This is a genomic window from Occallatibacter sp. (assembly GCF_035317045.1).
GTDB lineage: Bacteria > Acidobacteriota > Terriglobia > Terriglobales > Acidobacteriaceae > Telmatobacter.
The window spans coordinates 115343-230685 of record NZ_DATHHT010000035.1 but is presented as its reverse complement, the minus strand read 5'-3'; the positions used below and the strand labels follow the sequence as shown (position 1 = coordinate 230685).

Here is a 115343-nt window from a genome sequence, read left to right as displayed (position 1 = left end):
CCGCTCACATCCAGACGCTTAACTTCAATCTGGTTTCCACATTGAACGATCGTCATCTCAACGAGGCCCACGTCACTTACGGACATGAGACGCGTCCCCGCTCAGCGATTAACTCGAGTGCGGTGCCCGACACCGGCATTGGGTTCTTTCCTTCTTTCCGTTTCGGACAGCCGTTCTTCCTCGGACCGGGGGCCACTGAAGTTTTCTGGCATGTCGATCTCAAAGACAATTTCTCTCTGATCGCTGGCAAGCACACCTTCAAAATGGGCGGCGAGTATCTGCACAGCAAGAACGTGCAGATCTTCGATGGATTCGCTCTGGGGCGGTACATTTTCGGAAGCGTAACGGGTTTTCTTCATTACGCCACGCCAGCAAGCCAGGGAAACAGGTTCGGTCCAGACGTACAATCGTGTTCCGACGGTTCCTTCGTCTCCACGACGTCGTGCCCAGATGGTACGACCAGCTTCGGCAGCCCGCTCTTCCTTTACCTCCAGGACGCAGGCACCCAGTCCGGCGAGACCGTTCAGCAGGCTGGTTATTCCAACATCAGTAACGAGGAACCCGCTGTCTATGCGCAGGACACCTGGAAGGCGACTTCGCGCCTGATCTTGAACTATGGCCTCCGCTGGGAAGCGCAGTTCTTCCCCAAGATGAAAATCGCGCCTTCGCAAGCGTTATACGGCCCATACCTTTCGGACCCGAAGTTCCCGTCCACCGGCTATCTTCCCAATCAAACAGCCGAGTTTCAGCCGCGGGTCGGATTCAACTTCGACATCTTCGGCAATGGTAGATCGGCACTCCGCGGCAGCGCCGGCATCTTCAACGCTCGGCAGAACATGCTCACCGAAGTTGGCGCCATCACCACAAACGGCGTGCAGCAGCAGACCCTCACCGAGTTCTCGGGGTTGGGCAATCCAACCTATCCCAATATCCTGCCGGTCACCACCTGTCCGACAACCGGGTGTGTCGGCGCGGGTATCACGGTGTTTGACAGAAACTACCACAATCCCCGCATCTACACTTTCAACTTCGGATACGATCAGCAGGTCTCACAGGACTTCGTAGCCTTCGCGGACTTCACAGACTCGAAGGGCGTTTACCTGACGCGATTCCTGAACCCCAACGTAGGGCCGATTGCCGCGCTGCCCGGGCAAGCCTGCCCCGTTGGGGACCCGACACCCGGCAGTTCAGATACAGTGACCTACTGTGGAGCGGGGCCGTTTCCAACCCTCGGTGCTGTCACAAACACCATCAGCAACGCCAAGTCTCTCTACCGCGGCCTTACCGTGGGTCTGCGCAAGAACATGTCGCATCATTTTCTGGCAGAAGCCGAATATACCTTCTCGGTTGATCGCGACGACGATTCCAATGAGCGCGACCCCTTCACCTTCCGTTACGCCAATCTCTACAACCTGAAGGGAGAGTATTCCTACTCGGATCGCGATGAGCGCCACAAATTCAACGCCTACGCAGTGGGCAATCTGCCCTTCGGCATCTAGGGCAACCTGCGCATTCAGCAGCATTCCGCAGAGCCCGAAACCGACAACTCCAACGGGACTGGAACCGGAGCCCCATGCACCCTCAACAACTCGATGACTCGATTCGTCAATGGTATTGACTGCGGACGCAATCACCTCAGGAAAGATAATGCGTTCTTTGTCTTTGATTTCGGCGTGTCCCGTCCCTTCCTTTTCCACGACGGCAAGCTGTCGCTTATCCCTCGCCTTGAGGTCTTTAACACCTTCAATAACACCAACAACCTCAATCCACTTAGTTCGCCGGCACTGTTTGACTTCAACGGCTTCCTCCGCGTCGGAGTCGGGGACCCCCGGCAAGCTCAACTGTCTCTACGGTTCGCGTTTTAGGTGGCATAAAAGTGTCTGTTGATTCGTACCGGTAGACGGGCTTCAGTTTAGGCACCGTTTGCCGGTACCTGCCCGGGGGGCCGATCAGAATTCGCACGGGGTTGTGTGTGTTCCCCGCAATTCCAATTGAATTCCTCGACAATGACTGGCAGATTCTCATTTCTACATTCTCTGGCTGTTCGATTCCGAACGCTGGATTTTGATTTCGGACAAGAAAAATCGCTTACCTCTCCGTAAAGCCGTCGTTTTGGCCTTCAGCAGCGCCAGGGGAACGGCGAATATCGTGCTTTCACTATGCATGGTCAGACCTGGCCGAGGGGGAGTGTGAATGCTGGCGGACCTGCGTGACGCGTTACGACAATTACGGAAAGCACCTGGGTTTACAGCAACAGTAATAATCACTTTGGCGCTGGGCATCGGAGCCACAACGGCTATCTTCACGCTGGTGCACCAAGTGATGCTGAAGTCTTTGCCGGTGACGAAGCCTGAGGAGTTGTGGAGGATCGGAGACAAGATCCGCTGCTGCAACTGGGGCGGATACACGCAGGGAGACGACGGCAATTTCGCTCTCTTTTCCTGGGAGGCCTACAAAAACTTCCGCGAGCATACGCCAGAGTTTGTCGACCTGGCGGCATTGCAGGCCGGCAATGCGCCGCTCGGCGTGCGGCGTGGCGAATCGCAGGCCCCGGTGGATACGCGCAACGGGCAGTACGTGTCGGGGAATTTTTTCCGTACCTTGGGCGTGCAGCCGTGGATGGGCCGGCTGATGACCGACGACGACGATCAAGTGGGCGCGCCGCTGGTTGCGGTGCTGAGCTACCGCGTCTGGGAGAGCAAGTACGGCTCCGACCCTTCCGTGATCGGCGGGGATTTTCAGATCAACGGGCACGCATTTACCGTCATTGGGGTCACGCCGCCGGGGTTTTACGGTGCCAAGCTCGCTGGTTGGGGAATGCCGGACATCTGGCTGCCGATCACGTCCGAGTTGGTACTGGCGACGGATGTGGCGCGGCCAAAGCGAGCCAACGAAAACTATCTGGACCTGCTGGGCAGAGTGCGCCCGGGAGTCAGTCCGCAGGCCCTCGAGGCCAAGCTCCGCGTGGAGTTCCACGGCTGGCTGGCGAGCCATGTACCGGACATGGAGCCGGGCGAGAAACAACTCTGGCAACAGCAGACGCTCCACCTGTCCTCCGGGGGAGGGGGTGTCGCGGCGATGCGGAACGAATACAAGGATGGTCTGAAGCTGCTGCTGATCGCTGCCGGATGTGTGCTGCTGGTGGCTTGTGGCAACCTGGCAAACCTGATGTTGGCGCGCGGATTGAGAAATCGTGCGCAGATCTCGGTCCGAGTCGCACTGGGGGCTTCACGGCTCCGGCTGGTGCGTAGGGCGCTGGTGGAGAGTGTACTGCTGGCGGTGATCGGCGGCGCGTTTGGGGTCGGCGTAGCGTATGGCGGAACGCGGCTGATTTTGTATCTGGCCTTCGAGATCGGCGGACCGAACAACTATGTTCCGGTAAGTCCGTTGCCATCCTTGCCGGTGCTGCTGTTTTCGCTGGGCCTTTCGATTCTGACGGGGATGATCTTTGGAACGGCGCCGGCTTGGATGACTTCGCGCGCCGATCCAGTTGAGGCACTGCGCGGAGCAAATCGCTCGGTGGGTGGAGGTCGCTCGTGGGCGCAGAAATCGCTGGTGATCGCGCAGGCGGCGATGTCACTGGTGCTGCTGTCCGCCGCTGCATTGCTGTCGCAAAGCCTGCGCAACCTGGAACATCAGGATTTCGGCTTCGACATGCAAGGACGTTACATTGCATGGATCAATCCGACGCTCGGCAACGCCAAGCCCGAGCAGATGGAGCAGCGGTTCCGTCAGATCGACGACAGCCTGAAGCAGATTCCGGGAGTGCGGATGGTGGCCCCCGCGCTTTATGCGCCGATGACCGGTGATAGCTGGAACGAAGGGATTCGCATCCAGGGCAGGCCCGAGCCGGGACCTAAAGAGGACACTGGCGCGGGTTGGGCGCGCGTGATGCCGGGATTCTTCGAGACCATCGGCGCCCGAATCGTGATGGGCCGACCCTTCACCGAGGACGACACCGCGGCGACGCCGAATGTCGCAGTTGTCAACGAGGCTTTTGTCCGGCGGTTCTTCAAAGGCCAGAACCCGGTTGGCCAGCACTTCGGTCCAAATCGGCTCCGCTACGCCTCCACCTATGAGATCGTCGGTGTGGTCAAAGACATCCGGTACATGACCGGTGACTACAAAGAGCCTGTCGGGCCAATGTTCTGGGTGTCGGAGATGCAGACGGCGAAATACGACGATCCCGCCTGGACGTTAGGCGAGAAGTGGTCGCACTACCTTTACAACATCGTGATCTGGGCCCCCGGCGATCCTCCGGGGATGGAAGAGAAAGTGCGCAAGGCGATCGCCCGTGTTGAGCCCAGCCTGGTAGTGGACGACGTCAACCTTTACAGCAAAGTCGTGAGCGCCGACTTTCATCAGCAGAATATGATTGCCACGCTGACCTCTCTGTTTGGACTGCTTGGCCTTACACTGGCCGCAGTGGGGCTTTATGGCGTGATGGCTTACACGGTCGAGCAGCGCACCAACGAGATTGGACTGCGGATGGCTCTGGGAGCCGACCGCGGACATGTGGTCACCATGGTTCTTCGCGGCGCACTCTGGCAGATTGGGCTTGGGCTGGGGCTGGGGATTCCGTTGGCCATTTTGGCCGGAAAGCTGATGAAGGACCAGTTGTACGGCGTGCAGCCGTGGGACCCGGTAATGCTGACAGGCGCCACGGCGCTGCTTGCGTTAGCGGCGCTGGTGGCGTCCGTGGCGCCGGTACGCCGCGCAGCCGGAGTGGAGCCGATGGTGGCGCTGCGTATCGAGTAGTCGCGATCATGACAAGCTGTTGAGCAATGACGAAGACAAGTGCCTCTAACTCCGGACCTTATCCGCCCTGAACCTTGGTGGCGCGATCGTGGGCAAAAGTCACCGTCCACTTCTTTCCGTCAGCATCGTAAGTCACGGTGCGATTTCCCTCGGTCTTAGGATCATCTGTCTGGATCTTCTGACCCAGCGCCAGCCGCGTTTGCAACTCGTTCATACCCGGCTTCGCCTGGTGAGCATCCACCGCAGTCCACACATCCTTGGGCCAGTTCCCATAGATCGTATGTGGATCGTCGTAGAAATAGAGCAGGTCGCTATAGTATTGCTCCTCGCTCCCGTCCACCGCACCGACCGGCGTCGCGTACTCCTGTTTATCGCCGGGCAGCGCAAACACATACAGCGCCTGCTTGCTGCCGTGGCTGATGCCGTCGTCAACATCCGCCGGAACCGAGGCCTTGATGGCCTTCTTGATATCAAGCTTCTCGAGAGGAGCAATCACGCCGACCCTCTTCTTGAAGTCGACTTTGCCCGCGGCATATGGGAAGTACGGCATAGTGTATCCGTTCTTCATCCACATGCTCTTGCCCTCCTCATCCTTCAGATCGTCGAAGTGAGCCGGGAACTCCATCCGAACCACGGCCACATCGTCTGCGGATAGCTTCTGCTCCTGCCCCTGGTTCACTACGCCCGGATCCTGGCGTTTTTTCCAGACCGAGAACATATAGATGCCGGCGATCACCAGCATGATTAAGGTCGGAATGACCACGATTTTCCAGGGCTTCACGCGTCCTCCTTCTCTTCTTGGCCGAGATTCAACCAGCCGCCGGCGTCTGTAAACTTCCCGGTCCCGGCCTCGGCCGCAATGCATCGGCGGTTAGTTCGTCAGCGCGCCGCAGACCCGGAAAGAAAACGGCCCAGGTCCCGGCAACTGCCAGCGAGGCCAATCCGCCGAAGATCGTGGCCCGCACCGCGCCCCACCACTGCGCCGTCAGCCCGCTTTCAAACTCGCCCAGTTCGTTGGATGCTCCAATGAAGAGCGAGTTGACAGCGCTGACGCGTCCGCGCATCTCCGGTGGCGTTGCCAGTTGCAGCAGCGACCCGCGAATGATCACGCTGATCATGTCCGCAGCGCCGCTGATAGCCAGCACCCCCAAAGAGAGCCACAGGTTCTTTGATACGCCAAAGATCAGGGTAGCCAGGCCAAAGATCGCAACGCAGACAAACATCCGCGCCCCTGCCTTGCGGCTGATAGGAAACCGCGCCATGACCAGCGACATGGCAAGCGCTCCAATCGCCGGCGCCGCCCGCAACGCTCCCAGTCCACGCGGTCCCGTGTGCAGCACGTCGCTGGCAAAGATCGGCATCAAAGCCACCGCACCACCCAGCAGCACAACGAATAGATCCAGCGACATCGATCCCAGCAGCAGTGGCGAGCTGCGCACATACTGAAAGCCGGCGAAGATCACCTTCAGCGACGCAGCGCGATGTTCCATGCGCCCCGGCCGAGTGTGAAGACTCAAGATAAGCGCCAGGAACCAGATCAGCGAGACAAACGTAAAGACGTAAACGATGCCGGCGCCCTCAAGGCCCAGGCCGCGGAGAACGAATGAGAGCGGCAGTGTAAACAGCAATCCGCCCAGCGCGGGCCCAGTTACATTGGCAAGCTGAAAGATGGCTCCGCCCCATGTCACCGCATTCACAAAATGCTTCTCCGGCACCAGGTGGGGCAGCAGCGCCGAACTCGCCGGAGCTGAAAATGCGCGTCCCGTTCCAATAAGGAATAGCACGGCATAGATGTAAAACACCCTGTCTGTGCCGGCAACTGCCAGCGCCAGCAACGCCACCGTGCAGAACACCTGCAGCGTATAGCAGCACAGGATGACATGGCGCCGGTCGAAGCGGTCGGCCACGTGCCCTGCCGGCAGCAGAAACAGCAACCCGGGCAAAAACAGCGCCAACCCGGTGTACCCAAGATCGAGAGCCCGATGGGTAATCGAATAGACCTGCCATGCTACCGCGACGGCCTGCGCCTCGGCGCCTAGAATGACCGCGACGCGCGCCATCTGATATCGCCGGAAGTCGCGAAAGGCAAATGCCTCCATCCCTCGTCGCGGAGGCCTGGTGGAAGGGGAATCCATCGTCTGCTTAGGTTAACCGCTCCACGCGACCCCGCGAAACAGAAGTGATTCGAAGCGGATTGCGGTCGGGTTGCTGCTTGGGCCACAAGAGGTTTCTGAGCGCAGTGCCTGTATCCTGATTCTTGGAACTCCCTGCTCAGCCAGACCAGCATCCCGAGCCCGGCAACAAGGCCGCCGCTGCCGTGGCTTTATGCGGTGTCTGCGCATTTCTCGAGCTCTACTGCACCCAGCCCCTCCTGCCGCTGCTGGCTCACCTGTTTCACGCTTCGAAGACCGGCGTCGGCATGACCGTCTCGGCCGCCACTCTCGGCGTGGCAATATCAGCACCCATCTTCGGCGCTCTTACGGAACGGCTGGCGCGCAAGCGAGTGATCGTTGTGTCGCTCCTCGGCGTATCCATCCCCACCCTTCTGGCCGCAACCTCAACGAGCCTGGCGCAATTGATCTTCTGGCGTTTTCTGCAAGGAATCATGGTGCCGGGCATCATTGCCGTTGTGGTGACATACATCGGCGAGGAATGGCCGCCGGAACGCGTCGCGCTCATCATGAGCTTTTACGTTAGCGGCACGGCGCTGGGTGGATTCATGGGCCGCATTTCAGCTGGTATTCTTGCCGACGCCTACAGCTGGCGCGTCAGTTTCGTGGCGCTCGGTGTAGCCTCGCTCGTCGGAGCGGCAGCCGTGGCAGCGTGGCTGCCGCACGGCCACCGCCGCGCCCCGGCTCAGCCCCGGTCCAATCCGCTTCCGCCCTTCCCGTATCAAGTGCAGGAAATGTTCCGGAGCCGGAGACTGGTAGCAACATTTGCCGTCGGGTTTAACGTACTGTTTTCGCTTGTCGGTGTCTTCACCTGGATCACCTTCTACCTGAGCGCCACGCCGTTCTTTCTCTCGACCACCGCGCTCAGTTCGCTCTTCTTTGTGTATCTGATCGGACTCATTGTGACCCCGGCGGCAGGGTATCTGATCACGCGCGTCGGTCTACGTGCTGGCATTGGCGGAGCCATGTGCTGCTCGATCGCTGGAGTCCTGCTCACGCTTGCACACTCGCTCCCTGTTGTTATCGTCGGACTCGCCATGCTTTCCAGCGGTGTCTTCATCGCGCAGACTGCCTCGCAAAGCCACTTGCGCGTGGCAGCCCCTCCCGGCGCCCGGGTCACCGCTGCGGGCATCTATATCACGTGCTACTACCTCGGCGGCACGGCAGCCGGAGTCGTTCCGGGAGCCTTCTGGGCTTTCGGCAAGTGGCCGGCCTGCGTCGCGTTTATCGTTTTCATGCAGATCATTGCGCTGTCGATCGCTCTGGTTGGCTGGCGGATGACAATCATCAAACAGACCGCTCAGCCTGGGCCGAATGCCGTATTGTGAGGCGTTCGCTGCAATCCATGAACCCCGTTGGCGATAATGCACATCTATATTTCAGTGACAGGCCGGCTACATCTCAAGCCGCGATCCTGCCGCTGAAGTCTCTCGTTCCCCGCAACTGAAGAACGCATCAAATCGCGCCAGGAGAAAGCTTTTTGCCCGAATTGCAGACAGAACCGCCGGTACCCGCACGAGCGGCACAGTCCACGACGGTAGTTAATCCCGACGCCGCCGCGATGGCCCAGTGGAAACCGCGCGTCAATCCGTGGCTCATTGCGGCCACCGTCGCACTGGCGGCATTCATGGAAGTGCTCGACACTTCCATTGCAAATGTTGCGCTGCCTCACATCGCCGGTAGCCTGGGCGCCAGTACGGATCAGAGCACTTGGGTGCTGACCAGTTATCTCGTCTCCAACGCCATCGTGCTTCCTCTGGGTGGATGGGCGTCGAGCCTGATGGGGCGCCGTAACTTTTTCGTCTTTTGCATTACCGTATTCACAATCGCGAGCTTTCTTTGCGGTGCAGCGCCTTCGCTTCCCATGCTGCTGGTTTTCCGCGTCATCCAAGGCGCCGGAGGCGGCGGCATGCAGCCGATGGCGCAGGCGATCATGGCTGATAGCTTTGAGCCACATAAGCGCGGACAAGCCTTCGCCCTCTACGGATTGGTCGCCGTGCTCGCCCCTTCTATCGGTCCTACCCTCGGTGGCTGGATCACCGACAACTACACATGGCGCTGGATCTTTTTCATTAATATTCCCGTTGGCATTCTCGCGTTCATCCTTGTTACGCGCCTCGTTGAGGATCCGCCATGGATAAAGGCCGATCCATCCAAGCTGCGCAACATGGACTACATGGGCCTCGCGTTCCTCACCATCGCCATGGGCGGCATGCAGATCATGCTCGACAAGGGCGAGGAGAATGACTGGTTCGCGTCCGGCTTCATTCGCTTCTTCGCCGTTCTCTTTGTCGGCGGAATCATCGGACTCGTGGTCTGGGAGTGGCGGCAAAAGAATCCGCTCATTAACTTGAAGCTATTTCGCTTCAAGAATTTTGCAATATGTTGTTTCCTGATGATGCTGGTGGGAGGCGTGCTGAACGCGAATACCGTTCTGCAGCCGCAGTTCATGCAGCAGTTGCTGGGTTACAACGCCACAACCGCGGGTCTTGCTTTGACGGCTGGCGGGATAGCCCTCGTCATCGTAATGCCCATGGCGGGTTTTGCGACCGGCAAGATATCCGCGCGCACGCTGGCTGTGACCGGATTCATCATGTTCATCGTCACCTTCCGCTATGCCGCCAATGTCACCAGTCTGCAAATGAGTTTTTCGCAGGCATCGTGGTTGCGCGTAGTGCAGATGTTGCCGTTACCCTTCTGCTTCATCTCGATCACGAATGCGGCGTATGTAGGGATGCCCAAGGAAGAGAGCAACCAGGTTGCCGGCCTCATCAATTTCGTGCGCAACCTCGGCGGCAGCATCTTGATCGCCCTCACAAACGCACAGGTCACCTCACGCTCGCTTTGGCACCAGCAACATCTTCAGGGCGCCATGCAGGCTGGCTCCAACGCATTCGAACAGCACCGGCAGGCACTCACCGGATTCCTCGGCGGAACGTTTGGCGGGCAAAACAGCGGTGGCATGGCGCTTGCATCCATCTACAACCAACTCAACCAGCAGGCGCAGATGCAGGGCTACCAGGACGTGTACATGGAGCTCTCCTGGCTGTCATTCTTCCTCGTCTTCATGGCCTTCATGCTCAATGCGAACCGCCCTGGACAAGGCCCCGGCGCGTCGGCAATGCACTGAGTTTTCGCGCTGATCTGATTTCCTGAACTCGGTTCCCCTCATTGCGGATCGGCGATCCCGGGTCCTACTATTCTGTTGAGGTCCGATAAAGCGATTTCTGTTTCTTCTCCTGGTTCCCTCGATCCTTTTTGCCCAGCGAAACAAGGCAATCCTCTCGATTCCCTCCCGCCGAATATGGAGATTCTTACCCATCTCGGAGAGCGCGCCCGACTCCCCTCCCGACAACCAGCGCGTGGCCTTCATGGACAAGGGATTCGCTTCTAAGTCAATCGTCGCTCCAACGAAAGGGATCTGATGTCCGCTTCTCTCCTCGCCCGGCTCTTGGTAACTGCCGTTGCTACAGGCCAAGGCATAGCTCCTCTTTTCATCGACCTGAATCGAACTCATGCCACCAACGCGCTGTGGCCTGGCCACGCGCGCTTCCATATCGTGTGGCACACCTTCGGACTCTTCTTTATGGGGGTTGTTGGTGTGGCTTTGATCTGGTGGCCTTCGACCGAATCGCGCGGACACTTCCATCTAGCTGCGCTTCTCACAGCGTTGCCCATGCTGGCGTTCTTCGTAGCGATGTTCTCTCGCAGAGCCTATGGCGGCACGCTGCACGATCCGAACGGCATTCAGCCGGTGCGCATTCCTATCGGTGGCAGGCTCCGTGAATTCGATATGAACGCAGTGCTCGTGATTGTGGGAGGAGGAGTTGTGATGTGCGCGGTGCTGATGTTCTGAGCGCCATGTATACGGCCCGAAATGTGCCTAAAATTCGAAAACGCCAGAGACCTTGCGGCCTCTGGCGTTTTCCGGATGATCTTTTAGCTCAATGGATCATGCATCGTCCCGTTCTGCCTGTCGATGAGGCGGCAGGTTGCCCCGCTTCCTCGATCCTCCCGCTCCGCCCGGGTTGCGTCTCCAGGTTGCCCCTTCCCCGCTCCCTTTCTGCTGAGCCGGCGTCCGAATCCTCAGGTTGCCCTTCGGCTTCGAGCCTTCGGCTGTGCCGGCGATGGTCCGTTCGAGTTGCCCCGAACGAGCATGCCTTTGGCGTTGCTGGTTTCAGCGGAATTCCGAGTTGCCCCGTTGCTCTCGCCTTCTCCTGCCGCGCCTGCGATGAAGAACTCGGGTCGCCCCTTGCCCTGCATCTCCGGCTTTACCGGCGATGGGTCATCGAGTCGCCCCGATGTTCGCATCATTCGGCGGTGCCGACCTGCCGGTTCTCAGGTTGCCCCAAGTTCCGGCCCTTCGGTATCGCCGACGATTCGCTGTCCGAGTTGCCCCGAACGTTGAATCCTCCGGTACCGATTGATGGATATCCGAGTTACCTCGGATCACGCACCATCCGGTTCGCCTCAGTTGAATCTCCAGGTTGCCCCGGACATTTTCCCCTCGGCTACGGCAATCGACCAATTTCCAGGTTGCCCTAAATCTTGGGTCTCTCACCGTTCGCCGATTCCCCGCGTCTCGAGTTGCCCCGAATCTTGGTTCCTCGGCTGACCCGTATCTGCTTCCTCGGGTTGCCCCGTTTCGGCATCTACGGCTGAGTCGATGATGTCTCCCTGGCTGAATCGAACTTTGCATCCTCAGCTTGCGCCGCGGATGAATCTTCGTGTCCATTCAGGTCACTGCAATCTTGGTATAGCTTCCGGCGCTTTCTTAGCTCCGGTCCGTCGATTCACTATCGGCAAGCCGACCATGAATTCCCCTACCGAGTCCCTTACTTACGCTTTCTACCACGCCAGTGTTGCCGTTCCAACCAGCTACAGAGTCACCAGCTAGTTAGAGACAGTAGGCCCACCTGACCTGTGGATGCAAGTGCAAAACCCTAGTGTTTTCTGTGGATATCACCATTCATGGTGCATTCATATTCGATTTCTTCTTTGGCGCGATTTATTTCTGATTTCAACCTTCTAATCGCAAAAGATAAGTCCCTCGAATGCACACAAAATAAGTGCGAATAAGTTCTATCTGGACAATCTGGCCCCACTTACCCAATCGAGATTGCAGCAATAAATGGGCCTCACTGCAACGACGCAGCTGGTGCCGTCGTTCGCAAACCCGTTTCCCAGGTAGCCATGCGTCCTGTACAACATCTGCACCGGACCTTCCTGCGTCCCAGTATCGCCACCTGTTTCTGTCGAGGTTGAAAACTGCGCATGCAGAAAACTCAGCGTCTACCGCCAACCTGGCTCATGGGCTTGACGAATGCACCCTTCGGCCTCACCGGTGGATTCTGCGCGGTCATTATCCCTCAGCTTCTCGCCGCTCACGGCATTCCCGCCGGCCACATCGCAACGATTGCTGCCGCCATCCTTTCTCCCGGCTTCTGGATCTTCACCGTCTCCCCAATGCTCGACGCCTGGTTCAGTCGTCGTACCTACGCGCTCGTCTTCGGATCGCTCTCCGCCATCGCGGTCGCATTCACCGTCGCGCATCCCGGCAACCCTGGTCTCGTTGAAGCCGTCATGATCCCCGGCTTCGCCGCCGCCATGCTCTACCAGGGAGCAGTCGGAGGGTGGATGGGCAGCCTTGTCAACAAGCAGGAAGACAGCCGCCTTGGCGTCTGGTTTGCCGTGTCGAACATTGGCGCCGGTGGACTCATGATGGTTCTTGCCGGCCAACTGATCAGCCGGTTTCCTCCCACACTGGCCGGCGCTATGATGGGCGCTGCGATCCTCGTTCCAATGCTGTTTTTTCTGGCTATCCCTTCGCCTCCGCCCAAGCGCTGTCCCGCGCGCGAGAGCTTTGGCCGCTTCAACCGCGAACTCGCTTCGCTCCTCAAGCAGCGGCAAGTCCTTATGGCCTTGGCTCTGTTTCTCCTTCCCGCGGCCTCTTTCGCGCTCACGAATGTCCTGGGCGGCACCGGTTCCGATTTCTCCGCGAGCGAACGCACGGTCAGCCTCTTCGCCGGCCTGGGGTCCAGCGCAGCGGGCATTGTCGGCAGCTTTCTCCTATTCCCTCTCGCCCGCCGATTCCCGCTTCGCCCCGTCTACCTCGCCATCGGCATCGTCGGAGCCATCTTCACACTGAGCCTCCTCGCGCTCCCGCGCCAACCCTGGACCTTCGCCGTCGCCATCACGGGCGAGAATCTGTTTCAGGCCCTCGCCTTTGCCACCTCAAATGCGATCGCCTTTGAGGTCATTGGCCCCGACAATCCTTTCGCTGCGACACTGTTTACCGTCCTGCTCGCCGCCTCCAATTTGCCTATCACTTACATGCAATTCCTGGATGGCCGCGGCTACGACTGGCATGGACTTGCGGGCAGTTTCCTAACCGATGCAGGCATCAGCATAGCCGCATGCCTCCTCCTCGCCTATATGCTCACCCGCTGGCGCGCGACCTCTCCGGCGGTCGTACAGCCTCTCACCCCTATCCCGGAAAACGCCGATTGACCTAAGAGGATCGCCATTTCCAAATCCTGCCCATTTGCATTCCATCCATCCATGGTGTTTCAATTGCGTGTAGTGAAACAGGGGTGCTCCACTGGTGTGGGGCTGAGAAGATACCCTCGAACCCGATCCGGATAATACCGGCGTGGGAAGCTTTCGAAGCCAGGTTGGCCAACTTCCTCGAATCCCAGCGCAGACGCTCTTGTTTCATGAAGGTGGAAACAAGGTATGCGTGCGTCTCAATCTCGTCCTCGACAACTCGACTCAAATTGCCCGCAGCGAGGGTCTGTCCAGAGCTCAACGGCTGTCTCCGCTCTCGGCGCAAATCTCCACCTGCGCACCTCCGCGCAGTGGTTCATTGCCTGCATTCTCGCCCTCACCGCATCTAGCGCATGGACACAAAGCTCAACGACCTCAAATGCGTCCGCGCCACAAAACCCACCGTCAAGCCGTTTGCAGCAAAAACCGGACCGCGTCACCACCACGGTCGTCGTTCACGGCGAAGTCAAAGACGATTACCTCTCCGACGCCGGAACCGCCGGCAGTCTCGACAACACCCCGATCCGCGAGACGCCCCTCTCCGTCACCGACGTCACCAGCGCTGTAATGAGCGACCAGGTCTCGCGCGTGCTCTCCGACGTCGTCAAGAATGACGCCTCGGTTGGCGAGGACTACGCGCCGGTTGGCTACTACGGCGACTTCGAGATCCGCGGCTTTCCCATCGATCTGGCAACCGGCATGCAGATCAATGGCATGACCATCGCCGGCGAACAGGACGTTCCCCTCGAGAACAAGCAGCGCGTCGAAATTGTGAAAGGCATTGCTGGCCTAGAGAGCGGCGTAGCCTCCGCCGGCGGCGTCATCGACTACGCGACCAAAGAGCCCTTTGCCGGCCAACGTCCCTCTTTCGATCTCGCGACCGACCATCGCCGTTCTTCCTACGGATCAACAGAATTCCCCGTCCCCGGATTCCATGGCAATTCCGGACTTCTTATCACCGCCGCCGGCGAAAACATCCACACCTATGTCGAAGGTGCGAACGGCTGGCGTGGAATGGGTGCTGCCAACGGCAGATGGCAGCTCTCAGCCGACACGCAACTCACTACCGACTTTGAATACCAACACAAGGTCGAGCGCTCCGAAGCCGGCTACCAACTGCTCGGTGGAACCGCGGTGCCCACTCCTGTCTATCCCTCCGTGATGCTCGGCTTCCAGCCGTGGTCGAAGCCCAACACCTTCGACACTTTCAACGCCGGCGCCCGCCTCGAGCGCAGACTCGCTGCCAACTGGAACCTCCGCTTCGGCGGCTCCTACAGCCACTCTCTCATCGATGACAACGTAATCTGGCCCTACGGTCCGGCGCTCGATGCCGACGGCAACTCGCTCTGCCCTGACTCGCCCTACTACTTCTTCTGTCCCGACGGCAGCTACGAAATATACGACTACCGGAGCCCTGGCGAACTCCGCATCGATGCCCTCGGAGAAGCGCTCCTCCAAGGCCACTTCACCACCGGCAAATTCAGTCACGACATCGTCATCGGAGGATCCCTTTTTCATCGATCCGTCGATCTCTCTCCTTCCATCGTCTACATCCCGCTCGGCGTCGAGAACCTCTATCAGCCAAACGTCCCCTATGCGCCGGAAAGCCCGTACCAGCAGGCCGGCCCCTCAACGCTCGCGGACTTCAACCACCAGGGATCCGCTATCGTGCAGGAGCGCGCCCATCTTCCCGGCAACGTCGTCTTGCAGGCCGGCGGCCGCTTCGTGCAAGTCACCGACTTCAACTACACCGGGCCTCGAACGCTCTGGCTGCCACAGTACGGAGCCACCTACTCGCCCTTACGCGACCTCACCCTCTACGGCAATTACGGTGCCCTGCTCTCACTCGGGCCTCAGGCCCCGTGGTGGGTTGATAACTCGAGTCTCTTCCTGACGCCCTTCATGACTCGTCAATCGGAAATCGGCGCGAAGTACGAGCACACAATCCTCCTCACCGCCGCTCTCTTCCGCATGCGCCAACCCTTCTTCTATCCCCGCATCATTCAAGCCGCTGACAGTTTTTGCCCGACCAATCTTATGACCGGCGGCGATGTCATTCCCGGCGACCAATGCTTCGAATCCGAAGGCCACGAGACCCACGACGGCATCGAACTGAATGCGCAAGGCAAAGCTGCAAACTGGATTCAGCTCAGCGCCTCGGCGACAGCCATGCGCGCCATCTCCAACAGCACAGGGACACCCACTTTCGACAACCAGCAGGTCATTAACGTTCCGCGATTTCACACCGCGCTCTTCGCCGATGTTCTTGTGCCCCACGCGCGCGGTCTGCACCTGATGCCCGGCTGGAGCTATACCAGCCGCAAGGAAGCCACGCGTGACGACCTCGTAAGCGTGCGCGGCTACAACCTCTTCAACCTCGGCGCCCGTTACTCCCCCGGGGGCGAAGCTGGCCGCGTCACGCTCCACATCTATGCAGATAACATTCTCGACAAGCGCTTCTGGAAAGACACAGGAGCCAGCTACGGCGACACCTTCATTCACCAGGGCGCGCCCACGACAGTCAGGCTCTCGGCACACTACAGATTCTAGCAATAGCAAAGGAGCTGCATTGGACGAACCCGCAAAAGCGCACGGATTAGATGGCTCCCTGGTTAAGCCCGACTGGCCGCCGTTGACCCTCAACGAAGTCCGCGCGCTTCTCGCAAAGATGCCCGTCGCCGGCGATCCGATCGAGATTGTTTCCTTCAGCCCGCGCCCGTTTTCCGCCGCGAGTGTCGTCAGAACCCGTCAAGGAAGAATCTTCGTCAAGCGACATGCGCGCTCAGTCCGCGATGCTGAAGGCCTCATCGAAGAGCACCGTTTCATGCAGCATCTGCGCGCGAATGGCGTCGAAGTGCCCCGTATCTTCGCAACCAGCTCGGGCAACACCGCGATTGAGACCGGCGATTGGACTTACGAAGTGCACGAAATCCCCTCCGGCCTGGACATGTATGAAGACGCGATCTCGTGGACTTCGTTCCGATCGCTAGATCACGCTCGCTCCGCAGGTCAGATGCTGGCCTGCCTGCACCTCGCCGCTATCAGCTACAACGCGCCGCCCAGAAAGGCGCGCCCGCTTGTCGCGAGCTTCACCATCTTCGCATCGCAAGATCCGCAGAACGCACTAGAGCAATATCTCGCCGCCCACCCGGTCCTCGATCAGGATGCGCAGACCTGCCGCGACTGCTTCGATGCGCTCGATCTCCTCGCGCCGTTCCATGCAGAAATCAAGCTCCTGCTGCCCTCGCTCCGTCCACTCTGGACGCACAACGACCTCCATGCTTCGAACCTTTTCTGGAGCGACGCCAGCCCTCGCGCGCATGCCACCTCTGTCATCGACTTCGGCCTTGCGGATCGCACCAACGCGATCTGCGACATCGCCCAGGCCATCGAACGCAACATCGTGGAGTGGCTCGTCCTCATTCGGGATCCCGACCATGGCGACGAAGTTCCAGCCCACTTGGACCACCTATGGGCAATGCTCGACGGTTACGAGGAGAGGCGTCGACTCAGCCATACGGAGGCGGCGGCATTGGCCCCGATGCTCGCCCTCTGTCACGCGGAGTTCGCGCTCACCGAGGCTGACTACTTTCTCGGCGTCCTGCAATCGCCGGAAAAAGCTCGCGTTGCTACCCGCGATTATCTTGTTGGTCATGCCCAATGGTTCCGCGGTCCCGGCAGGTTGAAGATCATCGAGCCATTGCGCCAATGGGCCGAAACACGCCAGACCCGGGCGGTGAGTGCATGATTCTCTCCGCAATCGCTCATTACCTGGTCGCGAACTGGGTGGAGCTCGCAGGCTTTGTCACCACCGCAGTTGGCATCTGGCTCACTACCAAACGCCTGCTAATCTGCTGGCCTGTCATTCTAGGGGCTGATATTCTCTATCTAATCGTCTTCTATCGCGCTCGGCTTCTTTCAGACGCACTTCTCCAGGTCTTCTTCATTGTCTTCACCCTCTATGGGTGGTGGCACTGGTGGCGCGGCATACGCGAAGAAGGCGACGTGCGCGTCGTCCCGCTCGCCCTGCCGAGTCTTTTAATCGCTATCGGTGCGGGCATCGCCGGCAGCTTTGTGCTCGGCGAACTTGCGAAGCAACTTCATGCAGCCCTGCCCTATCTCGACGCCGCACTCACCAGCTTCAGCCTCGTCGGCAGTTGGTGGCAGGCACGCAAGCACATCGCCAACTGGTGGCTCTGGATCGTGGTCAATCTCGTGTACATCGGCGAATACATGTATAAGGACCTGTGGCTTACCGCAGTCCTCTATGCCGGTCTGGTCGGTCTCGCCATCCTCGGCCTCCGCGACTGGCAACGTGCCTCTCGAGCCGTTCAAACCGCCGTTTGCACCACGTTAAGAAGCGGCTCTCCGGCCATATAGCGACGCAGCTCATCGGCCGCAACCCGCAGAGCACGCCGCGTAAATTCCGGGCTCGATCCGCCTACATGCGGTGTGATCAGAAGGTTCGGGCACTTCCACAATGGGTGCCCGACCGGCAGAGGCTCCGGATCCGTCACGTCGAGCGCCGCACGAATCTTCCCGCTCTGCAATGCCTCGACCAGCGCTTCCGTGTTAACGATCGGCCCACGTGCCGCATTCACCAGCAATGCGCCTTTCTGCATCAGCGAAAACCGCTGCGCATCAATCAGCCATCGCGTCTCAGGTGACGACGGCAGAATCAGCACGACAACCTGGGCCCTGGGCAGCAAGGCATCCAGTTCGCACACCGCATGCACCTTCGGATTCTCCCGCGCCGTTCGTGCAACCCGAATCAGGTCCACTCGGAAAGGTTCGAGCATGCGTTCGATCTCCTTGCCGATCGAACCATATCCAACCAGCATCACCGTCTTCCCGGTCAGTTCCTCCAGCATCACCGGCGGATAGTGCGTCCGGGCATCTCCTGTGATTTCCGCATATTCCGCGCTCGCCTCGAACCGCCGCTTCCACTCACCCGACCGTTGAATATCGAGGAACAACGGAAAATGCTTCAACATCGCCAGGATCGCTGAAACCGTCCACTCGGCCGTAGAAACATTATGTGCGGCGCGCGCGTTGCAGATGGTCACATGCGGTCCCATAGCGCCAGGAATCCATTCCGTTCCCGCCATCAGCGAAAGAACCACCTTCACTCCCCGCAAATGGGGAACGATCTTCAGATTCCTTGTCGGATAAGGGTCAGGCAACCAGACGTCGATCTCGACATCGTGGTCAAGATCACGCGGCAGTCGAATCAGCTCGATCCCTTGCGGAAAATCGGAAAGCCACTCGGCGGCAAGATTTGCGGAATATCCAACTCGAATCATAGTCAATCGAAATTCAGTATAAATTTGCGGTGCTTGTTCATGTTGCATATTCGGTGCTCTACGGTGTGTGTCCCACGCCACTGCACGCACTGAGGCTCAATGCGGCATGCTATGACTGAGGGGGGCGGGATTCTGACGTAATGCGCTTAGCCAAATCCAAATCGTGGTCCCAGCAGCAGCTCGCCGTTAAATTGGGCGTCGACGGGGTTGCAGCGCAGGGTCTGCTGAACTGGGAGCGCAAGCGGCTTCTGATCCACGCAGCGAGAACTGCTCTCGCCGCTGCTCTTTGCTGGTGGATCGCGCTGCAATTTGGTCTACAGGACGGCTACTGGGGGGCCATCAGCGCCATCATAGTGCTGCAATCGAACTTCGGCGCCACTATCACCGCGTCGCGCGACCGCATCCTGGGAACGATTATCGGCGCCGCCTTCGGCTTTGGATTCTCGCTCTTTGGGGTTCTGCCGTGGAACTTTATCCTTGCCGTCTTGTCTGCCGTCTTTCTGTGCGGACTCCTCGGTCTGCGCAGCAGCTCGCGCCTCGCCGGAGTGACGATTTCGATTGTGATGCTGGTGCAAAAAGGTGGCTCACACTGGGTCCTTGCCCTCCATCGGGTCGGTGAAGTTTTCCTCGGGATTCTCGTCGCCGTCGCAGTTTCGACCCTCGTCTTTCCCGATCGAGCGCGGCTGCGCTTGCGTGATGGACTTGCGCAGGAGTTCCTCGTACTCAACGCATTCTTCGAGGGCATCCTGCAAGGGTTCCGCGGACGCCCGGCTGAGAACCTGGCTCAACTGCGCGAAGATGCGCTCACCCTGCTTCGCGGCAACAATGCACTGCTTGAAGCGTCGCGCAATGAACCCTCCGGCGGTCCCGGCTGGCGCGAAGGTCTCGGAATGCTCGCCCAGTTTGGCCGCACCATCTTTGACGCCCTGGTGGCACTGGAACTTGCCGTGCGCGAGAGCCACCAAGACAACTACGCCGTGCAGTTGGAGCCCGAATTAGGCCGTCTCACCGCCGACATTCAATCAGGTTTCCAGTACCTGGCAAAATGCATTCATGGCTGGCGCTTCCACATTCCACCTCCCGATATCAATCTAGAAGAGGACATCGCACAGCTCGAGCAGCGCATGGACAAAGTGCGACACACGGGATTCAACTTTTCTCAGGCTGAGATTCTGCGCGCCTACGCCGTCCAGCTTCACTTGAAGCAGATCGCTCGCCTGCTGCGCTCTTCCCGGGTCGAAACCGGCCGCGCCATCGGCGAAGCGCAGCTCACCGAACGCTAGCCGAGAAACTTGCGCAAAGCTTCTCCGCAGTCCTCGATTTCCTTGATCGTGATCGCATAGCCGAAGCGAAGATGTCCTTCGCCCTGCGCGCCGAACACCGATCCCGGAATGGTTGCGATGTACGCCTTTTCCAGAAGAATCTGCGCAGCCGTGCGGCTGTTCTTATGAATTTTCTCGACATTTGGAAACGCGTAAAACGCCCCTGCTGGCGGATCGCACTTCAACCCGACTTCATTCAGGACGCCAACCAGAAGATCCCTTCGTTTCCTGTAATCTTCTCGATACGCGGCAATCTCAACCTCAGTCGTCTTCAACGCATGGATCATAGCCTGCTGAACGAAGGTGTTCACGCCGTTCGTCGAGTACAGAACAATCTTCTTGAGCGCCGTCATAAAGGGTTCCTTCGCCACGGCGTATCCCGCGCGCCAACCCGTCATCGCATACGTCTTTGAGAACGTGAAGCATGTGATCGTGCGCTCTGCCATGCCCGGCAGCGAGGCGATCGAGACGTGCTCGCCCTCATACACAAGATCCTCGTATGCTTCGTCCGCGATCACGATCAGGTCGCGCTCACGGGCAAACGAGGCCACTTCCTCCGCTTCAGCCCGCGTGAACACCAGCCCGCTCGGATTCTGCGGCGTGTTGTAGTAAATGGCACGTGTCTTGGGCGTTGAAAATTGTTCCAGCGTTTTGCGAATACCGTTGCGTCGCGCCGTCGAGGTGGGCACCGACAGAGGGCGCGCCTGCGTTCCTGTCACAAGATCGGCAATTGGCGTCCAGTACGGCGAGAAAATCAGCGCGTCATCGCCAGGATCGAGGACGCTTTGGAAGCCCGCATACAGACCTTGCGAGCCACCCACTGTCGCAATCACCTCATCTGTCGTCGCATTGATTCCATTCTTCGCGGCAAGTTTCTCCACCAGCGCCTTGCGCAACGGAAGCACGCCTGACGACGGCGCATAATGCGTATAGTTCTCCACCAGCGCCTTCACCGCCGCATACTTGATGGCTTCAGGCGTTTCAAAATAAGGCTCGCCCCCATGCAGCGCGTGGACCTGCAGGCCCTCTGCCCGCATTTCCATCACCTTGTTGCGGATCTGCACGATATCAGAGAATCCAACCTCGTCCAGACGCTTGGCCAGGCGAATCCCACTCGGTTTCGTCATGGTCTATGCTCTTCCTTTCGTGCTCTTTTCTTACCGATGCTTTCAGAATATCTGATGCGTTGCGGATTCCAGCAGAATATGAGATGCCGCGATTGCCTTAGCGAAAATCACACTACAAGCAGATTCGTGTAAACCGCCATCCCCACCACGGCGTCCACGCCCATCGCATCCAGGTCGTCCACTTCCTGCTGGCTTCGGATGCCGCCTGCCACGATGAGCTGGCGCGCGGTCAGTCCGTGCAGACGTGCCGCAGCGTCAATCGGGAAGCCCTGCATCAACCCCTCGCCATCCACGTGCGTATAAAGATACGCAGCCACAAACGGATCAAGCTGCGGTATCGCTTCATCCGGAGTCAGCGCCACCTGCGCCTTCCAGCCCTTCACCGCAATGCGCCCATTCTTGGTGTCGATTCCCGCAACCACTCGCTCCGCCCCCACAGCCGCAGCAAGCGCTGAAGCAACATCTGCATTCACTTTTCCGTCTTCCGAAAACAATGCGGAGCCGATGATGACCCGCATCGCACCCGCGTTAATAATCTCGCTGGCCCGTTCGGTCGAACGAATCCCCCCTCCCACCTGGCATGGAAGCCGCCGCGCGATCTGCACGACCAGGCCAGAGTTATCGCCTTGTCGCATCGCCGCATCGAGATCGATAAGCTGTACCAGTGGAAACCGTGAAAACTTCTCGATCCAGTATTCGAAGTCATCGAACGAGAGCCGCAGCTTCTCGCCCTGCACCAGTTGCACGATCCGGCCGCCCATGAGATCAATCGAAGGAATCAGCATGGCAGTCTCACCGGAACGCCTGCGGCAACCAGTTCCTCTTTGAGTGACCGCGCACTCGACACGCCGAAGTGAAAGATACTCGCCGCGAGCGCCGCGTCTGCCTTCCCTCTGCCAAACACGTCGACGAAGTGCGCCACCGTCCCCGCGCCCCCCGATGCAATCACCGGAATATTCACCGACTCGCTCACTGCCGCTGTGAGTTCGCAATCAAATCCCGCCCGCGTCCCGTCCGCATCCATTGACGTAAGTAGAATCTCTCCCGCTCCACGTGCCTCCGCCTCCAGCGCCCACTCCACCACACGTCGTCCGGATGGCTTGCGTCCACCCTGCACAAACACTTGCGCATCGCGCACCGGGTCGTCGGCTTCTGGATCACGCCTCGCATCGATCGCCACCACCACAGCCTGCGCTCCAAAAGTGCGCCCAATTGCGCCGATCAGCGTGGGATCGGCCAGAGCCGCCGAGTTGATACTGATCTTGTCTGCGCCGGCCTCGAACACTTGCTCCGCCTCTTCTGCGCTGCGAATGCCGCCTCCCACGGTAAACGGCACGAACAACTCACGCGCCGTGCGTCGCACCGTCTCCAACAATGTCTGCCGCCCTTGGTGGGTAGCCGTAATGTCGAGCAGCACAATTTCATCCGCGCCTTCCCGCGCATGTCGCGCCGAAAGCGCCGCCGGATCACCGGCATCCACGATGTCCACAAACTGAACGCCCTTCACTACCCGCCCTTCATGGACATCGAGACAGGCAATGATTCGCTTGGTCAGCATGACATCCTCGCGGCGAATTGGCTGGCGATTAGGTCGTCAAGGTCGGCACGATCCGCAGAGTCCAGCGCGGGAGTCGGGAAGAGCAGGAACCGTTTCTCTGTCAAATAGAGGAGCGTCATCTTGTCGTCTTGTGCGAATTCGATGATTTTGTTCCACTCAAACGACTCCGCGGCAGTTCCGGCGATTGCAGACGATACAGCTGAGTCGTTCATTTCAATCCAGGCAGTTCTTTCCTCGGATGAGAATCTGCGTTCAAATTGCTTCTTGTATCTCTTGGCTTGCCGTCCTTTGGCCGTCAGCTTCAAGTAGACGACCGCAACAGTCAAGCCGAAGAGGGTTTCAAAACAATAGGGCATTCCCAGCCCAGGTAAACCCAGCTTTTTGACAACCACGCACCCAGTCACAGCCGCGAGAATCGGTATGCCCTCATAGACGAAGAAATGGACAAAGCGCCGAGTGGATGATTGGTGCCAACGAAGATATTGCGCAGCTTGATAATCAGCCAGCGTAAGAGTGAATTGAATCCTCAAGCTCTGGCCTCCATAAAATTGCGCAAAATCTTCAGTCCTGTCCCTCCAGACTTCTCCGGATGAAACTGAACACCCATCACGTTGCCGCTTTCCACGGCAGCGGCGAAAGGCTCAATGTAATGTGCCATCGCAGCGGTTTCAGTCGTGATGGGTGCCTTATAGGAATGCGTAAAATAGACGAACTCGCCCGCCCCGACTCCAACAAGAAGGCGCGATCCTGAATTGGTCTCTAATGAGTTCCAACCCACATGTGGAACCTTTTGGTTGCACTCCGGAAATCGCGTGCACGACTCTTTGAAGTGTCCAAGCCCCCGCTGATTCGCCGCTTCGCTCGACCCTGCGTACAGCCACTGCATTCCCACGCAAATTCCAAGAAACGGCACTCCCCGCGAAATCGCCGTCCGGATTGCTTCGGTCATACCTGTCGAATCCAACCGCTCGGTCGCCGCAAAATGCCCGACCCCTGGCAGCACAATCCGCTCCGCCGACCCGATCAGCGACAAATCCGAATCCGTTACCACTGCGTCCGCACCCAGGTGCCGCAGCGCCTTCAATACCGAAGTCAGATTTCCGGCCTTGTAGTCAATGACCGTGACGCGCATCAAAGGAGCCCCTTGGTGCTCGGCAGCAACTCGCCCAGTTGCTTATCGCGCGAACATGCCACACGCAACGCCCGCGCAAACGCCTTGAAGATCGCCTCGATCTTGTGATGATTCGACCGGCCGTACATCGTTTTCACGTGCACATTCGCCCGGGCGCCCCGCGCAAACCCCTCGAAGAAATCCGTCACCAACTCCGACTGGAGGTCGCCGACCAAGCGCGTCCTTACCTTTGTGTCCACTGCGTACGCCGCCCGCCCGCTCAAATCCACCGCGGCAATCGCCAGCGTCTCGTCCATCGGCATGATGAAATAGCCCGCGCGCAGTATCCCGCGCTTGTCGCCCAGCGCACGATCGAAAGCCTCACCCAGCGCGATCCCCACATCCTCAACTGTGTGGTGCTGATCAACATCCAAGTCGCCTTTGCACGTGAGTTCCAAGTCAAACGCCCCGTGCCGCGAAAACAGCTCCAGCATGTGATCGAAAAACCGGATGCCGGTGGAGATCTTGTACTGCCCCTTGCCTTCGATCTTAAGATCAATGGCGATGCGAGTTTCGTTCGTATCGCGTACAACGACGCCCCTGCGAGTTGCATTCTTACTCGAACTCTTCCGCAATCGAATAGCCATCATCGCCCCTCCTTGCAGCCGCGCAGTGTCTCCAGCGTCCTCTTCAATACGCCCACGGCTTCGCCCATCTGCTCTCGCGTGCCAATCGTGATGCGAACGCAACCGTCACATCCCGGATCATTCGATCGATCGCGCACCAGTACGCCACAGTCCGACATCAGGCGGACGAATTCAGCGTGTCTTGACCCGATTTCCACAAGGATAAAATTCGCACTACTCGGCCATCGACGCACACCCGCCGCGTCCAGCGCAGTTGCAAACTCCGCACACGCCGCATTCACTTCCCCGACGTACCAGTTCAGATAGGCTGCGTCTTCCAACGCCGGAGGCAAACAAGCCAGCGCCAGCGAGTTGACACTGTACGGCGAAAGTACGCGCCGGATCCATTGCATCGATTCTACCGGCCCGACCAGCACTCCCAGCCGTAACCCCGCCAGTCCGTACGCCTTCGAAAAAGTCCGCGCCACCATCACGTTTGGCACCGTATCAATCAGGTCGATCACGGTCTCGCCATAAAAGTGAAAATACGCTTCGTCTACCAGCACCACGGCCTGCGGAGCCCGCTGCGCAATCTCGACAATCTGCTCTCGCGTCGCAATCGACCCCGAGGGGCTGTTGGGATTTGCGATTGCAATGATCTTCGTCCGCGGCGTAATCGCGCTCAGTAGCCGCTCATACGGAAACTGCAAGTCGCCACCAGCCTGCACCTTCACCGTGCGTGCATCGGTTGTCGAGGCGTATACCTCGTACATCGTGTACGTCGGAACTGGTAGCAGCAGCTCGTCGTCTGCCTCGAGAAATGTTTCGAACAGAACATGAATCGCCTCATCCACTCCGTTTGTCAAAACAACCTGCTCCGGCGCGACGCCCACGTGTTTCGCCACTATCCTCTCCACCGGCGCTCTTTCCGGATAGCGCGTAAGCTCCCCGCCTGAGATGCGGCCCAGAACTTCGCGCACTCTAGGCGAGCACGCAACCGTGTTCTCGTTGAAGTCGAGCCGCATCGCATCGCGATTCCCCAGCGGCGGGTGATACTCCTTCATCGCCTGAACACGCGCACGCGGAATCGGTTGAACAACTGAAGCGGATTTACGCATGGGCCCTGCTTCCGCGTGCACCAGCCGAAACTTGCTTCGGTGAAGCCTTGCGCAACCGCACGCGAATTGCTTCAGTGTGTCCAGTCAAGCCCTCCGCCTCCGCCAGCAAGGCTGCCTTAGCACCCAGCAAGCGAATTCCTCGCGCAGTGTACTCCTGCACCGTAACGAGCTTCACGAAATCATTCACGCTAAGTCCGCCACGCACCCGCGCCATCCCGCCAGTCGGCAGCGTATGGTTCGGCCCCGAAATGTAATCGCCCATCGGCTGCGCCGACCATCGGCCCACAAACACCGAGCCGGCATGCGACACCCACTCCAGATCCTCAACCGCATCCACCGTCAAATGCTCTGGCGCAAGCCGATTCGTAATTTCACGAGCCTCCTCAACGTCCGCCGCAATAATCGCAACCCCATTCCGATCGAGCGCCGCGCGCGCTATGGGATTCTTGCGACTTTGCTTCCTGGTTTCCCCAACCACCCGTCGCGCAAGTTCACTTCGAGTCGTCACGAAAATCGCAAGCGCCTCTGGATCGTGCTCAGCCTGCGCAACAAGATCTGTCGCAATTTCTGCCGGATCGCCGCGCTCGCTGATGACGACAACCTCTGTCGGCCCCGCCAGCATATCAATCGCGCAATCAAATGCAACAAGCCGCTTGGCCGCTGTCACATACAAATTGCCAGGCCCCACAATCTTGTCCACCCGCACAATCGTCGCCGTACCGTAAGCCAACGCCGCAATCGCATGTGCCCCACCAACGCGATAGAACTCGCTGATGCCAAGCAGATGTGCCGCCGCCAGTGTTTCCAGTGCAGGCTTCGGCGAAACCGCAACAACCCGCTCCACTCCCGCCACCTGCGCGGGAATTGCCGTCATCAGCAGCGTCGAAGGCAACGGATGGCGCCCACTGGGCACATAGCAACCCACCGAACTGATCGGCCGCACAAGTTGTCCCACCGTGAGCCCTGCCGTCGAAGATCTGCTCCATGACTTGGGAAGCTGCTGCTTCGCGAACCGCCGAATCTGTCCCGCCGCCGCCCTGAGCGCCTCGCGGAGCGCCGGATCAATCGCATCCCATGCCACTGCCATCTCCTGCGGCTCAATCCTCAACCGCGACGCATCCTCAAGCCCGTCGAATTGTGCAGCATGGCGAAGCAACCCCCGATCACCATCGCGGCGGACACGCGCGACGATGCGCTTCACCGCCGGCAGCACGGAGTCCAGGGCCGCGCCACCCCGCCTTTCCAGCGCAGCCAAGACGGCGGCAGCTTCACCTGCTCTTCGCCCTCGAGTTCGAATCACCTTCATCGTTCTCGTCCCGTCTCTTCCTACAGCACTACTTTGTTTAGCGGATACTCGACGATCCCGGTTGCACGCGCAGCCTTCAGCTTGGGAATTACATCCCGCGCAACGCGCTCTTCGACAATCGTGTTCACCGCGACCCAATCCGAATCGCTCAACTGCGATATCGTCGGCGAATTCAACGCCGGTAACACCGCCAGCACACCTTCGAGATCAGCGCGCTGCACGTTGAGCATCAGGCCAACCTGCGACTGCGCATCGATCGCTCCCCGTAGCATCACCGCGATCTGGTCGATCTTTTCACGCTTCCAGTCGTCGACCAAAGCAATCTTTCCGGCGATTAGGTGGGTCTCGCTCTCCATCACGGTGTCAATGATCTTTAGATGATTCGCCTTGAGTGAACTGCCCGTTTCAGTCACTTCCACAATCGCATCAGCGAGCGTTGGCGGCTTCACCTCGGTCGCGCCCCAGCTAAACTCTACCTTTACGTTCACGCCCTTTTCGGCAAAGTATCGTTTCGTGACTTCCACCAGTTCCGTCGCGATAATCTTCCCTTCCAGATCTTCAGCCCTCTGATACCGGCTCGCATCAGGCACTGCAAGCACCCAGCGCACCTTGCGCCGACTCTGTTTTGCGTACGTCAACGTGGTCACGCTCGTAACATCCAGTCCACTTTCCACTACCCAATCAATGCCGGTTAGTCCGGCATCGAGTACGCCGTGTTCGACGTAGCGCGCCATCTCCTGCGCGCGAATCAGCATGCATTCAATCTCCGCATCATCAATCGACGGAAAATACGATCGCCCGTCCGTGTATATATTCCACCCCGCGCGCTTGAAGAGGGCGATGGTCGAATCCTGAAGGCTGCCCTTGGGCAATCCGAGCCGGAGTTTGTTAGCCACGCGCCACCTCCACCACTTTTGAAAACGCAACTGGCTTCGTAAAGCAACTTACGGTGCCCTCGTGGCAGACCAGCCCGTCGCCATCCACCATCACACGAAACAGCAGCGAATCGTTGTCGCAGTCGGTTGCTGCAGAAACAATGCGTAGCCGATTGCCGCTGGTCTCGCCCTTCATCCACAGCTTCTGCCGCGAGCGGCTCCAGAAGGTAACAAATCCCGTCTCAAGCGTCCTAGCGTAGCTCTCCGGATTTAGAAAACCCAGCATCAGCACCTCGCCGGTCTGCGCATCCTGCACGATGCCGGCCACAAGGCCGTCCATCTTTTCGAAATCAATTGTTGGTTGTGAGTTCATCGTCTTTCTCGATTTACGTTGGATTCTGCTGCAAAATCAAAAGCCCACCGGCTCTTGTGCCGGCGGGCTTTGGGGTTCTTCGATCTCTCTGGCCGTCTATTTCAGGCCATGACAGTCCGCCGGCATGGATGTTCCATGATGGTGGTGATGACCGTGATGGCGGCTGCTGTGCATCTGTTTCAAAAGTAAGGCATCCATCAACGGGTGTCAACCTCACGTGCTCAATCAGAAATGCTCGCGGGCAGTCTACCCGCTTTTCGCGCCGACAGTTGCGTCCGGCTCGGTCTTCGGTCCGGGATTGCGCAGCAGCTCAATCAGCTTCTGATACAGCCGGTTCCGCACTTCAAATCGCTCCGATGCGCGCGTCACGTAGCAAACCAGAACCTCTATGCCTGAGGCCGACGGACGCAGGTTCTCCACGGCGGTCGCGCTGAATCGGCTAAGGCTGTCGCCGTGCGCACCACGCTTCCACTCCTGCTCGGCGAGACCGGCATTTTTCTCCGTCTCCCCCACAACCGCCTTCTGAATACGGTCGAGCAGCTCGTGTACATTCTCCGTCGCAGGCAGAGTCAACGAAATCTCATCCCACATCCATTGCCCGCTGGTCGAGAAGTTGAAGTACTTCCCGCGGATGGCAAACCCATTCATGAAGGTGATTCTGCGCCCCGTCGGCAAGCCCCTGTCCGCAAGTGTCCCGGTTTCCAGCAGTGTCGTGGTGAACAACCGCACTTCGATCACCTCACCGCCCACCCCGTCAATCTCCACCCAATCTCCCACGTGAATGCCGTTCTTGCCGATCAGCACAAACCAGCCGAGGAACGCAATAATGAAGTCCTGCAGCGCAATCGTAAGCGCTGCCGTCGCCAGGCCAAGAATTGTCGGCGTCTCACGGGGCGTACCAAAAATCACCAGCAGGATAATCACGACCCCGACGACCTGGATGGAGAGTTCCAGAATGCTGCGCAGGGTCTGCGAACGCCGGCGGTCCAGTACGGGCGTGTCCATCAGCCGGCGTACCAGGGCATCGCAAGAAACCATGCAGATACCGATAAACGCAATCAACGCCAGCGACTGCAGAATCAGGTGGAGCACTATGCGATGCTGGAGCAGTACTTGCGCGGACCATTTGCCATACACGGTCGCCAGCTGCTGCTCCGTCTGGATGCGATCGTCCAGGATGCTGAGAATCTGCCGTTGCGCGGTTCTGTCCTTGAGCCCCTCGAGTTTCTCGTCAAGATCGTCTGTGTGGACCGCGGCTGAGTTGGCCTTCGTCTCAAGTGCGTTATGCTGCGCGGTCAGGCTTGCAATGTCGGCTCTCGTCTGGTTTAGAGCTTGTTGCAGCAGATCGTAGCGGCTTCGCTGCCTGAACCACGCACCAATGCGTCCAGCCATGGTTCCGTAGCGGCGTTCTGAGATGACCGCCAACTGGCCGCCCTCGTGAACTCGCTTGTCGTACTCGCGCATCGTGGATTCGTGCGCGTTCAGCTCTGCTTGTATCTGCGATGTCTGGTCCCCGGATGCCCGATCCAGATCCTGCTGCGCGTCGGCCAGCTCATCCGTGTCTAACCCGAGCTGCGCTTTCGACACTTGCAGGTCGCCTTCGTCATACTCGGCAGGCTTGCCGTTCTTTGGCGGAGGCAACTTCAAGTGCTCGGTGATCGTTTGCACGTCATCCTTGTCCTGAGCGATGAGCTGTTGCAACTGTGTCACCTTCCTCGAAAGCGCCAGCGCATCGCCGGTAAGGGTTATGTGCTGCGAGTCGAGCGTGGCTTGGCGCAACGACGACGCGAATGCCTGGTCGACTTCGTGGTCTGCAAGTCTCTCGGCATCCTGCGCGTACTCCTTCTCCTCCGCTGTCATGGCGAGCGGAGCGAGTGCCTGTGCGGTCTGCCACGGACTCACATCCACAATCGTCTTCTTCCCGCCGATCGCGCGGTTGGGATTGTTCTTTGGATTCAGGAACGACAGATTCCCCATCGCATCGCGCGTAGTCCACGCAAATACAAGACACACTGCCAGCAGCGCGAAGAGAATGAGAAGAATGACGAGCCGCGTGCTGCCAAGCACTCGACTGCGCAGCTTTTGTCCGGCGGAAGAAGCAACTGGGGGGATTGCCATAACACCATTTTTGCAGGAAACCGGCCTCCCAGTCTCCATCTTTTCGCCATGTTCCTGACTGAAGGTTTACGCGTCCATCGCCCGGGGAGCAGAATAGGCCAGTGAGGATACAACCTTTCTTTCGAACCCTGGCGGCTGCGCTCATCTATACTCTCTCGACCGGTTATGCGGGTTTCGCCTCTCAATCCGCACAAGCCCAAGCCTTCTTTCAGACTCGGCCCGCGCCGGAAGAGCGCGTCGATCTCAACTCCGCGACCCTCGATCAACTCATGAAGGTTCCCGGCATAACGCGCACCTGGGCTGCGCGCATCATTCGCTACCGCCCCTATCGTGGCAAAAACGACCTCGTCGATCGAGGTGTAGTCCCGAGTCAGGTATACGACCGCATCAAGGACTACATCATCGCGCATCGCAGCAAGTCTTAAGGCTATTAGATCGCTTCCTCCTGCGCCGCCCCATGATCGTCGCCGCGTCGCAACAGCCGGCTCAACAACACGTACAGCACGGGAATGAACACCAGGTTTAGCACGGTTGAGAACAGCATGCCGCCCACAATCGTTGTGCCCACTGAGCGTCTTCCCAGCGCGCCCGCACCTGTTGCAAATACCAGCGGCAGTACCCCTAGGATGAACGCGAACGAAGTCATCAGAATCGGACGAAGCCGCAACTCCGCCGCCTCAATTGCAGCATCCGCAATCGATCGGCCTTTGCGCCGCAATTGCTCGGCAAACTCCACGATAAGAATCGAGTTCTTGGCCGAGAGACCAATCAGCATCACCAGCCCAATCTGGCAGTAGACATCGTTTGACATGCCGCGCAGCGCCACCAACCCCAGTGCGCCAAGCACCGCCATCGGCACCGCCAGCAAAATGATGAAAGGCAACGCAAAGCTCTCGTACTGCGCCGAAAGCGTGAGATACACCACGAGAAGTCCGAGCCCAAAGATGATCAGTGCGCGCCCGCTCGATTCAATCTCATCCAGCGTCAGTCCGGTCCATTCGTAACGCATGCCGGGCATCATGTTTTGCTTTGCCAACTCCTCCATGCCCGTGATTCCCTGGCCCGAACTGAATCCAGGCGCGGGCGATCCATCGATCTCGACCGCGCGAAACAGGTCGTAGTGCGTAATCACCGGCGGACCCGAGCTCTCCGTTACCGCCGCAAGATTGTCCAGCGGAATCATCTGTCCTGAATCCGACCGAACATAGTAATCATGCAGGTCTTTCGCCGTCATGCGATAAGGCTGGTCGGCCTGTACATACACACGGTAGGTGCGGTTATTGAAATCGAAGTCGTTCACGTATTGTGAACCCATGAACACGCCGAGCGCAGTGGTGATCTGCGAAAGCGGCACATTCATCGCCTTCGCCTTGTCGCGATCAATGTTGACGAGCACCTGCGGATCGTTTGCCGAAAATGTTGTGATGAGCCCGGTCACGTCTTTACGCGCGCGTCCGGCTCCGACAACCTGGTGCGCCACACGGTCAAGATCAGAGATGGTGTTCACGCCCGTATCCTGCAGCATGAACTGGAAGCCACCATAGCTGCCGACACCCTGCACGGCCGGTGGCTGGATCACGGCGACGAGACCGCCGTTAGGCTGAAACATGAATGCACCGAGCTTTGGAGAAAGGTCGGCAACAATATCCGCTGCAGAATGACCCTTTCCCCTGCGATCCTTCGCAGGCTTCGTGCTGATAAACATCAATCCCGCATTTGAAGCGTTCCCCGTAAAGCTGAAACCCATGATCGAAAACGCACCGACAATATCTTTATTCGAATAGATAACCGCCTGCGCGCGATCGGCAAGAGCAGTGGTATAAGCCAGCGAAGAGCCCGGCGGCGCCTGCACGATTCCAATTAAATACCCCTGATCTTCCTGCGGAATGAAGCCAGTCGGAACGGTCCTGTAGATCCATGCGGTCGCTCCGAGCCCGACAAAGAAGACCAACAACAACACGAACCGAAGCTGCAGCGCCACGTGAATAATCTTTGCGTACGTCTTGCCCAGCCACGTCACCAACCCATCTGCGCCGTGAATGAACCCCGCAAACGCTCGCGAAAGCGGCTTGATGTGCAGAAAATCAAGTTGCTGCGGCCGCGCCTCTTCGCCGCGCAGGAACATCGCTGAAAGCGCCGGCGAAAGCGTCAGAGCATTGAACGCCGAAATCGCAATCGAAAAGGCGATAGTCAGCGAAAATTGCCGGTACAGAATTCCCGTCGTCCCCGGAAAAAACGAGACCGGCACAAACACGGCAATCAGCACAAGCGACGTTGCAATCACCGCGCTCGTCACCTCGCTCATCGCGCGTGACGCCGCCTCGTGCGGGTTTGAGTGCTCCATGGCGATGTGTCGCTGCACGTTCTCGATCACCACGATCGCGTCGTCCACCACCAAGCCGGTCGCCAGCGTAATTCCAAACAGCGTCAGCGAGTTGACTGAGAAGTTGAAGATCCGAATGAACGCAAAGGTCCCAATCAGCGAAACCGGAATTGTCACTGCCGGAATGATCGTCGCGCGCCAATCCAGCAGGAACAGAAAGATCACGAGAATGACGATCCCGATGGCCTCGCCAAGAGTCACAAGCACTTCGCGGATCGAATCCCCGACAACCGTTGTCGAATCGAATGCGACGGCATACTGAAGTCCCGGAGGAAAGCTCTTCGAAAGCTCCTGCAAAACGGCCTTTGCCTTGGTGTCTACATCGAGCGCATTCGCGTTGGAGAGTTGAATCACGCCAACGCCCTGCGCCGAGTGCCCGTTGTATTCGAGCGACGAACTGTAGTCCTCCGCACCAATCTCAGCGTGTCCCACATTCTTCAGCAGGATTAGTCCGTTGGCATTGCTCTTGATAATGATGTTGTCGAACTGCTCTGGGCTCGAAAGACGCCCCACCACGCGCACCGGGATCTGATAGGCCTGGTTTTCGTTGGCCGGCGGCTGTCCCAGCTGGCCGGCGGGAATCTCGACATTCTGCTCGAGGAGCGCGTTGATCACGTCCGTTGCCGTAAGGCCATTCACTGAAAGCTTCAGCGGATCGAGCCACACGCGCATCGCGTACTTGCGCTCGCCAAAGATATTCACGTCGCCCACTCCCGGCACGCGCTTCAACGCGTCTTTTACGTAAACATCCAGGTAATTCGAGATGAACTCGTGAGAATAGCGTCCATCGAGCGTAAAGAATCCCGCGCCGAACACAAAATTGGTATTTGCCTTGGTAATCGTGATTCCGGTTGCATTCACGGCCGCAGGCAGCCGTCCCGTTACGCTGGCGACACGGTTTTGCACATCGACGGCCGCGATATCCAGGCTGTAGCCGGTCTGAAAGGTCGCGGTGATCTGGCTCGTCCCGCTATTGGTGCTGGCGGAGCGGATGTAGCGCATGCCCTCCACTCCATTGATCGCCTCTTCGAGGGGAATGGTGACAGCCTTCTCCACCGTATCGGCATTCGCGCCCACATAGTTGCAGGTTACGTTCACCTGTGGCGGCGACAGCGTGGGATACATCGCCACCGGAAGAGTGGGAATGCAAACCGCTCCCGCCAGAATAATCAGTAGCGCGCAAACCGTTGCAAACACCGGTCGATGAATAAAAAAATCAACAAACAAGATGAGTCCTCTTTCGTTGTGTTCCGGCCCGCGCCTTCACGCGCACTGCCTGCAGGCAGCAGCCATGCTTAGCCAGGAATCGGAGAAACCGGCATTCCGTTCACAAGGAACTGCGTACTCGACACCACCACCTGGTCTCCCGCATTCAAGCCAGAGGTGACGGAGTAGGAGTTTCCGACGGTGTCTCCAAGCGTGACGGGCGTCTCCGCGGCGATGTATTGCCCATTCGGCTGCTTCCGCGCGACGTAAATGAACGGCTGCCCGCCTTGCCGCGTAACTGCCAGAACCGGCACCACCACCATCGGCTTGGTGCTCCAGATTACCCGCGCCTTGATCAACTGCGCGTTGCGCATGATGTCTGGCGTGGGGCGCACAGGCGCCTTTGCCAGAATGCCCTGCAAATTTGGATCCACCTGCGGCGACAGGAAATCGATCTTCGACTTCTCCAGCAGCTTTCCGCTCGTGTCGTACAACTCTACGGCGAGGCCCATGCGCGCCTGGCTTGACCGCTCGGTCGGAATATAGATGTACGCCTCGAGATCCCCGGGCTGGTCCACTGTCGTCAAAAAGTTCGTCGGCGACGACTGCGGAGATACATAGTCCCCCACGTGCACGGGGATGTCTCCGACCACTCCGTCAAACGGTGCGCGAACCGAATAGTACCCCAGCTGAGCCTCCTGCACGTCTCGCGTTCCCCGGGCAGCTTCGTAGTCAGCCTTGGCATTGTCGTAGGCCTGCTGCGCCTGGTCCAGCGCGTCCTTGCTCGTCACGCCGGCGTCGAACAGCTTCTTCTGGCGACCAAGTTCGATGCTGTCGTAGTCGTACAGGGCCTTTTTCTGCCGCTCCGTCGCTCCCTGCGAAGCCACCGTCGCCTGCTGCTGGCGCGGATCGATCTCCATCAGCGCCTGGCCGGCCTTCACGTGCTCGCCACTGTGCACCAGGATTTTGGTCAGAAGTCCGCTCACCTGTGGCAGAATTGTTGCCGAGCGCCGCGACTTGATCGTTGCCATGTACTCGTTGCTCTGGGCCACCGGTTGCAACTGCACCGCTACCGTTTTCACTGGCATCGCCTGCATCCCAGCGGCTCCCTGGGGAGCCTTCTGCGGAGCCTGCTGGCATCCGATTACAGCCAATCCAACCAGCAAAGTGCTGCTTGCACAAAAAATGCGTTTCAAAATTGTGACCCCTTACTCAGTCCCACGCCCCTTTTCCCGGGCGATGGAGAACGAAATGCAGGATTTATGTTACAACCCGCGAGTCAGCGTGTTCTGTGATACGCACAGAAATCGTTGCACCCTGATAAGCAAAATTGGTTGAGTATGACAGGCCTCGGTGACGCATCAGTCCAGCCGATTGTCGCAAAAAATCGCCATCGCCACATGCGCGTTGTTGCCACCCGGTCTGCTGTAACGTCAGGCGCTCTCTCCCAACCCGGCAATCGGATCAAAGCGAACGGGATGCATCCACCAGTTAAACTCAGTGGGACTCGGTTGAGCACCTCGGACAGGTCGGCGGAATTGCCGGTCCTGGGGATTTCAGAACTGAAAACTGACAACTGAATTCGCTTCTTTGACATGGGTTCAACAGGTTGGTACCCTTCTTAAGGGCGCATCCCGGCCAATCTGACCGCCTTTCTGCCCTTTCCAATAGCGTCCCCGTCGTCTAGCCCGGCCTAGGACACCGCCCTTTCACGGCGATAACACGGGTTCAAATCCCGTCGGGGACGCCAAATAAAATCAATAACTTACAGCAATGTGTAGGCTGCCTACATGTGGCCCCTGTGACGCTATTGTGACGATTGCCCTGTCGAATCCGGTGCAATCTGCCACTTTCGTTCAATAGAAAATTGAATATCAATGACTCAGCATCGACTCACGCTGTATATTTCCCAACATCCTTGCTAGTGGAGAGTCAAATTGGGCAGAGCAGAACGTGTGGGGCTCATCAAGCAGTTGGAAAAGGAGCGAGGAAGCCATCTAGTTTCCTACATCACGAGCACTCGCTCAAATCGAGAAGTTCAGATGGCGATGGATTCGGTTCGCAAAATCTACGATCATTTGCGAGCCATAGACAAGCCCAAAAAAGATGTGAAGGTGGATCTGTTCCTCCATAGCAATGGGGGAGATGGAACGGTGCCTTGGCGGCTTGTCACTTTGATTCGTGAATTTGCTTCCAAATTTTCGGTGCTTGTTCCCTTCAAGGCGTTCAGCGCCGCCACGTTGACGGCCCTCGGTGCGAACGAAATCGTGATGCACCCGATGGGAATGCTTGGACCGACCGATCCGACTGTGACGAACCCATTCAATCCTCCCGATCCGAAGGATCCCAGTAAGCTCATCGGGATTAGCGTGGAGGACGTGACTGCATACATTGCGTTGGTCAAAGAGGATGCTGGGATTCAACATGAGGATGAATTAATTCAAGCGTTCAGGCTTTTGGCAGAGAGAGTGCATCCTCTGGCTCTCGGAAATGTTAAGAGGTCTCTGTCGCAATCCAGAATGATGGCGAAGAAACTGCTTGCTCTTCACATGGGCAAATCGGATGATCACAAGATTGAAGAAATTGTGGACAGCTTGACTTCAAAACTCTTTTTTCATGGTCATCCAATTAATCGTCGAGAAGCCAAAGACCAAGTTGGCTTGGGTGCAGTGGCAGTGCCCTCTTTAAACGTAGAGAAGACTATGTGGGCATTGTATGAGCAGTACGAAAAGGAAATGGACATGGAAGAGCCGTTTGTTCCTGTTCTCGAGTTCTTAGATCAATTTCCTGGTACCCTACCTGCAACTGGCGAAACTACCCCAGAGAAGACATCTAGGCTGGCATTCATTGAATCGGTATCCCACGCAGACATCTTTCGCCAAGCCTATCAAATTAAAGGCTCCCCGAATCCTGCGGGGGGTATTCAAACGGCAGTTCTGGTGACCAAAAGCGGGTGGGTAAAGGAGAATTCAAATTGAATTCATTGACAGCCGTTGTATGCTGATTCTGTGCCTACTTGCATCCATGCGATGTATTTACGCGTCCAAGAATGTGAGGAAAGTTTGATGATTTTGACAGACACTTCAACACTGAGCCACCCGATCGCACCGGAGCGCTTCAGTAGTGTGTCGGAACCGAGAGACTCTTCGATTGTGTTACCAGAGTTGAATTCAGTCACCGGAGTTAATTGGACTTCAGGGATTGAGTACTGGCTCTCAGAGGAAATTCAGGAAGTAGTGGAACTACGCTAAGTTCTCTTTTCCCTCTCCCCTTCCCGCGAAAGAAGTAGGTTCTGACTTACATCAATTGATGGACTCCTCATGCAACCATGAGTATCTTCAGAACAGTGTTTGTGCTGAGGTGTAGCTTCTCTGCGATCTGTCGAATGCTCTTGCCCTGATCGCGCAGCTTGCGTACACCCTGAAGAGTCTTTGGATTGTCGGATGCCTTTGGCCGTCCACCGATGCGGCCCTGTGCCTTGGCTCTCTCCAGACCGGCAATGGTTCGCTCGGACAGTCTTACACGTTCCTGCTTTGCTACAGCGGCAAGGATTCCGATGACAGCTTCTTTGAAGATGCCCGTCGAGTCTAGGTACTGCTCCGTAAACGACCTGTAGTTCACGCCGTAGCTTGTCAGCCGCTGTAGATGATTCAGCGTCTCCACGGTTCCTTCACGGCTAAATCTGTCGAGCGACCAGAAGAGCAGTACATCGAACTCGCGGCGAGAAGCAGCAGTGAACATCTTCCGAAATTGTTCACGGTCACTGTGCTTGCCGCTGGCGCGGTCCACGTATTCAGCGGTGATCTTCCACCCTTGAGTCTTTGCGAACCCTCGCAACTGCCGCAACTGGTTTTCGGTGTCCTGTTTCCCATCCTTCTTTGAGACCCTTGCATACAAGGCAACTTTCATACTCTCCCCCTGAACTGATTGTCTCAATAAACGGATGTTAAGTGCAACACCAGTTTCGGCCACTGAAAGCTAGGCCAATTGCAGGTTGAAAAGCACCCCTTTTTTGAGACATGGGCCTGATTTGGGGGCCCTAGGGCCATTTTTGGTAGGGTTTCCTCATCCTAGGCACACAAATTGCTCTGTGAGCTTCCTAGGGGCCTAGGATTTGACCTTTCGGATGCTGGCTGAGAGGTTTGGAGGAGTGGAGACTCCCCCTTTTTCAATCATCCCCACTGGAGGAATCCAGCATCGGGGGTGCAGGCCTCTCACCTTGGATGGTGGGTGGTGTGAAGAATCCTGCCGCCATGTCGGCAGGGCGCAAGCGCCCATCGCCGTCCGATTCCATGAAGCAAATTTCCACGCTCCGTGGTCCGAGCGCAGCGGCCTGTGCGAGTTCACCCGGCGCTACCTTGCCTCCGCCTGGCTCCGTAAGTCTCACCAACATTTCGAGCGCAGCCATGCCCGCTCCACCTGAATGCATCTCGCCGCTGATCCGCGAATGACAGACCGATACGCCCATCTGTCGCAGCAGTTCTTGCTCGATGCTGCGAAGCAACTCGACGGCAAGCTCTCACTCACACCTGCGACCGAAGAGACGGGACAGGCCAGCAAGTAGGACGCCCATGTACTCAGGAGGCCCCATCAATAGCGGCTGTTTCCTCTGTGACGCTATTGTGACTATTCCCCCTGATAACATGCCCAAACTGGACAAAACTCTTACCCACCATACAAAGCCATTAACACCAGTGTTTTGCAAAACTTAGCCTAACCTTTGCAAACATTGCCAAACACCATAAAAGGCCCTTTCACGGCGATAACACGGGTTCAAATCCCGTCGGGGACGCCAAATATAATCCAAAATCTCCATCTGTACTCCCCGCAGAAAGTCCCGACGTGTCCTCCGGCAGCCAATCGTATCTGCTTCGATCCGTTTTCCGCGATCTTGACCATGCTCGCCACGCCTGAACGCCGCTCCGCATCTGTCCTTTTCCAGCCCGCTGTCCTTCCCCAAATTGCACACAATTGATTAACGTTCCCACCCCTCCCGCTGACACACCCGAAACACAACTCACGATAGAATGGTGTGTTTGCCGTGCTCCAAAAACCCGCATGGGTGGTGTACGGCCTTAAGGAACAGGAGAATCACTACCGGATGAACGAGAAGCGTTGGGTGTTGTTGATTGCGAGTGAGGTCGGACAGACCGAATCTGTCTCGGACCGGGCCATGGAGCGCCTTGTCGAGGCCATCGGTGCTGAAGGATACATCGTCACGCGCACCACCTCGCCGAAAGATGGCCTCTCGCTCGTTACCTCCGATCCCAGCTATTCCGCCGTCCTGCTCGACTGGGACCTCGAAGGCGATTCGCAATTTGAAGAACGCGCCGCGCTCGACATTATCCGCGGCGTGCGTCACCGCAACAAAAAGGTCCCCATCTTCCTCATCGCCGATCGCACCCTCGTTTCCGAACTGCCCCTCGAAGTCATCAAGCAGGTTCACGAGTACATTCACCTCTTCGGCGATACCCCGGCCTTTATCTCGTCCCGCCTCGATACCGCCATCGAGCGCTACCACGACCAGCTGCTGCCGCCCTACTTTCGCGAACTCCTCAAATACAATGATCAGTCCGCCTACTCCTGGGACGCGCCCGGCCACATGGGCGGAGTTGCATTCCTCAAGCACCCAGTAGGCCAGGAGTTCCACCGCTTCTTCGGCGAAAACCTGTTTCGCTCCGACCTGGGCATCTCGTCGGCGCCGCTCGGCTCATGGCTCGACCACGTCGGACCTCCCGGTGAGTCAGAGCGCAACGCAGCCCGCATCTTCGGCGCCGACTGGACGTTTTACGTGCTCGGCGGCTCCAGCACCTCCAACCAGATTGTCGGCCACGGCGTAATCGCGCAGGACGACATCGTTCTGGCCGATGCCAACTGCCATAAATCCATCTGCCACTCGCTTACCGTCACCGGTGCCCGCCCTGTCTACTTCAAGCCCACACGCAACGGCTACGGCATGATCGGTCTTGTTCCGCTCAAGCGCTTCTCGCCGAGTTCCGTTCAAGAACTGATCGACCGCAGCCCATTCGCCGCCGGTGCCCGCTCGCAGCATCCCACACACGCCGTGGTCACCAATTCCACCTATGACGGGCTCTGCTACAACGTCGATGAAGTGGTGGAACAACTTGCTGGATCGGTCCCACGTGTTCATTTTGACGAAGCATGGTACGCATACGCGAAGTTCCATCCCCTCTATCGAGGACGTTTTGCGATGGGTGTGCCGGAAGAAATGAAAGACCGTCCCGTCATCTTCTCCGTGCAATCCACACACAAGATGCTGGCGGCGTTCTCAATGGGCTCCATGATTCATGTCAAGCTCTCTGACCGCGCCCCGCTTGACTTCGATCAGTTCAATGAAGCATTCATGATGCACGGCACCACATCGCCCTTCTATCCGCTGATTGCTTCGCTTGATGTTGCCGCCGCCATGATGGACGATCCCGCCGGCCCGACATTGATGGACGAGACGCTCGTAGATGCCATCAGCTTCCGCCAGGCCATGAGTTCGATCGCTCACCGCCTGCGCACGACATCCGAAAATGGCGATGGATGGTTCTTCGGTATCTACCAGCCCGAACGCGTCATCGATCCAGCAACCGGCGAAAGCATCCTGTTTGAAGATGCCGAAGACGAGCTTCTGACCACCGAACCGAGCTGTTGGACCCTCAAGCGAGGAGACGATTGGCACGGCTATCAGAACGAAGACTCGCCCGATGACTACTGCATGCTCGACCCCACCAAGGTGACCATCCTGACACCCGGCGTCAACGCCCAGGGAGTCATGTCCCAATGGGGCATCCCCGCCGCCATCCTCACCGAGTTCCTCGACTCGCGCCGCGTCGAAATCGCCCGCACCGGCGACTATACCGTCCTCGTGCTTTTCTCCGTCGGAACGTCGAAAGGCAAATGGGGCAGCTTGCTTGAAAACCTCTTCGAATTCAAGCGCCTCTACGATTTGGATGCGTCGCTTGAAGAGGCGCTCCCGGAGCTGGTCCAGCGATTCCCCCTCCGTTACCGCAACGTTTCGCTTCGAGAGCTCTCCGACGAGATGCACGCGGCAATGATCGAGCTCGACCTCCCCGGCCTCGTCAATGCGGCGTGCGACGAGGACTTCGATCCCATCCTCACGCCTGCGCAGACCTACCAGAAGCTCGTGCGCCGCGAGACAGAAAGCATCCGTTTCAAAGAGATGGCCGGCCGAATCGCCGCTTTCATGCTGGTTCCGTATCCTCCTGGGATACCCATGTCGATGCCCGGCGAACGCCTCGGCGCCGTCGAGTCACCCGTCATCAAGCTCATCCTCGCCATGGAGCAGTTCGGCAAGCGCTTCCCGGGCTTTGAGCGCGAGGTCCACGGTATCGAAGTCGATGGCAACGGAGATTATTGGATGCGCGCTGTCATCGAAGAACCGGCTTAACCGGACATTCTCTAGACCTTCTTGACGCCTTTCATGCGCCCGTTGACCCACAGTATTCCCGGCCCGTCCGAAAGCGAATACCCCTCCATCCGCATCACTTTTTCTGCCACGGCCAGGCTGATGAACTGGTTGAGCGAAACACCCTCCCGTTTCGCCAGAAGATCGATCTGGCGACGCATGATCGGCGTCAGTCGAAGCGGAAATCTGTTGATTCCCTTTTTCTCCCCGATCATGGTGAACCTCCACGCCGTGCTGGAAATGATCTGCTCCGGCCGGACCGCTATTACCCGATTCGTCTCGATGGTGATTTCAGAGGCAAAAACGTTTCAGGATTTCGAAGATTTTTTTGGCGCGCCCCGAAGTTCGGGCTTGCGCTGCCGGTTGGAATCCCGCTCTTCGGGAGCATTTCGGCAATTCCTCTGCGCCCGCCGCGACGAGATTCGAGAACATCGAGGCTTACTCTGAAATGAGCGCAAAATTCCATCTGAAAGCTGCCTTGCGTTGTTCCTTCTCCCCTTGCCTAAGTCCACTTTCAGGAGGAAGATGATCCCTGCGCCCTCACCCGAAGCGCAAGGCACAGGAGGTCCTGTGGCAGGCATGAACCGATCGACTCCGCCCATCGCGGAGATCGATGTCCTCTGGATTACTGCGGGGCTCGGATGCGATGGCGATACCATTGCCATGACCGCAGCTACCCAGCCAAGTATCGAAGACATCGTCCTCGGCGGCATGCCCTGGATTCCCAAGGTCAATTTCCATAACCCATTTCTGTCGATAAAAAACGGTGATGAATTCCTGGAGCGTTTTCACCTCGCGGCCGAGGGCGGCGTCGATCCCTTCATCCTCGTCATTGAGGGATCCATCCCGGATGAAACCAACAAGAAAGAGGGCTACTGGGCTTCGCTTGGCACCAATCCAGAAACCGGGCAGCCCATTACCACCTGCGAGTGGATCGATCGCCTGGCCCCGCGCGCCTGGGCAGTGATCGCGGTCGGAACCTGTGCCACATACGGCGGCATCCACGCCATGGAAGGCAATCCCACAGGTTGTATGGGCCTGCCCGAGTATCTCGGATGGCAATGGCAGTCCAGGGCGCAGATTCCCATCGTTTGCGTGCCCGGCTGTCCCATTCAGCCGGACAACTTCATGGAAACGCTGCTCTACCTCCTCTACATGGCCGCCGGACGCGCGCCCATGATTCCGCTCGATGATGCTCTGCGCCCTACCTGGCTCTTCGGAAGCACGGTTCATGAAGGCTGCGATCGCGGAGGGTATTATGAGCAGGCCGAGTTCGCCGAGGAATACGGTTCCCCGCTCTGCATCGTAAAACTCGGCTGCTGGGGACCCGTCGTGCAATGCAACGTCGGCAAGCGCGGGTGGATGGGCGGAATAGGCGGCTGTCCCAATGTGGGCGGCATCTGCATCGGCTGCACGATGCCCGGCTTCCCGGACAAATTTATGCCTTTCATGAATCAGCCTCCTGGGTCACTCCTCTCCTCCGCCGCCGTCCAAACTTATGGTCGCGCCATCCATGCGCTGCGCAAGTTCACTCAGACATCGCTCAACAAAATACCAGCTTGGCGGCGCCCGCAAATCGCTCCCGGTAACACCGACCTACATCCAAGCTAAGAGTTTGGATTGCACGGCTTCTGGAGAAATCAATGGGACTGCTCGCTCAAACCGAATGGCATGATCCCCCTCCCGGGCGCGAGCCTGAATGGGAAAATACCCCGCTCCTGCCGCACTTGGGCGAGGCGGAAGCTCTGCTGCTCGAGTTAGCCAGCGTATTCGCAGCGACGAAAAATTCTTCATCCTCGTCCGGAGTCCCCTCCCCATCCGAAGACGGAGCTTCGAATCTCGAGGCAAAGTATCGCGCGCTGCTCGAACAAATTCCCGCCGTCGTCTTCATGGCCTATCTCGATCGCGGAGTCAGTGAGGCCTATGTCAGCCCCGAGATCGAGGCCTCCCTTGGATACTCCCGCGAAGAGTGGCTCGAAGATCCGGTCCGCTGGTACGATCGCATTCATCCCGACGACAAGCAGCGTTGGAGCATTGAGGCAGCAGGCATGTTCCTCTCCGGCAAGCCGCTGCGCTCTTCGTACCGCGTCATGGCTCGCAACAGCAGCGTCGTCTGGTTCCATTGCGACGCCCGCATGGTCCGCCACCCCGATGGGTCGCCCTGGTTTATTCACGGCGTAGCCTTCGACATCTCTGACTTGAAAGACACCGAACGGGCTCTCCAGCAGGAACGCAATGTGGTCTCCGCGATTCTCGACACGGTCGGCGCGCTGGTGACCGTTCTTGATCCCGAGGGACGCATCGTACGATTCAATCGCGCCTGCGAACTCACCACCGGATTTGCGCTCGAAGAAGTTCGCGGCAAATCTATCTGGGACTTCTTCCTCCACGCAGAAGAAGTTGAACGCGCACGTTTCATGTTTTCGCAGCTGAGCGCTGACCTGCTTCCCCAGGATTTCCAAAGCCACTGGGTCACGCGGCACGATACGCACCGCCTTATCGCCTGGTCGTGCTCCATGCTCCCGGCCAGCGATGGTACGCCCAGCTACTTTATTGCGACCGGCATCGACATTACCGAGCGCGAGCAGTTGGAGAGAGCTCTTCTGGACATTAGCGCTCGTGAGCAGCGCCGCATAGGCCAGGATCTGCACGACGGTCTCGGCCAGCACCTTACCGGCATTGCCTTCATGGCCAAGGTGCACGAAGCAAAGTTGGCCGAGAAGCAGCTGCCCGACACCGCTGACGCCGCCAAGATTGTGAAACTTGTAAATGAAGCGATTCACAAAACGCGCGTGTTGGCGCGAGGCCTGTTGCCCGTAGTCTCTGACTCCCAGGGCCTCATGTCGGCCCTCCAGGTCTGGGCCGGTGAGGTCGAGGACCTCTTTGGCATCTCCTGCCGCTTCCAGTGCGAAAATGACGTGCTCATCCACGACGACGCCATGGCCACGCATCTCTACCACATTGCCCAGGAAGCCGTGAATAATGCCATCAAGCACGGGCAGGCAAAGAACATCCTCATCCGCTTGTCAGCTGAAAACGTATGGGGCACACTGCAGATCAACGACAACGGCACAGGCATCCAGGAAGTCCGGCCCTCCAATGGTGGAATGGGATTGCATATCATGAGCTATCGAGCGGGGATGATCGGCGGAAGACTGGAAGTCCGTGCGAGTCCGCCACGCGGGACGTGCGTCACCTGCATGTTCCCCCTGGCATCCGCCGGCTCGAAGGGACTTGCCGATGACGACGAACATGGCTTTTGATAGACCATCGAGAACCGGCAAAAAAACCGTCCTGGTGGTTGACGACCATCCCCTCATGCGTCAGGGGCTTGCCCTTCTGATCAATCAACAGCAGGACATGCACGTCTGCGGTGAAGCCGAGGAAGCCCAGGCCGCCATGCAGGCAATTGCGCAATTGCGACCCGACATCATGATCCTCGACATCTCCTTGAAAGGTCCTGACGGCATTGAACTTCTCAAGAACATCCGCACCTCCGACCCCGACCTGCCCATTCTGGTCCTGTCGATGCACGACGAAGCCATCTACGCCGAACGCGCTCTGCGCGCACGCGCCAACGGCTACATCATGAAGCAGGAAGCTACCGAGAAGGTGCTTGTGGCGGTGCGCCGCATCCTCAGCGGCGAAGTGTACCTGAGCGAACGCATGTCCAACAAAATGCTGCAACAGTACATCGGCGGCGCGCCCAACATGATCCAATCCCGCATCGCCTCCCTCTCCGATCGGGAACTCGAGGTCTTTCGCAGGATCGGCGAAGGCCGCGCCACCCGCGAGATCGCCGAAGAACTTCATCTCAGCGTAAAAACCGTCGAGACCTACCAGGCCCACATCAAAGACAAGCTCGCTCTCCGCAGCGGCCGAGAACTCATCCAGCACGCAATTCAGTGGAAGATCAACGAAAAAACTGCGTGATATTTCGGGGCGGATTTTTTGCTCTTCGCTGGCGGATATTCGCCCGCGTAAAGTCGGGGATTCCCCTATCCTTTCCCGAGCAAAAGTATGAAGTGAGAATAAGGCCCGTCCCGCTTGCGGCTCATTCGCGCACTCTGTTTGGATAACGACGTTTGAGTGATGCGTGACTTCCCTGTTTTTTCCAGAAAACCCGGCGCTTGACTGCAGCAACTCATCATCTGTCAAAACATTCGAACGGCCGGTTGCAGCATTCAAACGGGTTCAAATGAGGTCGGCTCCAAACTGAAAAGAATCGCGGCAGCGAAGCTTAGGGGCGACAGTTAATCGGATCGCCAGGCGCGTTAACTGACTCATCGCATCTGACTCGATACAGGATTCGCTTCTGCGTTTGCCGAATTGAACGAGGCAAGACCGGTCAGCATCCGAAAAGGAGATCCCAGATCATGAGCGCACAACCTGTTCCCTATGGTCGAGTAACACAGAAGAAACCTGCAGTGGCCGAGTTACACATCGTATGGATCACCGCCGGTCTGGGTTGCGATGGCGACTCTGTCTCCATTACCGCGGCCACGCAGCCAAGCATTGAAGACGTTCTGCTCGGCGCAATTCCCGGCCTCCCCAAAGTTCACCTACATAATCCCGTCCTCGCCTACGAAAATGGCGACGACTTCATGAAGTTCTGGTACGAAGCGGAGGCCGGCAGGCTCGATCCGTTTGTGCTCGTTGTCGAAGGGTCCATCCCGAACGAGAAGATCAAGAAGGAGGGCTACTGGGCGGGTCTGGGAACTGACCCCCACACCGGCCAACCCATCACAACCTGCGAGTGGATTGACCGCCTCACCCCCAAGGCTCTTGCCGTCATCGCCTGCGGAACATGTGCCACCTACGGCGGAATTCACGCCATGGAAGGCAATCCAACCGGCTGCATGGGCCTTGCCGACTACCTCGGCTGGGGTTGGAAATCCAAAGCGGGATTGCCGATCGTGAACGTGCCCGGCTGTCCCGTACAGCCCGATAACTTCATGGAAACCGTCCTCTACCTGCTCTATCAGGTCGCCGGTCTGGCACCCATGATTCCCCTCGACGAGCAGTTGCGGCCCACATGGCTCTTCGGCAACACGGTTCATGACGGGTGCGACCGCGCCGGTTACTACGAGCAGGGCGATTTCGCGACTGCCTACGGCTCCCCAAAGTGCATCGTCAAGCTTGGCTGCTGGGGTCCAGTTGTGAATTGCAACGTCCCCAAGCGCGGCTGGATGGCGGGTATTGGCGGTTGCCCGAACGTCGGCGGCATTTGCATCGGCTGCACCATGCCGGGATTCCCCGACAAGTTCATGCCGTTCATGGATGAGCCGCCGGGTGCGAAGGTTTCCAGCGCCACAATCTCCACCTATGGCAAGGCGATGCGAACTCTACGCAGTTTCACCAACGCCACAGTCAATAAGGAGCCAAAGTGGCGGCATCCCCGTGCCGAACTTACTACCGGATACCGGTCCAATAACTACTAACCGAGCAAAGAAGGAGAGACTACGATGGGCACGATTACTGCTACTCGTTCGGAGCAAGAGGCCGGAAAGAGCCAGTTAGTAGAAATGAATTGGGATCCGATTACCCGGATCGTTGGCAGCCTCGGCATCTTCACCAAAATCGATTTCGGCAAGCGCAAGGTCGCAGAGTGTCATAGCACCTCTTCGATCTTCCGCGGATACAGCATCTTCATGAAGGGCAAAGATCCGCGCGACGCGCACTTCATCACCAGCCGCATCTGCGGCATCTGCGGCGACAACCATGCCACCTGCGCTACCTACGCACAGAACATGGCCTTCGGCGTACGCCCTCCGGCAATGGCCGAGTGGATCGTGAACCTAGGCGAAGCCGCCGAATACATGTTCGACCACAACATCTTCCAGGACAACCTCGTCGGCGTCGACTTCTGCGAAAAGATGGTCAAGGAAACCAATCCCGGCGTCTGGGAAAAGGCCGAAAAAACCGCATCGCCGCACGCCGAACTCCACGGATTCAAAACCATCGGCGACATTATGAAGGCGCTCAATCCCTTCACCGGTGCCTTTTACATTGAAGCCCTGCAAGTCAGTCGCATGACCCGCGAGATGTTCTGCCTCATGGAAGGACGTCACGTACATCCGTCCACCTTGTATCCCGGCGGCGTCGGCACGGTGCCTACCGTCCAACTCTTCACCGACTACATTGTCCGCCTGATGAAGTACGTCGAATTCATGAAGAAGGTCGTGCCCCTGCACGACGATCTCTTCAACTTCATTTACGAAGCCATGCCGGGCTACGAAGAAGTCGGCCGCCGCCGCATCCTCCTCGGCTGCTGGGGTTCCTTCAATAACCCCGACGTCTGCGACTACACCTACAAGAACATGGACGAGTGGGGCAAGGCCATGTACGTCACGCCCGGCGTCGTTGTCGACGGCCAGCTCGTGACAAACAACCTCGTCGATATCAACCTCAACATCCGCATCCTGCTCGGCAGTTCCTACTACGACGACTGGCAGAACTCCCAGACCTTCGTCCAGAAGGATCCGCTCGGCAACCCCGTCGACCAGCGCCATCCGTGGAATCAGAGCACCTTCCCCAAGCCCCAGAAGCGCGACTTCAAAGACAAGTACACCTGGGTCATGTCTCCACGCTGGTACGACAAGCGCACAGGCGACTACCTTGCGCTCGACACTGGCGGCGGCCCCATCGCGCGCTTCTGGGCCACTGCGCTTGCCGGTATCGTCGACATCGGCTACATCAAGGCCACCGGCCACAGCGTAAAGATCTATCTGCCCAAAACCACATCGCTTCCCGAAACCGAATTCGAATGGCACATCCCCAAGTGGAGTAACGCCATCGAGCGCGATCGCGCACGCACCTACTTCCAGGCCTATGCCGCGGCGGCAGCTCTCTACTTCGCTGAGCAGGCGCTGGGAGAGTTGCACGCCGGCCGCACCCGCACATGGAATGACTTCAAGGTTCCGGAGGAAGCCATCGGCTGCGGTTTCCACGAAGCCGTGCGCGGCGTCCTGTCGCACCACGTTGTGATCAAGGGCCACAAGATCGCCAACTATCACCCCTATCCCCCGACGCCCTGGAATGCCAATCCACGCGATATCTATGGCACTCCCGGACCGTATGAGGATGCGGTGCAGAACACGCCGATCTTTGAAGAGAACGGGCCCGACAAATTCAAGGGCATCGACATCATGCGCGCAGTGCGCAGCTTCGATCCCTGCCTGCCCTGCGGCGTGCACATGTACCTTGGCAACGGAAAAGTCCTGGAAACGCATCACTCGCCGATGTTTGGCGTCAATTCCGGCGTGCTTCCATAGGATCCTTCGCACGATCGAACTTTGAGGTATGAGCCGGGCGCCTTCAAAAGCTTGACGCAATGACGGTCCGGCTCATACTCTCTGCGTCACACAGCGGTTCTGCTTTCCGATCATTCCAACCGCTGCTTTTGAGTGGCTTCCCCTTTAGCAGAGCCATTCGTTCCGTGCCGGCATGGCACGCAGATTGTGGAACCGCTCGAAAAGGAGGCGTGTGGCAATCGGCAGTGAATTCCAGGAACAAGTTCGACAACTCGGAAAGCTCATCACGCAATTTGATCAGATGCCGGACGGTCCGCCCAGAACCGCCTGCAAAGAACTCGTGCAGCTTCTGATGGACGTGCACGGCGCCGGCCTCGACAGAATCATGGAGATCGTCTTCGAGAGCGACGGCCCCGGACCCGCGATCATCGATAAGCTCGGCAACGACACCGTCACCAGTAGCTTGCTTCTGCTCTACTCCCTGCATCCGCAGGACCTCGAGACCCGCGTGCAGCAATCCGTCGACCGCATGCGACCTCGTTTGCGCAAGCTCTCTTGCAGCGTCGAACTCGCCGGCATCATCGAAGGCGCCGTGCAGGTGCGCGTCACTGCTGGCGGCCATAGTTGCGGCTCTTCCTCAAAAGACATCCGCACCATCGTGGAAGAATGCGTCTTCGAACTCGCGCCCGATATCGTTTCACTTGAAGTACTCGGACTTGAGGAGCCTTCCAACTCAGGCTTTGTCGCGCTCGAAAGCCTCATCGGTCACAGCGTCGTAGCTCCGGCTCACAACGCGCGTTCCCTGACCACAGAGGGTGCCGATTGAGTCCGTCTCTCATCCTCGGGAAAGGAGCCTGCCATGCCTGAAGAATCCTCTCTCGGCTACGAGCAGGCATTCAGCGTCCTGCGCCGCTTCACCCGTTCGCGCAGCTCGGCATCGCGCGCCGTCGAGCATTGCGAACTCTGCAGTGCCGGCCTGCATCACGACCATCCTCATCTCGTAGAACTCGCCACGCGCAAGATTCTCTGCGCCTGCGACGCCTGCGCCATGCTCTTCGATGGCATGGAGAAGTCGCGCTACAAGCGAGTATCACGCGACTCGCAGTACCTCGCCAACTTTGAATTGACCGACGGACAATGGGAAAGCCTGATGATCCCCATCAACATGGCCTTCCTGTTCCGCTCCAGTGTCGAAAACAGAATCGTCGCTCTCTATCCCAGCCCCGCCGGTGCCGTAGAATCCCTGCTGCCGCTCGATGCCTGGGCGGAGATTGCCGAAAACAACCCGGTACTCCATGACCTCAAGCCCGACATCGAGGCCCTGCTCGTGAACCGCGTCGGCCATGCCCACGGCACGCGCGAAGCGGAGTATTACATCGCCCCCATCGACGAATGTTACAAGCTCGTCGGCCTCATTCGCGCTAACTGGAAAGGCCTCTCCGGCGGCGCAGAAGTCTGGACCGAGGTCGGCCAGTTCTTCCAACAGTTGCGCTCCAAATCCGAAGTCGTCCGCGGAGGCGTGAATGCCTGACCTCAGCTTCCAGATCGACTCCGCAAGCGTCGTCCCCTTCGCCGCCGCTCCCATGATGGCTTTTCAGCTTCAGATCAAAAACCGTGAACCCGATGAGGCAATTCACACGGTCGCTCTGCGCTGCCAGATTCAGATTGAGGTCACCCGACGCCGTTACACCCCCGGCGAACAGGAGAAGATGCTCGACCTCTTCGGCCAGCCCGACCGGTGGAGCCAGACCCTGCGCAGCCTTCTATGGACGCATGTCAATCTGGTCGTACCGACCTTCGCCGGAAACGAGACAGTGATCGATATGCAGGTACCCTGCAGCTTCGATTTCAATGTCGCCGCAACCAAATATTTCGCAGGCCTGACCGATGGCGATATTCCGCTCCTCTTCCAATTCAGCGGAACCGTCTTCTACGCGCCTCCGGATAGTCCCCTGCAAGTCGCACCCATCTCGTGGGAGCAGGAAGCCCGCTACAAACTGCCCGTAAAAGTGTGGCGCGAAATGATGGATACCTACTACCCGAACAGCGTGTGGATCAATCTGCACAAGGATGTCTTTGAACGCCTCTATCGCTACAAGATGCGTCATGGCCTTCTCAACTGGGAGCAGGCGCTTGAGCGCATCCTTGCCCGCGTCGAAGAAGAGGTTGAGGTAAATTCGTGAATCTTGAGCAGGTCGAAAAGATCGCCGAAGCCGTTCTCTATGAGGGATACATGCTCTATCCCTACCGGCCTTCCTCGGTCAAAAATCAGCAGCGCTGGAACTTCGGCGTCCTCTACCCGCCGTCCTGGTGCGATGCGCAATACAGTTCCGATCGCTGCAGCATGCAGACAGAATGCCTGCTGAAAACCGACGCCTCCACGCGGCTCACCGTCAAGGTCCGTTTCCTCCATATCATTCAGCGCTCCATCGCAAAGCTCGCCACACCGTCGACAGAAGCCTCTGCATCAAGCGACCTCGACCTTGTCGATCGCCTCGAGTTGAACGGACGCGTTTATCAGCCATGGCAGGAAGCCGTCGAGCGCGAACTCTCCTACGAAGGCCTCGATCCTGCCGACTTCTGCACCATGGAGCCGCTACTCTTCACCTTCCCCGCTGGCAAAGAGGTAGAGTATCTGCGCGACGAACACGGAAACAGAGCAGGCGCAGTCCTTCGCGAATGGAAGGCTCTCAACGGATCCGTCGAGATTCGATCCCTCAACTGTCACGACGAGGTCGTCCGCGTAACGGTGCAGGTGGATAACCTCACCGAAAGCGACGCCGCCGCCTCATTCAGCTCTGCCACCCGCGAAGAAACGCTCCTTCACTCGCTCGTCTCCGCCCACACCATCCTTGGCACCGAGAACGGGGAGTTTCTTTCCCTGCTCGAACCTCCCACAGGCTTTGAAGATTCCGTTGCTCAATGCCAGAATCTGGGCACGTGGCCGGTCCTCGCCACTGACGCCGCCGATGCCATGCTGTCCTCCCCGATCATCCTTTACGACCATCCGCAGATCGCACCCGAGAGTGCCGGAAATCTCTTCGACTCCACCGAGATCGATGAAATTCTTTCCCTCCGCATCCTCACGCTCACCGAAGACGAAAAGAGAGAGATGCGCCAGTCCGACGATCGCACCCGCGGCATTCTCGAGCGCACCGAAAACATGCCGGAAGAGCAGTTCATGAAACTTCACGGCATCCTGCGCGGCCTCAAGCCCACAAAAGGGGAGATCCAATGAACGAATGGGAATGGAATCTTCTCGAAGACAAATCCTCCACCGTGACCCACGCCGAAATCGACGGCATCCTTGTCAACGTCGGCGATCGGGTTCGTCTCCGTCCCAAAGAAGGCGGCGACATTCTCGACATCGCCCTTCGTGGTCAGATCGCCATCATCGAAAGCATTGAAGAAGACTACGAAGGCGCGCAGCATATCTGCGTCGTCGTCGAAGATGATCCCGGCCGCGATCTCGGCATGATGCGTCAGCCCGGCCATCGTTTCTTCTTCAACCCGGCAGAAATCGAGCCGCTCCCGCAAAACCCGCAGGCTCCCGCGGGCTCGCCCGCCAAAGCCGTCAAGCCCACAATCCTCATCGCCGGAGTCGGCAACATTTTTCTCGGCGACGATGCATTCGGCGTCGAAGTCGTCCGCCGTCTCGCCACGCGTAATCTGCCTGCCGAAGCACGCGTCGTCGACTTCGGCATTCGCGGTCTCGACCTCGCGTACGCCCTCCAGGATGGCTACGAAACCACCATCCTCATCGACGCATTCCCCCACGGCCAACCGCCCGGCACCGTCTCCATCGTCGAGCCGGACACAAAAGAAATCAACGCCCCACCAGACGCTCTGGTTGAAGCGCACAGCATGCATCCTTTAGCCGTGCTCCGCATGGCCGCTGCCATGAACGGCTCTCTGCATCGAGTCCTACTCGTGGGCTGCGAGCCCGCATCGCTCGGCGGCGAAGAAGGCTACATGGGTCTGAGTGAACCGGTTGAAGCTGCGGTCGAAGAAGCAGTCAACGCAACAGAAGCATTGATCAGGCGCCTTCTCGCTGGAGAAGCTGTTTGAAAGATATGAAGGCGGAAAAGGAGAGATGAAATGGCACTCGATCTGATGGAAACAACCGCGAATGGAAACGCAAGCGACAAGGACACCATCTACCTGCTCGGCGGTGTCGCGCTCATGGTCTTTGGCGCGGGTTTGGTCCTCTCCAACCCCACCATCCGTCGTTACATGTCGCAGTTCGGCGTAGGCAATCTCGCCCAGACGGTCATTCCCGACGTGGAGCGCTACTTCAAACTTCGCGGCATGTAACCAGCTTCATCGACAACCGATACCCGTCGCGTCCTCACAGGGCCCGGGCGGCGCAATCGTGATCGGATACATGGAAACTGCCAAAGCCACTCTTCTCCGCTACGTTGTCGATGCAAGGGCCAGCCGGTTCACCGTGCAGGCCTTTGCCACGGGCATTTTGTCGGCAATGGGCCACAACCCTCGCATCGGCATTCGCGCCTTCTCGGGCGAAGTCAACTTCAGCGCCGATGCCGCCCAGGCCGGCGGCTTTCGCCTCACCATGAAATCCAACTCCCTCGGCGTGCTCGATGACATCAGCGACAAGGACCGCCGCGAAATCGAAAAGATGATGAACGACCAAGTCCTTGAATCATCGAAATACCCCGACATCGTCTATGAGGCCCCAAACGTCACCATCGCCCGGCTTGATGGCTCACTCTACTCCGCCAACCTTGCCGGCACCTTGAGCTTTCATGGCGTCACGCGCAACCAGTCCATCACCGCGCGGATCGCACAGTTCGGCGAGGTGATTCGCGCTTCGGGGGAATTCTCGCTCAATCAATCCGAATACGGCATCAAGCCCATCTCCGTCGCCGGCGGAGCACTCAAGGTCAAGGACGAACTGAAATTCTCCTTCGAGATGGTCGCGCGCAAACAGGATTGAGAGAGACTGTCGCAGTGGGGAGACCGAGGCATCGGTTTCCCCCGCGGGCGGACGGTCCCGTTCATCCTGTCGTGATTGATCTCCGACGCTCAGTGCACAAGCGCGGGTCCCGGCGTCCCGTCGGACCACTTCCAAACCGGGACCATCATAATCGTGACCCGCTCTTCAGGGTCATTCGCCGCGATAGTCGGGGAACCCTCCACATTGGCGCCCCAGCTTTTTTCCGCATCGCCTGAAACAAAAATCATCACGTGTGGATGCCAGTGCACGTCGCGATCGTTCAGGTACTGCTGCTTCGACATCATGTAGCACATCGATCCCGGCTCCAGCGCGGGCAGTTCTTTCTTGTCCAGCGCTGCGGAGGTTTCTGCGAGAATCTGTGCCCTCGATTTTCCCGCGAGCACCAGTCTGGTCTTCATCAGAAAGATCGGCGCAAACGTTCTTGCAGCAGCCGGATTGAAGCAGATGGGCGAACGAATTTTGGGATTCCAGAACTCGGGGGCATCGGTGGTCGCGCCCCAGGATCGTTCCACGACACAGAGAAAACCATTCGTGCCTTTCACGGCGGTCGTGAATCCCGTCCGCCCCAGCACCATCACTTCGGCTCCATCCGAAATGGAGGCCGGCGCACCGGTGCGCGCCAGCGCAATTTCAGCTTTCTCGTCGGGCATCAAGTATTGATCGACAGGAGCCAAGGCCGGATAAGCGGCCTTCTCCGCCTGCGCTTGTGCGTGAGAGGTGGTGCCCGGTATCGCAACCGGGACCAGAAACGCTAACGCGATGATCGCGACATTGTTCTTCCGCATAGGACCTCCAAAGGGTGCATCTCTTGTGTCAGGTTTGGGAACCTGCGCTTATTCTTTCCAGACCGATACTTCATTGTGCTGCGCTTCCTTCGCTCCGGCAAGCGGTTTCAAACTCGTCGTAACTCGCCCAGTGGAGCGTCACGGTCGCGTTGTCGATAAGCGGTCCAGTGTTCAGCTTGATGCCCTGCTCGTTAGGCCGGTCCAGCACCAACTCCGGCCCATGCCAGGCCCCAGCCACATCGAAAAAGCCGCGGTTGTGGTAGTTGATCTGGAACGGCTTTTGCCACTCCAGAAACCGGAAGTCGAAGAGACTCTGGTCGCTGGTCAGGTAGCCGCCATACATCGTGCCGCTCAGGTCCATCCGCTCCACCGACTCCGGGGCGAGGCACAACCATCCTGTGCCCTTCAGGTCGGCGCTCCAGATCTTTCCCTCGCGCCTCCCCCCGCCATGCCGCCCAGGTTTTCCCGGCCACCACGACACATATAGCGGATACGTCTTCCCGTCTTTCGAATGAAGGATGCCCGAGCCGTGCCAGTAGAGCAGCGGCGTGGAACGCCCGCCGATGTGCAGCGCCCACGGATTTAACGCCACCATCAGCACCCAGAAAAAGGCGCACGCGGCAATCGCGAACAGCACCAGCTTCATCAGGCAACCGCTCAGACTTCCCAGACAGCCACCCTTGCCTCGCATGCGGCGTAGTATAGCGCGGGGCCCGAGAACAGAGAAACAGAGAACAGTGGACAGTGGACAGTGGAGTGGACAGTGGACAGTGGACAGTGGACAGTGGACAGTGGACAGAGAACAGTGGACAGTGGACAGAGAACAGTGGACGGTGAACAGTGGACAGTGGACAGTGGACAGTGGAGTGGACTGTGAAAGAGAACAACTGGACTCTATTGCAGGCCGGTCCAGACCATGCGGTGAAACATCTTGTCCATTTCTTCCGGCGATTCTTTTTCGCCGCGGTCGAGCCACCAGCGCAGCAGCGAAAGCAGGCTGCCCGAGAACGCCGAGGCGCGAGCAGCCAGTTCCCGCTGCGGAATCCTGGTAAGCTTTCCGGATTCTGTGAGCCGGCGCTCGATGCCGCGCGCAAAGTAGCCCTCGGCAAGCTCGAAGAAGTCCTTGAGGTGGCCGGAATCGGAAAGCACGCGGTAGAGCTTGTTCTGGTTCCCGATGTGCGCAAACATCTCCGCCACGGGCACAACGCGACTCGACTTGTCTTTGCGCACGCTAAGTGAAGTGCTCATCATTTCGAGAAACATTTCCAACTGGCTCATCAACAGGTCGTCCTTGTCGCGATAGTGCAGGTAAAACGTTGACCGGCCCACGTGGGCGCGATCAAGCACGTCCTGCACCGTGACGTCGTTGATGGGCTTCTCCACAATCAACGTAATCAGCGCGTGGCCGAGTTGGTCGCGCGTACGTTGCACGCGCGCATCCGGCTTGCGCGGTTGCTTTGGATTTCTTTGCGCGGTTGGTTTCTGCGCCTTGGTGCGCTCGTTTCTGGACCCGTTTCTGGACAATGCCCGCCTCTTTGTTCAACAACGCGGCTTGCGCGCTGGACGCGGCCGCATTTCAAAGCTACAGTGCGAATCATAGGCTGAATCGCGCGGTTCGCCGACGGAAAAGTTCGCCAATGAAAAGGAGAGTCACGATGAATCGACTTCGCTTGCTTGCAGTGGGGACCGTGCTGATGTTCGCGTTGAGCGCGGCGGCACAACAAACAACAACCAGTCCGGACGCTCACGCCGCCGCGGTCGCACCGGTTGAACAGCATCTGAAGATGCTGAGTGAGAAGCTCAGTCTGACCGCCGATCAGCAGGACAAGGCCAGACCAATCCTGCAGGAAATGCATAATGGATCGCAGAAGATCGCGGACGATCAGAGCCTGACGCCCGATCAGCGTGAGGCTGCGATGGGGCCGGTGTTCATGAAGGCCGACAAAGCAGTCCGTGAGTTTCTGACAGACGATCAGAAAAAGAAGCTGGACGATCTCGAGGCGCAGATGCATTCGGGATCGCACGACAACCCGCATGGAACGACGGCGGCACCGCAGCAGAACTGAAGAAGCCAGTGTTGTGGCGGACCTCCCAGAAAGCAGATCCTTCTGCGCCGCTTACCCCACGGATGATGAATCATTCGTGGGATAAGCGTGCGGCACTCAGGATGGATGACAATTCCAAGTGTGCGCATTGTGGATGACTGAAGTCATGCCTCTACAAGCGAAGAGCGGATGCTCCTGTTCTCATTTGCCTTGACCGTTTACCGGCGTGCTCATGCCGGAAAAGATCCGCCATATTCCATCGCCGTCACGCCGCCACGTGTGCAGGATGCGCATCTTCCCGCTCTGCTCCGCGCCGTCCTTGTTCACCCATGTTGAACTGACGCGGTAAGTCGTCGTAGCCAAGTCGCCAGAGAGCTGCACCGTCAAGCGCTCCAGCGAGTAGTTCTTCAGGTGTTCGCCCTTGGCGGTGTGGGCGGTGATCCAATCGGTGATGTGCGCTTTGCGGGCTGGATCAGGGCTGGTGAACGGCCAGCCGAGAAAATCCTCGCTCCATAATGCGCGGTAGTCCTCGAGATTGTTGGCTTGCACGGAGCGCCAGTAAGCCTGCTCCCGCGCCCAGACGCCTTCTTCTTTGGTGCCTTGTTGCGTGTGGCATAACCCCGCCGAGAGCAGCAGGGCAACGATCATCCATCCAATGCGCTTGATGATGGCTCCGGGTTTCCGGCGAGGCGTGAGGTCGTTCGCTGACAGCATGATGAAGAGGAATCTGGACATGAATTCTCCGCGAGGAATTGCTTAGGTGTATTCCTTCGCGGGGGGCAAGTCAAACGCGAGGGATTCAATCCTCTTTGTCTTCGAGTTCTGATTCGGTGGTTTCGCGTTCGGCTTCGAGGCGTTCTTCGAGTTCTTTCACTTTGCGTTTGTGGAAACGAAAATTTCCGCAGAAGCTGCGGCGATGGCAGTTGACGCAGTCGGCGGGCGGTTCGCAGGTGGACTTTTCGGGAGCTAGGGTGTGGCCGTCGGCATCTTCGCAGGTTTCGCGGACGGTCTCGGTGGGCTTTTCGTCGGATTTTCCGGCGAGTCGCGCGGCGATCTGAAGTCCATAGAAGTAGACGCCGGCATGGCGGGGGTCGATGCGGCGGGAGGCGAGGCCGCGGAGAACCTGATTGATGGCGATCTGAACTCCGGCGGTGTCATCGGTGGAGGGAAGCAGGAGCGGATCGACCGAGGTGGTCGAGATGTTGGTATAGCGGCGGGCAGCGGTGTGGTAGTAGCAAAAGGCTTTTCCGCGAAGGGCGGCGGCTTTGCACTTGTGTCCGCTGGTGAGAATATGCCGGCATTCGTTAAACATGGGCGTAACTCCTTGACACCCCCCTATTACCCCGTCTCTCCAGGTAGATGTCCTGAATTCATCGGGTTATGGAGCGGGGTGCCGGTAAAGGTCTGTGTGGATTGAGGTTAGCTGTAGAGGTTTCTAAAGACAGGGGTTAGGGATTAGGGACTAGGGATTCGGGACTAGGGACTAATAACCTAACCGGCCTATTGAACTTATTCTTAGAACTCGTGTGAGAGAGGGTTTGCATTTGAGATCATTGTGCGCCGCATGGGGATAATTACCTGCAAAATGGCGGGAAGTTTTTGGCGAGTGGAATGAAGGGGTTGGCGGGAATCTTCGCGAAGAGGGCTTGACGAAAAAAGGCTGAGCGGCGGATTTGCGCCAGGCGGGAGGTGGAAGCGAGACTGGAGCGATGAAACTGGGCCAGCAATTTGTGCGGGCATTTCCTGGGTGTGTGATGAGCGCGGCATCAGTGCGGGGCGCGGAACCTGCGAAGCAGTCGAGGCCGGCACAGGCGGACATCAGCGCGATGTTGACGGAGGCAGGCGTTGAGGTGCGGTTCCACGATATATCGTGCTTTCCCACCCAAGCCGACCTTGGATGGGGCGCCCTCGTTCATGCTGGTGTCTGAATTTTCACTGCAGATCGATCTGCAATACCTGGATCGAAAACGCAGGCAGCGTGATGGAGAATTTGCTGCTCACGTCATGCACGGGCGACTCGACAGGCACGAGCCGGTTGGGATCGTCGATGCTGTTCGTCGTCTGTGTGTCGGGCGCGCTCAGCCGCACCAGCTTCGCAATTGTGTTTGGTCGCGCACCGGGCATCGCGATCTGCAACGGTTGTGGATCAGACGATGCGTTAACCAACTTCAGATAAAGCTGTTTCTTCGCCGTGTTGATCGTGGAGGAGTAGAAGAACTTCGCGCCGCCATTCTCAAGCTTCGAGGCAACCGTGTGATCGCCGAGATACGACGCGAACATCACCTGCGCGTAATAAGCAGGCGAGCCATAGCTCTTCATCGCGTTGTAGCCGATCAGGTTCGTCTCCCACTGCATGCCGCCCGGATCCACGCGCACCAAGAGCGGAGCGTACGAGGACATCACGATCAGGTCGCTGTTTCGCTCCAGGCCCGTCATCCACGCGGCATCGCCCAGCGCGGCGCCCATGTTCGGCGTCGGCGATCCCTCGCGCGTAGCCCACTCGCCCACAAAGATCTTTGGCCCGTTGCGGTCAACTTTGTCATAGTGGCCCGAGTCCCAATTCTGCGGTGAACTCGAGTTGCTGTCAGAGGCGTCGTAGTGGTTGGCGTCGTGGAAGTTTTGCGTGGCGCGCACGTAGTAGTGTTCGTCGACCACGTCGGGCTTCATGCCTTTCACAGGTGCGGTCGCGATCAACTGCACGTCGGGATACTTCGTCTTGAGCGCCTTGTAGAACTGCATGTAACGCGCGTCGTAGCTGCCTGAGCGGTCAAACCAATCTTCGTTTCCGATTTCGACATACGTAAGTTTGAAGGGCGCGGGGTGACCGTCTTTCACGCGTTCAGCGCCCCACTTCGTCTGCGGACCGCCCGTGACGTATTCGAGCTCATCAAGCGCGTCCTGCACGTAAGGCTCGAGATCCGCGCCGGGATTCACGTGCTCCTGCGCCAATGAGTAGCCCGCATAGACCGCCAGCAAAGGCTGCATGTGCAGGTCTTCGCACCACTCCAGAAACTCGAGCAGCCCCATGCCGTCACTTGATTGATAATTCCACGGACTGCGATGCGTCGGCCTGTCGACGAGCGGACCAATCGTTTTCTTCCAGTCGAAGCGCTCCTTAATGTGTTCGCCCTCCAGATAGTTGCCCCCCGGCAAACGCAGGAATGCCGGGTGCATCGCAGCCAGCTTGTCCATCAGGTCGACGCGGTTGCCGTTCGCACGATTGTGATACGTGGGCGGAAACAGCGACACCAGCTGCAACCACAGCGTGCCCGCATGACCGGCAGTGATGACAAGATGATTCGTTGACGAAGCCTCCATCGCGCCAGTCTTCAGCGTGAACGTGAACTGCTTCCACTCCGTGCCAACTCCGTTCACTGTGGCAGAGGCAACGGCTTTGCCGGCGTCGTCATTCACCAGGCTCACGCTGATGGGCCCCAGGCTCGGGCTGTCTGCCTTCGCGTAGAACGATCCCTTGTATTCCGTGTTGTGGCGCAGCGCCATGCCCCACCAGCCCACATTCAACGCGCCGGCCTGGTTGTGCGCATCAGCTTGCTCAATTTCAATCTTCAGGCTGTTTGGCAGCGCGTCGCTCGGGCCGGTGGTTGCGTCGTGACTCATTTTCGCCCGCGCGTTTCCATCCTCGACGAGATACCAGTAGAGAATGCCGCTCCAGTCGCCGCGAAGGGTGCGGTTGCGCACCATCTCCGCGTATAGGCCGCCGTCATAGGAGTAGTTGATTTCCTCGGTCATCAGCCCATAGAGCGTCAGGCTGACGGTGGAGACGGGCTGGTCGGGATGAAGCGTCAGCGTCGCTGGTGCGTTCTGACCGGAAGCAACGAGGGTTGAAGCGGCCATCGCCATGGTAGTGGCGATACAGGCAAACGTTTTCTTTGGCATCGAAAATCATCTCCGAAAAGAATGCCGGGCCAGTATATCGCGCAACACCGTCGGCCACCGCCGTTGAGGTTTGCCATAAGATTAGTTGCCAAAAGCAACTAAATTGGGTTAGCCTGTTTCTATGCCGATTGGCGCCAGCGACAAGCCTCATTTCGCCGAGCAGGTTTCCGCCGTCCGGCAGTTCAACCGCTTCTACACGGCGCGATTGGGCCTCTTACGGCGGCGTCATCTCGATGGCGAATTTGCGCTTACTGAAGCGCGCATTCTCTACGAGATCGGCGCCAGTCCGGGGATGACCGCGTCCGCCCTGCGCCAGATTGTCGAACTCGACGCAGGCTACATCAGCCGTCTATTGTCCGCGCTTACCCGGAAAAAACTGGTGCGCCAGTCAGTCTCTGCAGCGGATGCGCGCGAAAGACTGCTCACGCTTACGGCGACAGGCGTGAAGGCGGTTGCGCATCTCGACCAGCAGTCCACAACGCAGATTGAGAAAATGCTCACGCACTTGACTGGTGCCGACCGCGAAGCGATGGTCACGGCGCTTGCACGTGTTCGCGCCATCCTAGCCGAGCCGTCGAAACCGCCGGTAAGGATCGAGCGCCTGCGCTCTTCCAGCAGCGAGGCCCTCGCCACTCTGCGCGAGTATTACGAAGCCGTGCACGTGGTCCAGCGAGATACGCCCGCGAGCATCCAGAAGATGCTCAAGGCGCCTGACTCTGGAATGTGGATGGCATTTCTTGGAGACGAAGTCGTGGGGTGTGTCGTGCTGCGCAAACTCGATTCAATTCCGCACGCCGCCGAATGCAAACGGCTCTATGTCCGGCCCGCGGCGCGCGGAAACCGCATTGCTGACGCGCTGCTTGACGCGATGGAAGCATTTGCTCGCACCCAGCATGTCCAGTGGATTTACCTCGATACCTACGACGATCTCAAGACTGCAATCGCACTGTATGAAAAGCGGGGTTATCAGCGATGCGAGCGCTACAACGACAATCCCCAGGCCACACTATTTATGCGCAAGCGTCTGGGCTGATGCATCTGAGGCCAATTGCGGTCAGGGTGCTGATGCGAATTGACTAGAAGATCCAGCCGCCGCCGACAACTTCTTCGCCGTCGTAGAAGACAGCTGACTGGCCGGGAGTGACGGCGCGCTGCGGCTCGTCGAAGGTTGCGAGCACTTCAGTACAGGCTGCACCGAAATTTGATTCCGCCGCTGGAACAGGCTCGAGCGTGGCCCACGCCGGCTCATGGCGATGGCGGATCTTCGCCTTCACACGCATTGGCGCGGTGAGTTCGGGAATGCTGATCCAGTTCAGGCGGTTCGCGCGCAGCGTGTGCGTCGCCAGTTCCTCGTCTGCGCCAACCGTTACACGATGACTCGCTGCATCGATATTCAAAACGTAGAGCGGCAAAGGCGACGACACTTTCAACCCCTTGCGCTGCCCGACGGTGAAGTTGGAGATGCCCTCGTGATGTCCCAGCACTTCACCCGTTGAAGCTACAAGCTCGCCTGCCGTGTCCGGCATTGCTTCGCCCTGCTCCTCAAGATAAGCCGCAAGAAAATTCTGATATGACCCACCAGGAATAAAGCAGATCTCCTGCGAGTCTGGCTTCTCGGCCAGCGCCAGCCCCTTCTGCCGCGCCACTTCGCGCACCTCGGGCTTGGTCATGTGGCCAAGTGGGAACAGCGTGTGCGCCAGCTGCGCCTGCGTCAGGCCGAAGAGAAAGTATGTCTGGTCCTTCGCGAGATCGGCCGGGCGCTTCAGAATCCAGCGCTTGCGCTCTGGATCGTACTCGTTGACGGCGTAGTGGCCGGTAGCAATCGAGTCGGCGCCGATCGACCGCGCGGTCTTCAGCAACTGGTCAAACTTCAGATGGTTGTTGCAGAGCGAGCACGGAATCGGCGTCCGGCCGGCGAGATACTCCGAGACAAACGGCCGCACCACATCCTGCTCGAAGCGCTCTTCCTGGTTCACGACGTAGTACGGAATGCCGAGGTGCTCGGCCACGCGGCGCGCGTCATACACATCATCCAGCGAGCAGCATCGTCCTGCCTTCGGCGCATCGGGAATTCCATGCTTGCCGGCGAGACGGGTCTGATCCCAAAGCTGCAGCGTGAGGCCGACAACCTTGGTCCCCTCATCCAGTCGTACGAGGATCGCCGCAACCGTAGAAGAGTCAACTCCTCCGGACATGGCAACGGCGATGGTGTGATTCTGAGGCATGGGAATAGCGTGCAACTCTATTTTCGCATCAATTGCATTCAGGATGCTGAGTCCGGCTGGAGCGATACATCCCGCATGAATTGACGACCTTGTATAACCTGCAACCGATCGGTTGCACTATTGCACTATTGATGGCCATATTCTGTGGCCAAGTCCATGCCATTCGTCGAGTTGCAATCGGCCTTTTTCCGTAAGGTACTGCGGGGATTGAAGTTAGCCGCAGAGCGCCCACAGCCAAGCATCAGGTTCCCTTCTTGTCATGCCAATGATCCGGGAAAATTTTCACTGCTCTGAACCTTTTTATACCGTTTGAGCAGGAAAGCGTCGCAACGGTGGCGTTGCTCTTCGCGCTCCAAAGCAGATCCTGATTTTGCGGTTGCAACGGTGGTAAAGCATTCGCGGCAGATGGAATCGATTGTGCCGTCATCATTTAGTCGATGTGTGAACTGTAATGTATACATGTGAGCCATGATTTCGCTCCTTTTTATCTAGACCCTGACCGAGCGCAACTCCAAGTTCTCTATACATACGTACTAGCAATTGGCATTCCCTCTTTGGTTCAGGCGCAAATAATGGTTTATCGACACCGTTAACCCCGATTGCTTTCAGTCACTTCTCAAGGATGTCGATAGATTCGCCGACGCGACCGAAGTGGTGCGTCTGACTGCGGGGAAGGTCGAAAAGCAGATTCTTCCTTCACCACCCCAAACTGAAGTGCGTTTCGGGCCCAGTTCACTCAGAATGACACCGTCAGTCAGGACACAAGGGACGCTGCAGAATGACACTCTTGATTATGAAAAGAATCTCGGACTCGGGATACTAGCCGAGGGTTCCGGCGGCAACGGGAGATAGCGTCCGCAATTGCTGCACAGCTTCGGGGACAATTTGCAGCACGCGATCGATTTGCGCCTCGGTCACCGTCTTCAGCAGGCTGAACCGCAGACTCGCACGCGCCCGTGCTTTATCCAGTCCCATCGCCATCAGCACATGGCTCGGCTCTGTCGCGCCGGAGTGGCACGCAGACCCGCCGGAAACCGCGATTCCCTTCAGATCGAGCGCGATCACCAGCGCTTCGCCTTCAAGGTTGTCGAACCAGATATTCGTGGTATTCGCCGCGCGGGGTGCCGGCTTTCCGTCTGGCAAAGCTCCGTTCAACCCCGTCCCCGGCAGCGCCAGAACTCCCGCTTCGAGCTTGTCGCGCAGAGCTGCCAGCTTTGTCATGGTGCCGTCTTCAAGGCTGTGCATGGCCAGTTCCACGGCCTTGGCCAGACCCACGATGCCTGCTACGTTTTCAGTTCCCGCACGGCGGCGGCGCTCGTGGCTTCCGCCCACAATCAGCGAGTCAAGCGGTGTTCCGCGACGTACAAACATCGCGCCTACGCCCTTGGGTCCATGAACTTTATGGCCGCTGATGGAGAGCAGATGGCAGCCAAACTGCCGTACATCAAACTTGACCTTGCCGGCGCCTTGCACGGCGTCCATATGGAAGAAAACACCCGTATCCGCTGCAATTTTGGCGATTTCGGCCACCGGCTGCAGCACGCCCGTCTCGTTATTGGCCAGCATTACGCTGATCAGCCGCGTTTCCGGCCGGATCGCGCGCAAAATATCATGCGGGTCAATCAACCCGCTCGGCTGCGGAGCAACAAAGGTCGTCTGCACGCCAAAGTTGGCTAACTTGTTCGCCGCTTGAATGACAGCAGAGTGCTCGATCGATGTCGTAATCAGGTGATCGCCAGGGTGGAGCAGGCCGAACAGGGCTGTATTGTCGCCCTCCGTCCCGCCTGAATTGAACACCACTTCGGCATCGTGGCAGTTGAAAAACTCCGCCATCGTCTCGCGGGCCCGGTCAATCGCCGTACGTGCCTGCTGTCCATCGAGATGGATCGACGACGCGTTGCCAAACTGCTCAATCCAATAAGGACGCATCGCGTCAACCACCTCCGGCAGAAGGGGTGTGGTGGCGTTGGCATCCATGTAAATGCGGGTGCCCGGTGCGTTGTTGGTAGACATGAGCAGAAGCCTCTCTTTGCGAGGTTATCACAGGAATTAATCACATTGAGGGATGACAAAAGCGGTCTCGGGTCGGGTGCAAACCATCGCGAATGCCGTAATCTTGCCGCATGGCCCGTCTGCCCATCCCGGAAATCGTTGCACGGATGCGCCACGAGCTTCTGGATTGGTACGAGAGCAACAAACGCGACCTGCCCTGGCGCCACACGAACGATCCGTACGCTATCTGGGTCTCTGAAATCATGCTGCAGCAAACCCGTGTTGCCGTGGTGATCGAACGGTGGAAGGGATTTCTGGAACGCTTCCCCACAGTGCAGGCATTGGCCAAAGCCGATGAACAGGATGTCCTGGCCCTTTGGAGCGGTCTCGGCTATTACCGTCGCGCACGCATGCTTCACAAGGCCGCGCAAACCATCAATGCCGGGCACGCTGGAAAGATGCCCTCCGCCGCTACTGAACTGCGCAAACTCCCTGGCATTGGGCTCTACACCGCCGCCGCCATCGCGAGCATTGCGCATGGCGAGTCCGTTGCCGTGGTCGATGGCAATGTTGAGCGCGTCCTCAGCCGCATTCGCGGGTGGGAGTCGCACGACGCTGTCGGAGAAGCGGCTGTCCGCCGCAAAGTGGAGGAATTCTCGACAGCACTGGTCGACCCGCGCCGCCCCGGCGATTTCAACCAGGCCATCATGGAACTTGGCGCCACTGTCTGCACGCCGCGCAATCCGCAATGTCTCGTCTGCCCATGGAGGACGGAATGCCGCACACTGGGCGAGCACAAGACTCCCAAACGCGCGCCGATGACAAGAAGCGAAATCGCCTGCGCACTTGTCGTTTGGGAAAGCGATGCGGGTGCTGAAGTTCTGCTTGAACAACGCGCCGCGACCAACACCGTCATGCCCGGTATGTGGGAACTGCCTTCGCTTCCCGAGGGCGATGTGGTTGCAAGTGAAGTGAGATTTACTGTGCGCCACGCGATCATGCAGGTCAACTACACGGTGCGCGTCTACGCATTGCCGCCGCACGAAGTCTCCGCGACAGCAGGCAATGCCGCGGATCAGCGTTGGGTGCCGGTCGCGGAAGCATCCGCGATGGCGCTCACCGGCCTCGCCCGCAAAGTTCTCACTCGCGCCGGGCTATTGCAAACTTCAGCCCACAGCAAGTCGGCAGGGTTTGCGCCGCCCGCGATCAGGGAATTAGTCTGAAGATTCGCAGAGACATCGTCCTTCCACTTCGTATCTCCCGGGGAGAGTTCATGCACAACGCAAAACTTGTTTGTCTTCTGGCTGCCGGCCTTTCTTTGCCGTGCGCCGTTATCGCGCAGCATTCTGCCTCATCTACGGATTCCGTTCCGGCCATCAATGGCCTGCCAGCAGCAGCGCGCTCTGCTGCTGCCGCCATCGATCCTGAAAAGATTCGCGCGCACGTGCGCTTTCTGTCTCTTGATCTGCTGGAAGGTCGGGGGCCCGGCACGCGGGGCGCTGAGCTTGCCGCCGAGTACATCGCGACCCAATTCGCCCTCAACGGCCTCGAACCCGCAGGCGACCCCATAGGTGGAAAGCCCAGCTACTTTCAGAAAGTGCCGCTGATCGCGGTTCACACCATCGAAGACAAAACGAAATTCGCTTTCGTGCCTGCGAGCGGCCAGCCGGTCGAACTGACTTACGGCTCGCAGGTCGTTTCGAAGGACGAGACGGGCCAAGCGACTGCCGACTTGGACGCGCCGATTGTGTTTGTCGGCTACGGCATCCACGCGCCGGAGTACAACTGGGATGACTACGCCGGTGTCGACGTGAAAGGCAAAATCGTTCTTGTCATCGTCAACGAGCCGCCCTCGAATGACGAGAAGTTTTTCAAGGGCAAGACCATGACCTACTACGGTCGCTGGACCTACAAGTACGAAGAAGCCTCGCGTCGGGGCGCACTGGGCGTGCTGATCATTCACCGGACGGATCTTGCGAGTTATGGCTGGCAGGTTGTGCAGAACTCGCAGGCTATCGAAAAGAGCTACCTCGCCGGCGAACCGACCGACACCCTTCGCGCTGCCGCGTGGATACAGCACGACGTAGCGCAGCGGCTCTTTAACCTGGCTGGACTCGGCGATCTCGACAAGGGGATCGAGCGCGCGGGCCAGCGCGGGTTCCACGCGCAGGAACTTAACGTTCATCTCAAGGCCCACATTGAAAGCCGCGTGCGCAAATACGATTCGACGAATGTTGTGGCGCGTGTTGCGGGTGGATCCGCTGGCCCTGAGAACGCGGTGCTCTACACCGCGCACTACGATCATCTGGGCATCGATCCCGATGCTAAAGGCGACGGTATCTACAACGGCGCTGCCGACAACGGCACGGGCTGCGGCATCCTGATAGAAATGGCCCGAGCTTTCGCGCAATCGTCGCAGCGGCCGCCGCACGCCATGTACTTTTCTGCGGTGACGGCGGAAGAGCAGGGGCTACTTGGTTCGCAATATCTCGGCGAGCATTTGCCGGTGCCGGCGCGGGACATTTCGCTCGATCTGAACTACGACATGCTGTTGCCCATCGGCGTTCCGCTGTCGGCGGATCTAGGCGGCGCCGAGCGCATCGACCTCTGGCCCACGATTCAGGCCATTGCGAATGACTTCAATCTCGAACTTCTGCCGGACCCCGATCCCTCCGCGGGACACTACTACCGCTCCGACCACTTTTCGCTGGCGCGCGCCGGCATTCCCGCCTTCTCTGTCGACGAGGGCATCCTCTTCGAGAACCACGACGAAACGTGGGGCCGTGCGCAGTTTGCAGACTTCGAAGAACATCACTATCACCAGCCGTCTGACGAGTACCGCGCAGACTGGGACTTCCGCGGCAACGCCAAGATGGCGCGCTTCGGCTTTGTGCTGGGCTGGCTCGTGAGCAATCAGAGCCACGCCGTTGAATGGAAATCCGGCGACGAGTTTGAAGGTGCGCGGAAGGCGAGCGAGAAAAGCAGGGATTAGGGACTAGGGACCAGGGACTAGGGGACCAGGGACCGAACAGGGATTAGAGGGAGCCAGCGATGCTCAATGGCATCGCTGGTTTTTTGTTTGTGGTTCGCGTGGGTGCTACTTCTCAAAATTGCACCTTGGCACCGAACTGAATCTGCCGCGATGTTGTCGACGTCGATGAGACGAGACCTGCCGTTGGCGAGACTCCCGACGTGGCCGAGGTGTACGCAACTTCATTCGGCGTTTGCAGGTTGGTGTGATTCAGGATGTTGAAGAACTCCGCGCGAAACTGCAGGCCAAGGCGCTCGGTGAGATGCGCAGTGCGCGTGGCGGAGAAATCGAGTTCGGAGAGGCCTGGGCCGGTAAGCGCATCGCGCGAGACGTTGCCGTAGGTGCCGGTGGCAGGTGGCAGGAATGCCGCGGCGTTGAAGTATTGCTGGGGCGTGCGCGGATACAGCTTTCCGCTGAAGTTCGGATTCCAGTTGGGGCGCACGGGATTGCGCGTGTCTCCATTGCCGGTGGGGTTGTAGCCCAGTTGCGGCGTGAAGGGGAAGCCGGTTTGAACGGCGAAGATAGCGCTGGCAGTCCAGCCACTGGCGAGGATGTTGACGGGCCGGGCCGCATGACTTAGGAAACGGCGGTGCGGGCCGAATGGCAATTCATAGCTGCCGTTAAGCGAGGCGAGATGGCGCACGTCGGTGGCGGCCGGCCCCCAGTCGAGCCTGGGGTTGAGCGGGAACTCAACGAAGGCGGGCGTGTTGCCGCTGACGCTGGTGTTCCATGCCGACCCGTCGTCAAGATTCTTGGCGAACGTGTAATTTCCGCGGAACTGGAAGCCGCTTGCAAACGATCGCCGCACATCGACGACGAGGGAGTGATACGCGCCGACGCCTTGCGAAACCCACGATGTGGAGTTAGCGAGATTGGAATTCGCGTTCTTCGCACCCGCGGGATAGAAGGGCGATCCGTCGGCAAGATAAGTCGGCACTGGCTCGTTCATGTCTTCGGAAAGAATCTGGTGAGAGCTGTGCGAGCCAACATAACCCACGGTGAGGGACGTGTGGGGGGCAATCTGCTGTTCGATACGGAGACTCCAATTCAGCACCGCAGGTGTATTGATGTCCGGCTGGACGTTGCTCGGCGAGATCTTCGATCCGGCGGGTGGCGTTGTGCCTGGCGTGATGTGGAGATCTGAGACCGCGATGTTGGAAATAGACTCGGCCGTGTTGAAGGGCGCGGTCTGGTCGAGGCGATAGTCGAGCGTATCGAGCAATCCATGATACAAACCGAAGCCGCCGCGAACCGCGGTCTTGCCATTGCCCCAGACATCCCAGGCAAAGCCGACGCGCGGTTCGGGAAGGAAGACGGCGCGATTTTTGCTCAGCGCCGATCCGCCGACAACAGGCTGCGATTGCAGAACGCCTGCGGCGATCGCGTAGTTGGCGGCGCGGCCTTGCGCCTCGTTCCAGCCGTTGGTGGATTCGGAGCGAAAGCCGGCGCGGAGTTCGAGATGCGGCGTGAGCTTGAAGGTGTCTTCCACAAAGGCCGCGCCTTCCAGAGAGCGCCAGCCTAGTTCTGTGGGCGACGGGACGACGGTGAAGGTCTTTACCGTGCCCTGCAGAAACGATTGCAGCGTGCTGAAGGATGCCTGGCCGTATTGATCCTGCGCCAGCAAATCGTTCGATTGAATGCGCTGCAGCCACAGGCCGACCTCGACCTGGTGGCGGCCATGCGACCAGTACACGTGATCGTCCCACGTGAAGAGGTTGCGCGTTGCGGCGTTGTTGCTGCCCACGTTCAGACCGGCCTGCGAGATTTGCGATGCGCCGTTGGAGGCGGTGCTGCCGCTGATGACAATCGCGCCAATGGGCTGGCCGGCAACCCAGCCGGGAATGGAAACGGGACTGTAGCCGGTGAAGAAATAGCTCGCACGCGAATAGCCGAAGCGCGCGGTGTTGAGCAGTGCCGGCGAAAATACATGCTGCTCCTGCACGCTCACTACCTGCTCGCGCAGGCTTTCGTCGATCAGGCTCAGGGGATTTTGGGAGGGTGTGTTCGCAGTACTGTCGTCAACGGTGTAGACGGCGAAGAGCAGGTCTTTGCCGCTGAGGTTGTCGTCGAAACGCGTGGTGCCGAAGTCTTCGCGGATGTGCTGGGGTGGATGGCTGAAGGCTTCCCCGATTCCGCTGCCCAGCTCCGGACCATTCTGCACCGGCCACAACGCGAGTAGAGGCGCGACGGCGGGATTGACGCCGACGTACTGCTCCTGGCCTGAAGAGTCGGGCAGATAGCCGAGGCGCGCCTGGTTGTCGGGCACGAGGGTGACGGCGCTCAGTCCCCAGTTTTGGCGGAAACCTTCGTAGTTGCCGAAGAGGAAGAGCTTGTTGGTGCGAATCGGTCCGCCGAGTGAGGCACCGAACTGGTTGCGCTGAAACTCGGGGATCGCGCCTTGGTCGAAGTAGTTGCGCGCATCGAGCGCGCTGTTGCGGATGAATTCAAATGCTGTGCCGTGCAGTTTATTGGTGCCCGAAGTGGTGACGATGCTGACCTGCGCGCCGTCGCGTTTGCCGTAGGTGGCGCCATAGGTGTCGGTCGCTACGTTGAACTCGCGCACTGCGTCAACGCCGAGCAACTGGCCGCTGGTTCCACCAGGCGTTACGTTGATGAGCGACGAACCGGTATATTCGATGCCGTTCAAGAGAAACAGATTGTCCTGGGGGCGGCGGCCGCTGACCGCGAACATGTTGCCGACTGACGAATTCGACGAGCCCGTGCCGCCGGAGCGCTCATTGGTGTAGTTCACGGTGGCGGGGTTAAGCGTGAGCAATTCGTCGTAGCTGCGGCCGTTCAAGGGAAGCTCTTTTACCTGGCGCTCATCGACGAGGCCCGCCGTTTGCTGGGTCGTGGTGTTCACACCCTGATCGGAAGCGTTGACTTCAATGGCTTGCTCGACGGCGGCAACACCGAGCACAAAGTTGAGTTGAAGGCTTTGGCCAACGGTGAGCGAGATGCCGGTCTGCTGCTGGCGCGCGAACCCTTCGTGTTGTACCGCGACCGTGTACGCGCCAACGGGAACGGATGGCGCGAAGAAGCGGCCTTCGGAATCCGTGGTCAGGGTGCGCGTCGCGCCGGTCTCTGCCTGGCGGACCATGACGGTGGCGTTGGAAACGGTTGCGCCGCTGATGTCGTGAACCACGCCGCCGATGGTGCCGCCGACTACCTGTGCCTGGGTCGCCAGGGCTGCTGCGAAAAGTGCGAGGGAAAGAATGCGTGAGAAACGGGATGCGAGTGTCACGGGATCTCCTGAAGAATTGCGGTAGATCTATGGGCCTGTTTTCAAGGCCCTGCGGGTGGGGATGCGCCGTTTAGCTTGAAAAGTGTCGACGTGCGCGGAGGATCAGGGCGCGGATCGGGTCAGCGGCTACAACAACAGCCAGTCCGCCGGGAGGCGGTGGTGTGGAGCCGAGAATTGAGGAGAGCAGAATTCATCGAACCTTGGCGCGAATGATGCGCACGGAAAATCAAATACCGAAAATACAAAAGCCGCATCAGCGGAAGTGGCTGATAGCGGCTGTGGGGTGAATGCGAAGAAATTGAGCCTGAATTACACCCACGGCCGGTCGAGCGCGCAACAACACGCGGCGGAGACGGCGGGGGTGAAAACAAACTTCATGTCGTAAATATATCCGTGGATGAGAATCGAGTCAAACCGAGGACGTTTTTCGTGGCCACGGACAGGGAAGGAAGAGAAGCTTTGGTGGGACTGAGAAGGACACTGATTTGATTGGGGGATGGGGAGAAACAAAGCAGATTCTTCGCTCACCACCCCCAAACGGAAGAACTTTTGGGGCCCCGTTCTCTCAGAATGACACTGCTTAGGCAGGGCTCGGAAGGGCGTTGCTCTCGTGAGGGCTACTGGGACTTTGTGAATCAGTAGTAGTCGGCGCAGCTGAGGTAGTAGCCGCAGTGGGTGCATACCAGCTTGCACTTGTGGCCTGTGAGGCGGTGAGAGCAGGTGGGGCAGATCTGGCAGTGGTGGTCGACGGGAGGTTCTTCGGATACCGCGGCGCAAACCGCACCACTTTGTGAGAAATTAGACGCAAATTCACCATCGAAGACGTGGGGTCTGTTGGGGAGCATGGGTGAGAGATTAGCATAGGTAACGTGGGCCCGGAATACGTCGCATCGCGGCAGGCGCCCGAAGAATCAAATCCGTAACGCCGTCATGGCACCTCTTGAGGCGGCGCACCCCCAGAACAGCGATCAATCGATCCAGAGATCAATCGATTCAGAATCCCCAAAGGAGAATATCTATGGCTAGCAAGGCAAGTGCGGTTTGGACAGGTTCACTGAAGGAAGGCAAGGGCACCATCTCCACGGCAACAGGCGTGCTGAAGGACGCCAACTACTCGTTCGCAACACGGTTTGAAGGCGCCGCCAGCGGCACCACGCCTGAAGAGCTGATTGCCGCGGCGCATGCGAGCTGCTTCTCGATGGCTCTCGGCGCGCAGCTCGGCGGAGCAGGCCTGACCCCCACCAAGATCGAGACCAACGCGGCCGTAACCCTGGCCAAGGTCGAAGGCGGATTCGCGGTCACCAAGATTGCGCTTACCACTACCGCCAGCGTTCCCGGCGCATCGAAGGAAGCCTTCGACAAGGCTGCCGCCGATGCCAAGGCAGGCTGCCCGATCTCGAAGCTCTTCGCGAACAACACCGAAATCAGCCTCGACGCCAGGCTGGTCTAACGACTGGGAAAGATACTCGAGACCTTCCCCATCCCATCCACGTCGTCCACGGCTGGATGGGATGCGTGTTTTCGGGCAAATCAAGTTTCAATTCAAGTTGCGAAGTCCGCCGCGGGTGTGCCAAATTGATTGCACATTCCTGCAGGGTGCGAGGTCGACCGCATGAAGGAATACAAATTCAAAGCAAAGATTCAAGACGCCGGCGGTAACGGCGCCTACGTCCTCTTCCCTTACGACACCAAGGCTGAGTTTGGAACGAGTGCGCAGATCCGCGTCGTCGCATCGTTTGACGGAGTTCCGTATACGGGATCGCTGGTGAAGTACGGCTTTCCGCAGCACATGCTGCCCATCCTCAAGGACGTCCGTGCCCAGATCGGCAAAGGGCCCGGCGACACTGTCGAAGTTGTCATTCAGCGAGACGAGTCGGTGCGCACTGTAGAAGTGCCGCCTGAATTTGCAAAGCTGATGAAAAAAGAAGGCGTGCTTGAGGCCTTCGAGAAATTAAGCTTCACCCACCGCAAGGAGTATTGCCGCTGGATTACGGAAGCGAAGAAGGAAGAGACGCGGCAGGCTCGACTCGCCAAGGCCGCCGCCATGCTGAAGGCAGGCGTAAAGACTCCCGGCTGATGCCGCCCGCCTCCGACGCTGCGTTGTTACCCGCTCTCCGCAAAGATTTTTTCTTGACAGCGGTCCTGGCGAGGACGACAGTCTTATCCGCAATCAAAACCCATTCTGATTGTGCTGTGAACTCAGGTGCATTGCGCCTGCGGAAGGACTTTCATGATTTACCCTCACACGTTGAACTACGTCGCGATCCTGGTTTCCGGAATCATGCTGTGGGTTCTGGGAGCCATCTGGTACTCGCCTGCTCTTTTTGCCAAGCCGTGGATGGAGATTCTGGGAATCAAGAAAGGTGAAAGCAAGCAGAGCGGACTGATGCTCGGTATGGTCGCTTCGTTCATTGGCGACATTGTGCTGTCGTTCATTCTGGCGCACATCATTTTCTGGGCTAACGCGTTCGGCTTTGCCAACGGCTGCGTGCTGGGCGTTCTCGTGTGGATCGCTTTTATTGCCGCGCCGAATCTGCCCCAGGGCATCTACGAGCGACGGCCCTTCAAGTTGTTCGCCATCAATAGCGGCTACTGGCTGCTCGGCCTGTTTCTCGCCGGCGGATTGCTTGGTGCCTGGCGCTGATTTCCGCCGGACCTGCCGCTTGCGGGTTTCGCCCTGAGCATTCCGCGAGACCGCAGGCAATCCCGCCCTTTAAAATCACCCTATGAGCAAAACCGTCGTCTCCACCTCATCTGCGCCCAAGGCGGTCGGGCCTTACTCGCAGGGCATTCGCTGCGGCAACCTTGTCTTCACTGCCGGACAGGCCGCTCTTGATCCTTCTACCCAGCAGCTTATCTCCGGCGGAATCACTGAACAGACCCGGCGGACTATTGAGAATTTGAAGGCCGTCCTCGAAGCGGCAGGCACCACTCTCGACCGCGTCGTCAAAGCCAATGTCTATCTCAAAGACATGAACGACTTCGCCGCGATGAACGCGGTCTATGCCGAGTACCTCGCACCGCAAGGCGTCATCGCACCCGCTCGCACTACCATCGAGGCCGCGCGCCTCCCCAAGGATGCGCTCGTTGAGATCGAGCTGGTCGCGGAAGTGGGCGACTGAGCCATCCCGCATCTACGCATCAAATCGTCCGGCTGCAGCATCCAATAAGTTCCCATTGGAGGTCCCATGAGCACTACACCGAAAGAGTCTGGCGCGCCCGCGAAAGTCACCCACAGCGATACGGAGTGGCGCGAAAAACTCACGCCGCAGCAGTATCACGTGCTGCGCGAAAAAGGCACCGAGCGCCCCTTCACCGGCGCTCTCACCGAGAATCACGAGACCGGCAACTACCACTGTGCCGGCTGCGGAGAGCTTCTTTTTCTATCCGGCGCGAAATTTGACTCGGGCTGCGGCTGGCCCAGCTTCGTTATTCCGGCCGACTCCAAGGTCGTCAATGAGCATGAGGACAATACTCTTGGCATGCGCCGCATCGAAGTCACTTGCGCGCGCTGCGGCGGGCACCTCGGCCACGTCTTCCCCGACGGGCCCCGCCCCACCGGCCTCCGCTACTGCATCAATTCGGCATCATTGACCTTTACCCGCGAAGGCGACAAAACATAAATGGGCCGGATGATCGAGGAACTCTCAAAGAAAATACCTCAGGGACTAAACAGGCTGCAGAAGAAGTCAATTTTTGATTTGGATCATCGCGCAGGGGCCAAAAGCCCAAGCTAATTTTGTTGGCCTTATCGGCATGACTGAGGTCATGCCCTGGTACAAACCATGCTTGCGATGAGTTTTTCCCCAGCCTGTAAAGCCCTCTCGTATTTTGAGGCATTTACGGCAGGGCTGGAGCCGTGCCCTGACACAAGACTCGACCGATTGCGGCCCGCGTCATTCCCAGCGAAACACCTTTGCTGAGATCGCCGTGAAGATGAGGAACAAGGCCGTCAGCGCTGCGACATCGCCCATGTGGGCCAGCCACCCATCCCCGTTCCATATGCCTTCAAGCAAGCTCACGGCGTAGGTCAGCGGCAGCACGTGCGCCACACCCCGCAAAACGGGCGGGAGATACTCAATGCGCACAAACAGACCGGATAACGCGATCATCGGGTACATCACGATGGCGCCGATCGGCTGCGCGAAGCGGGCGGTGGGAACGATGCTGGCAATGAGAAAGCCGATCGACAGAATGCTCCACGTGCTGATCAGCAGTGCGACGGTAAACGAGAACCATGGAACATTGGCTCCCGGCGGAAAGTAGCGCTTCCCTGCCAGAAACATCAGCGCCAGCGTTGCCGCCGTGAGCAACAGCTTCACAATCACGTGTGCGCTCAGAATTGTCTGCGGCCGCAGCGGCGTTGCGCGAAGCCGCTTGAGAATGCCTCCCTCGCGGTAGATGGAAATGATGGTCACCAGCGAAAGCACTGCGCTGATTGCGATCAAGATCGCTACCAGAACCGGAATATCGCCGCGCGGAAGTCCATTCGCAGCGGGCGAGATGCCACCGAACCTGAGGTTTGCCACGCGCCCCAGGACAATGAAGATCAACACCGGAAATCCGATCGTCCCGAACGCGCCCAGCGGTTCGCGCATGAACACTTTGATCTCGATCCACGTCAGTTTCCAAAGTCCACGCAGCATCATCGTCGTTCCTATTCGCGAATGGAGCGGCCGGTCAGCTTGAGAAATACGTCCTCAAGGTTGGGGAGTATGGTGCGGAAATCCGCCACCCGAATCCGATTCTCCGACAGGCAGTGAATCACCTTTGTGACCAGGTCGTCGCCCCGCCCGCGAATGGTGAATCGCTTGCCGTCGCGGGTCACGGATTCAACTTCCGCAATCGCACGAAAATGCTCACCGGCGGCCGGTTCGTCCGCGTCTAGAATGACTGTGCGCTCCGGGCAATGGCGGCGGACAAGGCTTTCCGGTGTGTCGATGTCGACGATGCGTCCGTGCTCCATGATGGCTACGCGGTCGCACAACCGCTCGGCCTCTTCCATCAGATGGGTCGTCAGAAATACCGTCTTGCCCCGCTCGCGGATGCCGCGCACCATGTCCCAGATTGCATGCCGAGCCTGCGGATCGAGGCCGGTGGTCAGCTCGTCAAGAAAAACAACCTCCGGATCGTTGATCAGTGCCAGTGCGATAAACAGTCGCTGCTTCTGGCCTCCGGAAAGATTCATGAACCAGGCGCCCCGCTTCTCAGCGAGGCCAAGCTGTTCGAGCAGTCGGGTTCCGTCGACAGATCTTTTTCCATAGAGCGACGCCCACAGATCGACTGCCTCCCACACCTTGATGCGCTTCTGCAACTGCGCCTGCTGAAGCTGAACTCCGATGCGGTCCTGCAGTTGGTATTCCTGGCGATAAGGGTCAAGTCCGAGCACTGCGATGCTTCCGGAGTCGGGCTTGCGAATCCCCTCGACGCACTCCATCGTTGTGGTCTTGCCCGCTCCGTTCGGCCCGATCAGTCCAAATATTTCGCCTTGGAAGACCTGAAACGACGCCTCCTCGACGGCCACGGTCTTGCCGTAGGTCTTGCGAACTCCGGAGACTTCAATGACTGGAGGCATGATGGTCTCTTTCGCAAATTTGTAAAGCACATAATCTGGCGCGGAGTGTCTAGTGTAATTGGCTGCGCCGAGGTTGGGCGCCTGACACAGGACAAAGGTAAAAGCAGATCCTTCGCGCCGCTTACCCCACTGCGTGGGGCCCCAAGCTTGCGGCGCTCAGCGACTGTCTTGATTGTCAAGTGGGGGTGGATTCGCGGTTTCCCGCCTTTGCCCCGCAGGGATCGGGCACCCACGTTCAGGCCACTGGATGCGTTACCCTGAACCGCATGGATCGTTTCAGGCGTAGACATGCCGTCGCCGTTTGGACTCTTGGACTTTTGTCTGTCTTTTCTGCCGCCGCCCAGCAAGACTCCCAACTTGACCAGCAGATCAAAACCATTGCGACCGCGCATCACGGTCAGGTCGCGATCTACGCGCACAACCTTCACTCGGGGCAAACCGCATCGCTGCTCCCCGACGAACCCGTGCAGACCGCCTCCGTTATCAAGATGGGAATCCTGCTCGACGCCGCCGAACAAATCCGTGCCGGACAGGCGGCTCTCGACGAGCGCATCGTTCTCACCAAGGTCAACCAGGTTGAAGGCTCCGGCGTTCTCAGCGACAACACCGCCACGAACGTGGCCATCGACCGGCTCGGCCTTGCTCACATCAACGAGACGCTGCGCAAATCCGGCCTGCATCAAACGGTGCTGTACAAGTCTACGTCCCCGCCACTGAACCCATGCCGCCCGACCAGCCAAAATTCGGTCTCGGCAAAACCACGGCCCGCGAAATGGCCACCATCATGGAGCGCCTCGTCACCTGCCATCTCGATTTCGATAATGCCGCCCAGCTTCCCGCCGATGGAAAAATCTGCGGCGCCATCCTAGGCATGCTTCGCAATCAGCAGGACCGCGACAGCCTGCCGCGTTATCTCGAGACCCTCGACACCAGCGAAGCCGGATCAGCCATCGGCAACAAGACCGGCGCTCTCAACCGGGTGCGCAATGATGTCGCCATCGTCTCAACAAAATCCGGGCCCGTGGTGATCGCCGCTTTCACTTGGGAGAACGCCGATCAGCGATGGACCGGCGACAACGAAGCTGAGCAAACGCTCGGCAAGCTCGCCAAGGCCGTAGTCGATCGCTGGTCGCCGCAGGGGCTCGACGCCAAAGCGTTTTCCTGGGAGAATCCGCTGGCAAAATCGACGCCGGGCTCCAAAACAGCCGCGCCGTAGCGACTCTTTCGGGCACAACAAAACCCCGCCGGTAAGGACGGGGTCTTCGAGCCACGAATGGCTGATTGAATTCTCTCGGCACAACTGCCGGAGTCTTGCGACTAAACTACGCCTTGGCGATTTTGCCGGTCTTGATGCAGCTGGTGCAGACGCGGATGCGCTTGGGATTGCCGTTGACCAGCGCCTTCACCGCCTGCAGGTTCACATTCCAGCGCCGCTTTGTCACGTTATGCGCGTGCGAAATATTGTTGCCAAACTGCGGCCCTTTGCCGCAAATATCACATACCTGTGCCATCTCAATTTGCTCCAGACTTGTCTGAGTTTCCGCGCCAGCCCGAACTGCTCCCCGTACCGCCTTTGGAACAGCTCTCATCCGTCCTGATCTACGGGCGAAGGGGCGAATGAAGACACACTCACCCTCAGCTTGCCGAATCTCTAGTATACCCCGAAGCCTGTCTCTCAGGCCAGACCGGCCTGGACCGATTCGCCGAACCGTCTACAGCGTTCGAACTGACGGAAATGCCGCTCATTCAAAAAGAGTTCCCCTTCCGGACAAGCCGGAAGGGGAATGGAGAGTTCAGTTCACATTCAGTGAATGAACAAAACTCGTGCGAAGTGTCAGGCTTGGCTCTGACCTTGGGTGGCCTAACCTACCGGCCCGAAGCGGTCGCGCCCTCCAACTGCAGGCTCACGTCGCTCAGCTGAATGGTCTGCAACTGGTCGGATCCGCTCTCGCGGCTGACAATGTATCCCTTGTGATTGTGCTTCTCTGCCACCAACTTCGCCGGGATAGTCAGCGTCTTGCCTTTTTGGGCGAGTGTGACTTGAACGTTGTCTCCCGTGCCGTTCCAAGTGACCTTGCAGTCGCCTGCGGGGATTTCGGTTATGCCCACCTTCACTGGCGACGCAAAACTCACCGATTGCGAATTCTTGGCAGCCAGTGCCGGGGCCGCTGTGAGTGCGAGCATAAGTGCGTATCCTAACAAACGCTTCATGATGTTCTCCTCTGATGCCTCGATGAATATGAGGATGAAGTGAGGCACTGTCGACAGTGAACACCACTTGCAAGCTTTTTAAGCTTAAGAAACGTTAAGAGGACCTCGCACGTCCAATTTTCAGAGAGTCGCACACTCCACAACGTGACTCCATTTCGCACCCTAAAGCGCTGAGAACAAGTCGCGCTTCAGCTGCACTTCCAGAGCCGCAAATCAAAGAAGGCAAGTGTGCAAATTTTCGCCTGTTTGAGCGCACTCGAGGCGGTTTCCTTATGCCGTCTTCACGGCTTCAACGCGCGTAAGTGGAATCGTGATCCCGACACGCAACCCAGGGGTTGCATTCTCCGCGATGATCGATCCGCGATGCAACTGTATAGCGCGTTTCGCGATGGAGAGCCCCAGTCCCGACCCGCCACCGTTCGTGTTGCGCGCTTCTTCCACACGAAAAAACGGATCAAAAATCCGCGCGAGCGCTTCTTTGGGAACCCCCGGACCGTAGTCGCGGATCGAGATGATGGCATCGTCCGCGTTCTCGCTGAGAGAAAGCTCAATCGGCGATTTTTCCGGCGAGTAGCGAATCCCATTACGCAGCACGTTCTCCACTGCACGCCGCAGCAGCTCGGGATTCCCCTGCACCGATCCGCAAACGTCTCCCTTCACCTCGATGGCGCATCCGCGCATTTCCGCTTCCACGTTGCAGGCCTGCACAACCTCATCGACAATGTCGCGCACGCAAATCTCCCGCTTGTCCTGCAGCGCCGGATCATCCTCCACAACGTTGATCTCGACGATATCCGCAACCAGCGAGGCAATCCGGTCCACATCACGCTCGATCCGCTCCAGCGCCGCCGTCGAATCCGAACTTGTGCGCGCCAGCTTCATCGCAAACTTCAGCCGCGCCAGCGGCGATCGCAGCTCGTGTGAAATATCGCTCAGCAGGCGCCGCTCGCTCACAATCAGCCTCTCCAGGCGCTCGGCCATTTCGTTGAACGAGCGCCCCAGCTGCCCGATCTCGTCGTCGCGATCCGTCTCCACGCGCACGCTCAGGTTGCCCTGCCCGAACAATGCGATGCTCGTCGCGACCTTCCGTATCGGCGAAATCACACCCGCCGCTGCAATCCAGCACAGGATTCCGGTCGCCCCGATCACGAGAAAGTAGTAGGGAAGAAATGACCAGATACGCGGCGGACGGCTCTGGCCCTCGGCGGCAAACCAGAACCTGCCATCCTCCGATCGGTGGGTGATTTCCCAATGTTCGTGCGGGCCGCTGGTGCGCGATTTCACTGCCGGCGGGCGAGGCAGCATCGCCCACCGATTTGAACCCGAGACCATGTCCCTGCCATGCGCATCCAGCAGGTAGTGCGAGCCCCCGAAGAGGCGATTCAGGCTCTCGAGATATTCTTTCAACGCCGGATCGCCGCTGCTTTGCAGGATGTTGCGCGCGCTCACCAGTTGCATTTCGTCGAAGCGGTCATAAACCGGGTCGATCTTCTGCGTCTGCATCTGCTGTGAGATTGCACGGAATGCAACGTACGAAAGCGAAAGAATCCCCACCATGGCGAGCAAAACCCACACATAGAGCGACTGCCTCAGCAATACCTTAGGTTGCGCCGGTGAAGACATATCCCACCCCACGTACGGTTCTGATCAGACTGCGGCCGCCCTCGAGCTTCTTGCGGAGATGGCTGATGTGCACATCCAGAAAACGGTCATACGGCGTTGCCTCCCGCTCGAACAGCGCCGCCGTTATCTCGTCCCGCGAAACCACCCGACCCGCCGCGCGCATCAGCATCTCCAGCAGGTCAAACTCCATCGCGGTCAACTCCAACAACGCATCGTCCAGCCACGCTTCGCGCGTCGTCGGGTTCACGCGAATGTTGCCGATCACCAGGTCTTCAGCTTCGGTGCGGGTCAGCGATTCCGACCGCCGCAGCACAGCGCGCACCCGCGCCAGCAGTTCATCCGGATCAAAAGGCTTGGGCAGATAATCGTCGGCGCCCGAGTCGAGCCCGCGAATCCGGTCCTGCTGCTGCACGCGTGCCGTCAGCATAATCACTGGCAGATCCTTGCGCCGTCGCAGCCGCTGCAGCAGTTCGAACCCGTCCACCACGGGCAGCATCACGTCCAGAATCACCAAGTCATAGGCGCCATTCAGCGCAGCGGTGAGGCCTTCGCGGCCGTTGTACGCGCAATCGAGATGATGCCCCTCCTGCGTGAAGAACTCGCGCATCATGCCGCACAGCTCCACATCGTCGTCCACCAGCAACAACGAAAGCTGCCTCTGCCTGTCCGCGTATTCTACTTGCTTCATGTCAACTGCTACCGGCACCGCGACACACCCCTACGGCTCCTAAGTCTCGCACACCGCAAGAGCTTCGTACTCCGCTTTACATTTCTTAATGTTAGGCGATTTATGCGGATTCGAAGAGGCTCCAACCTTACAAGCGCGCAGGGCCCGCTTGGGCCCGCGTCCTGCGGCACGCAGATGACGCCTCAAGGCGCCTCCTGGGCCGCGGTGAATCGCCGTGCCGACTTCTTCATCTAATCGGTTGATGAGTTTGCCGGTTTCAGTACTTGATCTGGTGGCAATGCACACCGGAGAGCCCGCGGGCGCGGCAGTCGCCCGATCCGTGGACCTTGCACAGCACGTTGAGCAGTGGGGCTATCGCAGATTTTGGCTGGCCGAGCACCACTCCATCGAAGGGCTCGCATGCTCAGCAACAGCGGTGCTCATCGGCCATGTAGCTGCCGCAACCAGGACCATGCGCGTCGGCAGCGGCGGTATCATGCTGCCCAATCACGCACCCCTGGTCGTTGCCGAGCAGTTCGGCACGCTTGACGCCCTCTACCCGGGGCGCATCGATCTGGGCCTCGGCCGCGCCCCTGGCGGCGACTTCTACACGATGCGCGCGCTCCGCCGCGACCTCGCACAAACCGGCGATGATTTTCCCGAACTGCTTGGGGAGTTGAGGACGTACCTCGGACCTGCGTTCTCCGGCCAGGCCGTCAAGGCGATTCCGGGACAAGGGAGCCGCGTTCCCATCACGCTTCTCGGTTCCAGCGACTTCAGCGCGCGACTTGCTGCATCCCTGGGACTGCCGTTTGCCTTCGCTGCACACTTCGCCCCCGACATGCTGTTGCACGCATCGCATCTCTACCGGACTCTCTTCCGGCCCAGTGAAGTTTTAGAACGGCCGTGGCTGATGGTCGGCGTTCAGGTCATCGCGGCGCAGTCGGATGCCGAAGCTCGAAGGCTCTTCACGACCCCGCAGCAGCGTTTTCTCAGGCTCATTCGCAATCAGCCCGTTGACCTTCTGCCACCGGTTGCTTCCCTCGATGCGATCGATCATCCGTGGAGCGCACTCGAGAAAGCCGCCGTCGAAAGCAGGCTAAGCGCAGCCGTCGTCGGCTCGGATGAAACCGTGAAGACGGGCCTGCAAAGGCTCGTCGCCGACACCGGAGCCGATGAGGTTATTGCAGTGACCGACACTTGGGACCACGAGGCTCGTCTGGATTCTTACCGCCGTTTGGCAGGAGTCGCCAGCACCTTCGAGACCCCCAACGTCCAGACAAAAGTGCTCGCTGCCACCACGTCAATTCCAGACTGAGCGCGCGCGCCCTGCTTGAGCGCCCTGCCTCTCTTTGCCCGTCACGAGCCGACGTCTGAGGAGTAGTCAGTGTCAGTGTCGGCGTCGGGGTTCGTGCATTCCCAGGTCTCAGAAGCGAGACCTGGGGCATCCATTTTCATGCTGGATTTGGAGCCGACGACGAGCGCCATCCGTCTGCGGCACTGTACGGAGTCGGCCCGGAGGGTCTATTCGACGCCGGATGTGCGGTTGACGTTCACATCTTGACAGTCATAATGAACGCCTGCTATCTTCACACCCCATGAACGACCAGAATACCGACGTGATACAGGGCACGCTAGACATGTTGATTCTGAAGACCCTGAGCCTCGAACCACTTCACGGCTTTGGCATCGCGCGCCGCGTTGAGCAGATCTCGCGGGGAGTCTTCAAGGTGAACCCCGGCTCGCTGCTCACAGCCTTGCAGCGGCTGGAACGGGCTGGCTGGCTGGATTCCGAGTGGCGACAAACTGAGAACTCGCGCCGCGCGAAGTTCTACAGCCTTACCCGTGCAGGAAAAAAGCAGCTCGAGATTGAAACCGCTGACTGGAGTCGCCGTGCATCTGCAATTGCGCGGCTGCTGCGGGAAGGAGCTTAGCCCCATGTCGCTCTGGCGCCAGCTCACCCATGGGCTCCGTGGATTGGCCCGCCGCGGAAAGCGGAACCAGGAGACCGACGAAGAGGTTCGCCACTACTTCGAGGAGGCAGCGGCCGATGCGAGGGCGCGCGGATTTTCCGCCGAGGACGCGATACGCACGGCGCGGCGGGAAATTGGCAGCATAACCGCGATTGAAGAACAGGTGCGTTCGTACGGCTGGGAGAATGCGGTGAGAACTTTCCTCGCAGACCTGCGCTTCGCGGCGCGGCAACTGCGCAGTCATCCGGGATTTGCGGTGGTCGGCATCCTGACGCTGGCGCTGGGGGTCGGCGCAAGCACAGCCATCTTCAGCGCGATTAATCCCATTCTCTTCAAACCGCTTCCTTATCCTCACCCTGGCCGCATTCTCATGATCTGGAGCACCTACCAGGGCGCTCGGTCCGAGGTGTCGTTCGGCACATATCTCGAACTCGCGCAACGCAGCCATTCCTTCGACACCATCGCAATTTTTGAGCCCTGGCATCCGGCTATGACTGGCGGAAACCAGCCGCAGCGTCTGGAAGGACAAAGCGTAAGCTCTGGTTTCTTTCGCGCGCTTGGCGTTTCTCCGGTCATCGGCCGCGATTTTCTTGTATCAGAGAACGTATTCAACGGTCCGAAGGTCGTGATTCTCAGCGACAAGATCTGGCGTCGTGTTTTCCGGGGCGATCCCACAATTGCAGGTCGTGCCATCAAACTGGGCGATGACAACTTCACTGTTGTCGGCGTGATGGCTCCTGAGTTCGAAGACGTCGTTGCGCCTTCGGCTGAGATCTGGACTCCAACGCAGTATGACCCGCAAAAAATCGTAGGCAGCTTCAGCAGCTGGGAGTGGGGCAATCATCTGCGCATGGTCGCGCGGATGAATCCCGGAGTGAGCCGCGCCCAGGCCGTTGAGGAACTTGCTCAAATCGCGCGATCTCCCTGGCCGGAGTTCCCGCGCCCGCGCTGGGCCTCGCTTCAACATGGACTGATCGTCGATTCATTGCAGGATGATATTGCTCACACAGTGAAGCCTGCGCTGCTTGCGGTGCTTGGCGCAGTCATCCTGGTTCTTACCATTGCGTGGGTAAACGTTGTGAATCTGGTGCTCGCGCGAGGTTCGCAGAGAGAGGGAGAATTTGCAGTTCGCGGTGCGCTCGGCGCATCGAAAGGGCGCATCATCCGGCAGCTCATCACGGAGAATCTATTGCTGGCTTCATTCGGCGGAATGGCAGGCATCGCAGTGGCCGTCGTCACCCTGCATGAACTCGTCGCGCTCAGCCCCGCGGAACTGCCACGGCGTAACGCCATCGCTCTCGATTCTGCGGCCTTTTTCTTCGCATTTGCCATCACGGCCCTTGTCGGCGTTGCGTCGGGGCTCATTCCCGCCATCCACATTTCGCGTGGAGAATTGCAAACCGGACTGCAGCAGAGTTCACGCCGTTCCGCAGGTAGTCGCGCCACGACGCGACGCGCGCTGGTGGTGACTGAAGTCGCGCTGGCGTTTATTCTGCTGGTCAGTGCGGGATTGCTGTTTCGCAGTATGCGTCATCTGCTGGCGGTCGAACCCGGTTTCGATGCTTCGCACCTGCTCACGATGCAGGTCGTGACCTCAGGCCATCAGTTCGATAACTCTGACTCCGCACCGGACATGGGCGATCGCACGCGGCGTCGCTTTTTCGAGCAAGCCCTGGATGCCGTCCGGCGCGTACCGGGCGCGGAACAAGCTGCGTTTACCAGTTTGCTGCCGCTCAGCGACGATCCGCCCGTCGATGCCTTGTATGGCGCACAATTTGAGGATCAGGGCGCTGACGCGGGTTACAACGTATTCCGGTACGCGGTCAGTCCAGGCTACTGCCAGACCATGGGCATCCCGCTGCTGAGCGGGCGTTATCTGGATGAACGCGATACAGCTTCTACTCCGCAGACGGCGCTCATCAGCGCATCTATGGCCAAACGGCATTTTGGCAACCATAACCCGCTGGGCAAGCGTCTCCACGTCGGTCCGAGGGATCGGCCCTGGTACACCATCGTCGGCGTGGTGGGCGACGTAAAGCAAACATCGCTCGCGATCAATGAGGCTGACGCGGTTTATCTGGCGGCCGAGCAGACCTGGTTCGCCGATGACACGCTGTCTTTCGTGATTCGAACCCGCGGCCAACCAGCGGAACTCGCTCCCGCCATCGAGAGCGCAATCTGGTCGATCGACAAGAACCAACCGGTGGTTCGCGTCATGACGATGGATCGCATGATTGCAATCACGGAAGCGGAGCCGCGATTTGTTCTCATTCTCTTTGAGGCGTTCGGCGTCGTGGCGCTGATGCTTGCGGCAGTCGGAATCTATGGCTTGCTCTCGGGCAATGTTACGGAGCGAACACGCGAGATCGGCGTGCGTGCGGCGCTCGGTGCTTCTCGCGGCGACATTCTGGCGCTGATTCTTCGCGACGGAATGCGGCTGACTGTGCTCGGTATCATCGTCGGCCTTTGCGGAGCCATCGCCGCCACCCGCGCGATCACTACACTTCTTTTCGGCACATCGCCGCTCGACCCCATCGCCTGGGTTGGCGTCGTCTTCATGCTTGCGTGTGTATCTGCAATTGCGTGCTGGGCTCCTGCGTGGCGCGCGTCGCGCGTCGAGCCGTCCATCACGCTGCGCGCCGAGTAAGTAAGGTGGCCCGGTCGGCGAGAAAATGTTCGGTGCTGACAACAGCCAAGCCACTCATTGAGGACGGATTGTCAACGCCTACCGATGAACCCCGAAATGAGCTTGGGCATCCGCTCCGGCAACGCTCCCGCTTCCGCCAATTGACAGCGTCAGATTATTCACTGCAAACGATGTCGTCGCAAGGAAGTCCATCAGCGGAACGAACCGCGCCAGCCGCTGATGATGATGCCGCACCAGAAATCGCGTCGCCGTGAATTCCGAGAGCCATACTGCTCCCTCGAATGCATAGATACGGGACGCGTGATTCGCAATGAATCCAGGCAGATTTTGTTCATAGTTACATGTAGATGTGCCGGCCATTTGCACACCGGAGCTGCAGCTGTTCTTGAGCATCCTTTGCGTTGAATAGGCATCCAGAGCGCGCGCCCCGCCGTCTGCGGCCAGGAAGGTCCAGGTCAGACCGTCTATGCGAGGTCTCGCCATTTCCACTGGTATCGGACGCCTCTGAACAAATCCGCCATCTAAATCTGAAGTTGATCCCGGTGGCGTCTCGGCGGTGACCATCGAGGCAAGCACTAGCAAGAAGAATGCGGCAGAAAACCAGCGCATTGCAGGAACCCTTTCAACTTGGCTTCTGCATCAGTCATCGGCGGCACACCGTCGGCCATCAGTCGAGAGTCCTGTTTGCCTTGAGTCCTCTGCCCAAAATGCGATTCCCCTTACGGTCGGCTACGCCCAGAATTTAAGGATGCACGCAAAAGAAAGAGGGCGACATCGAGGGATGCCGCCCACCAACTCAGTCTTGCCAGCCGTCCGCTTCGGATAAACACCAACAGCCCTCGCTCCATCTACATGGATTCAACGGTGGAGACTAATTCCTGCTCGTGCTTCATCCGAGATTGGTAAACCGGCGTGAGCCAGTTCGAGTAAGACTGCAGGTGTCCGCGGGTCGCATCGAAATACAGCTTTTGTATTCCTTGCGTAACCGCGCCGATGGTTCCGTCCTTTACCGCCCGATGATCGACGCGCACGATGGGTGCGACGCCAACGGCCGTGCCAGTGAAGAAGAGTTCATCACATACATAGAGCTCGCTGCGGTCGATCGGCCTTTCGATGACCCGCAGCCCCATTTCACGAAACGCGAGTTCCATGATGCAGTTGCGCGTGATGCCTTCGAGGGCGTTCTCAGTAACGGAGGGCGTGATCAGCTTGCCATCGCGCACCATGAAGATGTTGCAGGTGGCGCCTTCGGCAACGTGTCCATTTTCGTTGAGGAAAATGGCTTCGTCGAAGCCTGCCTGCCGTGCGTCGTCGCTGGCTAGCGCGCTGTTCACATAGGCGCCGCAGATTTTGGCGCGAGCCGGAATCGCATTGTCTTCGATCCGGCGCCAGGAGCTTACGCCCGCATGCAGCCCTTTGTCGCTACGCAAGTATTCCCCGAAGGGAAGGGCAACGATCGCGAATGCATCCTGATCGTCAGTGCTGACGCCGATGCGTTCGGCCGACTTGTAAGCCAACGGCCGAACGTAGACGTTGGTGCGGAAGGCATTCCGACGCATTAGCTCGACGGTGATGGCACAGAGTTCCGGCACTGTAGCAGGAACGCAAATGCGCAGGATGCCGCAGTTCTTCTTCCAGCGATCGTAGTGTTCGGGGGCGCGGAGGATGAACAGCTCGCCCTCGGTGGGAACCCAGTGCGCGCGGACGCCTTCAAAGACCCCGGTGCCGTAGTGCAGCGCATGGGTAAGGATGTTGACCTGCGCATCGCGCAGCGGCATGTATTTGCCACTGAAAAATACGATCAGATTCGGATCGGCCGTGCCTTTCATTGTGCAACCTCTTTGTTGCGCGATTGCCGGTAAAGCGCGCGCCCTCGCGCCAGGGCAAGCTGATCCAGCTGATACCAGCGGTCGGGTTTTACCATGCGGCGCAGCGCCGCATCGATACTCGCCTGGGGCAGGCCGCCAGCAATCTCCAGCAGCGCTCCCAGCATCACCATGTTGGCGGCCCGCGCATCGCCCAGCTCATCGGCGGCCCGGGTAAAGTTCAGCGCCAAAGGGTTCACGTCGCACCGCTCGCAATCCGCGGGAAAGACGTCGCCGTTGTAGATGACCCAGCCACCCGGCTTCACGCTCAGGTCAAACTTGCGCAGCGACGGTTCATTCATTGCGACGAGAAAATTCGGCACCGTCACGAGCGGCGAATCGATCGGTTTCTTCGAGACGCGTACGTGGCAATTCGAAGTTCCCGAGCGCATCTCCGGCCCATACGAAGGCAGCCATGAGACCTCAAGCCCTGCATCCAGGCCCGCTTCGGCCAGGACTTCACCGAGCAGCAACACACCCTGTCCACCGAATCCCGCGACCCGCACGTGCAAATCGAGATTATCGATCTCGGCACATACCGGTTGAACGCAAGGTTGCTCATCATGCACGATTCCGAGAAGGGCTGGAATCTGCTCAAGCCTGGGAGCCTGATCGGCAATTGCGCGCGGTTGCCGTTCATTGGTGCGATCGCAAACCACACCCAGCGGATATGTCCTCTCCATCACGTCGCGCACCCAGCGCTGCGCATCTACGGGCGACATCTTCCAGATCGTCGGACAGGGCGCCAGAACCTCGATCAGCGAAAAGCCGAGTCCCTGCACCTGGTTCTCAACTGCCCTCTTGATGGCGCGCGCCGCTTGCGCGATCTGCTTGTTGTCGCCAAGGCCTACCCGCTCGATGTAAACCGGCGCATCAAGCGTGGCCAGCAGTTCACTCATGCGAAGCGGATAGCCTTCATTGTCTGCGCTACGGCCGAAGGGCGTCGTGGTGCTCTTCTGCCCGAGAAGCGTTGTCGGCGCCGCCTGCCCGCCTGTCATGCTGTAGATGGCGTTGTTGACGAAGATTACCGTAATGTTTTCACCGCGATTGGCGGCATGCAGAATCTCAGCCGAACCAATCGCCGACAAATCCCCGTCGCCCTGATAGCTGATGACGATGCTGTGCGGATGGCTGCGCTTGGCCGCAGTCGCAACCGCCGGCGCACGTCCATGGGCTGCCTGGATATTTCCCACGTCGAAGTAGTGATAGGCGAATACCGAGCAGCCGACGGGACTGATCAATATGGTCCGGTTCTGAATACCCAGTTCGTCGATGGCCCGTGCCAGCATCTTGTGCGCAATGCCGTGTCCGCAGCCGGGACAGTAGTGTGTCTGGTGCTGCAGCTCTTCCTTGCGCTCATAGGTCTGGTAGAAGACTTTTGCCTTCGAGTGCGCAACTTCGTAATCCGATTCCAGAAAGTTAGACATGGGCCATCTGCTCCTTCTCTGCGATAGCCAGAACAAACTTCAAGACCGCTTCATGCGAAGGGACATACCGCCCATGCGATTCAGAAACTCGACGGGCCGCTTGCCATTCAGCGCCAACCGAACGTCCTCGACCAACTGGCCATTGCTCATTTCGACCACAACAAACGAATGGGCGTGGACGGCGAGGCGCCGGAAATCGGTGGAGGGAAATGGATACAAGGTGATTGGCCGCAACAGACCGACCTTAATGCCCATGGCGCGCGCCTCTGCCGTAACGGCCTTCAGGATGCGCCCGACAATGCCGTATCCGACTAGAACGATCTCGGCGTCTTCGGTGTACCAATGTTCTGCCCGCGTTTCGCGCTGTTCAGCCAGGCGGTACTTGGCTTCGAGCGCGTTGACGTGCGCTTCAAGGTCGTCTATGCCCATATGCAGCGAGGTAATCATGTTGGGCCGCGATTCGGCGGTTCCGGCCACTGCCCATTCGGGCAGCTGGGGCAGAATGGCCGTTTCCTCAAACTCGACCGGCTCCATCATCTGACCCACAAAGCCATCAGCCAGGATCACAACAGGATTGCGATAACGATCGGCGAGTTCAAAGGCGAGCGTAGTCAGACCGGCCATCTCCTGCGCGGAGTAGGGTGCCAGCACGAGGGTCCGGTAGTTGCCGTTGCCTCCACCTTTCACCACCTGGTGATAGTCGCTCTGTTCCGATGCGATATTGCCGAGGCCGGGTCCGCCGCGTGTGATGTCGGCGATCACGCATGGAAGCTCGGCGCCTGCCATATAGCTGATACCTTCCTGCATCAGGCTGATGCCGGGGCCGCTCGAAGCCGTCATGCATCGGATACCGGCTGACGACGCGCCATAGAGCATGTTGATTGCGGCCACCTCGCTCTCGGCCTGCAGAAAGACACCACCGACCTGTGGCATGTAGAGCGCTGCGGCTTCTGTAATCTCGCTGGCAGGCGTAATCGGATAACCATAGAAGCCACGGCAACCGGCAAGAATTGCGCTTCTCACAATCGCTTCGTTACCCTTCATCAGTTGCTTGTGCATGGCCGACCTCCTCCAGTTGTATGGCCGCGCGGCGGCGTAGACGCAGAACCGTGATTGCCCCAAGCTCAGGACAAGCGAAAAAGCAGATTCCGCAGCCCGTGCATCCGGCGCCGTTATAGGTCGCTGTGCGGTAGCCGTAGTGATTCAGCTCGTCGCTGAGATGAATTGCTTTTGGCGGGCAAGCCTCAATACACAGCCCGCAGCCCTTGCACTCGTTCCCATCGACACGCAGGAGACCTCGGTCATTTTTGCCCGCATTCGAACGTTCCGCGAAGGTCATTGTTTGCTCCTCATCATGATGGCCGCCTCATGCGTGCATGGCCGTCGTGCGTTCCAGATAGTGCGCATTCAGCGCGAAGTCCTGAAGCTCCTGCTGGAATCGCGGATCAGCGACGCCGATCAGCGCCTCGGCGCGTTCCCTGAGCGTCTTCCCGTGCAGGTAGGCAATTCCATGTTCGGTTACGACGTAGTGCACGTCTGCGCGCGACGTCACCACACCGGCTCCGGGCTCCAGAACCGGCACGATACGGGACACTGAGCCATGGCAGGCCGTTGAAAGAAGCGCAATGATCGGAACGCCTCCACGGGAGCGGGCTGCGCCGCGAATGAAGTCAATTTGGCCGCCGCACCCGCTATAGGGCCTGGTTCCTAGTGAATCGGCGCAAACCTGGCCCGTCAGATCCACCTGCAGCGCGGAATTGATGGCGACCATTCGATCATTCTGCGCAACCACAAATGGATCGTTGGTATAGGAGATTGAGCGAAACTCGAAGCTCGGATTCTCGTGGATATAGTCGAAGAGTCTCTGCGTGCCGAGAACAAATGCGGTGACGGCCTTGCCGCGATGCAGCGATTTGCGCGATCCGTTGATTACACCCGCTTCCATCAAATCCACCACGCCGTCGGGACACATTTCGGTGTGAATGCCAAGATCGCGCTTGTCGCCGAGACAGCTCAGCACCGCTTCGGAGATGGCGCCAATACCGGTTTGCAGCGTTGCGCCGTCGGGGATCAGGGATGCGACGTTGCGGGCAACCTGCACATGGATTTCTGTGAAAGGCTCGGAGTGCATCTCAAGGAGCGGCCGTGAAGTCTCGACAAATGCCGAGATCTGGCTCACATGGATGGAGGTGTCTCCGTGCGTGCGCGGCGCGCGGTCGTTCACTTCCGCGATGACGATCCTGGCGCAACGCGCCGCCGTCAGCGTGCAGTCAACCGTGGTGCTGAGGCTTACGAATCCGTGGGAATCGGGCGGCGTCACCTGCATCAATACAACATCGAGCGGCAGAGCGCCCGATTCAAAGAGTGGTTCGATCTCACTGAGGAAGACCGGCGTGTAGTCCGCGCGCCCGGCGATGACTGCTTCGCGGACGTTTTCGCCAAGGAATAACCCGCGATGGCGAAAGTGGCCTTCATACTCTGGTTTCGTGTACTCCGCCTCACCCAGCGTTTTCATGTGGACCAGTTCGACATCAATGACCTCGGATGCACGCGCGACCAGCGCATCAATGAGCGGTTTCGGTGTGCCGCAGCTCGGTTGAATCCAGACGCGATCTCCCGACCGCACAGACTTCAGTGCCTGCGCAGCGCTCACGCACTTGCCGCGGTATTCCTCTCGCCAGCTCACAATGTTTTGTCTCCAGGCAGATTGACTTAACAACATCAAGGCCTGCTTCCACTTCGGGCCTCGAAAAGCATCTCCCAAAGCCCGGAATATGTTGCTCTCGCCCAGCGATCGCGGACTGTGATGACAGTCACCCGTGACTAGCCGGACGGACATGTTGATCGAGGGCACTTTCAGGGTCTGCAGCGAACTTGAAGGCTGGGATCGAAAGACCAATCAGATCGAACGCGGATGTGCCGCTGGACGCGGGTAAGAGAACGCTTCCAGCAAAACCGCAAGTGCTTGAGCGCGTGCGACCTGCTTGAAGCGGACGACGATTCTGCAGGGGGAGGGGGACAACCGCGCTTGCATGCGTCACATCTCAGTGGCTGTAAGAGATATGCGTTGAACGCTAAACCAGGAGAGGAATACAGGAGAGGAATATATGAAACTTATAGAGTCCCGCCACACATTTCTGCTCAGCTCCGCCGCTGTTCTGGCAGGAGTCATGGTTGTTGCAGGCTGTAATAAGCCCTCCCACCCTGACGAGAAGTCAGCGGTCACCGACTCACTCAAAAACAGCAATCTGAGTGCTGTCAGCGTTTCGCAGGACCGCGACAAGGGCATCATGACGCTGAAGGGCGATGTCGATTCCCAGGATCTGAAGAGCCAGGCCGAGAGTGTCGCCAAACAGGCGGCGCCCGACTATACAGTTGCCGATGAGATCGGTGTACGGCCTCCGGGTGCCAGCGAAGCCGGTTCGGTGGCTTCAAATCTCGATAGCGCCATCGAAGACAACTTCAAGGCGGTGATCAAAGCCCACGCCAGCCTGAATGATCAGAGCATCAGTGGTTCGGCAAAGAACGGCACGCTTGTGCTGAAGGGATCGGTGAAGACGGCTAAACAGAAGAAGGAAGCCGAAGATCTCGCGAAGAAGGTGCCAAACGTGCAGCAGGTGGTCAACGAAATCGAAGTCAACCCGAAGAAGCACTCGACAACCAACTCTTAAGACGCACGGACCTATTACTGATTCCAACTGAAGGGTCGAAAAAGTAGATAGAACCTATATCACGGTATCGCGTTGCAGATAATACGAGCCCCGGCTGCCTCCCTCTGCCGGGGCTCTTCTGATTTCAATTCGGTTTTGGAACCCTTCATCGAGAGATTCCCCAATCGGTAATTAGCCATTTGTTTTCGCGACGCTGTTCGCCGGTGCGTAGTCCTGCTCAGTGACCATTGAAGAGCGCAAAGCAGATTTGCGTGGGGGTACTGGGCGGATGATCTGGATTCGTTTGTTTCAACCTGTCATGCAAGGCTTTGCGCTGGGAGTAGTTGCGATGATCCTGCACGAATGCGGGCATCTCGCGGCCGCTGCCGCGCTCGGCGTGCGTGTGAAACGTGTGGGAATTCAGTGGAACAAAGGCTTTTTCACCGTTCGCGAAAGGGGATCGGTCCACCAGAATCTGCTCATCGCGCTCGCTGGCCCCTTTGTGAACCTGCTTCTGATCGCAGTTGAGCCCTGGTTCCCTCTCTTCAGCCTGGCGAATGTCTGCTGCGTCCTGGCCAACATGCTTCCCATTGCGGGTTCAGATGGGTTTCGAGTGGCTGAATGCTGGCGCCACATTCGGGAAGGAGAGGTGGCGAACTGAGGTTGCAGGTAACTGAGGATGATCGTCGGAGTCCGATAAGGCGCGCTCGAAGGCTGTACTGCTTCGCGAGTTATAACGCTCATTTATCTGTGACTTAGATCACGTCAGATCGCCCACCAGGGGCATAAGTACACGATGGAAGTTGTACTTTTGTTACAACGATCGTGCGATGCCTCATTCGGGATAAGTGGCTAGACTCTCATTCGTGGAGAACTTCAATGCGAGAGAACGTTCATAAAGACGTGTACCGGTTTGCTTACGATGAGGCTTCGTCAGAGCTGCGCAAGATTCTGAAATCATTCGAGCAGCTTTGTGCTCAGAAGAACCGTGTCGAGAAGCTCATGGAAGTTCTCAAGCCCGAACTGGGGATGCCGGAACAGGCTAACAGCGACAACCATGTCAAACGAACGACACACCTGCCCTATTGCACAGTGGTGACCCGCCTGACCGTTCTCTAATCGACTTCACCCACAGCCTCTGTTTTCCCCCGCAAAGTCAGCCGGGCGCGACCCCAGACGCGTCGGCTGACCTCCTCCTCTTTCAAATTCGCTTCTTCCGGATGCAAATCCGTGCAGGAATTCTTTGTTCTTTGCATGCGGTCTTCCCGGCGTTCGGATGTCTTCGACATATAGATTTTCCCTTTAGAAACATAGGTTTAAGTGGATTGCGGCTCCTCAGCCCTCTCGGCCGACGTGTTGGGCCAGGCGATTCTACGCTGGTTCCGATTGAATTTCGTCTTCCAAATTGAGAAAATCCTTTGCTACGATTGGTTTCCGAACAAGGGAGCCGAGAGCGAAATCAAGGCGAACGTCTTCCCTAAGACAGTGCCCCTATGGATACCAGAGTCTTTTGCGTCTACAACCTCGCGCGAGGAGTTTTCCTCAGCTCGAAGGTGACGGCTGTGGACGGTGTGAATGAGCCACTGAAGATTTTGAAGGTGCTCGTGGGCGGGCTCGGACTGGATACGGTGTCGGGGCTCTGGATTTGTCCTCTCTCCGCAATTCCGGCGGTACCGCGGCTTTTTCCGTTTGATCTGCTCTATCTCGATCGTGACCAACGCGTGGTGGAATCGGCGGAGATTGTTCCCGGCGCCGAGTTCCCGCCATACCGGCGCGAGGTTGCGAGTGCACTCGTTCTGGCCCGCCAGACAGTGGAATCCACGCAAACCGGACGGGGCGATCGGCTGATCATCGGTGTCGAGGAGGAGATTGAGCGCGAGATTGCTGCCGCGGATGCATCCGATCTCGAACCAATCGTCTCGAATGGCCGGCCTTCTGGCCATGCACTTTTCGGTAAGAATGGCAAAGTAAAGGGAACTGCGCTTAGCGCCGTATTGGCGGAGCCATTTTCTTCGGTTGTCACCAGACCTTCCGAAGGTGCTGTTTCAGGCACTGAGTTGGCGATGAAACCTCCTGTGAATCAACCCGCTGTGGAGCAGGCGGTGAAGGAGTTTGAATCCGAAGGTGGTATCAGTGCGTCGAGGACGATTGAGACAGACGGGGTTGAGCCGGAAGTTGTGTCCGAGGCGATTGCGAAAGAAGATGCGGAACTAGCGAGACTTGTTCCCGATGCTGCTGGGATCTCGGCGGAGATAGCCGAGAAACCCATCCGATCCACAAGTTCCAAATCGTCAGAAGGGGCATCCTCTGACGAGGCGAAGGATTCGATTCCAGGGGAAAGACAGGCCAAATCGATCCCTGAACCGATCGTCGAGAGCGGAAGTAAGTCGGTCGTCAATGGGCAGCAAGGCGGCTTCGAAGATCTTTTTTCGAACTGGGTGGACGCGCCCTCGTCGTCTATGGCCTGGATCCCGCGAAATCCCAGACCCGGAAGTGCGCCGCCGACACCACCTGCTCCTGACATTGTCGCTTCCACACCCCCGGATAAGAACTCGTCTGGAGGAGAGCCTGCCTCGAAAGCGCCCGACGCTTTCCCATCACAACCTATTCCGGAGCCGGAGACGGCCGTTGCTGCAGTTTCGCGGGAGACCGCCCCACAGAACGAGAAGCCGCGGGAAAGTGCGGCTGCGCCGGCGAACACGCCGACGCCAGTTCAGGCTCCCATTCCGACAAGGACGGCCCTTCCCCAGTCACCGCCGGCGACGACGTTTACGGTTGCCAACTATGGAGTATGGCGAGTGAGCATGCCCACTGCCGTCAGCCCGCTCGGGGCGGTTCAATCACCGGACCAAACGCGTCCAGCTGCTCCTGTGGCGGATAATTCCTCGAACGTGAAGGAGAAGAGCGCCGAGGAGAGGCCAACTCCAGTTACAAAGGCAGCGGATTCCTCAACTGAAGGGCAGGCACTATCGGGTGCGTCGCGGTTTGCCGGTGCCACTGGTCTCTCAAGAGAGAGCGTGCGCGCACAGGCAGCAGCAAAGGCGCAGGAACCGCTGGAGACAGCAAAAGACAAGGCCGTTGTGCCGCCGGGCGAAAGTACGCAGGAGAGCGCAGCATATTCGAAGAGTACGACGCGCGAGCTTATGGAGAGCTCAAGGGCGGCGGAGTCCTCCATCGTCGCAAATTCAGAGAAGAAGCCCGTGATTGAGGCTGCAAACAGCATCCGCGAGCGTCTTCCTGTGAAGGCAGGGGAAAAGGCCGAAAGGCCGGTACCAGCAGAGAGAGATGCAGCTGTTCACGACAAGGTGAAGACGCCGCAACCCGAAGGTCCTGCTGCGAATGCAGGTGTTTCTGCGCAAAGCGCGGCGGCCGCCCCGAAACAGGTCAGGGTTGTGTCCAAGGCGATCGTGACTGCCAAAAGTGCAGCTCCGAAAGCTCTACCGAAGCCCTCCACGGCACGCACAGAGGCGAATGGAAAACCGCAAACCGGACCACCCAGTCTGGGGTTGCGCTTCAAGCGCTGGCTCAATCCCGTTACTCCGGTTGCCAGCGATCGTCGACGCGCTCACCGGCGGTATGTTCCGGGGATGGTGGCGCACTACTACACCGGCGGATCGCCGAAGCCGCATGACGTCGCGGACATCAGCATGACCGGCTTCTACCTGCTGACCGAGGATCGCTGGATGCCGGAAACGATGATCCAGATGACGCTGCAAAAGCCATGCGCAAAGGGCGAGCGGAAGCAATCCATCGTGGTCCTTTCAAGGATCGTTCGCCGAGGATCAGACGGTGTGGCGGCCCAGTTCGTGATGCCGGAGGACCTTAATCCGCAGAGCCACGACGTCCAGCCTTCGCAAGCAACGGACAGATTCTCGCTTGCGCGATTCCTATGATCGGCGGGGTTGGTTTCCATTCGCAGTCAACGACATTTGGATACAACCTTGGTGACCGGTCGAGACGTTCCTTTCCTGCATGGGCAATTCAACTTATAGGAGATAGGAGGCCCTTTCACAGGAGTGCTACGTTGAACTGGCCTGTGACCCCAATTGGTACTGGTGTGCCCGAAGGGAATCTGCCACTATGGACGTGCTAAGTAGGGGCGAAATCGAAAAACCTCGAGAGACTCGGCACCTGGCTGAAATCAAGGTCATTCACTCCCCTACCCCCCTGTCGGAGAAGAACATGACAGCTCCCCCCGCCAAAGAGCCATTGATGAAGCGTCTGATGCGTTGGATCGTTCCGGACCAGCGTGTTGCCAATCGGCATAGCATGCCTCCGGTGGTGGCGTATCTCGGGCAGGTTCGTTGTTCAAAGATCTACAAGATTGGCGACGTCAGCATCGCGGGGTTCTTCATGGTGACGGATGAACGGTGGATTCACGGCACTGGTTTTCCGGTCACCCTGGAGCGGACGGACGATGGTGCACAAGGAGAGACGCTGACTGTCTACTCCACCGTGGTTCGAACGGGCGCAGACGGAGTGGGATTCACTTTTCTGCAACAGCCGGAGGACGAACAGCACGCCGGCGACGCGCACGGGACGACGCGCATGGATCTGACTAAACTGGCGCAGTTTTTGAAGGGTCTGCAACTGTCGGAACCCAATTCCGAGTCATTTGAGCGGGCCTCGTAGCACAGACGCCGGATTCTTCGACACGATCGATGGATAGATCTTCTTGCTTCGCAAGGATGGGGCACCTGCATTTGTGGAGATGCTTTGGGTGGCCACTCGCCATCGCGCCAGGAACATCCCTCAGCCTTTGGTTAGATCGTTATGGATCTCGAAGAATGTGAGGCGGCGTCTTCGCAGGTTTCGCGGACGATTTAGCTGGGCTTGTCGTCAGATTTGACGGCGAGTCGCACAGCGAGCTGGAGGCCGTGGAGATTGAGGCCAGCGTGGCGCGGGTCGATGCGGCGAGTGGCGAGCGAGCCGAGGACCTGGCTGAGGGCGCTCTGAACGCCAGCGGTGTCTTTGAGGGAAGGAAACTTCAGCGGTTCCCTCCGGGTGAAGCGACTGGCGGCGTAGCGGCGAGCGGGCGTGTGGTAGTAACAGTAGGCCTGTCCGCGGAGTGCAGCGGCTTTGCACTTGTGTCCGCTGGTGAGAATATGCCGGCATTCGTTAAGCATGAGGTGACTCCTTTGCCCCTCCCCCTACCCCTAGGCGTCTCAAGATAAGAGACATGAATTCAGCGAGTTACGGAGAGGGGGGGTGGCGATAAAGATTTGTATGGATTGAGGTTAACTGTAGAGCTTTCCTGGAATTGGACTTAGTGGCGAAGTAGCGGTGTTATCGGAGTTAGCGCGCGCCAGGTGCACGCTCGTAGAGCTCGTTGTTTCAATCACGATTCCATTGTGCGCCGGTAGGGGATAATTGCCTGCAAAACGGTGGAGAGTTTTTGCGCAGTGGAATGAAGAGGTTAGAAAGGATTTTTCGGAGAGGGGCTTGACGGGTTCGCGGGGTTGGCGGAGTTAGCCGCGCCTCGCGCGTGATTTCGGAGTTAGGAGCGAGGACTCTCCCGATTAGAATCCATTGCCGGTGGGGGCGTCCCTCCCCGGTCCCCAAGGGCGAGGGACCGGGGGCACCCTAAGCGTGGACTGGAATCAGCATTGGGACCGGGGCCACCCGCCAAAAGAGGGAAAGAACTATGGCTGGTGCGCAGATTGCCCGCCATTCTTCCATTCACGCTACTTGCGTGAGACTATCAGATTAATATCTAACTATAACTATATTATTATCAGCACTTGATGTTGATGCCATTTTTAGAAATTATCGTTCACTTGGACGGCAGGATTGGATTTGTACCGAACATCATCCGTAGAATCCCAGTTTGGCCGCGTCCAAGTGACATCGTCACGCCTTACAACGTAAACATATGCTCAATCGCATTTATGCATTTATTTAGCTTATTATCTTTCACTTACAGCTTGATTCTCGATTCGATTGATTTGATTGTGAGCCAAGTCTTCTCGAGATGCGCAGAAGAGGGAAAGAACTATGGTTAGCGCGCAGATTGGCCGCCATTCTTATATTCACGCTACTTGCGTGAAACTATTGTGCAAGTACTATCTTTAAGTTGTTTGTATTCAGCATGCACTTACGGAACTATTATTCATACTTACATTTACTTGGAAAGTATGACGAGATTTGTACCGAACATCATCCGTAGATTCCCAGTTTGGCGGCGTCCAAGCGGATAGCTATTTGGCAAAACTCAGCCAAATAGGAATAGTTGTCCGTTGACGGCCTACCGATGCTGTCCTCGTGCTCCACAACAATCATCGAGCGTTTGTTCTTGACTCTCAATGAGCTTGGCCGTAGTATCCCCATACGAGGTGGATTATGGAGGATACCTGCAAGGCAACCGTTACGCTTGGCGACTCGAAGATTACATTTGAAGGCCCCGCGAGCTTTGTGCAAGCACAGGTGGAGCGATATACCTTTGCGCAGCCACAAGGTGCTAGCAGCACCAACGTTGCGGCCTCTGGGGCGCAGCGAACTGAAAAACAACTACTCGCCGAAAAAAGACCCCGTGGGCATCATGAGATTGCGACAGTGCTCGCGTTTGCGTTGACCGAGTCCGGGATAGAGGAGTTCGCCGAAGAAGACATTAGGCGGGCATACCTTCGTGCAGACCAGCGCCCACCCAAGAACGTAGGTCAAGCCTTGCGAGATGCTCGGAGCAAGTTCGACTACATCGCGGCCGGTTCGAAACGCGGCACGTACCGGCTTACAAATCACGGCGACCGTACAGTGAGGTTCGACCTTCCACGAGTGAGTGGCTGAGTTGTTCAGGCCTCAGATTGAGGCCGGATATCAAGAAGGAGATTGAATGACAGACATGAAGACTACTGAGGCCGTCGCACAGGTCGTTACTCTTCTCACTCCGTTTGAATCGGTCGAGCGCCACCGCGTAATTCAGGCTTCTCTGATGCTGCTTGGGGAGACGCCGCCAATTCTCGGTCGGCAAGGCGCGGGTGTCGACAATGAAGCCGACGACGATGGTAGCAATCCGATGCAGTCGGTACATGCCCGCGCCCGCACGTGGATGAAGCAAAACGATGTCTCAGCCGATGCACTCCAACAGGTTTTCCACTTCGACAACGGGGCAGCGGAATTCATCGCCGGTGAAATCGTAGGAAGTAACAACAAAGAGAAGACCTGCAACGCGTATATCATCGTTGGCTTGTCCGCCTTCCTGGCAACTGGAAATGCGACATTCGATGACAAAGCCGGAAGGTTGCTTTGCGAATCATCCGGCTGTTACGACGGTGGAAACCACGCGTATTACATCAAGAACAAAGGGAACGAGTTCACTGGGACCAAGGAAAAGGGATGGACTCTCACCGCACCAGGGCTGAAGCGCGCAGCGACGCTCATTAAGGAAATTGCAGGCGTCTAAGATGATTGACCCGGTCATTAAGAGCTCACTAGTTAGTCGCTTTCCAGGGAAGCTTGTTGATGAACTGATCGACTGCTACGTGGAACAAAAGAGAAACTTCTATCTTGGCCGAATGCGACCGACCGAGGTAGAGGGCGGGCGGTTCGCGGAAGCGGCATTTCGCATGCTTCAGCATGCGGCAGGTTTAACGGTGACGCCGCTCGGGACGCAGTTGAATACCGAGAGCATAGCTCGATCGCTTGAAAACTTAGTTATCGAGACCGATTCGATCCGTTTTCACATTCCTCGTACTCTTCGTGTGATCTACGACATTCGCAACAAGCGTGATGCGGCTCATCTCGCTGATGGGATTGATCCCAATCTCCAAGATTCCTCTTTTGTCTCGTCTGCGATGGATTGGGTCTTGGCTGAGTTTGTGCGCTTTGCAAAAGGTGTTTCACCGGACAAAGCATTCGAGCTCGTGAAAGCGATAACGATCCGACGTATTCCGGCAGTAGAGCAGTTTGGCGACTTCGTGAAGACGCTTCGTCCCTCACTCGGTCCGAGCGATCGTATTCTTCTCCTTCTTTACCATTGTGCCGACGTTGGTGCGACGGAAGCCAAACTTTCTTCGTGGCTGAAACCCCGTCAGCGAGTGAACTTAAGGCGGACGCTGAGAGATTTGGAGCATAGTAAAGACTGCATCGTGCTCACCGGCGTCAATTACCGAATAACGCGAAGAGGAATTCTTGCAATCGAAAGCAAGAAACTCGTCGAAATTGAGTAGGTCGGTAAGTAAGACATCTCTACCCCACCAGCACACTCTTCGCGAGCATCTGCTTGATTCCGCGGATGGCTTGTCTTGTTCTCTCTTCGTTTTCTATGAGGCTGAATCTTACATGGCCGTCGCCGTAGTCGCCGAAGCCTATGCCGGGGCTTACGGCTACTTTGGCTTCTGTCAGCATTAGCTTGCTGAACTCCAAAGAGCCAAGGGCCGAGTAGGCCTCGGGGATTTTGGCCCAGACGAACATGGTTGCTTTCGGACTTGGGACGGGCCAGCCGGCGCGGTTTAATCCTTCAATCAAAACGTTGCGGCGGAGGCGGTAGTTTTCGCGGATCTCGGCTACGCAGTCTTGAGGGCCTTCTAATGCGAGGATGCTGGCTACTTGAATCGGCGTGAAAGTGCCGTAGTCGAAATAACTTTTCAATCTTGCGAGGGCGTTGACGAGGACGGGGTTGCCGACCATGAATCCTACACGCCAGCCGGGCATGTTGTAGGACTTGGACAGCGTGAAAAACTCGACGGCTACGTCTTTGGCGCCGGGGACCTGGAGGACCGAGGGCGGCTTGTATCCGTCGAAGCCGAGGTCGGCGTAAGCGAGGTCGTGGATGAGGTGGAATCCATACTCGCGGGCGAGGGCGACGAGGCGGGCGAGAAACGGAAGGTCGACGCACTGCGTGGTCGGGTTCGACGGGAAGTTGACGATCAGGGCCTTGGGGCGCGGGGTCATGCGCGGGATGATGGATTCGAGCTCGGCAAGAAATTGATCGCAGTCGTGGACGGGGACGCTGACGACGTGGGCTCCAGCGATGACGGGGCCGTAGATGTGGATGGGGTAGCTGGGATTGGGGACGAGGACGGTGTCGCGCGAGTCGAGGATGGCGAGGCAGAGGTGGGCGATGCCTTCTTTGGAGCCGATGGTGACGATGGCTTCGGAGTTGGGATCGAGATCGACGTCGTAGCGCGACTTGTACCAGTTGCAGATGGCCTTGCGCAGCCTTGGAATCCCTTTTGACACGGAGTAGCGATGGGTGACGGGCTTCTGCGCCGCTTCAATCATCTTGTCGACGATGTGTTTGGGCGTTGCGCCGTCGGGGTTGCCCATGCCGAAGTCGATGATGTCCTCGCCGCGGCGGCGGGCGTTGACCTTCATCTCGCCGGTGATGTTGAAGACGTAGGGCGGGAGGCGCTGGATGCGGCTGAACTCTTCCATGGTAAGGACAGTTTACAGTGGGCAGTGAGCAGTGAGCAGTGATCAGTGGACAGTGGTCAGTGGACAGTGGTCAGTGGACAGTGGTCAGTGGACAGTGGACAGTGGTCAGTGGACAGTGGTCAGTGGACAGTGGTCAGTGGACAGTGGTCAGTTCCTCGTTCTTCACTGTTCACTGATTTTCAACACTGCGCGGAATCTTGCTTTGCTGAACATCAGAGGGTGTCTTCGGAGTCCATGCCGGTGCCGGAGGGCCATCCGGACAAAAACTGGTTAAAGTGGTGGAGAGCGCGGAGCAGGAAGTTGAGCGCGGACTCTTGCACCGATGAGCTTGCTCCAATAGTCTTCACGAACAGTGCCGCTTTACCATTCTTCGAAAAAGGACCCTTCAGCAATGAGAGAAAACTCGCGATCCGCCATGCGTCGAAGCTTCGCTTTCGGAATTCTGACGTTGTGCCTGTTGTATGTGCAGCCGAGGTTGCAGGCGCAGGCGGGTAATGCTGCGCATCAGCAGGTGCAGAAGCTGGTGGAGGCAAACAGCGCGAACTGGAAGCAGGTGTCGAAGCAGATCTGGGATTTTGCGGAGCTTGGGTATCACGAGAACAAGAGCTCGGCTCTCCTGCAGGAGCAGTTGAAGGCGGCGGGATTTGCGGTCGAGAGCGGCGTGGCGGACGAGCCGACGGCTTTTATCGCGAGCTATGGCGCGGGGAAGCCGGTGGTCGCGATTCTGGGCGAGTTTGATGCGCTGCCGGGATTGTCGCAACAGACTGTGGCGGAGCGGGCGCCGGTGACGCAAGGTGGAGCGGGGCACGGGTGCGGGCACAATCTGCTGGGTTCGGGCGCGGCGCTGGCGGCGGTTTCAGTCAAGCAGTACATGGAGGCGAATCATGTGAAGGGGACGCTGCGCTACTACGGAACTCCGGCGGAGGAGGGTGGATCGGGCAAGGTGTACATGGTGCGCGCCGGACTGTTCAAGGATGTGGATGTGGTGCTGCACTGGCATCCGGGCGACAGAAATGCAGTGATCGATGGAGGCGCGCTGGCTGTTACTTCGGCGAAGTTCACGTTTCACGGAGTGGCGGCACATGCGGCGATGGCTCCGGACCGAGGGCGGTCGGCATTGGATGCGGTGATGCTGATGGGCAATGGCATTGAGTTCATGCGTGAACATGTGCCGAGCAACACGCGGATGCATTACATCATCTCGAAGGGCGGCGTGGCGCCGAATATTGTGCCGGACCTGGCGCAGATGGACCTGATGGCGCGCAGTCCGTCGAATACGGTGTTGCAGGGAATATGGGCGCGGCTGCTTGATGTCGCCAAGGGCGCGGCGCTGATGACGGGAACGACGGTTGAGGTGACGGGGATCGGGAGCGACGCGGACATTATCGGCAACGATGCTCTCGCGCAGGTGGCGCAGAAGAACCTGGAGGAGGTGGGCGGCTATTCGATGACTGAGGATCAACAAAGGTTTGCGCGCGATCTGCAGAAGACGTTTGGCCTCGACACGCTGCCGAGCCTCGATCAGACGAAGGTGGTTGAGCCATTTCACCGGCCTGATCCGAATGCGCCGTCTGCCTCGACGGATGTCGGGGACGTGAGTTGGGTGGTGCCGACGATCGGCTTCACGGCAGCGACATTTGTGCCGGGAGTGGCTGCGCACACGTGGCAGGCTGCGGCGAGCGCGGGGATGAGCATCGGTCAGGACGGCATGGTGGTGGCGTCGAAGGCGCTGGCCGATACGGCTGTGGATTTGTTTACGAATGCACAGCTGATCGGAGCTGCCAAAGCGGATTTCGCGAAGGAGCTTGCGGGGAAGACTTATCGTTCCGCAATTCCGGAGGGGCAGAAGCCGCTAATCGATTACCGGGGGAAGTAGGCGACAGCGATTCCGCAGTTTCTGCGAGGGAAGGTTGTTGTTCCTTGGCCGGTGCCTACTTGCGCCTACAATCCCGAAACATTGTGGGATTTGGGTTACGGTTCCCTTCTGCTGACGGCCCTTGGTTTGCCATTGTTCGCCTTGGGAACGTGGTTGGGTTCTCGAAAACTGCGGCGGGTCCTGATCACGAATTAAAGCTCGGCTCCTTTCCGGTTCCTCCCGAATTGTGGACGATTTGGAAGCATCTCCGATTTGGACCAACCGAAAAACAACTGCAGGTTCCTCCACTGCGCTTCGCTCCGGTCGGAATGACATTCTTGGAGGGGATGAGTCGTTTTCGGAAACAACTAGATGGAGCCTGATGCTTCGGCGATGACGATGGCGGACTGTTTGGCTGCTTGCTCGTAGTAAGTCACGAAGCGTTGTGGTTCGGCGGCCTTATAGGGCGCGAGGTTGTGGGCCCAGCGGAAGCCGACGGGCTGATAGAGCAATTCGGCCTTCACGACGAAGGTGCCAGCGGCCGCTCCTGTGGGAATTTCGTAGCGCGTGGTGGCGCTGCCGCCGATGAAGGCGGGGTCGGAGGCGGCTTCGCCGTGGACAGCGATGTCTGGCGAGGCAGTCTGCTTGTCAAAGCCGGCGGGAAGAATGCGGTTGTCTTTGAGGTAGTGGGTGGCGGTGAGCAGCGCGGTGGTTACGTGGTCTTGCGCGTCGCCGAGAATCGGCTCGAAGATCTGGACCTGATCGGGCGCGGTGATGGTGGCGTAGTGAGGCGAGTAGCGGGTGGCATCCGCGTCATTGAGATTGCCCGCGATGGAGCCGTCGTCGTTAAGGTGGCCTGACTCGAAGACAACGTGGCCGGAGGCATCCGTGATGGTGACGTGAAGCCACGCGCGACGCGACGGGTACGCGGTGGGAAACTTGTGGCCGGTGAGGTTCTGGACGGTGACGGCGAAGGAGAGGTGGCCATTGGCGACGGCGAGTGCGCTGACGGAGAGATGGGCAGCCTGCGACTGGAGATAGGCGCGGGTCTCAGTCGAGGCTGCGGTGAGTTCGGCTGGAGACGCGGTCACGGCGAGGTCATCATGATGCGCGACGAGCAGATCCTGCATGAAGAAGTTGGCGCCGGGGAATGAGTGACGGCGGAGACCTTCGCGGGGCGCGCTGCCGAGGGTTGCATCGGGCGCAGGACCGGCGATAGCGGGCATGTGGCAGGACTGGCAAGTTTGCTTGTCGTGGTAGTCGCTGTGGAGCCACTCGATATAGGGCATTTGTTCGGGAAAGCGGCCGGCGGCTTTTCCGGAGGCGTCGAGCGTGGGCGTGAACAGGGTATGGCAGGATCCGCAGAGGGCGGTCTGGCCGAGGTGATCGGACTGCATGACGGTGAGGCCGGAGGCTAGATTGTGGATGGAGATGGAGCGCGCCTCAGCCGCGTAGGGACCGTAGAGCGGACGCGGATGCTGGGTGGTTGGAGCGGTGGTGAGGTTGCCGTTGTAGGAGTCCGCGGTGCCCAGTCCTGCCGGCTCGGCTTGATGACACACGGCACACGCGACGCCGTCGGCGGCCGAAGCGTCGGCTTCATGAGCAGCGTCGAGAGGCATGCGGGAGAGGACAGCGGTGTCGTGGCCGGCAGCTTTGTCAACAAAGTGCTGCAGGGGCATGTGGCATGTGGCGCACTCGTTTTCAATCGACGCCGCGGTGGAAGCGTGATCCAGGGCTTCGCGTCGGACGCTGGCCTGCCAATAAGGATCGCGAGCGGAGTTGGCCATGATGCTGGCGCGCCATGGCGAGCCAATGGAAACGTCCTGCCCCCTGGCGGTCTTGAGATTGTTGTGGCAACCGAAGCAGTGGCTGGAAATGGGAAATGGAGGCTGCTGCGCGTGGAGAGTGAGAGGCGCTGCGATCATCACTGAAGTCCACACTGCTATGGCGAGCACCGCACGTATCGAAGCGCGAACCGGCATTCAGTTTCTCCCGGAGACCGCGAAGGGCCCTCGCATAGAGCATATAGAAGGTGAGGGACGACAAGGGAAGTGGCACTTCCCCTCCCAATCGAGCAATGGCGACCGACTCGACCCGAGGACTCACGATCGCAGGACCCTATACTTGAAGATGAGATGAGCACGTTTCTTCCTGTTGATGAACAGATGGATCTGCTGCAGAAGGGCGCAGCGGAGATTATTCGCGTCCAAGATTTGCGCGAGCGGCTGGAAGAGAGCCGCAAGGCGGGGCGGCCGCTTCGCGTAAAGGCGGGTTTCGATCCGACGGCTCCCGACCTGCATCTGGGACACACAGTGCTGATGCGGAAGCTGCGGCATTTCCAGCAGCTGGGGCACACCGTGATTTTTCTGGTCGGCGATTTTACTTCCTTGATCGGCGACCCGACGGGGCGCAACGTGACGCGCAAGCCGCTCACGCGCGAACAGATTGATGCGAATGCGGAGACCTACAAGCAGCAGGTGTTTAAAATCCTCGACGAAAAGGAAACCGAGGTCCGCTACAACTCGGAGTGGCTGGGCAAGCTTGGCTACGAGGGCACGATCCGACTCGCGTCTCATTTCACCGTTTCCCAGATGCTGGAGCGCGACGAGTTTCACAAGCGCTTCCAGGCCGAGCAGCCGATCAGCCTTCACGAACTTCTCTATCCCCTCATGCAGGCCTATGACTCCGTAGCTCTCGAATGCGATGTCGAGCTCGGTGGTACCGACCAACGCTTCAACCTCGGCGCCGGCCGGGAACTCCAGCGCCAATATGGGCAGAAGCCTCAGATCATCCTGATGACGCCGATTCTCGAGGGGCTGGATGGCGTGCAGAAAATGAGCAAATCGCTCAATAACGCGATCGGCATTAACGAACCGCCTGCCGAAATGTACGGCAAGCTGATGTCTATTTCAGACGACCTGATGTGGAAGTACTGGGTGTTCCTGACGGACCTGCGCCAGTCTGAGGTCGACGCAATGCAGGCCGAGGTTGCTGCAGGAAAACTACATCCTATGGACGTGAAGAAGCGGCTGGCGCGGACGATTACGGCTGGGTTTCATGGCGAGGAAGCTGCGCTGCACGCGGATGAGAACTGGGCGCGGATGTTCCAACAGAATGAGATCGCCGAGGATCTGGAAGAAGTTCACATCTCCTATGGCGACCTGGTAAGCCCGTCGTGCCCACCGGGAGAGTTGCAGATTCGCGTTTCGAAGCTGCTACTGCAGGTCGGACTTGCTGCGAGCGGAGCGGAGGCGAGCAGGAAGCTTGCGGAGAAGGCCGTGAAGATCGACGGCGAGGTTGTCACGAATGCGGCGATTCCGATCGACACGCTGCCTGTACGGCTAGTTGTGCGCCTGGGCAAGCGGGCGAAGGCGGCGGTGATCGGCGGGTCTGGCGAGGGCGTTTAGGGGCGGGGCCGCTCTGGATGACAAGGCGTGGGTTCCTGCTTTCCCAGGTCTCAAAAGCGAGACCTGGGGCACCCGGCCTCGGTGCCCGATGTTGGTCGAAGCACGCCATGTGCAGGGGCGGGACACCGAAGTAAAAAGCAACTGCAGGTTCCTCCACTCCCCTTCGGGTCGGTCGGAATGACAGCTCTTTTGGAGCGGTTCCCTAGAAGCGGAAGAGGTAGGAAAACTTCACGAAGATTTGTTTGCCGTCGTTGAGGTAGCTTTTGGCGCGGGGTGGCGTGGGGTTGTCGGGGTCGCATGCGCCGGTGAGGCCGCGGTTGCAAAGCGAGCGATCGAGATTCTGCAGGTCGTTGTTATAGCCGATATACAGGACGGTGCCGGGATGCGGGAGCCAGGTGAAGAGCGCCTGGGTGCCGATCTGCTTTTTGCGCGGCAGGGATGTCTCCGCAGGATTTGCGTTCGTTGAGTCGTATTCGGCGATCACGCGGGCGGAGATGGAGCGCGTGAACTGGTAATTGATCTTGGTGCGGAAGATCTGGCTTTCGTAGACGAGTGCTCCGTCGGCAACCGAGTGATCGCGGTCGAGCAGATAGGTATTCGCTACCGTGAGCTGGCGGACGGGCTCTAGAGTCAGCTGCAACTGGACTTCGTTGGCATTGAGCAGCGAAGGAACGCCACCGGCGACCGGGTTGTAGTTCACGTTTCCGGCGCGAAGGGCTGCAACGTTGAAATTCATCTGGGAGTATGGTGCTCCGCGCACGACCATGCCGCCAAAGTTCTCAGTGAAGTTGACGTTTTTGGTGAGCGGGTATCCATCCTGTGGCCCGAGGGTATCGGAGTTATTGCCCAGCTGCGGGGCGAAGACCAACTGGCGCGGAAGCGTCAGGTAGGGCGAAAACGTGAAGTAATGGTATAGGCGATTGCCCTGGTGGTCCCATCCGAGGAGTTGAAGCGCGTCGAGTCCGAAGCTCTGAATCGTTTTCTTCTTCGGATACCAGACATAGGTAAGGTGGTTTTGGTCGCTGTAGAGGTCGGTGGTGGGGATGAATCCAAGCTGCGATTGAAAGCCGGTGCCGAAGTCCTTGAAGACGGTGTCGAGGTTGAAGGCGTGTCCGGTGCGCTGGACTTCGAAGTAACTTGCCGGCCCGGCAGCGTAGGTTGGCGCGGTTCCGGGGTTGTTCGGACTCATGGTGGAGGACTCGACCATCTGGCCAATCGCGGTCCAGCTCTTGTTGAGATGCGCGGTGAAGTCGAGGCCGCCGATGCGATTCCAGCCGCCGCCGAATTCCTGGTCGGTGTAGATGAGGCCGACGCTCGAGTTCTTTCCGAGATCCTGTGAGACGCGGCCAACGACGTACTTGGCGCGGTGGTGATAGAGCGGATCGCCCGGAGCGAAGGTCTCGCCAGGTTCGCGATCGTCGATGGCGAAGAATCCGAGGTTCGTGCCGCCGACTTTTCCCGTCATGCGAATGCCGTACTCGGGGTGAACGACGTTGCGCGTATAGACGAGCACGATGGGCGTGCTGAAGTAATTCGCGTTCTCGAGAAAAAACGGGCGGAGTTCGGGAAAGTAGACGGGATAGCGCTGGTTGACGGTGAACTGCGGCTGATCCGATTCCACATCGCTGAAGTCGGGGTTGATGGTTCCGTCGAGAATGATGCTGTCTTTGACGATGAGCTTGGCTTCGCCACCCGCTGTGCCTTCAAGGCCGCGGGAGCTGAAGTATGGGTTTAGCGGATCGAGATTGATCAGTTCTCGTTCATTCTGGGCAAGCACGTAGGGATTGATCTGCAGGTCGTGGGAGCCGGTGACGCCTTCGATGCCGTGCATGGTGGCTTCCTGGGTGAGCACGCCGGAGATGCTGGTGGAGACGCGCGGCCAGAAGTCGAGTTCGCTATTGCGCGGGAGGTTGCGCGAGAAGACCACGCCCCAGTCGGAGGCGGCGTTGCGGAAGCGGAGGCTGCGGAAGGGGACGGCAATCATGGCCATCCAGCCACTGTTGGTGACGCGCGCTTCGGATTCCCAGACCTGGTCGTAGCTGTAATCGGGATCACTGCTGTAGTCCGCGCTCGGGTTGTCGGTCCATGCGGCATCGGCTTGCACGCCGGCGGGGTTGACGGTGAACAGCACACCCCTGCGCCGGTCCTCAAAGGGATCGAGGAGGACAGAGACGGTGTCGTCGCCTGAAATGTCTTCGCGGCGGGAGAGGTGACCGCGAACCAAGCCGGGATGGTCGTCGTGGCAGATGAATACGAAATAGAGAGTGGAGCGCGTATGGGCGATCCAGACGTCGGTCTGCTGGGTAGCGGGTTCACCGTCGTTGGGAGTGTTCTGAACGAAATCGGTTACCGTGGCCAGATTGTCTTTGATTGCGGGCAAGGGCTTCATGCCGGGAAAGTCAGAAAGCCGGAGGGGTTCCTTGAGGAGCGGAACCTTGAATTCGGAGGGCGGTGCGGCCTTTGGAATCTGCGGCGAAACCGCGGTCGGCTTGCTGTTTTGCGCAAGAGAGCGCTGTCCGCACAGAAGGGGTGCGCACAGAAGTAATCCAAGAAAGAGTGCCCTGGAGCCACTGGGGTACCGGTTCTGCTTCGTTACGTTCAGAGGAATTCCACACCTGAATCGCTCTTTGGTAAGGATCATTCGAGGGTCCCGGATGATGTTTGCCATGCGCACGCAAGAATGTCACACATAAGTTGTAGGGGTCTGTGCGCCCGCGCAGATATGTTTCGTTAGGACAGCATACGTTGGGCTGAAGTGCTGCTTTTCCAACAACGATGACAACAATCCGAAAAACAGGGAATCGAACGAACGTGCAATTGTGACAGTTAAACTCATGCGTATTATATATTTATTCGATCCATTCACTTTGCGTGTGCGCTTCGAGTTATGGGGAACCATCTTTGGCATAGTTCGACGGCCAGTGGTTTAGCTCGGGATGCGAAAGCGGTGAAGGACCACGCGGAACAAACAATGAACCCGCTTCGGGATGAATGTCACCTTTAACGCCAACGGGTGCGATCACGTGATTACGGTGGTGCATGGGACAGGTGACGATTTGCTCGGTTTTTCCTACGCCGAGTTGGGGTCAAGTCATTGAAAACAAGTTCACGAGCGATACAATTCGAGCACGCCAGCAACTCAGAACGGCAATCCTCAATGTGTGATATGCCTACTTTAGAGAACCGAAATTTCCTCGAGCAGGCAACGGTGGGGATTGTTCATTCCACGCCGGAAGGCCACATTCTCCGCTGCAATGCGGAGTTTGCCGAGATCATCGGCTACCCGCGTGAAGAAGTCCGCGGCCTGATGCTGCAGGAAATCACTCCGGATGAGGATGGGGCACAGTGTCTCGCATCGTTTCAGAAGCTGTGGACAGGCGCAAGCGACGCGCTGAGCCTGGAGATCCGGCTGATCCGCAAAGATGGAAGCCTGACGTTGGCAAAGCTGACGGTGTCGCTGTTGCGGGATCGGGAGGGCTGGCCATCCCATTTGCTGGCGCATGTGGAAGACATTCATGAGCGCATGAAGGCGGTTGCCACGCAGGCCGTCCCCGCGGAGGCGGCCGTATCCGCGAAGGACGACCGTTACCGAACGACCTTCGAGACAAGCCCCGACGGAGTGCTGATCGCACGCGCAGAGGACGGCAAGATCGTCGAAGTGAATCCGGCATTTCTTGAGATTCTGCAATTCACCCGCGATGAGGCAATCGGCCATACGTCGACGGAACTGGACATCTGGGCGGACGAAAGCGACACGCTGCGGGTAGCGGAAGCGCTGCACGAACAGGGCGGCTGCCGCGATATCGAAGTGCGGTTGCGGCGTAAGAATGGCGAGGTTTTCTGGGGCCAGCTTTCGGCATCGTACGCAGAGTTTGACGGCGAGTCGTGCGTTATCTCGTACATTCGCGACGTTTCGGCGGCCAAGGCAGATGAGGAGAAGATCCGCAGCCTTGCGTTTTATGACACGCTGACGGGATTACCGAATCGACGTCTGCTGTGGGAACGTCTGCGCCAGGCCCTGATTTCAAGCATGCGGAGCGGCAGCAAGCATGCCTTGCTGTTTGTCGACCTGGATGGATTCAAATCGCTGAACGACACGCTCGGTCATCACATCGGGGATTTGCTGCTGCAGGAAACGGGGCGACGGATCGCAGCCTGCGTGCGTGAAGTGGACACTGTTGCGCGTCTGGGCGGCGATGAGTTTGTCATCATTCTCGAGGACCTGAGCCAGATAGCGGAGATTGCAGCGGCACAGGCCCGCACGGTGGGCGGAAAAATTCTGGGCGCGATCGATCAGCCGTTTCTGCTGGAAGGGCGCGAGTGCCACACCACGTCGAGCATGGGAATCACGGTTTTCGGCAACCAGAGCGAGAGCACCAACGAGGTTCTGCAGCAGGCCGATATTGCGATGTACCAGGCGAAGGCGGCGGGGCGGAACGCGATGTTCTTCTTTGCGCCGGCGCTGCAGGCATCGGTGAATGAGCGTGTGGCACTGGAAAGGGATCTGCGCGCGGCCATTCGCGACAATCAGTTTTCGCTGTTCTATCAGCCGCAACTGGATCGCGGGATGATGACCGGCGCGGAAGCGCTGATCCGCTGGAAGCATCCGACGCGGGGTTTGGTGGCGCCGCAGGATTTTGTCCCGCTGGCGGAAGAGACGGGCTTGATTTTTCCGCTGGGCAACTGGGTTTTGGAAACCGCGTGCCTGCAGATTGCAGCGTGGGCGGCCCGCAAAGAGGGTGCACATCTCTCGATCGCGGTGAACATAAGTTCGCGCGAGTTCCGGCAGCCGAAGTTTGTGGATCATGTGCTGGCGGCATTGGAACGGACGGGCGCCAACCCCAACAACCTGAAGATCGAGCTGAGCGAAAGCATGTTTGGCGAGAACGTTGAGGACGTGATCGCCCGAATGACCAAGCTGAAATCGCACGGGGTGCGATTCTCGCTGGAGGATTTCGGGACAGGCTACTCGTCGATGACGTATTTGAAGCGCCTTCCGCTGGACCAGATCAAGATCGATCGGGCGTTTGTGAGCGAGATCCTGAAGGATCCAATCAGCGGCGCAGTCGCGCAGGCCATCATTTCGTTTGGCAAGGCGATGGGGCTTTCGGTGATTGCCGAGGGCGTGGAGACCGAGGAACAGCGCGCGTTTCTGGCGAAGCTCGGGTGCCATTCGTTCCAAGGCTATCTTTTCAGCCATCCGCTGCCGCTGGGCGAGTTCTTCGAGGACTAAGCGCTACAGGAGGCGACGGCATCAGCCTCCGACTCGTAGACGCCGAAGAGCGAAAGAATGCCGACCATCTTGAAGGTCTTGGTAATGAACGGGGCGGGATTGACGAGTTTGACGGAGCCGCCCACCTTGTTGGTCTGGCGAAGGGCATTCACGACGGAACCGATGCCGGACGAGTCGATGTAGGGCAGCGCTTCAAGGTCGACGACGAGGAAGATGTGTCCGCCGGCAATTGTTTGCTGAAACGCTTTCTCAAACTGATTGACGGCTTCGCCGCTGGTCAGCCTGCCCTTCAATTTCAAGATACAGACTGCACCAGATTCTTTGATATCGAGATCCACGGCACCTGTTTCCAAGCGAGATTTCGCTTTACATGGGGAGTTAATACTTGCTAATCTCCAAGCCTCAACTACCTGAGAATTAATGTCATCTCCCCCATTGTCAAGCTAACTTTTACCGCACGTCCCGTGAACGGATGATTTCACCTGTCAACGAGGCCGCTCTTGAAGTCGGCGCGATGTTACTTTCCACGCCCGACACAACTGCGCGCGCATCGATCATCGCTTCGGCTATCGTGACGCAACTGCCGAACTGTGCCTGCGCGGTACACCGATTTATCCATGAAGACAATGAAAACGCCTGGACGGTGATCGGCCTGGCCGGAGATATCTCACCGTCGCCGGAGATGGCGGGATCGGGAAACCGGCTGATGGCTCCGCTGGTCCTGGAGTCGCCGGAGATTCTGGTCTACACGTCCGCCGATATTCTGCGCGAGGACTACGCGCACCTGAGCATCACGCGGTCCGTGTCGTCGATCGCGTACGTTCCGCTCCTGATGGAAGAGGAACTTGCGGGAGTGGTGGAGATTCTCTTTTTCTCGGGAACGCCAAGGGTGCAGGACTTCGAGGCGATTGCTCCGGTCATTCAACTCGCACCGGTGGCAATTCTGGCGGCGGAGAGTGCCGACGCCCAGCGCCAGGACCTGCTTGATTCAGTGCACCGGATGTCGCAACTCTACGACCTGGAGAAATCGCTCAATGCAACACTGGAGATGGAGGCGGTCACAGCGCTGATTCCGGAGAAAGCAGCAGCAATGCTGCCGTGCCAGGCCATGCATCTGTGGATGTTCGATGGCGAGATTCTGCGGCTGATTTCGACACACGGCAGCGACGAGACCGTTGAAGCGGGCATGACGCAATCACCAGGCCAAGGCTATGTAGCGGACATGGCCGAGGAGGGCGAGACGCTGCTGATTGCCGAGGCGGACGATGAACGCCTGGCCTCGCGCAATGTCAACCTGGCCGCGGAGTCAGGGGCCGCGCCGGTGACCAATGCGCTTCTTGTCCCCCTGATGCAGGACGATGCAGAGATCGGTGTACTTGAAGCCATCAACAAGGAGGACGGCGTATTCGACGACGACGACCAGTTCCTGATGATGTCGATGGCAGAGACGATCGCCAGCGCGCTCAAGAACGCGAGCCTGGTGCTGGCAGAGCGGAAGCTGGAGATCCTGAAGGCGCTGGTGCATGTGAGCGGCGAAATCACCTCGACATTGCGCCTCGATCGGCTGCTGGGAATTATTGTCAACAGTCCGCAGAACGTGCTGCCCTATGAGCGTTGTGCCGTTGCGCTCGATCAGCGGGGAAAGCTTCAGTTGAAGTCTGTCTCGGGCTTGGCAGCTCTGCCCCTGGGCGACATCACAGTAGAGCGGCTGAATCAGTTGATGCGCTGGCTCTCGTCGCAGACCGAACTCCTGTACCTGCGCCAGAACGAAGAGGGGGGCAATAGCAATACCGACCTTCCAGCGCCGGTCGCGGAGTATTTTGCCGCGACAGGTTTCCGCGGGCTCTTCGCCATTCAGCTCGCCGACGATCAGGGTCGACTGGGCGTGCTGACGTACGAAAGCGGCAACCCTGATTTTCTTGATGTGCCGCATGTTGAAATGATCAAGATTCTGGCCGGTCAGGCTACGGTTGCCATTCGCAATGCGCTGCTGTATCGCGAAGTGCCGCTGATCAGCATCCTCGAGCCGCTGGTGAGGAAGAAACGGGCCCTGTTCAACAGCCGTCGCCGCCGCTGGATGACATTCGGAATCGTCCTTGAATGCGCACTATTCCTGTCGTTCTGCCCGTTGCCGATGCGCCTTGCAGGTGACGTAGTCGTGGCACCACAGCACCTGGTGACGATTGCCGCGCCGGTCGATGGCAATGTGACAGCGGTTTATGCGCGTGAGGGGCAGCGCGTAACTACGGGACAGGTTCTGGGAGCGATGAACGACTGGCAATGGCGTGCCGATCTTGCGTCGACTGAAGCCAGGTATCAACAGGCAATGCTGGTCATGCAAAACGATCTTGCGCATGGTGCGGCGCAATCGGGGTCCGATCGCGAACAGGCCGAGTTTCTGCACGCGGAGATGGAGCGCGCCCGCACAAGAGTGGACGATGCGCAATTGCGTTCACCGATTGATGGGATCATCGTGACGCCGGCTCTTGGAAACACTGCGGGGAAACACCTGGTCGCAGGTGACGCATTCGCGCAGGTGCTCGATCTTTCCACGGCGGTTGTGCTGGTTTCGATTCCCGAGCGCGACACAGAGTTGATGAGTCCGGGGGAGAGCGTAGCGATCAAGCTGGACAGCTATCCGCAACGAACCTGGCGAGGAACGGTGTCGGTCGTGAGTCCGGAAGCGAAGGCGGGAGACGGCGAGCGCACATTTACCGCTGTGGTGCCGCTCTCGAATGTGGATGCGAGCTTGCGTGCAGGCATGACAGGGCGGGGGAAGATTTCGCTGGGTTGGAAACCCGCCGGCTACGTAATGCTGCGGCGTCCGGCACTGTGGATCTGGCAAACACTTTGGAACTGGATTGGGTGGTGATGGCGTGACAACCTCTTTTGGCTGCCTGGATCGCCGGTATTGCGCAGTTACGATCACGCTTGTCGCGGCGGCATTGTTGTGCGCAGGTTGCGATTCCCATCCGGCCGCGGTGGACGCGAGTGCCGCGCCGGTTTCGACAGCCACGCCGCCGCCTAAAGCGGCACCTGAACCGGGGTCAAC

At 58.5% G+C, this 115343-nt stretch carries 98 protein-coding genes, 1 tRNA gene and 1 riboswitch (2 of these 100 running past the window's edge); of the genes, 53 read left to right on the top strand and 46 right to left on the bottom strand.

The window, feature by feature from the left end:
• From VK574_RS17830 to VK574_RS17820, 3 genes are all read left to right on the top strand, one after another.
• On the top strand, window positions 1–1499 hold the 3' portion of the coding sequence (locus tag VK574_RS17830) for a TonB-dependent receptor (protein ID WP_472801217.1). It extends 1255 nt beyond the left edge of the window; the window shows 1499 of its 2754 coding nt (coding positions 1256–2754); the start codon falls outside the window, past its left edge; the stop codon is at window positions 1497–1499.
• A 174-nt stretch (window positions 1500–1673) separates the two neighbouring features.
• Entirely contained in the window at window positions 1674–1865 is a 192-nt protein-coding gene (locus VK574_RS17825) for a hypothetical protein (RefSeq protein ID WP_472801216.1), read from the top strand.
• A 328-nt stretch (window positions 1866–2193) separates the two neighbouring features.
• Window positions 2194–4758 (top strand): ABC transporter permease, encoded by a 2565-nt coding sequence (locus tag VK574_RS17820; protein WP_472801215.1) that lies wholly within the window; start codon window positions 2194–2196, stop codon window positions 4756–4758.
• Window positions 4759–4816: 58 nt separating this feature from the next.
• On the opposite strand, the gene VK574_RS17815 is transcribed toward VK574_RS17820, so the two are convergent.
• Both VK574_RS17815 and VK574_RS17810 read right to left on the bottom strand, forming a co-directional pair.
• The gene (locus VK574_RS17815) at window positions 4817–5539 is read right to left on the bottom strand and encodes a hypothetical protein (protein WP_472801214.1); all 723 of its coding nucleotides are present in this window, start codon (window positions 5537–5539) and stop codon (window positions 4817–4819) included.
• Between the two features lie 28 nt (window positions 5540–5567).
• Window positions 5568–6857, bottom strand: coding sequence for an MFS transporter (locus VK574_RS17810; protein WP_472801213.1), 1290 nt, complete (start codon window positions 6855–6857; stop codon window positions 5568–5570).
• Window positions 6858–7015: 158 nt separating this feature from the next.
• Between VK574_RS17810 and VK574_RS17805 the strand changes: the two genes are divergently transcribed.
• The 3 genes from VK574_RS17805 to VK574_RS17795 all read left to right on the top strand — a co-directional run bounded on the left by VK574_RS17805 (window position 7016) and on the right by VK574_RS17795 (window position 10785).
• Window positions 7016–8257, top strand: a complete 1242-nt coding sequence (locus VK574_RS17805; RefSeq protein WP_472801212.1) for an MFS transporter — start codon at window positions 7016–7018, stop codon at window positions 8255–8257.
• Between the two features lie 152 nt (window positions 8258–8409).
• Complete coding sequence (locus tag VK574_RS17800; RefSeq protein WP_472801211.1) at window positions 8410–10059, top strand: DHA2 family efflux MFS transporter permease subunit; 1650 nt, start codon at window positions 8410–8412, stop codon at window positions 10057–10059.
• A 294-nt stretch (window positions 10060–10353) separates the two neighbouring features.
• On the top strand, window positions 10354–10785 hold the full coding sequence (locus VK574_RS17795; RefSeq protein WP_472801210.1) for a DUF6640 family protein: 432 nt from the start codon (window positions 10354–10356) through the stop codon (window positions 10783–10785).
• 230 nt (window positions 10786–11015) lie between these two features.
• Here VK574_RS17795 and VK574_RS17790 read toward each other — a convergent pair whose 3' ends face one another.
• Window positions 11016–11243 (bottom strand): hypothetical protein, encoded by a 228-nt coding sequence (locus tag VK574_RS17790; protein ID WP_472801209.1) that lies wholly within the window; start codon window positions 11241–11243, stop codon window positions 11016–11018.
• A 960-nt stretch (window positions 11244–12203) separates the two neighbouring features.
• On the opposite strand from VK574_RS17790, the gene VK574_RS17785 reads away from it, so the two are divergent.
• The 4 genes from VK574_RS17785 to pnuC all read left to right on the top strand — a co-directional run bounded on the left by VK574_RS17785 (window position 12204) and on the right by pnuC (window position 17855).
• A complete protein-coding gene (locus VK574_RS17785; protein WP_472801208.1) occupies window positions 12204–13439 on the top strand; it encodes an MFS transporter in 1236 nt (411 codons plus the stop codon).
• 69 nt (window positions 13440–13508) lie between these two features.
• Window positions 13509–13605, top strand: a riboswitch (TPP riboswitch).
• A gap of 59 nt (window positions 13606–13664) precedes the next feature.
• A complete protein-coding gene (locus VK574_RS17780; protein WP_472801207.1) occupies window positions 13665–16025 on the top strand; it encodes a TonB-dependent siderophore receptor in 2361 nt (786 codons plus the stop codon).
• 19 nt (window positions 16026–16044) lie between these two features.
• Window positions 16045–17223, top strand: a complete 1179-nt coding sequence (locus VK574_RS17775; RefSeq protein WP_472801206.1) for a phosphotransferase enzyme family protein — start codon at window positions 16045–16047, stop codon at window positions 17221–17223.
• The gene (gene pnuC / locus VK574_RS17770; RefSeq protein WP_472801205.1) at window positions 17220–17855 is read left to right on the top strand and encodes a nicotinamide riboside transporter PnuC; all 636 of its coding nucleotides are present in this window, start codon (window positions 17220–17222) and stop codon (window positions 17853–17855) included. The genes VK574_RS17775 and pnuC overlap by 4 nt, the downstream gene beginning before the upstream one ends.
• Here the strand turns inward: pnuC and VK574_RS17765 are convergent.
• Window positions 17807–18778, bottom strand: coding sequence for a 2-hydroxyacid dehydrogenase (locus tag VK574_RS17765; RefSeq protein WP_472801204.1), 972 nt, complete (start codon window positions 18776–18778; stop codon window positions 17807–17809). The genes pnuC and VK574_RS17765 overlap by 49 nt on opposite strands.
• A 140-nt stretch (window positions 18779–18918) precedes the next feature.
• On the opposite strand from VK574_RS17765, the gene VK574_RS17760 reads away from it, so the two are divergent.
• Complete coding sequence (locus tag VK574_RS17760) at window positions 18919–20061, top strand: FUSC family protein (protein ID WP_472801203.1); 1143 nt, start codon at window positions 18919–18921, stop codon at window positions 20059–20061.
• Here VK574_RS17760 and VK574_RS17755 read toward each other — a convergent pair.
• The 11 genes from VK574_RS17755 to VK574_RS17705 form a co-directional block, all read right to left on the bottom strand.
• Window positions 20058–21227 (bottom strand): pyridoxal phosphate-dependent aminotransferase, encoded by a 1170-nt coding sequence (locus tag VK574_RS17755; protein ID WP_472801202.1) that lies wholly within the window; start codon window positions 21225–21227, stop codon window positions 20058–20060. The two genes, VK574_RS17760 and VK574_RS17755, sit on opposite strands and share 4 nt — an antisense overlap.
• 107 nt (window positions 21228–21334) lie before the next feature.
• The gene (locus VK574_RS17750) at window positions 21335–22012 is read right to left on the bottom strand and encodes a 1-(5-phosphoribosyl)-5-[(5-phosphoribosylamino)methylideneamino]imidazole-4-carboxamide isomerase (protein WP_472801201.1); all 678 of its coding nucleotides are present in this window, start codon (window positions 22010–22012) and stop codon (window positions 21335–21337) included.
• Complete coding sequence (gene hisF, locus VK574_RS17745) at window positions 22006–22785, bottom strand: imidazole glycerol phosphate synthase subunit HisF (protein WP_472801200.1); 780 nt, start codon at window positions 22783–22785, stop codon at window positions 22006–22008. Before hisF ends, VK574_RS17750 begins: the two co-directional genes overlap by 7 nt.
• Window positions 22779–23315: a YcxB family protein gene (locus VK574_RS17740; protein ID WP_472801199.1), complete on the bottom strand. Its 537-nt coding sequence runs from the start codon at window positions 23313–23315 to the stop codon at window positions 22779–22781. The genes hisF and VK574_RS17740 overlap by 7 nt, the downstream gene beginning before the upstream one ends.
• A complete protein-coding gene (gene hisH / locus VK574_RS17735; RefSeq protein WP_472801198.1) occupies window positions 23312–23917 on the bottom strand; it encodes an imidazole glycerol phosphate synthase subunit HisH in 606 nt (201 codons plus the stop codon). Before hisH ends, VK574_RS17740 begins: the two co-directional genes overlap by 4 nt.
• On the bottom strand, window positions 23917–24543 hold the full coding sequence (hisB, locus tag VK574_RS17730; protein ID WP_472801248.1) for an imidazoleglycerol-phosphate dehydratase HisB: 627 nt from the start codon (window positions 24541–24543) through the stop codon (window positions 23917–23919). The genes hisH and hisB overlap by 1 nt, the downstream gene beginning before the upstream one ends.
• A complete protein-coding gene (gene hisC, locus VK574_RS17725) occupies window positions 24543–25640 on the bottom strand; it encodes a histidinol-phosphate transaminase (RefSeq protein WP_472801197.1) in 1098 nt (365 codons plus the stop codon). Before hisC ends, hisB begins: the two co-directional genes overlap by 1 nt.
• Complete coding sequence (hisD, locus tag VK574_RS17720) at window positions 25633–26946, bottom strand: histidinol dehydrogenase (protein WP_472801196.1); 1314 nt, start codon at window positions 26944–26946, stop codon at window positions 25633–25635. The genes hisC and hisD overlap by 8 nt, the downstream gene beginning before the upstream one ends.
• Before the next feature lie 20 nt (window positions 26947–26966).
• Complete coding sequence (gene hisG / locus VK574_RS17715) at window positions 26967–27842, bottom strand: ATP phosphoribosyltransferase (RefSeq protein ID WP_472801195.1); 876 nt, start codon at window positions 27840–27842, stop codon at window positions 26967–26969.
• Window positions 27835–28218 (bottom strand): phosphoribosyl-AMP cyclohydrolase, encoded by a 384-nt coding sequence (hisI, locus tag VK574_RS17710; protein WP_472801247.1) that lies wholly within the window; start codon window positions 28216–28218, stop codon window positions 27835–27837. Before hisI ends, hisG begins: the two co-directional genes overlap by 8 nt.
• 222 nt (window positions 28219–28440) lie before the next feature.
• Window positions 28441–30312 (bottom strand): mechanosensitive ion channel family protein, encoded by a 1872-nt coding sequence (locus tag VK574_RS17705; RefSeq protein ID WP_472801194.1) that lies wholly within the window; start codon window positions 30310–30312, stop codon window positions 28441–28443.
• A gap of 101 nt (window positions 30313–30413) precedes the next feature.
• Between VK574_RS17705 and VK574_RS17700 the strand changes: the two genes are divergently transcribed.
• Window positions 30414–30737: a ComEA family DNA-binding protein gene (locus tag VK574_RS17700; protein ID WP_472801193.1), complete on the top strand. Its 324-nt coding sequence runs from the start codon at window positions 30414–30416 to the stop codon at window positions 30735–30737.
• Window positions 30738–30742: 5 nt separating this feature from the next.
• Here VK574_RS17700 and VK574_RS17695 read toward each other — a convergent pair whose 3' ends face one another.
• Both VK574_RS17695 and VK574_RS17690 read right to left on the bottom strand, forming a co-directional pair.
• The gene (locus VK574_RS17695; RefSeq protein WP_472801192.1) at window positions 30743–33922 is read right to left on the bottom strand and encodes an efflux RND transporter permease subunit; all 3180 of its coding nucleotides are present in this window, start codon (window positions 33920–33922) and stop codon (window positions 30743–30745) included.
• A gap of 68 nt (window positions 33923–33990) precedes the next feature.
• A complete protein-coding gene (locus tag VK574_RS17690; RefSeq protein ID WP_472801191.1) occupies window positions 33991–34989 on the bottom strand; it encodes an efflux RND transporter periplasmic adaptor subunit in 999 nt (332 codons plus the stop codon).
• Window positions 34990–35573: 584 nt separating this feature from the next.
• On the opposite strand from VK574_RS17690, the gene VK574_RS17685 reads away from it, so the two are divergent.
• Window positions 35574–35651, top strand: a tRNA-Glu gene (locus tag VK574_RS17685).
• A gap of 187 nt (window positions 35652–35838) precedes the next feature.
• Complete coding sequence (locus VK574_RS17680; RefSeq protein ID WP_472801190.1) at window positions 35839–36879, top strand: SDH family Clp fold serine proteinase; 1041 nt, start codon at window positions 35839–35841, stop codon at window positions 36877–36879.
• 340 nt (window positions 36880–37219) lie between these two features.
• Here the strand turns inward: VK574_RS17680 and VK574_RS17675 are convergent, their stop codons facing one another.
• Both VK574_RS17675 and VK574_RS17670 read right to left on the bottom strand, forming a co-directional pair.
• A complete protein-coding gene (locus tag VK574_RS17675) occupies window positions 37220–37810 on the bottom strand; it encodes a recombinase family protein (RefSeq protein WP_472801189.1) in 591 nt (196 codons plus the stop codon).
• A gap of 259 nt (window positions 37811–38069) precedes the next feature.
• A complete protein-coding gene (locus tag VK574_RS17670; RefSeq protein ID WP_472801188.1) occupies window positions 38070–38309 on the bottom strand; it encodes a hypothetical protein in 240 nt (79 codons plus the stop codon).
• Between the two features lie 633 nt (window positions 38310–38942).
• On the opposite strand from VK574_RS17670, the gene VK574_RS17665 reads away from it, so the two are divergent.
• Window positions 38943–41318: an Orn/Lys/Arg family decarboxylase gene (locus VK574_RS17665; protein ID WP_472801187.1), complete on the top strand. Its 2376-nt coding sequence runs from the start codon at window positions 38943–38945 to the stop codon at window positions 41316–41318.
• Window positions 41319–41329: 11 nt separating this feature from the next.
• Here the strand turns inward: VK574_RS17665 and VK574_RS17660 are convergent, their stop codons facing one another.
• Window positions 41330–41551 (bottom strand): toxin-antitoxin system HicB family antitoxin, encoded by a 222-nt coding sequence (locus VK574_RS17660; RefSeq protein WP_472801186.1) that lies wholly within the window; start codon window positions 41549–41551, stop codon window positions 41330–41332.
• 364 nt (window positions 41552–41915) lie between these two features.
• On the opposite strand from VK574_RS17660, the gene VK574_RS17655 reads away from it, so the two are divergent.
• The 12 genes from VK574_RS17655 to VK574_RS17600 all read left to right on the top strand — a co-directional run bounded on the left by VK574_RS17655 (window position 41916) and on the right by VK574_RS17600 (window position 53546).
• Window positions 41916–42947, top strand: a complete 1032-nt coding sequence (locus tag VK574_RS17655) for an NADH-quinone oxidoreductase subunit B family protein (RefSeq protein ID WP_472801185.1) — start codon at window positions 41916–41918, stop codon at window positions 42945–42947.
• Window positions 42948–42979: 32 nt separating this feature from the next.
• Window positions 42980–44599: a PAS domain-containing sensor histidine kinase gene (locus VK574_RS17650; RefSeq protein WP_472801184.1), complete on the top strand. Its 1620-nt coding sequence runs from the start codon at window positions 42980–42982 to the stop codon at window positions 44597–44599.
• The gene (locus VK574_RS17645) at window positions 44589–45269 is read left to right on the top strand and encodes a response regulator transcription factor (RefSeq protein ID WP_472801183.1); all 681 of its coding nucleotides are present in this window, start codon (window positions 44589–44591) and stop codon (window positions 45267–45269) included. Before VK574_RS17650 ends, VK574_RS17645 begins: the two co-directional genes overlap by 11 nt.
• A 443-nt stretch (window positions 45270–45712) precedes the next feature.
• Window positions 45713–46777 (top strand): NADH-quinone oxidoreductase subunit B family protein, encoded by a 1065-nt coding sequence (locus tag VK574_RS17640; RefSeq protein WP_472801182.1) that lies wholly within the window; start codon window positions 45713–45715, stop codon window positions 46775–46777.
• A 24-nt stretch (window positions 46778–46801) separates the two neighbouring features.
• Window positions 46802–48610, top strand: coding sequence for a nickel-dependent hydrogenase large subunit (locus tag VK574_RS17635; protein WP_472801181.1), 1809 nt, complete (start codon window positions 46802–46804; stop codon window positions 48608–48610).
• A gap of 211 nt (window positions 48611–48821) precedes the next feature.
• A complete protein-coding gene (locus VK574_RS17630) occupies window positions 48822–49415 on the top strand; it encodes a NifU family protein (RefSeq protein WP_472801180.1) in 594 nt (197 codons plus the stop codon).
• 33 nt (window positions 49416–49448) lie between these two features.
• Window positions 49449–50120 carry a DUF5947 family protein gene (locus VK574_RS17625; protein ID WP_472801179.1) on the top strand — a complete coding sequence of 224 codons (672 nt, stop codon included), beginning with the start codon at window positions 49449–49451 and terminating at the stop codon, window positions 50118–50120.
• Window positions 50113–50772 carry a DUF6084 family protein gene (locus VK574_RS17620; RefSeq protein ID WP_472801178.1) on the top strand — a complete coding sequence of 220 codons (660 nt, stop codon included), beginning with the start codon at window positions 50113–50115 and terminating at the stop codon, window positions 50770–50772. The genes VK574_RS17625 and VK574_RS17620 overlap by 8 nt, the downstream gene beginning before the upstream one ends.
• The gene (locus VK574_RS17615) at window positions 50769–51827 is read left to right on the top strand and encodes a hypothetical protein (RefSeq protein WP_472801177.1); all 1059 of its coding nucleotides are present in this window, start codon (window positions 50769–50771) and stop codon (window positions 51825–51827) included. Before VK574_RS17620 ends, VK574_RS17615 begins: the two co-directional genes overlap by 4 nt.
• Window positions 51824–52657, top strand: coding sequence for a hydrogenase maturation protease (locus tag VK574_RS17610; RefSeq protein ID WP_472801176.1), 834 nt, complete (start codon window positions 51824–51826; stop codon window positions 52655–52657). The genes VK574_RS17615 and VK574_RS17610 overlap by 4 nt, the downstream gene beginning before the upstream one ends.
• Window positions 52658–52687: 30 nt before the next feature.
• Complete coding sequence (locus VK574_RS17605) at window positions 52688–52903, top strand: hypothetical protein (protein ID WP_472801175.1); 216 nt, start codon at window positions 52688–52690, stop codon at window positions 52901–52903.
• Window positions 52904–52973: 70 nt separating this feature from the next.
• On the top strand, window positions 52974–53546 hold the full coding sequence (locus VK574_RS17600) for a YceI family protein (RefSeq protein ID WP_472801174.1): 573 nt from the start codon (window positions 52974–52976) through the stop codon (window positions 53544–53546).
• A gap of 89 nt (window positions 53547–53635) precedes the next feature.
• Here the strand turns inward: VK574_RS17600 and VK574_RS17595 are convergent, their stop codons facing one another.
• From VK574_RS17595 to VK574_RS17585, 3 genes are all read right to left on the bottom strand, one after another.
• Window positions 53636–54352, bottom strand: a complete 717-nt coding sequence (locus VK574_RS17595; RefSeq protein ID WP_472801173.1) for a hypothetical protein — start codon at window positions 54350–54352, stop codon at window positions 53636–53638.
• 70 nt (window positions 54353–54422) lie between these two features.
• Entirely contained in the window at window positions 54423–54998 is a 576-nt protein-coding gene (locus VK574_RS17590) for a hypothetical protein (protein ID WP_472801172.1), read from the bottom strand.
• A 248-nt stretch (window positions 54999–55246) separates the two neighbouring features.
• On the bottom strand, window positions 55247–55876 hold the full coding sequence (locus VK574_RS17585) for a TetR/AcrR family transcriptional regulator (protein ID WP_472801171.1): 630 nt from the start codon (window positions 55874–55876) through the stop codon (window positions 55247–55249).
• 131 nt (window positions 55877–56007) lie between these two features.
• On the opposite strand from VK574_RS17585, the gene VK574_RS17580 reads away from it, so the two are divergent.
• Window positions 56008–56418 (top strand): hypothetical protein, encoded by a 411-nt coding sequence (locus tag VK574_RS17580; protein WP_472801170.1) that lies wholly within the window; start codon window positions 56008–56010, stop codon window positions 56416–56418.
• A gap of 180 nt (window positions 56419–56598) precedes the next feature.
• On the opposite strand, the gene VK574_RS17575 is transcribed toward VK574_RS17580, so the two are convergent.
• The 3 genes from VK574_RS17575 to VK574_RS17565 form a co-directional block, all read right to left on the bottom strand.
• Window positions 56599–57132 (bottom strand): YybH family protein, encoded by a 534-nt coding sequence (locus tag VK574_RS17575; RefSeq protein WP_472801169.1) that lies wholly within the window; start codon window positions 57130–57132, stop codon window positions 56599–56601.
• Window positions 57133–57196: 64 nt separating this feature from the next.
• Complete coding sequence (locus tag VK574_RS17570) at window positions 57197–57709, bottom strand: hypothetical protein (protein WP_472801168.1); 513 nt, start codon at window positions 57707–57709, stop codon at window positions 57197–57199.
• Between the two features lie 620 nt (window positions 57710–58329).
• Window positions 58330–60294, bottom strand: coding sequence for an alpha-L-arabinofuranosidase C-terminal domain-containing protein (locus tag VK574_RS17565; RefSeq protein ID WP_472801167.1), 1965 nt, complete (start codon window positions 60292–60294; stop codon window positions 58330–58332).
• A gap of 121 nt (window positions 60295–60415) precedes the next feature.
• Between VK574_RS17565 and VK574_RS17560 the strand changes: the two genes are divergently transcribed.
• Window positions 60416–61327, top strand: a complete 912-nt coding sequence (locus VK574_RS17560; protein ID WP_472801166.1) for a GNAT family N-acetyltransferase — start codon at window positions 60416–60418, stop codon at window positions 61325–61327.
• A 43-nt stretch (window positions 61328–61370) separates the two neighbouring features.
• Here VK574_RS17560 and mnmA read toward each other — a convergent pair whose 3' ends face one another.
• The gene (mnmA, locus tag VK574_RS17555) at window positions 61371–62519 is read right to left on the bottom strand and encodes a tRNA 2-thiouridine(34) synthase MnmA (RefSeq protein WP_472801165.1); all 1149 of its coding nucleotides are present in this window, start codon (window positions 62517–62519) and stop codon (window positions 61371–61373) included.
• An 819-nt stretch (window positions 62520–63338) separates the two neighbouring features.
• Entirely contained in the window at window positions 63339–64532 is a 1194-nt protein-coding gene (locus VK574_RS17550; protein ID WP_472801164.1) for a cysteine desulfurase family protein, read from the bottom strand.
• A gap of 110 nt (window positions 64533–64642) precedes the next feature.
• On the opposite strand from VK574_RS17550, the gene mutY reads away from it, so the two are divergent.
• Both mutY and VK574_RS17540 read left to right on the top strand, forming a co-directional pair.
• Window positions 64643–65734 carry an A/G-specific adenine glycosylase gene (gene mutY, locus VK574_RS17545; RefSeq protein ID WP_472801163.1) on the top strand — a complete coding sequence of 364 codons (1092 nt, stop codon included), beginning with the start codon at window positions 64643–64645 and terminating at the stop codon, window positions 65732–65734.
• A gap of 50 nt (window positions 65735–65784) precedes the next feature.
• Entirely contained in the window at window positions 65785–67503 is a 1719-nt protein-coding gene (locus VK574_RS17540) for a M28 family peptidase (protein ID WP_472801162.1), read from the top strand.
• A 112-nt stretch (window positions 67504–67615) separates the two neighbouring features.
• Here VK574_RS17540 and VK574_RS17535 read toward each other — a convergent pair whose 3' ends face one another.
• Window positions 67616–70786 (bottom strand): carboxypeptidase-like regulatory domain-containing protein, encoded by a 3171-nt coding sequence (locus VK574_RS17535; protein ID WP_472801161.1) that lies wholly within the window; start codon window positions 70784–70786, stop codon window positions 67616–67618.
• A 1018-nt stretch (window positions 70787–71804) separates the two neighbouring features.
• Between VK574_RS17535 and VK574_RS17530 the strand changes: the two genes are divergently transcribed.
• The 5 genes from VK574_RS17530 to msrB all read left to right on the top strand — a co-directional run bounded on the left by VK574_RS17530 (window position 71805) and on the right by msrB (window position 74409).
• Window positions 71805–72236: an OsmC family peroxiredoxin gene (locus VK574_RS17530; protein ID WP_472801160.1), complete on the top strand. Its 432-nt coding sequence runs from the start codon at window positions 71805–71807 to the stop codon at window positions 72234–72236.
• Between the two features lie 162 nt (window positions 72237–72398).
• Window positions 72399–72863, top strand: a complete 465-nt coding sequence (locus VK574_RS17525) for a YdeI/OmpD-associated family protein (RefSeq protein ID WP_472801159.1) — start codon at window positions 72399–72401, stop codon at window positions 72861–72863.
• A gap of 153 nt (window positions 72864–73016) precedes the next feature.
• The gene (locus VK574_RS17520; RefSeq protein WP_472801158.1) at window positions 73017–73430 is read left to right on the top strand and encodes a DUF1761 domain-containing protein; all 414 of its coding nucleotides are present in this window, start codon (window positions 73017–73019) and stop codon (window positions 73428–73430) included.
• Window positions 73431–73512: 82 nt separating this feature from the next.
• A complete protein-coding gene (locus VK574_RS17515) occupies window positions 73513–73908 on the top strand; it encodes a Rid family detoxifying hydrolase (RefSeq protein WP_472801157.1) in 396 nt (131 codons plus the stop codon).
• A gap of 66 nt (window positions 73909–73974) precedes the next feature.
• A complete protein-coding gene (msrB, locus tag VK574_RS17510) occupies window positions 73975–74409 on the top strand; it encodes a peptide-methionine (R)-S-oxide reductase MsrB (RefSeq protein WP_472801156.1) in 435 nt (144 codons plus the stop codon).
• A 273-nt stretch (window positions 74410–74682) separates the two neighbouring features.
• On the opposite strand, the gene VK574_RS17505 is transcribed toward msrB, so the two are convergent.
• Together VK574_RS17505 and VK574_RS17500 are read right to left on the bottom strand one after the other, a co-directional pair.
• Window positions 74683–75435 carry an ABC transporter permease gene (locus VK574_RS17505; RefSeq protein ID WP_472801155.1) on the bottom strand — a complete coding sequence of 251 codons (753 nt, stop codon included), beginning with the start codon at window positions 75433–75435 and terminating at the stop codon, window positions 74683–74685.
• 8 nt (window positions 75436–75443) lie between these two features.
• Complete coding sequence (locus VK574_RS17500) at window positions 75444–76361, bottom strand: ABC transporter ATP-binding protein (RefSeq protein WP_472801154.1); 918 nt, start codon at window positions 76359–76361, stop codon at window positions 75444–75446.
• Window positions 76362–76678: 317 nt separating this feature from the next.
• On the opposite strand from VK574_RS17500, the gene VK574_RS17495 reads away from it, so the two are divergent.
• Both VK574_RS17495 and VK574_RS17490 read left to right on the top strand, forming a co-directional pair.
• Window positions 76679–77230 carry a serine hydrolase gene (locus VK574_RS17495; RefSeq protein ID WP_472801153.1) on the top strand — a complete coding sequence of 184 codons (552 nt, stop codon included), beginning with the start codon at window positions 76679–76681 and terminating at the stop codon, window positions 77228–77230.
• Complete coding sequence (locus VK574_RS17490) at window positions 77146–77577, top strand: serine hydrolase (protein ID WP_472801152.1); 432 nt, start codon at window positions 77146–77148, stop codon at window positions 77575–77577. Before VK574_RS17495 ends, VK574_RS17490 begins: the two co-directional genes overlap by 85 nt.
• 106 nt (window positions 77578–77683) lie before the next feature.
• Here the strand turns inward: VK574_RS17490 and rpmB are convergent, their stop codons facing one another.
• The 4 genes from rpmB to VK574_RS17470 all read right to left on the bottom strand — a co-directional run bounded on the left by rpmB (window position 77684) and on the right by VK574_RS17470 (window position 80832).
• Window positions 77684–77872, bottom strand: a complete 189-nt coding sequence (rpmB, locus tag VK574_RS17485; protein ID WP_472801151.1) for a 50S ribosomal protein L28 — start codon at window positions 77870–77872, stop codon at window positions 77684–77686.
• Between the two features lie 355 nt (window positions 77873–78227).
• Window positions 78228–78572, bottom strand: coding sequence for a hypothetical protein (locus tag VK574_RS17480; protein WP_472801150.1), 345 nt, complete (start codon window positions 78570–78572; stop codon window positions 78228–78230).
• Window positions 78573–78842: 270 nt separating this feature from the next.
• Window positions 78843–80195 (bottom strand): ATP-binding protein, encoded by a 1353-nt coding sequence (locus VK574_RS17475; protein ID WP_472801149.1) that lies wholly within the window; start codon window positions 80193–80195, stop codon window positions 78843–78845.
• Complete coding sequence (locus VK574_RS17470) at window positions 80173–80832, bottom strand: response regulator transcription factor (RefSeq protein WP_472801246.1); 660 nt, start codon at window positions 80830–80832, stop codon at window positions 80173–80175. Before VK574_RS17470 ends, VK574_RS17475 begins: the two co-directional genes overlap by 23 nt.
• A 265-nt stretch (window positions 80833–81097) precedes the next feature.
• Between VK574_RS17470 and VK574_RS17465 the strand changes: the two genes are divergently transcribed.
• From VK574_RS17465 to VK574_RS17455, 3 genes are all read left to right on the top strand, one after another.
• Window positions 81098–82180: an LLM class flavin-dependent oxidoreductase gene (locus VK574_RS17465; RefSeq protein ID WP_472801148.1), complete on the top strand. Its 1083-nt coding sequence runs from the start codon at window positions 81098–81100 to the stop codon at window positions 82178–82180.
• Between the two features lie 280 nt (window positions 82181–82460).
• On the top strand, window positions 82461–82796 hold the full coding sequence (locus tag VK574_RS17460) for a PadR family transcriptional regulator (RefSeq protein ID WP_472801147.1): 336 nt from the start codon (window positions 82461–82463) through the stop codon (window positions 82794–82796).
• 4 nt (window positions 82797–82800) lie between these two features.
• Window positions 82801–85482 carry an ADOP family duplicated permease gene (locus tag VK574_RS17455; RefSeq protein ID WP_472801146.1) on the top strand — a complete coding sequence of 894 codons (2682 nt, stop codon included), beginning with the start codon at window positions 82801–82803 and terminating at the stop codon, window positions 85480–85482.
• A 78-nt stretch (window positions 85483–85560) separates the two neighbouring features.
• Here the strand turns inward: VK574_RS17455 and VK574_RS17450 are convergent, their stop codons facing one another.
• The 6 genes from VK574_RS17450 to VK574_RS17425 all read right to left on the bottom strand — a co-directional run bounded on the left by VK574_RS17450 (window position 85561) and on the right by VK574_RS17425 (window position 91460).
• Window positions 85561–85965, bottom strand: a complete 405-nt coding sequence (locus VK574_RS17450) for a hypothetical protein (protein WP_472801145.1) — start codon at window positions 85963–85965, stop codon at window positions 85561–85563.
• A 365-nt stretch (window positions 85966–86330) separates the two neighbouring features.
• Entirely contained in the window at window positions 86331–87311 is a 981-nt protein-coding gene (locus VK574_RS17445) for a branched-chain amino acid transaminase (protein ID WP_472801144.1), read from the bottom strand.
• Entirely contained in the window at window positions 87308–88774 is a 1467-nt protein-coding gene (locus tag VK574_RS17440) for a 2-oxoacid:acceptor oxidoreductase family protein (RefSeq protein ID WP_472801143.1), read from the bottom strand. Before VK574_RS17440 ends, VK574_RS17445 begins: the two co-directional genes overlap by 4 nt.
• 39 nt (window positions 88775–88813) lie before the next feature.
• Window positions 88814–89833, bottom strand: coding sequence for a 3-methyl-2-oxobutanoate dehydrogenase subunit VorB (gene vorB, locus VK574_RS17435; RefSeq protein ID WP_472801142.1), 1020 nt, complete (start codon window positions 89831–89833; stop codon window positions 88814–88816).
• Window positions 89808–90113 (bottom strand): 4Fe-4S dicluster domain-containing protein, encoded by a 306-nt coding sequence (locus VK574_RS17430; RefSeq protein ID WP_472801141.1) that lies wholly within the window; start codon window positions 90111–90113, stop codon window positions 89808–89810. Before VK574_RS17430 ends, vorB begins: the two co-directional genes overlap by 26 nt.
• Window positions 90114–90140: 27 nt before the next feature.
• Entirely contained in the window at window positions 90141–91460 is a 1320-nt protein-coding gene (locus VK574_RS17425) for an acetyl-CoA hydrolase/transferase family protein (protein WP_472801140.1), read from the bottom strand.
• Window positions 91461–91881: 421 nt separating this feature from the next.
• On the opposite strand from VK574_RS17425, the gene VK574_RS17420 reads away from it, so the two are divergent.
• From VK574_RS17420 to VK574_RS17400, 5 genes are all read left to right on the top strand, one after another.
• A complete protein-coding gene (locus VK574_RS17420) occupies window positions 91882–92445 on the top strand; it encodes a BON domain-containing protein (RefSeq protein WP_472801139.1) in 564 nt (187 codons plus the stop codon).
• Window positions 92446–92713: 268 nt separating this feature from the next.
• Window positions 92714–93085 carry a M50 family metallopeptidase gene (locus VK574_RS17415; protein WP_472801138.1) on the top strand — a complete coding sequence of 124 codons (372 nt, stop codon included), beginning with the start codon at window positions 92714–92716 and terminating at the stop codon, window positions 93083–93085.
• A gap of 218 nt (window positions 93086–93303) precedes the next feature.
• Window positions 93304–93543: a hypothetical protein gene (locus tag VK574_RS17410; protein WP_472801137.1), complete on the top strand. Its 240-nt coding sequence runs from the start codon at window positions 93304–93306 to the stop codon at window positions 93541–93543.
• 374 nt (window positions 93544–93917) lie between these two features.
• Window positions 93918–96317, top strand: coding sequence for a PilZ domain-containing protein (locus VK574_RS17405; RefSeq protein ID WP_472801136.1), 2400 nt, complete (start codon window positions 93918–93920; stop codon window positions 96315–96317).
• A gap of 289 nt (window positions 96318–96606) precedes the next feature.
• Entirely contained in the window at window positions 96607–97056 is a 450-nt protein-coding gene (locus VK574_RS17400) for a hypothetical protein (protein ID WP_472801135.1), read from the top strand.
• Window positions 97057–97247: 191 nt separating this feature from the next.
• Here the strand turns inward: VK574_RS17400 and VK574_RS17395 are convergent, their stop codons facing one another.
• The gene (locus tag VK574_RS17395; RefSeq protein WP_472801134.1) at window positions 97248–97550 is read right to left on the bottom strand and encodes a hypothetical protein; all 303 of its coding nucleotides are present in this window, start codon (window positions 97548–97550) and stop codon (window positions 97248–97250) included.
• 1703 nt (window positions 97551–99253) lie between these two features.
• Here VK574_RS17395 and VK574_RS17390 point away from each other — a divergent pair.
• Window positions 99254–99823: a hypothetical protein gene (locus VK574_RS17390; RefSeq protein ID WP_472801133.1), complete on the top strand. Its 570-nt coding sequence runs from the start codon at window positions 99254–99256 to the stop codon at window positions 99821–99823.
• A gap of 1 nt (window position 99824) precedes the next feature.
• Window positions 99825–100589: a hypothetical protein gene (locus VK574_RS17385; protein WP_472801132.1), complete on the top strand. Its 765-nt coding sequence runs from the start codon at window positions 99825–99827 to the stop codon at window positions 100587–100589.
• A 19-nt stretch (window positions 100590–100608) separates the two neighbouring features.
• Here the strand turns inward: VK574_RS17385 and alaC are convergent, their stop codons facing one another.
• Window positions 100609–101796, bottom strand: a complete 1188-nt coding sequence (alaC, locus tag VK574_RS17380) for an alanine transaminase (protein WP_472801131.1) — start codon at window positions 101794–101796, stop codon at window positions 100609–100611.
• A gap of 415 nt (window positions 101797–102211) precedes the next feature.
• Between alaC and VK574_RS17375 the strand changes: the two genes are divergently transcribed.
• A complete protein-coding gene (locus VK574_RS17375) occupies window positions 102212–103672 on the top strand; it encodes an amidohydrolase (RefSeq protein WP_472801130.1) in 1461 nt (486 codons plus the stop codon).
• Between the two features lie 347 nt (window positions 103673–104019).
• Here the strand turns inward: VK574_RS17375 and VK574_RS17370 are convergent, their stop codons facing one another.
• Window positions 104020–105633 (bottom strand): hypothetical protein, encoded by a 1614-nt coding sequence (locus VK574_RS17370; RefSeq protein ID WP_472801129.1) that lies wholly within the window; start codon window positions 105631–105633, stop codon window positions 104020–104022.
• Window positions 105634–105786: 153 nt separating this feature from the next.
• On the opposite strand from VK574_RS17370, the gene tyrS reads away from it, so the two are divergent.
• Window positions 105787–107058: a tyrosine--tRNA ligase gene (gene tyrS / locus VK574_RS17365; protein WP_472801128.1), complete on the top strand. Its 1272-nt coding sequence runs from the start codon at window positions 105787–105789 to the stop codon at window positions 107056–107058.
• A gap of 202 nt (window positions 107059–107260) precedes the next feature.
• Here tyrS and VK574_RS17360 read toward each other — a convergent pair whose 3' ends face one another.
• Window positions 107261–109699 carry a carbohydrate binding family 9 domain-containing protein gene (locus VK574_RS17360; RefSeq protein WP_472801127.1) on the bottom strand — a complete coding sequence of 813 codons (2439 nt, stop codon included), beginning with the start codon at window positions 109697–109699 and terminating at the stop codon, window positions 107261–107263.
• 525 nt (window positions 109700–110224) lie between these two features.
• On the opposite strand from VK574_RS17360, the gene VK574_RS17355 reads away from it, so the two are divergent.
• Window positions 110225–112291, top strand: coding sequence for a putative bifunctional diguanylate cyclase/phosphodiesterase (locus tag VK574_RS17355; protein WP_472801126.1), 2067 nt, complete (start codon window positions 110225–110227; stop codon window positions 112289–112291).
• Here the strand turns inward: VK574_RS17355 and VK574_RS17350 are convergent.
• Window positions 112288–112629, bottom strand: a complete 342-nt coding sequence (locus tag VK574_RS17350; RefSeq protein ID WP_472801125.1) for an STAS domain-containing protein — start codon at window positions 112627–112629, stop codon at window positions 112288–112290. The two genes, VK574_RS17355 and VK574_RS17350, sit on opposite strands and share 4 nt — an antisense overlap.
• Window positions 112630–112763: 134 nt before the next feature.
• On the opposite strand from VK574_RS17350, the gene VK574_RS17345 reads away from it, so the two are divergent.
• The gene (locus tag VK574_RS17345) at window positions 112764–115163 is read left to right on the top strand and encodes a GAF domain-containing protein (protein ID WP_472801124.1); all 2400 of its coding nucleotides are present in this window, start codon (window positions 112764–112766) and stop codon (window positions 115161–115163) included.
• Between the two features lie 4 nt (window positions 115164–115167).
• A protein-coding gene (locus tag VK574_RS17340; protein ID WP_472801123.1) for an efflux RND transporter periplasmic adaptor subunit crosses the window boundary here: on the top strand, window positions 115168–115343 show its start. 772 nt of this gene lie beyond the right edge of the window; 176 of the gene's 948 nt are visible here — the first part of the coding sequence; its start codon is at window positions 115168–115170; the stop codon falls past the right edge of the window.

Coding starts and splice junctions, on each gene's coding strand:
- VK574_RS17570 (WP_472801168.1), bottom strand. CDS start 57,709: ATGTTTAACGAATGCCGGCATATTCTCACCAGCGGACACAAGTGCAAA.
- vorB (WP_472801142.1), bottom strand. CDS start 89,833: ATGCACAAGCAACTGATGAAGGGTAACGAAGCGATTGTGAGAAGCGCA.
- VK574_RS17590 (WP_472801172.1), bottom strand. CDS start 54,998: ATGAAGCTGGTGCTGTTCGCGATTGCCGCGTGCGCCTTTTTCTGGGTG.
- VK574_RS17690 (WP_472801191.1), bottom strand. CDS start 34,989: ATGCCAGTGAAAACGGTAGCGGTGCAGTTGCAACCGGTGGCCCAGAGC.
- VK574_RS17475 (WP_472801149.1), bottom strand. CDS start 80,195: ATGTCTTCACCGGCGCAACCTAAGGTATTGCTGAGGCAGTCGCTCTAT.
- VK574_RS17450 (WP_472801145.1), bottom strand. CDS start 85,965: ATGGCGAGACCTCGCATAGACGGTCTGACCTGGACCTTCCTGGCCGCA.
- alaC (WP_472801131.1), bottom strand. CDS start 101,796: ATGGAAGAGTTCAGCCGCATCCAGCGCCTCCCGCCCTACGTCTTCAAC.
- VK574_RS17530 (WP_472801160.1), top strand. CDS start 71,805: ATGGCTAGCAAGGCAAGTGCGGTTTGGACAGGTTCACTGAAGGAAGGC.
- VK574_RS17445 (WP_472801144.1), bottom strand. CDS start 87,311: ATGAAAGGCACGGCCGATCCGAATCTGATCGTATTTTTCAGTGGCAAA.
- VK574_RS17760 (WP_472801203.1), top strand. CDS start 18,919: ATGCGCTTAGCCAAATCCAAATCGTGGTCCCAGCAGCAGCTCGCCGTT.
- hisH (WP_472801198.1), bottom strand. CDS start 23,917: ATGCGCGTCACGGTCATTGACTACAAGGCCGGAAATCTGACTTCGGTA.
- mutY (WP_472801163.1), top strand. CDS start 64,643: ATGGCCCGTCTGCCCATCCCGGAAATCGTTGCACGGATGCGCCACGAG.
- VK574_RS17705 (WP_472801194.1), bottom strand. CDS start 30,312: ATGGCAATCCCCCCAGTTGCTTCTTCCGCCGGACAAAAGCTGCGCAGT.
- VK574_RS17670 (WP_472801188.1), bottom strand. CDS start 38,309: ATGGCTGCGCTCGAAATGTTGGTGAGACTTACGGAGCCAGGCGGAGGC.
- VK574_RS17780 (WP_472801207.1), top strand. CDS start 13,665: ATGCGTGCGTCTCAATCTCGTCCTCGACAACTCGACTCAAATTGCCCG.
- VK574_RS17410 (WP_472801137.1), top strand. CDS start 93,304: ATGCGAGAGAACGTTCATAAAGACGTGTACCGGTTTGCTTACGATGAG.
- VK574_RS17405 (WP_472801136.1), top strand. CDS start 93,918: ATGGATACCAGAGTCTTTTGCGTCTACAACCTCGCGCGAGGAGTTTTC.
- hisF (WP_472801200.1), bottom strand. CDS start 22,785: ATGCTGACCAAGCGAATCATTGCCTGTCTCGATGTCCATGAAGGGCGG.
- VK574_RS17790 (WP_472801209.1), bottom strand. CDS start 11,243: ATGATGCGAACATCGGGGCGACTCGATGACCCATCGCCGGTAAAGCCG.
- VK574_RS17440 (WP_472801143.1), bottom strand. CDS start 88,774: ATGTCTAACTTTCTGGAATCGGATTACGAAGTTGCGCACTCGAAGGCA.
- VK574_RS17660 (WP_472801186.1), bottom strand. CDS start 41,551: ATGATCGGGGAGAAAAAGGGAATCAACAGATTTCCGCTTCGACTGACG.
- VK574_RS17565 (WP_472801167.1), bottom strand. CDS start 60,294: ATGCCAAAGAAAACGTTTGCCTGTATCGCCACTACCATGGCGATGGCC.
- VK574_RS17415 (WP_472801138.1), top strand. CDS start 92,714: ATGATCTGGATTCGTTTGTTTCAACCTGTCATGCAAGGCTTTGCGCTG.
- VK574_RS17750 (WP_472801201.1), bottom strand. CDS start 22,012: ATGCTGATTCCTTCGATTGATCTCATGGGCGGCCGGATCGTGCAACTG.
- hisB (WP_472801248.1), bottom strand. CDS start 24,543: ATGGCTATTCGATTGCGGAAGAGTTCGAGTAAGAATGCAACTCGCAGG.
- msrB (WP_472801156.1), top strand. CDS start 73,975: ATGAGCACTACACCGAAAGAGTCTGGCGCGCCCGCGAAAGTCACCCAC.
- VK574_RS17395 (WP_472801134.1), bottom strand. CDS start 97,550: ATGCTTAACGAATGCCGGCATATTCTCACCAGCGGACACAAGTGCAAA.
- hisC (WP_472801197.1), bottom strand. CDS start 25,640: ATGCGTAAATCCGCTTCAGTTGTTCAACCGATTCCGCGTGCGCGTGTT.
- VK574_RS17550 (WP_472801164.1), bottom strand. CDS start 64,532: ATGTCTACCAACAACGCACCGGGCACCCGCATTTACATGGATGCCAAC.
- VK574_RS17360 (WP_472801127.1), bottom strand. CDS start 109,699: ATGATCCTTACCAAAGAGCGATTCAGGTGTGGAATTCCTCTGAACGTA.
- VK574_RS17635 (WP_472801181.1), top strand. CDS start 46,802: ATGGGCACGATTACTGCTACTCGTTCGGAGCAAGAGGCCGGAAAGAGC.
- VK574_RS17490 (WP_472801152.1), top strand. CDS start 77,146: ATGGAGCGCCTCGTCACCTGCCATCTCGATTTCGATAATGCCGCCCAG.
- VK574_RS17500 (WP_472801154.1), bottom strand. CDS start 76,361: ATGCCTCCAGTCATTGAAGTCTCCGGAGTTCGCAAGACCTACGGCAAG.
- VK574_RS17460 (WP_472801147.1), top strand. CDS start 82,461: ATGAACGACCAGAATACCGACGTGATACAGGGCACGCTAGACATGTTG.
- VK574_RS17430 (WP_472801141.1), bottom strand. CDS start 90,113: ATGACCTTCGCGGAACGTTCGAATGCGGGCAAAAATGACCGAGGTCTC.
- VK574_RS17755 (WP_472801202.1), bottom strand. CDS start 21,227: ATGACGAAACCGAGTGGGATTCGCCTGGCCAAGCGTCTGGACGAGGTT.
- VK574_RS17640 (WP_472801182.1), top strand. CDS start 45,713: ATGAGCGCACAACCTGTTCCCTATGGTCGAGTAACACAGAAGAAACCT.
- VK574_RS17600 (WP_472801174.1), top strand. CDS start 52,974: ATGGAAACTGCCAAAGCCACTCTTCTCCGCTACGTTGTCGATGCAAGG.
- VK574_RS17795 (WP_472801210.1), top strand. CDS start 10,354: ATGTCCGCTTCTCTCCTCGCCCGGCTCTTGGTAACTGCCGTTGCTACA.
- VK574_RS17675 (WP_472801189.1), bottom strand. CDS start 37,810: ATGAAAGTTGCCTTGTATGCAAGGGTCTCAAAGAAGGATGGGAAACAG.
- VK574_RS17765 (WP_472801204.1), bottom strand. CDS start 18,778: ATGATTCGAGTTGGATATTCCGCAAATCTTGCCGCCGAGTGGCTTTCC.
- pnuC (WP_472801205.1), top strand. CDS start 17,220: ATGATTCTCTCCGCAATCGCTCATTACCTGGTCGCGAACTGGGTGGAG.
- VK574_RS17370 (WP_472801129.1), bottom strand. CDS start 105,633: ATGCCGGTTCGCGCTTCGATACGTGCGGTGCTCGCCATAGCAGTGTGG.
- VK574_RS17645 (WP_472801183.1), top strand. CDS start 44,589: ATGGCTTTTGATAGACCATCGAGAACCGGCAAAAAAACCGTCCTGGTG.
- VK574_RS17525 (WP_472801159.1), top strand. CDS start 72,399: ATGAAGGAATACAAATTCAAAGCAAAGATTCAAGACGCCGGCGGTAAC.
- mnmA (WP_472801165.1), bottom strand. CDS start 62,519: ATGCCTCAGAATCACACCATCGCCGTTGCCATGTCCGGAGGAGTTGAC.
- VK574_RS17560 (WP_472801166.1), top strand. CDS start 60,416: ATGCCGATTGGCGCCAGCGACAAGCCTCATTTCGCCGAGCAGGTTTCC.
- VK574_RS17480 (WP_472801150.1), bottom strand. CDS start 78,572: ATGAAGCGTTTGTTAGGATACGCACTTATGCTCGCACTCACAGCGGCC.
- VK574_RS17785 (WP_472801208.1), top strand. CDS start 12,204: ATGCAGAAAACTCAGCGTCTACCGCCAACCTGGCTCATGGGCTTGACG.
- VK574_RS17605 (WP_472801175.1), top strand. CDS start 52,688: ATGGCACTCGATCTGATGGAAACAACCGCGAATGGAAACGCAAGCGAC.
- VK574_RS17625 (WP_472801179.1), top strand. CDS start 49,449: ATGCCTGAAGAATCCTCTCTCGGCTACGAGCAGGCATTCAGCGTCCTG.
- VK574_RS17455 (WP_472801146.1), top strand. CDS start 82,801: ATGTCGCTCTGGCGCCAGCTCACCCATGGGCTCCGTGGATTGGCCCGC.
- rpmB (WP_472801151.1), bottom strand. CDS start 77,872: ATGGCACAGGTATGTGATATTTGCGGCAAAGGGCCGCAGTTTGGCAAC.
- VK574_RS17540 (WP_472801162.1), top strand. CDS start 65,785: ATGCACAACGCAAAACTTGTTTGTCTTCTGGCTGCCGGCCTTTCTTTG.
- hisD (WP_472801196.1), bottom strand. CDS start 26,946: ATGAAGGTGATTCGAACTCGAGGGCGAAGAGCAGGTGAAGCTGCCGCC.
- VK574_RS17515 (WP_472801157.1), top strand. CDS start 73,513: ATGAGCAAAACCGTCGTCTCCACCTCATCTGCGCCCAAGGCGGTCGGG.
- VK574_RS17610 (WP_472801176.1), top strand. CDS start 51,824: ATGAACGAATGGGAATGGAATCTTCTCGAAGACAAATCCTCCACCGTG.
- VK574_RS17385 (WP_472801132.1), top strand. CDS start 99,825: ATGATTGACCCGGTCATTAAGAGCTCACTAGTTAGTCGCTTTCCAGGG.
- VK574_RS17810 (WP_472801213.1), bottom strand. CDS start 6,857: ATGGAGGCATTTGCCTTTCGCGACTTCCGGCGATATCAGATGGCGCGC.
- VK574_RS17595 (WP_472801173.1), bottom strand. CDS start 54,352: ATGCGGAAGAACAATGTCGCGATCATCGCGTTAGCGTTTCTGGTCCCG.
- VK574_RS17345 (WP_472801124.1), top strand. CDS start 112,764: ATGATTTCACCTGTCAACGAGGCCGCTCTTGAAGTCGGCGCGATGTTA.
- tyrS (WP_472801128.1), top strand. CDS start 105,787: ATGAGCACGTTTCTTCCTGTTGATGAACAGATGGATCTGCTGCAGAAG.
- VK574_RS17575 (WP_472801169.1), bottom strand. CDS start 57,132: ATGTCCAGATTCCTCTTCATCATGCTGTCAGCGAACGACCTCACGCCT.
- VK574_RS17620 (WP_472801178.1), top strand. CDS start 50,113: ATGCCTGACCTCAGCTTCCAGATCGACTCCGCAAGCGTCGTCCCCTTC.
- VK574_RS17390 (WP_472801133.1), top strand. CDS start 99,254: ATGACAGACATGAAGACTACTGAGGCCGTCGCACAGGTCGTTACTCTT.
- VK574_RS17580 (WP_472801170.1), top strand. CDS start 56,008: ATGAATCGACTTCGCTTGCTTGCAGTGGGGACCGTGCTGATGTTCGCG.
- VK574_RS17420 (WP_472801139.1), top strand. CDS start 91,882: ATGAAACTTATAGAGTCCCGCCACACATTTCTGCTCAGCTCCGCCGCT.
- VK574_RS17655 (WP_472801185.1), top strand. CDS start 41,916: ATGAACCGATCGACTCCGCCCATCGCGGAGATCGATGTCCTCTGGATT.
- VK574_RS17505 (WP_472801155.1), bottom strand. CDS start 75,435: ATGATGCTGCGTGGACTTTGGAAACTGACGTGGATCGAGATCAAAGTG.
- VK574_RS17650 (WP_472801184.1), top strand. CDS start 42,980: ATGGGACTGCTCGCTCAAACCGAATGGCATGATCCCCCTCCCGGGCGC.
- VK574_RS17820 (WP_472801215.1), top strand. CDS start 2,194: ATGCTGGCGGACCTGCGTGACGCGTTACGACAATTACGGAAAGCACCT.
- VK574_RS17375 (WP_472801130.1), top strand. CDS start 102,212: ATGCGTCGAAGCTTCGCTTTCGGAATTCTGACGTTGTGCCTGTTGTAT.
- VK574_RS17355 (WP_472801126.1), top strand. CDS start 110,225: ATGCCTACTTTAGAGAACCGAAATTTCCTCGAGCAGGCAACGGTGGGG.
- VK574_RS17520 (WP_472801158.1), top strand. CDS start 73,017: ATGATTTACCCTCACACGTTGAACTACGTCGCGATCCTGGTTTCCGGA.
- VK574_RS17400 (WP_472801135.1), top strand. CDS start 96,607: ATGACAGCTCCCCCCGCCAAAGAGCCATTGATGAAGCGTCTGATGCGT.